Raw genomic sequence first — 109,383 nt, forward strand, 5'->3', positions numbered from 1 at the left:
CGGCCGGCCGCTGCCGTCAGAACGCCTTGAAGGTCATCGTGGTTAGCGTGCGCACGATGTCCGGGATGTCGAACAGGTTTTCCGACAGGAAATGGCCCACGTCCTTGTCCTCGGGGACATAGATCTTGGCCAGCAGGTCGTATTCGCCCGAGGTCGAGTAGAGCTCACTGACGATCTCGCGGTCATAGATCGCGTCGGCGACCTCATAGGTCTTGCCGGGGGTGCAACGGAACTGGACGAAAACCGGGCGCATGAGCGGGCCTCCTGACTTCTGCGGCGGCAGGTTAGACCGCGGGCGCCGCGCGGGTCCAGTCCCCGCGGCGCAAGCCCAGCCAGAAACGCCGCATCAACAGCACCGCCGCAAAGCTGAGACCCGCGACCAGACCCAGCCACAGCCCCGCCGGCCCCAGCCCGGCCGGAAAGGCCAGGCCCCAGGCGACCGGAATGCCGACCAGCCAATAGCTGATGCCGGCGATGACCATGGGCACGCGGGTGTCCTGCACGCCGCGCAACAGCCCCAGCCCGATCACCTGCATCGCGTCCATCAACTGGAACAGGCCGGCATAGAACAGCAGCCCCGCCGCCAGGGTGACGATGGCCGGCGTCTCGGGGTGGGTGGCGTCGAGGTAGAGCCCGACCAGCTGCCGCGGGAACAGCTCGAACGCCGCCACCGCCAGCAGCGCCCAGACCGCCGAGACCGCGGTCACCGTCACCGCCGCGTCGCGCATCCAGGCCGCGTCGCCGCGCCCCTTGGCCTGGCCCACGCGCACCGTCGCGGCGTTGGACATGCCGAGATGCAGCATGAAGGTCAGCGAGGCGAGCTGCAGCGCGATGCCATGTGCCGCAAGCTCGCGCGTGCCGATCCAGCCCATCATCACGTTCGAGCCGACGAAAAGCCCGCCCTCGGCCACCATGGTCAGGCCGATGGGCATGCCCAGCAGGAAGACCTGACGCATCGCCACCCAGTCCGGGCGCCAGAAGCGCTGGAACAGGTGGTATTTGCGGGCGGCGGGCAGCCAGGCGGCATAGGCAACGATGGCGAGAAGCTGGCTGAACTGCACGATCACGGCGGCGATGGCGGCGCCGCGCACGCCCAGCTCGGGCGCGCCGAGGTTGCCAAAGATCAGCACCCAGTTCAGCGCGATGACCAGCGGCAGGCCGGCCAGCGTGATCCACAGCACGACCTGCGTGCGCTCCATCGCGGCAAGATAGCTGTTCAGCGTCAGCTGGCACAGCACGGCGATGAGGCCGATGCCCTCGATGCGCAGATAGTCCTGGCCCAGCCGGGCCACCTCGGGCGCCTGGCCCAAGGCCAGCAGGATGGGGCCGGAATGCCACAGCGCGGGCAGCATCAGCACCGCGAAGACGATCGAGAGCCACAGCGCCATGCGGGCGGCGCGGCGCACCTCGACCTCGTCGCCGCGGGCGATGGCGGCGGCGATCAGGCCCATGACGCCGATGCCGAAGCCCATGCCCAGGAAGAACAGGATGTTGAAGAAGCTGACCGCGATCACCAGCGCCGCCAGCTCGGTCACGCCATACCAGCCCATCATCACCGTATCGGCGACATGGATGGCCATGCGCGCGAGGTGGCTGCCGACCAGCGGCAGACCCAGCGCCAGCGTGGCGCGCAGATGCGGGGCGTAACGGGCGATCGTCATGGCTCCTGCCTTATCGCCGGGCAGTCGGGGCGGCAAGATGTCTGGACATATTTGCCGCGACGGCAGGCTTCGGGCCGGATCTCGCCCCCCCCGCCGGCCGTCAAGGCCGGATCTCGACCTCGGTGCCGATGGCGGCATGGGCGAAGATCTCCTCGATCTCGGCATTGGTGATGGCGATGCAGCCGGCGGTCCAGTCGCCCTTGACCTTGTAGCCGTCGGGCACCTGGTTCGGCTGGCCGTGGATCATGATGTCGCCGCCCGGGTCGTAGCCGCCGCGCCGCGCCGCCTCGCGGTGGTGGCGCTGCGGATAGTCGAGGCCCAGCGACAGGTGATAGGCGCTTTGCCGGTTCACCCGGTCGATGCGGAAGATGCCCTCGGGGGTGCGGCCGTCGCCCTGGCGGCTCTTGTCGCCCTCGGGCGCGAAACCCAGCGCGATGCGGAAGCTTCGCGGCCCGCCCTGGCGTTGCCAGACGGTCATGCGGCGGGCGGATTTCTCGACCAGGATGCGCGCGACGGGCGAGGCGATGGGCGCCTCGGGCCGCGCGGGCGGGCGCGGCAGGATCGGCGGCAGCCTGGGCAGGCGCCATTCCGGCAACCGCCAGTCCGGCAGGCGCGGCCAGTGCCAGCCCTGCGCCGGGGGCGGCACCTGCGGCGGCACGGGCTGCGGCGCCCAAAGCACCCACAGCCCCCAGACCAGCGCCGCCAGGCAGAGCGCCGAGAAAAGCCCGCCCAGCCGCTTCATTGCAGGTCGCGGAACGCCTCTTGCAGCCGGGCCACCGCCTCGGTCACCCGGGCGCGCGGCGTGGCGAGATTGAAGCGCAGGAAGTCCTCGCCCCCGGTGCCGAAGCTGCCGCCGTGGTTGGCGGCGATGCGGGCGCCCTGTTCGACCCGGCGGGTGAACTCGGCCCGCTCCATGCCGGTGCCCGAGAAATCGACCCAGGCGAGATAGGTCGCCTGCAAGGGCATCGAACGCAGCCCCGGAATCGCCGCCAGGCCTGCGTCGAAGATGCGTCGGTTGCCGTCGAGGTAAGCCACCAGCGCATCGACCCAGGCCGCCCCTTCGGGCGAATAGGCGGCGGCGACCATGCCGAGGCCGAAGAGCCCGGGCGAGATCCCCAGCGCCATCATCCGGCCTTGCAGCCGCTTGCGCAGCGCCTCGTCCGCGACGATGACATTGCCGATATGGGCGCCGGCGATGTTGAAGCTCTTGGTCGCCGCCGTCAGAGTCACCAGCCGCGACGCTATGCCGGGCACCGCCTTGGCCATGACCGTGTGGCGCGGCGCGCCGGGCATCACCAGGTCGTGGTGGATTTCGTCCGAGACCAGGATCAGGTCATGCGCGGTGCAGAAATCGGCGACCTGGCGCAGCTCTTCGGGCGACCAGACCCGGCCGCCGGGATTGTGCGGCGAACACAGGATCAGCATGCGCTCGCGCCCGGTCAGCTGGCGGGCCCAGCCGTCCCAGTCCATGCGGTATTGGCCGTCCTCGATGGCCAGCGGGAATTCCGCCACCTCGCGACCCGCGGCGCGGATCACCCGGGCAAAGGCGTGATAGACCGGCGTCATCACGATCACCCGGTCGCCGGGCTGGGTGAAGGCATCGACGCAGATCGCGGTGCCATTGACCAGCCCGTGCACGGTCAGGATCCAGTCCGGCTCGATCGCCCAGCCGTGCCGGTTCGCCATCCACCAGCGGATCGCGTCCAGATAGGCCGGGTTCGCGCCGGGATAGCCATAGACGCCATGCGCCGCCATCCGCTCGACCGCGCGCTGGACCGAGGCCGGCGGGCGGAAGTCCATGTCCGCGACCCACATGGCGATGCCGTCCTTCGGCGAAACGCCATAGCTCGCCTGCATGTCGTCCCATTTCGAACAGGCGGTGCCGGTGCGGTCGATGATCTCGTCGAAATCGGGCTGGGCCATGGTCCCTCTCATTTTCAATGCCCGGCCACCATAGCGCGTTGTTGCGCAAGGCCAAGGCTTGGCCTAGATCACGGTCATGACATTGCGCAGCATCATCCTTCACCCCGATCCGCGCCTGAAGAAGCCGTGCGAGCCCGTGGCCCGCATCACGCCCGAGATCGAGACCCTGGCCGCCGACATGTTGGCCACCATGTATGACGCGCCGGGCGTGGGCCTGGCGGCGCCGCAGGTGGGCGTGCTGTCGCGGCTCTACGTCATGGATTGCAACAAGGACCCCGAGGCCGAGCCGCAGCCCGTCGTCATGCTGAATCCCGAGATCACCTGGCGCTCCGAGGCGCTGAACACCTATGAAGAGGGCTGCCTGTCGATCCCCGACCATTACGCCGACGTGACGCGGCCGGCCCAGGTGCGGGTGCGCTGGCTGGGCCTGGACGGCAAGACGCAGGAGCGTGACTTCGACGGGCTCTGGGCCACCTGCGCCCAGCACGAGATCGACCATCTCGACGGCAAGCTGTTCATCGACTACCTCGGCCCGATCAAGCGCCAGTTGATCACCCGCAAGATGGTCAAGCTGAAGCGCGAGCGCGCCCGTGCCTGAACCGCTGTCCGGCGAGGATCAGGCCGCCCAACCGCAGGGCCCGGACCCGGCGGCGCTGGCGGGGCTGGGCCGGGTGCGGCCGATCCTGATCCATCCCGACCCGCTGCTGCGGCAGGCCTGCCTGCCGGTCGGCCGTCTGGGCTGGGACCGGATCCTGCCGCTGGCGGCGGATCTGCTGGCAACGATGTATGACGCCGGCGGCCGTGGCCTTGCCGCGCCGCAGATCGGCGAGCCCTGGCGGATCTTCGTGATGGACCACGGCTGGAAGACCGGCACGCCCTTGCCCCGCGTGGTGCTGGACCCCGACATCGCCGCCCTGGGCGCCGAGACCGAGGCGCTCGAGGAAGGCTGCCTGTCGATCCCCGGCCATCCCGTCACCGTGACGCGGCCCGCGGTGATCTCCATGCGGTGCTTCGACCTGACCGGGGCGCTGCTGACGCTGTGCCTGTCGGGCATCGAGGCCCGCATCGCCCAGCACGAGGCCGACCATCTGGACGGCCGGCTGATCCTGGACTTCGCCGGCCAGGCCGATCGCTGAAGGTTGCGCATTACGAAACTTGGACGTGACGGTCCCTGCGCCCCGCTGCGGTCTCGACCCGCTTGTCGGGGTGTCGTCGATGACGTGCGGGAAGGCCACGCCGTCCTCATGCCCAGCAGACGACCACCGCGCCATGCGCATCAAGGCCGGGGCGCGGGCATGATCAAGGGCATCGTCATCGGCAAAGCCGTCCTGCCGGACGTCGTGATCCAGCGGGAAGCCCTGGCGGCTTCGATCTCGTCGGGCGTCAGTTCGTCAACGAGGCTGGCCCGTTCCAGGGCGATCATGCGGCGGTGGGCAGCAAAGCGCCCGTCCACCTCGGCAGCAGCCAGACGGACCAGCCGCAGGGAGTCGGCATAATCCTTGGCCTTGAGCGAGAACACCTCCTCAGCCTTGGGATGGCTGGACTTGATGTCCTGCGAGACAGCGGCGCGGGATCGTCCCGCGGCGGGCCAAGCGGGTGCGTCCGGGCACAGCTGCGAGCCACTCCGCTGTAACACCTTCCCGCGTCACAAGCCGAAGTTCACCCGAGCGCTGCTGGAAGATCTTTTAACTTCGATGCTTTGCGAGTGATTGGTGGAGCCGAGCGGAGGCGTGTCTGGTTGCAATTTTCCTACGAAAAATCAACATGAAGCAGCTTTGATCGCCTGTCAACGCAGCGGTTCGCTGTAGCATCCGAGGCCCGGATATTTCCGCAGAAAATCCGTGAAGCCATATCATATATAAGCAATTCCACAGCTACCCCCGGTGGCCCCATGGGGCGGCTGAGGGCAGCGCCTCCAGCTTGACGCCTGCCTTGATTACCTGCGGGAGGGTGACACTCTGGGGCTTCTGCCGTTTCGGGGATAGCCCCGCTGGTCCGAAACCTGAGCTACTCCCCGCTCCTTGGACAGTTTTCGGGGATATTTAAGCTACTGCCTGCGCTTGCTGATCGATTTCGATATTGTTGAAGTAAACCACGGCGGGTGGCCGTCCACCATGGGCGGTGTGGGGCCTCTGGTGGTTGTAGAAGGTGATCCATCGGCCAATGGCAGCCTTGGCCTGTGACCCCGTTTCCCAGGCATGCAGGTAGACGCATTCGTATTTCAGGGACCGCCACAGGCGCTCGATGAAGACATTGTCGATGCACCGCCCCTTGCCGTCCATCGAGATGCGGGTGCCGACGCGCTTTAGCCGATCTGTCCAGGCGAAGGACGTGAACTGGCTGCCCTGGTCAGTGTTCATGATCCCCGGCGCGCCGAAGCGGTGGATGGCCTCCTTCAGCGCCTCAACGCAGAAGTCGGCCTCCAGCGTGTTCGAGATGCGCCAGGCCAGAACCTTGCGTGTGAACCAGTCCATGATGGCCACCAGATACAGGAAGCCGCGCCGCATCGGCAGGTAGGTGATATCGGCGCACCAGACCTGGCCGGGACGATCCACCCGCAGCCCGCCCAGCAGGTAGGGCCAGGTCTTGTGGCCCTTCCTCGGCTTGCTGGTGTTGGGCTTCTGATAGATCGGCATCAGGCGCATAAGTCGCATGAGCCGCCGAATGCGCTTCTGGTTCACGCCATGGCCTTCGTTCTGCAGGTGCCAGGTCATCTGGCGAACCCCATAGAACGGCGTGTCGAGGAACTGCCGGTCGATCAGCCGCATCAGGCCGAGGTTCTGATCCGTCTCTCCAGCCGGCTCGTGGTAGAACGACGAGCGCGAGATCGACAGCAGGCGGCACTGCGCCCCGATGGACAGCGCCGGGTGGTTCCGTTCGATCATCCCACGCCTCACTTTCCGGTCCACGGCTTGAGCTTTCGTGACAAAAAATCGTTGGCGACAGCCAGCTCCCCGATCTTGGCATGCAGTGATCGGACCGTCTCTTCATCCACCTCCGTCGAGGGCTTCTTGCCGCCGCGCTCGAAGATATCCGCAGCTCCGTCGAGCAGCGCCTTCTTCCATTGATGGATCATCGTCGGATGCACGCCGTATTCGCCCGCCAGCTCTGACACAGTGCGCTCGCCCTTAACGGCCTCGAGCGCCACGCGCGCCTTGAAGCCCGCGTCATGGTTTCTGCGTTTCCGCATTCCTGATCTCCTCGTTCTTGGAGACCAGCAAACGTCAGATCGTAGCTTCCGTCACTGTCCGATTTCCGGGGAGCAGCTCACTCCCAGCACCCGCGAGATCCATGACGCGAAGCTCGTCACAGCGAGACGAGCTTCAAGGCCAGTGACCGGACCTATGGCGCGCGCCGCGTCTGGCCTGATGTCCTGGAAGAAGGGCTGGCCTGCGGCAGAAGGCTGGCTCCATGTCGCAGTCGTGCTGGATCTCTTTTCCCGGCGTGCCGTGGGCTGGTCCATGAAGGCTGACAGGGATGCCTCACTGGTCATGGACGCGCTGATGATGGCGGTCTGGCGACGCGGGAAAGTCGATGCGCTGCTTCATCATTCGGACCGGGGATCGCAATACACAAGCGAGCAGTTCCAGCGGCTTCTGGCCGACAATGGGATCACCTGCTCGATGAGCCGTGCGGGTAACGTCTGGGACAATTCGGCAATGGAGAGCTTCTTCTCAACACTGAAGACCGAACGGACAGCCAGCAAGGTCTATCGAACCCGAAACGAAGCGCGTGCCGACGTCTTCGATTACATCGAGCGCTTCTACAACCCGCGAAGGTGGCACTCGAAACTGGGCTACATCAGCCCCATGGAGTTCGAAGCCCGCGCTATGCTAGCTTAACCCGCCGTCCACGAAACCGGCAGAAGCTCAAGTTTCCGCCTTCGCATGATTCAGGCACCGCAAGGAGACCTGATGATGAGCAGCCTTTTCTGGCTGACTGAAGCGCAGATGACGCGGCTTGAGCCCTTCTTTCCCAAGAGCCATGGCAAGCCGCGCGTCGATGACCGTCGGGTGTTGAGTGGGATAATCTTCATCAATCGCAATGGCTTGCGGTGGCAAGATGCGCCCCGAGGGAATACGGCCCGCCGAAGACCCTCTGCAACCGCTGGAAGCGATGGAGCGACAAGGGGGTCTTCGCCCGGAGGATGGACAGTCTGGCGTCCGAGGCGACCGTTCCGAAGACGGTGATGATCGATGCAACCTCCCTGAAGGTGCCCCGCTCGGCGACCAGCCTGCGGCCGAAAAGGGGGACCCGGCGATCAAAGGGGCCGTCTGATCGGTCGCAGTCCGAGGGCCAGAAAACAGTCCGGGGGACTGTTTCCCGAGGACGGGCGGCATGAACACCAAGCTGCATGCCGTGGCGCAGGCTGTGGAAGGCCGTCTTGTCGGCCTTGATGCCAATGGCCTCCATGTAGGGCGAGAAGAACTTGGTCACGTTGTGCGAGTAATAGCCTTTGCCACCCATTTTCAGATCGGGGAACAGACGGGCATTTGGCGGGGAGTTCCTGCGGCGGTCCTCCACCAGGGCCATGAAGCCCAGCGCTTTTAGCTGGTCATGGATGGGGACCATGCGCCGGGCGTTGGCAGTCTCGACCCGCTTGCCCTCCGCGTCATCGGTCACATGCAGATGGCCATTCCGTCCTGTTCCTTGACATCCGACAGAGGAGTTGCCCGAGTTCATTGGACCGGGCACCTGTCCATAGGCCCAGCAGCACAAGCCAGAACCGCCAATCCTCGGACATGACCACATTGCCGGTTTCGTGGCGGAAGCGTGTTGACCGGCAGGACCGCCAAACAGGGCTTCTGCACAGCTTGCCCAGTTCTTCGGGTGACAGCGGGTCGCGCTTGTCCTTGGCGCTGACCCGATCTTTGAGCCGCAGCCCGGACACAGGGTTCAGGACTGTTCCGACCGTGTTTGGGTCGGCCCAGCGAAAGAACGACCCGACACGCAGCAGGGCCTTGTTGAAGTTCGCGACCGACATGGGCGCCATGCCCAGCGCCTCGGCCTTCTCTGCGGCATCGGCATAGGAGAGCCCGCGCAGCACCTTGGACTTGGCGACGTTGGGCGGCAGTTTCATCAGCACCGCCTTGAAGCGCAGCCCATCGGCCTTGCCATAGGCGGTCACGGGTTGTCCCCGGCGATCTCGGCAAAGACCCCGAGCCAATGCCGGTGGTCGTCCCGGGCCTTCTCGGACCAGTCGGCACGGGACTTCTCGGCGATCCATTCCTTGACCTTTTCGGACAGCAGCGGGGCCGAGGCGCTGGGCGCTGAGGGGGCTTGCGGGGTTACGACCACAGCACCCTGATGCCGTCTTTGCATGGCCTCTGCGGCCTCCACAGCGGCAGCCCGCAAGGCAGCGACAAGGCGGGTCCGGGAGGGTGACGAGGGCGACAGCCGCAGCCCGAGGCCAGCCAGGACCGCATCCGCTTCGGCATCCGCAGAGGGGCTGCGGCCACCACGGGCATAGTCGCGGCGGGCCATGCCCAGCAGGCCAGAGACCCCCGCGCCATGAGCGTCAAAGCCGGGGCGGGCATCCTCGGGGGCATCATCATCCGCAAAGCCCTCCTGCCGGATGTCATCATCCAGTTCCAGCAGGTGGCGGTAATAGGCGGCTTTGGCGGCTTCAATTTGGTCAGGTGTCAGGTCATCAAGGAGGCTGCCCGTTCCAGGGCGATCTTGCGGCGGTGGGCTTGAAAGCGCCCGTCTACCTCCACCGCAGCCAGACGGACCAGCCGCAGAGCCTCGGCATAATCCTTGGTCCTGAGCGAGAACACCTCGGCGGTCTTGGGGTAGCTGTCCCTGATGTCCGTGGGGGTGGTGGCGCGGTGGTAATAGACCGCCCCACGGTGGGCCAAGCGGGTGTGTCCGGGCACGGCCATCAGCCTCTCCACTGTAACACACCACCGTGACACAAGCCGAAATTCAACCAAGCATTGCTGAGAAGTATTTAGATTTCAACGCTTTGCGACTGACTGGTGGAGCCGAGGGGAATCGAACCCCTGGCCTCATCATTGCGAACGATGCGCTCTACCAACTGAGCTACGGCCCCATCCGGCTGCTATCTCGCCCAAGGCCCGGGGGTTGTCAAGGGCGGAATGCCGGGAGCCCCGGCATTCTTTTTTCCCAGCACGCATCCCCGCCGACCGGCCGCCGGGCACCCCTATTCCGCCGCCTCGGCATAGCTTTCCAGCGGCGGGCAGGTGCAGACCAGGTTGCGGTCGCCATAGGCATTGTCCACCCGCCCGACCGGAGGCCAGTACTTGTCCACCCGGAACGCCCCGGGCGGGAAACAGCCCTGTTCGCGCGAATAGGCGCGGTCCCAACCGGCGACCAGGTCCTCGACCGTATGGGGCGCGTGGCGCAGCGGGCTGGCATCGGGCGCGATGCGGCCATCGGCCACCGCGGCAATCTCGTCGCGGATCGCCAGGAAGGCGGTGATCAGCCGGTCGATCTCGGCCTTGGTTTCCGACTCGGTCGGCTCGACCATCAGCGTGCCGGCGACCGGCCAGCTCATCGTCGGTGCGTGGAAGCCGTTGTCGATCAGCCGCTTGGCGATGTCGTCCACGGTCACGCCATGCTCGGCAAAGGGCCGCATGTCCAGGATGCACTCATGCGCGACCCGGCCACGGTTGCCCATGAACAGCACCGGATAGGCCGAGGCCAGCCGGCTGGCGATGTAATTCGCGTTCAGGATCGCGACGCGCGTCGCCTGGGTCAGCCCGGCCCCGCCCATCATCAGGATATAGGCCCAGGAGATCAGGAGGATCGAGGCCGAGCCCCAGGGCGCCGCCGAAACCGCGCCCGCGCCCGTCCGCGGATCGGCCGGCAGATAAGGCGTCAGATGCGCCTTAACCCCGATCGGCCCCATGCCGGGACCGCCGCCGCCATGCGGGATGGCGAAGGTCTTGTGCAGGTTCAGGTGGCTGACGTCGCCGCCGATCTCGCCCGGCCGCACCAGCCCGACCAGCGCATTCATGTTGGCGCCGTCGATATAGACCTGGCCGCCGTGGCGGTGGGTGATGTCGCAGACCTCGCGGATGGTGTCCTCGAACACGCCATGCGTGCTGGGATAGGTGATCATCACCGCCGCCAGCCTGTCCCCCGCCTTCGCGGCATGGGCGGCGAAATCCTCGAGGTCGATGTCGCCGTTCGGCGCCGACTTCACCACCACGACCTTCATCCCCGCCATCTGCGCCGAGGCCGGGTTGGTGCCATGCGCGGACACCGGAATCAGGCAGATGTCGCGATCCTCGCCGCGCGCCTTGTGATAGGCGGCGATGGTCAGCAGGCCGGCGTATTCCCCCTGCGCGCCGCTGTTCGGCTGCAGGGAAAACGCGTCATAGCCGGTGATCGCGCACAGCTTCCCGGTCAGGTCGGCAAAGACCTCGTGATAGCCGGCGGCCTGGTCCTCGGGGGCAAAGGGGTGCAGCGCGGCGAATTCGGGCCAAGTGATCGGCATCATCTCGGTCGCCGCATTCAGCTTCATCGTGCAGGAGCCCAGCGGGATCATCGCCCGGTCGAGCGCCAGGTCGCGGTCCGACAAGCGGCGCATATAGCGCATCATCTCGGATTCCGCCCGGTTCATGTGAAAGACCGGATGGGTCAGGTAGTCGCTTTCGCGCAGCAGGCCCTCGGGGATCGCCGGCGCCCGGGCCGGCACCGCCGGCTCCGAAATGCCGAAGGCGTCCAGCACCCGCGCGATGACGCCCGCATCCGTGGTCTCGTCGACCGCGATGCCGACCCGGTCGCGGCCCACCTTGCGCAGGTTGATGCCGCGATGCCGGGCGGCGGCGAGGATGCCGGCCTGCCCCACGCCCACCCGCACGGTCAGCGTGTCGAAGAACGCCTCCGGCGCCACCTCGGCCCCGGCTGCGCGCAGGGCATCCGCCAGCGTCACCGCGTTCAGATGCACGCGCTGCGCAATGGCGCGCAAGCCCTCGGGCCCGTGGAACACCGCGTAGAAGCTGGCCATCACCGCCAGCAGCGCCTGGGCGGTGCAGACGTTGCTGGTCGCCTTCTCGCGGCGGATGTGCTGCTCGCGGGTTTGCAGGGACAGGCGATAGGCGCGGTTGCCCTTGGCATCGACCGAGACGCCGACGATGCGCCCCGGCATCGCCCGCTTCATCTCGTCGCGGCAGGCCATGAAGCCGGCGTGCGGGCCGCCATAGCCCATGGGCACGCCGAAGCGTTGCGCCGAGCCGACGGCGATATCGGCGCCCATCGCGCCCGGATCCTTCAGCACGCAAAGCGCCAGCAGATCGGTCGCCATCACCGCGACCGCCCCCGCCTGGTGCAGCGCGTCGATCTCGGCGGAATAGTCCCGGATCTCGCCGAAGGTGCCGGGATACTGGAAGATCGCGCCAAAGACCGCCGAGGGGTCATAATCGCCGCGCAGGATCTCGATGCCCAGGGGCGCGGCCCTTGTCTCGATCACCGAGACGGTCTGCGGGTGCAGCCCGTCGCTGATAAAGAAGCCGCGCGCCTTGGACTTCGCCACGCGCTGCGCCATGGCCATCGCCTCGGCCGCCGCCGTCGCCTCGTCCAGCAGGCTCGCATTGGCGACGGGCAGGCCGGTCAGGTCCGACACCATGGTCTGGAAATTCAGCAGTGCCTCCAGCCGCCCCTGGGCGATCTCGGGCTGATAGGGCGTATAGGCGGTATACCAGGCCGGGTTCTCCAGGATATTGCGCTGGATCGCCGGCGGCGTGACGGTGCCGTAATAGCCCTGCCCGATCAGGCTGGTCATCACCCTGTTGCGTCCCGCCACCTCGCGCATCCGCGCCAGCAGCGCGGCCTCGGACAGCGCCGGCCAGTCCAGCGCCTCGGCCTGGCGGATGCCGGCGGGCACGGTCTGCGCGATCAGTTCGTCCAGGCTCTCGACCCCGACGGCGGCCAGCATCGCCTGCATCTCGGCCGGAGACGGCCCGATATGGCGCCGGTTGGCGAAATCGTCGGGGTTGTAGTCAGTCGGCGTCCACTTGCCCATCATCGGCCTCGTCGGAATAACATTTGCCTGGAAACCGCCCGGGAAGCCCCGGCCTTCTCCGTTGTGAAAATACCCTCTGGGGGTGCGGGGGGCGAAGCGCCCCCGCCATCGCCGGGCCGTCAGGCCCGGCAAAACATCACCCGATCAGCGCCTGATAGGCGGCCTCGTCCATGAAGCCCGACAGATCGGCATCGGCCGGCTTGATGCGAAAGAACCAGGTGCCCATGGCGTCCTGGTTCACCGCGCCGGGATCGTCGGGCAGGCTTTCGTTCACCGCGGTGATCACCCCCGCCAGCGGCGCCACGATATCCGAGGCCGCCTTCACCGATTCGATCACCACGATCTCCTCGCCGGCCTCGACCTCGCGGCCGACCTCGGGCAGCTCGATGAACACCACGTCGCCCAGCTGCTCGCTGGCGTGGGCGGTGATGCCGACGGTGATCTCGTCGCCCTCCGGCTTCAGCCACTCATGGTCTTCGGTAAATTTCAGCATCTCTGGCCTCTCAACGCTTGTAGCCGGGTTGGTGGAAAGGAAGCGGGGTGATCGTCGCTGGCAGCCGCTTGCCGCGCAGCTCGGCCCAGACCGTGTCGCCGGGCGCCAGCGCCGCCGGCAGGATCGCCATGGCGATGGGCGCGCCGACCGAGGGGCCGAAGCCGCCGGAACAGACCGTGCCGATCTGCGCCCCGCCCTCGGCCGCATCGAAGATCGCGACGCCTTCGCGGATCGGCGCCCGGCCCTCGGGGCGCAGGCCCTGCCGGACCCGCGCCGGACCCGCGGCCAGTTCCGCCAGCACCGTCTCGGCGCCCGGGAAGCCGCCGGCCCGCGCACCGCCCGCGCGGCGCAGCTTCGGAATCGACCAGCCCAGCCCCGCCGCGCCCGGCGTGGTTTCGGCGTCCATGTCGTGGCCGTAGAGCGGCATCCCGGCCTCCAGCCGCAGGCTGTCGCGGGCGCCCAGGCCGATGGGCGCCACCTCGGGCTGGTCCAGCAGCGCCCGCGCCAGCGCCTCGACCTGCCCCAGCGGCACCGAGATCTCGAACCCGTCCTCGCCGGTATAGCCCGAGCGGCTGATCCAGAGCCGCGCGCCCTGCCAGTCGAATTCGGCCACGTCCATGAAGCGCATCGCGGCGACGCCCGGCAGCAGCCGCGCCAGCACCGCCTCGGCCTCGGGGCCCTGCAAGGCCAGCAAGCCGCGATCCGTCACCGGCTCGACCGTCACGCCCTGGGCTTCCAGCTGCCGCAGATGCGCGATGTCCTGCGCGGCGCAGGCGGCGTTCACCACCAGATACAGGTGGTCGCCCTTGTTGGCGATCATCAGGTCGTCCAGCACGCCGCCCGCCGCATTGGTGAACAGGCCGTAGCGCTGCCGCCCCTCGGCCAGGCCCTGCACATCGGCGGGCACCAGGGTTTCCAGCGCCCGCGCCACATCCGGCCCGCGCAGGATCACCTGGCCCATGTGGCTGACGTCGAACAGCCCCGCATGCGCGCGGGTATGCAGGTGCTCGGCCAGCACGCCCATGGGATATTGCACCGGCATCTCCCAGCCGGCAAAGGGCACCATGCGCGCACCCAGCGCGACGTGCAGATCGTGAAGCGGCGTGCGCTGTAGCTCGGCCATGGGCATCTCCTGTTTCCCGGACAGGGTGATCCCGCCCGCATCAGATGCCCCCTCTGTCCCTGCCCCGACCGGGGCGCCTGAGATCGTTATCCCTTCGGCGGGCGGCCCTGGGCCGCCTCTCTCCAGAGTCTTCGGCGGAAAACGGTCCCTTTGCCTGAGAGATTCCCGGGGCGGTTGCTCCTTCGGCCCTGACTTGCGCCAGCGTCTCCCGATTTCCGACTTAAGTCGTAGCCGGCACGCGCGAAGCTGACAAGAGCCCTGCACCGTTTTGTCGCATCGGTTCCATGGCTCAGATCGAGATATTCGAGGCGCCGCCGTCCAGCAGCAGGTTCTGGCCGACGATGAAGCGGGCATGCTGGCTGCACAGGAAGGCGCAGGCGGCGCCGAAATCCTCGGGCAGGCCATAGCTGTGGGTCGGGATCGTCGCCTCGCGCCGGCGCCGGGCCTCGGTGATCTCGATGCCCTCGGCTTGGGCCACGCCCTTGTCCAGCGCATAGGCGCGCTCGGTCGCATGGATCCCGGGCAGCAGGTTGTTCACCACCACGCCCGAGCCCGCCACCTGCCGCGACATGCCGGCGACAAAGCCGGTCAGCCCGGCGCGGGCGGCGTTCGACAAGCCCAGGATGGCGATGGGCGTGCGTACCGATTGCGAGGTGATGTTGACGACCCGGCCCCAGCCGCGCTGCATCATCCCCGGCACCAGCGCCTGCATCAGCGCCACGGCGGTCAGCATGTTGGCGTCCAGCGCCCGGATGAAATCCTCGCGCGACCAGTCGGTCCACTTGCCGGGCGGCGGCCCGCCGGCGTTGTTGACCAGGATATCGGCCGCGCCGCCCAGGGCCGCCAGCACCGCGGCGCGGCCCGCCTCGGTGGTGATGTCAGCCGCAACCGGCGTCACCCGGACGCCGTGGCGCGCGGCGATATCGTGGGCGGTGGCCTCAAGCGCCTCGGCGCCGCGGGCGTTGATGACCAGATCGACCCCGGCCTCGGCCAGCGCCTCGGCGCAGCCGCGGCCAAGTCCCTTCGAGGCCGCGCAGACCAGCCCCTTCTTGCCCCTGATGCCCAGATCCATGGCGTTCCTTTCGCTGTCGGTCACCCGACAGGGAAGCGCGGGCGCGGGCGATTGTCCAGTTCAGAAACAGAGGATCTCGGCCTCGGCCTCGGCCCGGCGATAGTTCGCGACCATCTCGTTGCTGCCGGTGCTGCGAAAGGCCGCGGCGCGGTCGCCGCCCATATGCTGCATCGAGAGCACCGTCTCGGCCTTGACATAGTCGTCATAGGACAGGACCGAGGCGATCTGGTCGATGGCGCAGCTGCATTTTTCCAGCATGTCGCGGGTCTGGCCGTTCGCCGCCATGCAGACGAAGACGTAATCGGCCCGGGCATTGGTGGGATAGTCGTTCACCGCCTGCGCCCCGGCCGATCCGGCCCAGATCGCAAGCGCCGCCGTCAGGATAGGCCGCAGCATCATTTCAACACCATCGCGCTGTCATAGGCGGGCTGTCCGCCCGCCAGGGGGCCGGTGCGCGCCGCCATGGCGCGGATCGGTGCCTTGGGCTCGTCCAGGGTGAAGCGCAGTTCCAGCGTCTCGAACCCCAGCATGCGGCCGCTGTTCTTGTCGCCCTGGAACGGGACGAAGACCGCGACGGTGGCGCCATCCTCGCGCCGGACCTCGCCGCCCCGGAACAGCGCGTCCTTCAGCCGGTTGCGGATATAGAACGGGCTGCCGCCGGTCAGCGCCGCCATGTCGCGCGACACGGTTTCCAGGAAGAAGGTCAGCGCCGGATCGCCGCCCGAAACCGGGAACGGCCCGATCCTGCGGTCGATGCGCGCGGTCTTTTCCAGCAGTTCCAGCACCGGCTTGCCGTCCGAGGCGTCGGTGGTCTGGGTCAGCGAGATCGTGCCCTGACCCAGCGGGGTGAAGCCCTCGACCTCGGGGCCGGTCTGGGTCAGCGTCCAGACCAGCGGCTTGCCCTCCAACTGCCAGGGGCCGCGTTCGGCAAAGACCAGATCGCCCGCTTCGTCCGCCATCAGCGGCGTCGCGGCGACCAGCGCCAAAAGGGCGATGCGGATCAGAAACCTCATGAACGTCTTCCTTCTCCCACCGGGGAACTTGCCCCCTGGCCCGGCCGCGGGAAAGTCCGCGTCGGGCTTTATCCGGCTTTGGTCTTAGGCCAAGAGCTGTTGCAGCATGGCGGCCAGATCCTCGGGCCGCACCGGCTTTTCCAGCAGCGGCACGTCGATGGCATGGCTGGCGCGGGCCAGTTCCGGCGCCCGCTGCGCCGTGACCAGGATCGCCGGCACCGGCTGCCCCGCCGCCTGCCGCAAGGCCTGGATCGCCTGCAAGCCATTGTCGCCATTGTCGAGATTGTAATCCGCGATCACCACGTCCGGCGGCTCGTCGCCCATCTGGGCCAGCGCCTCGGCGATGCCGCCCGAGACGCGCGGCACCATGCCCAGGCGGTCCTTCAGCACCAGCTCCAGCGCCCGGCGCATGGCATCGTCGTTTTCCACCACCAGCGCCACGCGGCCGCGCAGCGACGGGCCGGCGCGGGCGCCTTCGCTGCGGGCAGGCTCGGCGCAGGGCGCGACCAGCGGCAGGCTGACGCGGAACACCGTGCCGCGCCCCGGCTCGCTGTCCATGGCGATGGGATGGCCCAGCTTGGCGCAGGCGCGGCGCACGATCGACAGGCCCAGCCCCATGCCCGGCACGCCGCCGCCCTCGCGGCCGATGCGCTGGAATTCGTCGAAGATGCGGGCGCGGTCGGTCGCCGCGATGCCGATGCCGGTGTCGAAGATCTCCAGCCAGGCGCGTTCGCCGCGCCGCCTGACCCCGACCAGCACCCCGCCGCGGTCGGTATATTTGATCGCGTTCGAGACCAGGTTCTGCGCGATCCGCCGCAGGAAGGTCGGGTCGCTTTCCACCAGGACCGAGGTCGGCGCGAAACTCAGCCGCAGCCCCTTGGCCTCGGCCATGGGGGCATATTCCACCGCCAGCCGGCGGAACATGTCGCCCAGGTCCACGGGCTTGCGCTGGAACTCGATGCGCTGGCTGTCGAGCCGCGAGATGTCCAGCACCGCGTGCATCAGCTCCTCGACCGAATCGAAGGCGCCGGACAGCCGGTCGGTCAGCTCGCGCTGGAATTCGTCCAGTTGCGTGTCCTTCAGCGCCGACAGGAACAGCTTGGCGGCCGAGAGCGGCTGCAGCAGGTCGTGGCTGGCCGCGCGCAGGAAGCGGGTCTTCGAGCGGTTCGCCTCTTCGGCCGAGGCGCGGGCCACGGCCAACTCGCGGTTGCGTTCCGAAAGGTCGGCCAGCGCCTTTTCCAGCTCGCGGGTGCGGACCTGCACCTCGCGCTCCAGCGCCACGGCGGCCTGGAACATCGACCAGGCCGAGCCGCGCGATTCCTCGAGCCGGTCGATGCGGTCCACCAGCACGTCGGTGATGCGGGCCAGTTTCTCGGCCCGGCGGGCGGGGGGCTCGTCCTCGCGCAGGAACATGGCTCAGCCCGCCTCGGGCGGCATCAAGGCCATGCCGACGAAGGTCTGGTTCACATGCATGCCGCTGTGCTGCTCGCCATAGGTGTTGAAGCCGGCGACGCGATAGCGGGCCAGCAGTTCCGACATCTGCGGGATCATGCCGGCGCGTTCCAGCGCCAGCCGGCGCAGGATGCAGTCGAAGCCCAGCACCATCAGCGGCGGGCGCGGCAGCGCGTCCATCACCTCGGCAAAGCCGCGCGTCATGTCCATGGCCCGGCCCAGCGTCAGGATATGGCCCGGCTCGGTTCCCGACATCAGCTGCAACCCGCCCGAGGGCGTGACGGCACGGATGGCGCGGACATGATGGCGCTTGCCGGTGCGCAAGAGCAGCGGGTGGCGGGCGAATTCCGTCGGCGTCAGCGCCTCGGGCGCCAGCCCGGCCAGCCGGGCGTATTCCTGCGCCGCGGGCTCGGCGTTCAACTCCAGGATGATGCGGTTGTGCGGATCGGCGGCCGTCACCACCGCCCGCTTGTCGGTCGGGCTGAAATGCGAAAACAGCACCTCGGCCACGGCAAGGTCGGTTTCCAGCAGCAGGAACAGCGCCGCGCCCTCATGCACCGCGCCGTCGACCATCTGGCAGCTGGGCGCGAACAGGATGCCCTCGGCGCTGGAGCCCCCGACCACCGGCAGGCCGGGGATCGCCGCATCCAGCGTCGCGGTCAGCACGTCCTCCTGCCGGGCATGGGCGTCAGGCAGCACCACGCCAAAGACCGAGCGGCGCAGGTCGGGCCGGAAATCGGCGTGGAAGCGGCGCAGCGTCGCCATCCATTCCGAGGCCGGCACCAGCGCCTGGTTGCGCAGCACGCAGACCCCGACCCGGAAGCTGGCCGAGGGGAAGCCGACCGCCGTCACCGTCGCCGCGCAATAGCCGCGCGGGCCGATCTCGCCGGCCGAGGAACAGCCGACGACCCGGCAACCCGTGCCCAGGCGTTCGCGCAGTTCGGTGCCCAGCGCCGGCATGCCGCGCGCGGGCATGCCGAACAGCAGGACCAGCGCCGGTTCCAGCGGCGCCATCTCGGCGGCGATGCGGGCGGCAATGTCGGAGGCGCCGGCCGCGACCGACAGCACCCGCGGCCCCGGCGGCTGCGCCGCGGCCCCCGGACGGACGCCGCCCGGCCAGGGCGCGGGCGCGGCCTGGCTCGTCATGCCGGCTCGAACAGCCGGACGCTATTGGCCAGGAGCACCGCCTGGGTGCGCCGGCGGGCGTTGATCTTGGACATGATCGCGGTGATGTGGGTCTTGACCGTGGCCTCGGCGATCGACAGCTCGTAGCTGATCTCCTTGTTCGCCTTGCCCTGGCAGATCAGCCGCAGGATCTTCATCTGTTGCGGCGTCAGGCTGGCGAAGCGGCGGGCCAGCTCGACGCGGGCGGCGTCCTCCTCGCCGACGCTGTCGGGCTGATAGCTGTCGGGGGTGACGCGCTCGCCCTCCCACATGCGGCGCAGGCTGTCGACCAGCGCCTCGCGGCCCAGGGACTTGCTGACATAGCCCTGCGCCCCCGCCGCCATCGCGGCCGAGATCATGGCGTTCTCCAGATCGGCCGAGATCATGGTGATCGGCACGTCCGGGATCTGGCGCCGCAGGGTGACGAGCCCCTCGGCGCCCTTGGCATCGGGCAGGTTCAGGTCCAGGATCACCGCGTCCGGCGCGCCCTGCGCGCGGATCTGTTCCTGGGCCGCCGCCAGGCTGCGGGCGGTGCGGACATTGCGCAGCCCGAAGCTGATCTTCAGCGTCAGGGCCAGCGCGTCGCACATCAGCGGGTGGTCATCGACGATCAGGATCTCGCGGACCCGGTCGGCGGTGAGCCTTGGCGATGCTGCGCGGTCCTGCGACTGCATTTCGGCTGAGGCCATCGTTCTCCTCCCAAAGAAACGACAGGGGCGGGGCGTGTTCGCCCGCGGCCCGTTCCCGTCCATCTTACGGCCCCGGGGCGGCAGCGCAAGCCCGTTGGTCGCGGGGGCTGGCGCCGGCCTGCGACTTCGGATGTATTGGCCCCGGCGCGGACAGGTGGCAGTTTGACCGTCAGCAGGGGGGAAAATCGCATGCAACTTACCAGAAGAACGGCCTTGATCGGCCTGGGGCTGGCCTGCGCCTCGGCCGCGCTTCCAGGCCGCGCGCAAGAGGCCGGACTGCCGGCGATCCGGGTCGGCACGCTGGAGAACGGCACCGTCAACTGGGAGCTTCAGACCATAATCAAGCGCGGTTTCGACCGCGCGAACGGCTTTCGGCTGGTGCCGATGGTGCTGGCCGGCAACCCCGCGACCCAGGTCGCCATGCAGGGGGCCGAGGTCGACACCATCGTCTCGGACTGGCTTTGGGTGGCGCAGCAGCGCGCGCGCGGCACCGGCTTCGCCTTCTTGCCCTATTCCACCGCCGTGGGCGGGCTGATGGTGCGCGCCGACAGCCCGGCCAGGACGCTCGCCGACCTGCGCGGCAAGAAGATCGGCATCGCCGGCGGCCCGGTGGACAAGAGCTGGCTGATCCTGCGCGCCTGGTCGCGCGAGGAACTGGGCGAGGACCTGGCCGACATCACCCAGCAGGTCTTCGGCGCCCCGCCGATGATCCTGAACGCCGCCGAAACCGGCGAGGTCGATGCCGCGATCAACTTCTGGCATTTCCAGGCCAAGATGCAGGCGCGGGGCATGCGCGAGCTGATCTCGGTCGCGACGGCGGCCGAGGCGCTGGGACTGGACCCGGGGACGCCGCTCTTGGGCTATGTGCTGCGCGACGACTGGATCGCCGCCAATCCGGCGCTGGCGACCGGGCTGGCGCGGGCCTCGCGCGCCGCCAAGGCGCTGCTGGCCAGCGACGATGCCGCCTGGGAGGATCTGCGCCCGCTGATGGAGGCCCGGGACGACGCCGAGTTCCAGGCGCTGCGCGCCGGCTGGCGCGCCGGCATCCCGCTGCCCGGCCCGGTCGATGTCGCCAATGCGCAGGCCATGTTCGCCACCATGGCGCGCCTGGGCGGCGACGAGCTGACCGGCGGCGTCACCGCCCTGCCCGAAGGCCTGTTCTGGTCGCCGGAGTAACCCATGCGCCTCGGCCGCCCTTCTCGCGCCCTGCTGCCGGGGCTGCTGTCCGTCGCGGCGATGCTGCTGGTCTGGACCGTCGCCTCGCAATTGACCGACCGGCCGCAGACCCTGCCCGCGCCCTGGCATGTCGCCGCGCGCATCGCCGGGCTCGCGGCCAGCGGCGAGCTGTGGCTGAACGCCGGCATGACGCTGTTCCGCGTCGCCGCCAGCTTTGCGCTGGCCATGGTGGTCGGCATGGGTCTGGGCCTGTGGATGGGCCGGTCGCGCGCCGCCGACGACTGGCTGAACCCGGGGCTCATCATCCTGCTGAACGTGCCGGCGCTGGTGGTGATCGTGCTGTGCTACATCTGGATCGGCCTCAACGAGACCGCCGCCATCCTGGCCGTGGCGCTGAACAAGATCCCGGTGGTGACGGTGATGATCCGCGAGGGCACGCGCGCGCTGCGGCCGGACCTCGACGACATGGCGCGGGCGTTCCGCATGGCGCCCCTGCCCCGGCTGCGCCATGTCGTGCTGCCGCAGCTTGCGCCGCAGATCGCGGCCTCGGCCCGGGCCGGCATCTCGCTGATCTGGAAGATCGTGCTGGTGGTCGAATTCCTCGGCCGCTCGAACGGGGTCGGCTTCAAGATCCACCTGCTGTTCTCCAGCTTCGACGTGACCGGCGTGCTGGCCTGGGCGCTGGCCTTCGTCGCGGTCATGCTGGCCATCGACCTGTTCCTGCTGCGCCCGCTGGAATCGCGCGCCAACCGCTGGAGGCAGGATGCGGCTTGATCTGCAAGGCAAATCCTTCGGCAGCCGCGCGGTGCTGGGCCCGCTGTCGCTGACGGTCGGGCGCGGCGAAAGGCTGGCGGTGCTCGGGCCCTCGGGTATCGGCAAATCGACGCTGCTGCGCATCCTGGCCGGGCTCGACAGCGATTATCGCGGCCGGTTGCAGGGCGGCGACCGCCTGGCCGTGGTGTTCCAGGAACCCGTGCTGCTGCCCTGGCGCGATGCGGTCGGCAACATCACCCTGCCCACGGGCTGCGATGCGGCGGTGGCGCGGGACTGGATGGCACAGGTCGGACTGGCCGGGCACGAGGACAAGTTCCCGCGCCAGCTGTCGCTGGGCCAGCAGCGCCGGCTGGCGCTGGCCCGCGCCTTTGCCGCCGGCCCCGACATCCTGCTGATGGACGAGCCCTTCGCCTCGCTGGACGAGGACACGCGGGCGCGCATGCTGGCGCTGACCGGCGCGCTGCTGGACCGCTCGGGCGCCGGTCTGGTGCTGGTGACGCACGATCCCGCCGAGGCGCAGGCGCTGGCCGCCCGGCCGCTGCATCTGTCGGGCAGCCCGGCGCGGCTTCAGAACGACTGATCCCAGACCCTGCCGTCGGTATCCTGGGCATGGACCGTCACCGGCCCCTGCCCCGGCGCATAGGCAAAGCGGAACACCGGATCCTCGGAAATCGAGATCCCGGCGTCCATGGTAAACAGCGCCGTATCGCCCTGCTTGACCTCCAGCGTCTGGATGAACTCGGCCGGGATGGTCAGCAGCGTCACCTGGTCGCGCTGCAGGCCCGAGAAATTCGGGTGCCGGATCATCAGCGTGCCGATCTGCCGGCCGGCCTCTTCGGTCTGGCGGAACTTCATCTGGCCCATGGTGGCGCGCACCTGGTCCATGCTTTTCCCGGCCGGCGCCGCGCAGCCGCCCGAGGCCTTGACATAGCGCCCGGCCATGACCTTGCGCCCGTCCTCCAGCGTGGCGATGGCGCGCAGGTCCGAATAATTGTCGACCCGCACCCGCACCTCGAAATCCAAGGGCATCAGCGCCTTGCCAAAGATGAACTCGGCCGCGACCGGGGCCGGGTTGCCGTCCACGACCAGCGTCAGCGCGGTGATCGCCGGCGCGCCGGGCGGCTGGGTGACATGGACCGGCACCAGCGCCGGATTGTCCGCCCGCTTCGGCGCGTCGAGGTCGAAGACGGCCGGGTCCACCGGCGGCTCTTCCTCGGTGCCGATGATGCTGGAGCGCAGGTCGTCCCACAGGGGCGAGGGCAGCATCGGGTTTTCCACCTCGGCCGCCAGGGCGGGGGCGGCCAGCAGGGTCAGGATCAACGCAAGTCTCATATCCGCCTCTCTTTCGCCATGCGGCGATAGACCAGCGCGGTGTCGTCGCTGGTCGCATCGGCCTCGGCCTCGGCGCGCAATTGCGCGTTCAGGCCGGACCGCGAACAGACCGGGTCGGTGGCGCGCGCGTCGCCGGCCATGGCCATGGCCTGGCAACGGCAGCCGCCGAAATCCACCTCGCGCCGGTCGCAGGACTGGCAGGGCTCGGGCAGCCAGGCGGTGCCGCGAAAGGCGTTGAAGGCGGCGCCGTCGCGCCAGATCGCGGCCAGCGGCGCCTCGCGCACGGTCTGGAAGCGCAACCCGGTGATGGTCTGGGCGGCGTGGCAGGGCAGCACCGTGCCGTCGGGCGCGATGTTCAGCCCGGTCGAGCCCCAGCCGCCCATGCAGCTTTTCGGATAGATGGCGTGATGGTCGGCGGGGACATAGTCGATGACCATGCGCCCGCGCAGCCGCTGGCGGGCGGCATTCACCACCTCGCGCGCGCGGGCCGCCTGCGCCATGGTCGGCATCAAGGGCCGGCGGTTCAGGTCGGCCCAGCCGTGGAACTGCACGGTCGCGACCTCGATGCGCCGGCAGCCCAGCCGCTCGGCCAGGTCGATCATCTCGGGCAGGCGGTCCAGGTTCTGGCGATGCACCACCGCGTTCAGGGTCAGCGGAAAGCCGATGGCGCCGATCCATTCCGCCACCTGCATCTTGCGCGCGAAGCTGCCGCCATAGCCGCTGATCCAGTCCGCCATCTCGGCGTCGATGCCTTGCAGCGACAGCTGCATGTGATCGACCACGCCGTCCAGTTCGCGCAGCCGCGATTCCGTCAGCCCGATGCCCGAGGTGATCAGGTTGACGTAAAGCCCCGCATCCCGCGCCGAACGCGCGATCTCGGCCAGGTCGCGGCGCGAGGCGGGCTCGCCGCCCGACAGATGCACCTGCAAGACGCCCAGATCGGCGGCCTGCCGGAACACGTCGGCCCATTCCGCCGCCGTCAATTCGGATTGCACCCGCGTCAGCTCGACCGGGTTCGAGCAATAGGGACAGGCCAGGGGGCAGCGATGCGTCAGCTCGGCCAGCATCGCCATGGGCAGGCCGACGCGGACCGGGTTGCCGTCGATGTCGCGGGGAATCGGCTCATCCTTCATCCTGGCACCCCTGCTGGGCGTCGCCCTCGGCGCAGGCGAGGAACACCATGCGCCGGTCGACGAGGCCGCGGATGAACTCCTGCACGTCGCCCTCGATCTGCTCGGCGGGGGCGGCGTAGCGTTGGCACAGCGTCAGGACCACCTCGGCCAGGCTGCGCTTGCCGTCGAGCTCGGACAGGATCGCGTCGCCGACCGGGTCCAGCCGCATGGCCCGTTCCGGCGCCAGCAGCACCCGCATGCCGCGCACCCGGTCGTCATGCAGCCGCACCCCCCGGGGCAGATAGGGCACGCAGCCGCCGCTGATGCGATGCCCGGTCACGAGGCAGCCGCCTGCGCGGGCCGGACCAGCAGCCCCTCGCCCGGACGCCATGCGCCGGGCGGGATGCGGCCCTCGACATAGCCGTGCCACAGCGCGTCGAGCTGCGCCCAGAGCACGTCGGTCTTGAACTCCAGCGCCGCCGCCGCCGCATCCTGCTTTTCCAGCGTATCGGCGTGGTCGAGGACATAGTTCAGGCCGAATTCCACGTCCTTGGGCGCCTCGGCCAGGCGCTTGCGGAAATAGGAAAGGCTGGTCTCGTCGGCGAAATCGTAATGCTTCAGCAGGCCCTCGATGCGCTCGGCGTGGATCTTGGGGGCGAACATCTCGGTCAGGCTGGCGGCCACGGCGTCGAGCAAGGGCATGTCGCGCACGAAGCGGACATAGGCATCGACGGCGAATCGCGTCGCGGGCATCACACCGGCGCCGCTCGCGACATAATCCGGGTCCAGCCCCACGGCGCGGGCCAGGGCCAGCCAGCGCCGGATGCCGCCGCCCTCATCGACGCCGCCGTCGTGATCCTCGATGCGGCTGCGCCAGATGCGGCGCATCTGCGGATCGTCCAGCCGCGACAGGAAGGCCGCGTCCTTCATCGGGATGCGCGACTGGTATTGCCAGCGGTTGATGACCCAGGCCCGCACCTCGTCGGGCGAACATTGCCCGCCGTGCAGGCGTTTGTGGAACGGGTGGCGGTCGTGATAGCGCTCGGCGCCGATGCGGCGCAGGCGTTCGTGGAATTCGGCCCGGCTCTGGGCGCGGTGGTCGGCGATCTTCATGGCACGATCTCCATGCCGTCGCGGCCGACCTGCCAGCCCGCCGCCTCGGCAGCGGCGCGTTCGGGGCTGGAAGGATCGACCAGCGGGTTGGAATTGTTCAGATGCACATAGATGCGGGCGCGCAGCGGCACGTCGCGCAGCGCGTCCAGGCTGCCCTCGGGCCCCGAGACCGAGACATGGCCCATGCGGCGGCCGGTCTTGCGGCCCAGCCCCTCGCGCAGCATCTCGTCATCGCTCCACAGCGTGCCGTCGAACAGCAGCGCGTCCGCGCCCGCGATCCGCTCGCGCAGCCAGCCCGGCACCGAGGCGCAGCCGGGAATGTAGAACACCCGCCGGCCGTTCGCGGACAGTTCCACCCCCACGGTCTGCTCGCCCATCAGGCCGGTGTCGACCTCGTCCCCTTCCAGGTAAAGCGGCACCTTGCCCGGCACGGCAAACAGCGTCGCCATCAGCCCGGGCACCAGCTGGAAGGGCTGGTCCAGCGCCAGGTCGCGGCGCGTCACCAGCCGGGCGTCCAGCGCCGAGAGCATGGGGTTGGCGGCCAGCACCGCATGGATGGCGGGCGTGGCGTAAAGGTCGAAGGGCTGGCCCTCGCGCAGGGTCAGAAGGCCGGCCACGTGGTCGATGTCGCCATTCGTCAGCAACACCGAACGGATGGGCGAGCCGCGCAGCCGCTGCGGCCGCAGGTGGACCGAGGCGGCAAGCTGCTGGCGCAGGTCGGGCGAGGCGTTGATCAGCGCCCAGTCGCGGCCATTGGCCGATATGGCGATGCCGCTCTGGCTCATCGCCGGGATGCGGCCGTCGCGTGCGGCATCGCAATTGCGGCAGCCACAATTCCATTGCGGCAGGCCGCCGCCTGCGCCGCTGCCAAGGATCACGATACGCATGTTTGCCCCTTCCGGCAGACCCGGCCGCCCGTCACCGGGCAGCCGAGCCCGGAAATCGCCGGGTCAGGTCAGAACAGAACCGGCTCGTCCTCGGCCGGGGCATACATGTTGATTTCCATGCCGCAGGCGATTTCCGTCAGCGCGGGTTTGGTCCAGGCCATATAGATCTCCTCCTCCAGTTCACCGCATGTCGCGGTCCCTTGAATGCTAGGCCGGTCCGCCGGCCAGTCAACGCGCCAAAGGTCGTAGATGACCGCCCCCGCCCCGCGGTGCTAGGCTGCGCGCGAAAGGATGCGGGCCATGTTTCACCTGATCCTCAGCGCCTGCCTCGCGGCGCAGCCGGGGGTATGCGAGGGCCGGCTTCTGCCGGCGGGCGACGCGCCCGCGCGCGAGGCCTGCGAAGCGGGCGCGGCGGCGATCGCGCGCGACTGGCTGGCACGCCATCCCGACCTGACCCCGGGCGAAGGCGGCACCCGCTGCGTCGAGACGGCCGAGCTGCCGGCGCTGTCCATGCAGGAAATCGCCGCCGGCGTGCATCTGCACCAGGGCGCCATGGACCAGCTTTCGCCGCAGAATCGCGGCCGGATCGCCAATTCCGGCTTCATCGTCGGCGACACGGTGGCGGTCATCGACAGCGGCGGCAGCCGGGCCGAGGGCGAGGCGCTTTACGCCGCGATCCGCCAGGCCACCGACCTGCCCGTCAGCCACCTGATCCTGACCCACATGCACCCCGACCACATCCTGGGCGCCGAGGTCTTTGCCGAGGCCGGCGCCACCGTTGTCGCCGACGCCCGCCTGCCGCAGGCGGTGGCGCTGCGGGCCGAGGCCTGGATGATCTCGGTGCCGCGCCAGATCGGGGCGGGGAATTTCGCCGGCACCCGCATCGCCGCCGTCGATCATCCGGTGACGGCCCCAGAAACGATCTCGCTGGGCGGGCGCGACTTGCGGCTGGTGCCGGTGCCGCCCGCCCATACCGACAGCGACCTGACCGTGCTGGACCAGGACAGCGGCACGCTGTTCGCGGGCGATCTGGTGTTCCTGGGGCTGACGCCCTCGCTCGACGGCTCGCTGGCGGGCTGGCTGGGCTGGCTGGACACACCGCCCGACCCGGCCCCCGCGCGCATCGTGCCCGGCCATGGCCCCGTGACCGAGCTGTGGGAGGACGCCACCGCGCCCGAGCGGCAATACCTGACCGCGCTGCGCGATGCCGCGCGGCAGGCGATTGCCCGCGGGCTGGCGCTGTCCGCCGCGATTCCCGCCATCGTGCAGGCGATGCGGCCGTTCTCGGAAGGCTGGGCCGATTTCCAGGCCGTCACCGCGCGCAATGCCGCCACGGCCTTCGCCGAGCTGGAATGGGAATAGATTGCCTCGCCCGCGCCCCGATGCCACAACTATGCCGAGCGCATCGGGAGGAAGGTCATGGCACCTCGGCACGGTTTCATCGCAGCGGCGCTCGCCGCCCTGCTGCTGGTCGGAAACGCACAGGCGCAGGAGGCGCCGGTGCCCGAGCGGCGGCTGTCGCTGCAGGCCGACACCGACCTGCCCGGCGGCGACCTGGGCCCGATCTTCGACACCACGCTGCAAGCCTGCGTGCAGGCCTGCGTCGCGAACGACGCCTGCACCGCGCTGACCTATAACGAACGCGCCCGCGCCTGTTTTCCCAAGGGCGAAGGCACCGGCGCCGCCGCGGGCTTCGTCGGCGCGATCTCGGGCCATGTCGTGACGTTGGACAGCGAAGCGCGGCTGCGCGCGCAGTCCCGCGCCGCCGCCGCCCCCTTCATCGCGCCGCAGGACCTGAGCCAGGCGCAGGCGCAGGCGCGTTCCTTTCCGGCGCTGCACCCGCCGATGGCCGACTATCCGCAGGGCAGCGCACAAGCGGCCGAGAGCGGCGGCGACCTGGCGCTGGCCGCCCGCATCACCGCCTCCGAGGCCGCGCGCTATGACCGGGCCGAGGACTGGACCAATCTCGCGCGGCTGACGCTTTACACCGGCGACCAGAACGACAGCGACGCCTCGAACGCGGTCGCCGCGATGGCGATCAACGGCTATCTGCGCGCGGGCCAGGATGCCATCGCCGGCCGCGCGCTGTCCTGGCTGGCCATGGCCTGGGAGCGCCAGGGCCGGGGCCGCGATGCGCTGGCGGCGCTGCGGCTGGCGGCGAAACTGTCGCCCGCCGACAGCGAGATCGCCTCGGCGCTGGAGGAATCCGAGGCCCGCAACGGGTTCCGCGTCACCGACACCCAGGTCGAATCCGAAGGCAAGACGCCGCGCTTCTGCGCCGTCATGTCGCGCGGGCTGTCGACCAGCACCGATTACGCGCCCTTCCTGCGCCTGCCCGGCCGCGACCTGACGGTCGAGGCCAATGACGACCGGCTTTGCGTCGCCGGGCTGACCCACGGCCAGGAGGTCGAGTTGACGTTGCGCGCCGGCCTGCCCTCGGCCGATGGCGAGGTGCTGGCCCGCGACGTGACGCTCAAGGGCTATGTCCGCGACCGCAGCCCCGAGGTCCGCTTCCCCGGCCGCGCCTATGTGCTGCCCGCCTCGGGCGACCAGCGGCTGTCGATGGTCACGGTCAATGCCGATGTCATCGACCTGCGCCTGCTGCGCATCTCGGACCGCAACCTGATCCGCGCCATGGCCGAGGACATGTTCGCGACCCCGCTCGACAGCTGGCAGAGCAACTATTTCAGCGACAGCATGGCGCGCGAGATCTGGAAGGGCACGGCCACGGTCGCCAAGCCCGTGGGCCAGGACGGCCTGAACCGGGAACTGACCACCAGCCTCGCCATCCCGGCCGAGGCCGGCCCGCTGGAGCCCGGCATCTATATCGTCGAGGCCGGCGTCGCGACCGAGAACGCCTCGGACAGCGGGCTGGCGACGCAATGGTTCGTGATCTCGGATTTCGGGATTTCCACCTTCAGTGGCACCGACGGGCTGACCGTGGCGGTGCGCAGCCTGAACGACACCGCGCCCAAGGTCGGGGCCGAGGTGGCGCTGGTCAGCCGCTCGAACGACGTGCTGGCCAAGGCTGCGACCGACGACCAGGGCATCGCGCATTTCGCCCCGGGCCTGGCGCTTGGCAGGGACGGCGCGGCGCCGGCGCTGGTCACCGTCACCGACTGGCAAGGCGAGGGCGCCGCGCGCGCGCCGCGCGACATGGCCTTCCTGTCGCTGTCGGATCCCGAATTCGACCTGTCGGATCGCGGCGTCGAGGGCCAGCCTCCGGCGCCGCCGATCGACCTGTTCCTGACCACCGACCGCGGCGCCTATCGCGTCGGCGAGACGGTGAACGCCACCGTGCTGGCCCGCGACGCCGAATCGCGCGCCTTGCCGGACTTGCCGCTGACCGCGGTGATCCTGCGCCCCGACGGGGTGGAACAGACCCGGATGCCGGCGACCCCCGCCGGCGCCGGCGGCAGCGTGGTCGCCTGGGCCATCCCCGGCAACGCCCCGCGCGGCACCTGGCGGCTGGAGCTGCGCACCGAGGCCGACGGACCGGCCCTGGCCACGGCCCGCCTGCTGGTCGAGGATTTCCTGCCGGAACGCATCGACTTCACCCCGAAACTGCCCGCAGGCCCGGCCCGCGCCGGCGGCGAGCTGGCGCTGAGCCTGAACGCGCATTGGCTGTTCGGCGCGCCGGCCGCGAACCTGCCGGTCGAGGGCAGCCTGCGCCTGGCCCCGACCCGCGCGCTGGCCGGTTTCGACGGCTATGTCTTCGGGCGCGAGGATGACGACACCTCGCCCGTCACGGACAGCCTGCCGCCCGGCCAGACCGATGCGCAGGGCCATTACCAGGCGCAGATCACCCTGCCCCCCGCCACCGAGCTGGGCCCGCGCCCGTTTGAGGCCGAGGTGGTGCTGGACATCCGCGAAGGCGCCGGCCGCCCGGTCGAGCGCGTGGAATCCCGCGTGGTCATGCCCGAGGCGCCGGTGATCGGCATCAAGCCGCTGTTCGAGGGCGACACCGTGGCCGAAGGCGCGGAGGCGCGTTTCGCGCTGCTCGCGGTCGGCCCCGACCTGAAGCCGGCCGCCGCCCCGGTGCGCTGGGTGCTGAACCGCATCGACACCGACTACCAATGGTATTCGCTGGGCGGGCAATGGAACTGGGAGGCGATCACCACCCGCACCCGTGTCGATGAAGGCGTGGCCGAGCCGGGCGAGGCCCCGGCCGAGATCGCCGGTGCCGTCGAATGGGGCCAGTACGAGCTGGTGGCCGAGCCGGCATCTGGCCAGGGCGGGCAAAGCTCGACGCAATTCTATGCCGGCTGGGGCGCAGTGGCGAATGCCGGCACACAGACGCCTGACCGCTTGCAGGTGGTGCTGGACAAGCCCGCCTATCGCAGCGGCGACACCGCCCGGGTCAAGGTTCAGGCGCTGGCCGACGGGCTGGGCCTGGTCTCGGTGCTGTCGAACCGGCTGGTGTCCATGCAGACCGTGGCGCTGAAGGCCGGCGAGAACAGCCTGGAGCTGCCGGTGACCGACGCCTGGGGCGCCGGGGTCTATGTCACCGTCAGCGCCATCCGTCCGCTGGGCGAGGCCAAGGCCGAACGCACCCCGGTGCGGGCGCTGGGCCTGGCGCATGCCGCCGTCGATCCGGGCGAGCGCAAGCTGGCCGCCAGCATCGCGGCACCGGCCGAGACCCGCCCGCGCGGCGTGATCCCGGTCACGCTGAAGGTCGATGGCGCGGCGGGCGAGACGGTGCAGGCCACCATCGCCGCCGTCGACCAGGGCATCCTGAACCTGACCGGCTTCCAGCCGCCGAACCCTTCCGACCATTACTTCGGCCAGCGCCGGCTGGGGGTGGGGCTGCACGACCTTTATGGCCGGCTGATCCTGTCCAGCGGCGCCCCGGACGGCGCGCTGCGGACCGGCGGCGACGCCATGCAGGCCACGGCCGAGGCGCCGCCGCCGACCGAAAAGCTGATGAGCTGGTTTTCCGGCCCCGTGACGGTGGCTGCGGACGGCACCGCGACCGTCGAGGTGCCGGTGGGCGACTTCAACGGCGAGGTGCGGGTCATGGCCGTGGTCTGGTCCGACAAGGGCGTGGGCCAGGCCGATGCAAGCGTGCTGGTGCGCGATCCGGTGGTGATGACCGTGACCGCGCCGGCCTTCCTTGCGCCCGGCGACCAGGCGCAGGTCGGGCTGCGGCTGACCCATGCCTCGGGGCCGGCGGGCGAGATCAGGCTGGCGGTCGAGCAGGTCGGCGGCGCCGTGCCGCTGACCACGACCCTGGCGCAGGACAGCGTGACCCTGGCCGAGAAGGCCGAGGCGCAGGTCCAGATGCCGGTCACGGCCGGCGAGGCCCTGGGCCATGCCGATCTGCGCCTGACCCTGACCACGCCCGACGGCCAGGCGCTGACCAAGGACATCACCATCCCCGTGGCGCTGAACGAAGCCGACATCCAGCGCCAGGACCGCATCCTGGTCGAGCCGGGGCAGAGCATCGCCGTGCCGCCGACGCTGACCGAAGGCATGCTGCCCGGCGCGCTGCTGACGGCGGCGGTCGGGCCTTACGCGCGGCTGGACGTGGCGGGCGCGCTGGCGCGGCTCTCGCGCTATCCCTATGGCTGTACCGAGCAGCTGACCTCGGGCGCGATGCCGCTGCTGTATCTGCCGAGCCTTGCCGCGCTGGAGGGCGTGGACGGCGGCGACACCGGCGAGCAGGTGCAGAATGCGATCACCCAGATCCTGACCCGGCAGGGCAGCAATGGCGGCTTCGGCCTGTGGTCTGCCGATTCGGGCGACCTGTGGCTGGAAGCCTATGTCACCGACTTCCTGTCGCGCGCTCGCGCGGCGGGCTATCAGGTGCCGGACACCGGCTTCCGGCTGGCGGTGGACAATCTGAGGAACCGCGCCAATTACGCCACCGAACCCGGCGCCGCCTCGGCCGAGGAGAACGCCGCGTTGGCCTATGCGCTGGCGGTGCTGGCGCGCGAGCGGGCGGCGACGGTGGGCGATCTGCGCTATTACGCCGATACGGCGGCGGGGTCGTTCTCGACGCCGATGGGCGCGGCGAACCTGGGCGCGGCGCTGGCCTCATACGGCGACCAGGGCCGGGCCGACCGCATGTTCTCCCAGGCGCGGAACCTTCTGAACCTGGGCGCGCCCGAGCCGCAGGTCTTCCGCGCCGACTATGGCACGCGGCTGCGCGACGCGACGGCGGTGCTGGCCCTGGCGGCCGAGGCGAAAAGCCGGGCAGTGGACGAGACCGACCTGACCAGCCGCATCGCGGAGCAGATTCAGCGGGCCGAGGAGGACGGCCGCAGCCTGTCCACGCAGGAATCGCTCTGGACGGTGATGGCGGCGCAGGCGCTGGCGCAATCGGTGCCGCCGGCGGCGCTGAACGGCGTGGCGCTGACCCAGCCGATCACCAGCCTGTCCGATGCCGACGCGAGCCTGGCCAACAACGGCGAGCAGGCGCTGGAAGTGACGCTGACCGCCACCGGCAAGCCCCGGGGCCAGGTGGCGGCGGGCGGCAAGGGCTACAGCATCGCCCGGCGCTATTACAGCATGGAGGGCGAGGCGCTGGACCCTGCCTCGGTCAAGCAGGGCACCCGCATGGTGGTAGAGCTGGAGGTGACGCCGCAATCCGAGGGCGGCGGCCGGCTGGTCATCGCAGATCCGCTGCCGGCGGGATGGGAGATCGACAACCCGAACCTGCTGCGGGCGGGCGATGTCTCGGCGCTGGACTGGCTGGAGGGCGAGAGTTCGGCCGAGATGACCGAATTCCGCGCCGACCGGTTCGCGGCGGCGCTGACCTGGACCTCGGCCGAGAGCTTCCGGCTGGCCTATATCGTCCGCGCGGTGACGCCCGGGCAGTTCCGCCACCCGGCCGCCAGCGTCGAGGACATGTATCGCCCCGAATTCCGCGCCTGGAGCGACGGCGGCAACGTGACCGTCACGCCCTGAGGACGGCGCGGCGGCGGTGGCGCCGTCGCGTGGGTATTTGGGGAGCAAAGAAGACCGGGCGGGGCGACCGGCGCGGCCTGGCGTCGCGCCGGGAAAGCATTGCTTGCCGGATGGCCGTCCGCGCGCAATAATCCCGCGACCGACAGGGAAGGGAGGAGACCTTGCCCGAACGCCATGAGGATCGCGTCGCCTCGGCCTCGCAATCGCCGGGGGCGGTGACGCGGCTGGCCGCCAGCTGGCGCCGCTCGATGGTCAAGCACGGGCTGGACCCGGCCCGCCCGCCGCAGCTGCGCCGCCTGACCGCGCGCGAACTGGCCGAGCGGCGCGGGCGGCTGGACGAATTCATCGCCGTGGCCCGGCCGCAGCTGGACCAGCTGTTCCAGCTGGTCTGCCCGACCGGCTGCAACGTGCTGCTGACCGATGCCACCGGCATCGTGCTGGAACAGCGCGCCAATGCCGCCGATGCCGGGGTGTTCCGCGACTGGGGGCTGTGCGCCGGTACCGACTGGTCGGAACAGGCCGAGGGCACCAATGGCATCGGCACCTGCCTGGCCGAGGGCCGCCAGGTCACCATCCACCGCGACGAGCATTTCTATACCCGCAACACCGGCCTGTCCTGCATGGACGCGCCGATCTGGGGCCCGGACGGGCGGCTGATCGCGGCGCTGGACGTGAGCTCGGCGCGCTCGGACCATACCGAGCGCTGGAACGCGCTGATCGCGGCGCAGGTCGCCCATAGCGCGCGCGCCATCGAGGCCGCCTTCTTCCGCGTCAGCTTCCCCGGCGCGCGCATCATCGCCGCCCAGGCCGAGGGGGCCGAGGATGCGACGCTGCTCATTGCCGTGGACAAGGACGACCTGGCCATCGGCGCCAACCGCGCCGCCCGCCGCGCCTTTGGCCTGGAGCGCGAGGGCCGGCTGCGCCCGCGCCCGGCCTCGGACCTGCTGGGCCGCGACGACGAGGCCACCGGCTTCGAGAAGGCCGAGCGTGCCGCGGTGATTCGCGCCCTGGCGCGGGCCGAGGGCAATGTCTCGGCCGCCGCGCGCGCGCTGGGGGTCGGGCGCGCGACGCTCTATCGCCGCATGCAGCGGCTGGGGATCTCGGAAAATCCGGGGCGACTGTCTCGGCCCTGAAACACATTCGGCGGAGGGCCGCGGCTGCGGCGTTGATTTGCGGGGCGCGACGGCCCACCCTTCTGGACGAACCGGCTGGAGGAGCCGGGTTGACAGGAGGAAACGATGCCGAACGACCAGACGCATGACTTCAAGGGCGTGAACGTCCTGCCCTTCGCCAAGCGCTATGACAACTATATCGGCGGCACCTGGGTCGCGCCGAAATCCGGCAAGTATTTCACCAACACCACGCCCATCACCGGCGCCGAGATCGGCGAGATCGCCCGCTCGAACGCCGATGACATCGAGGCGGCGCTGGACGCCGCCCATGCCGCCAAGGACAAATGGGGCCATACCGCCCCGGCCGAACGCAGCAACATCCTGCTGCGCATCGCCGACCGCATGGAGCAGAACCTGGAGCTGCTCGCCACCGCCGAAACCTGGGACAACGGCAAGCCGATCCGCGAGACCATGGCCGCCGACGTGCCGCTGGCCATCGACCATTTCCGCTACTTCGCCGGCGTGCTGCGGTCGCAGGAAGGCAGCATCTCGGAGATCGACAGCGAAACCATCGCCTATCACTTCCACGAGCCGCTGGGCGTCGTCGGCCAGATCATCCCGTGGAACTTTCCGCTGCTGATGGCCTGCTGGAAGCTGGCGCCCGCGCTGGCGGCCGGCAACTGCGTCGTCATCAAGCCCGCCGAGCAGACCCCGGCCAGCATCATGGTCTGGATCGACCTGATCGGCGACCTGCTGCCGCCGGGCGTGCTGAACGTCGTGAACGGCTTCGGGCTGGAGGCCGGCAAGCCGCTGGCCTCGAACCCGCGCATCGCCAAGATCGCCTTTACCGGCGAGACCTCGACCGGCCGGCTGATCATGCAATACGCGGCCGAGAACCTGATCCCGGTCACGCTGGAGTTGGGCGGCAAGTCGCCGAACATCTTCTTCGCCGACGTGGCGCGCGAGGATGACGACTTCTTCGACAAGGCGCTGGAAGGCTTCGCCATGTTCGCGCTGAACCAAGGCGAGGTCTGCACCTGCCCGTCGCGCGTGCTGATCCAGGAATCGATCTATGACCGCTTCATGGAGCGCGCGGTGAAACGGGTCGAGGCGATCAAGCAGGGCGACCCGCGCGATGCCGCGACCATGATCGGCGCCCAGGCCTCGAGCGAGCAGAAGGAAAAGATCCTGAGCTATCTCGACATCGGCAAGAAGGAAGGCGCCGAGGTGCTGACCGGCGGTGCCGCCGCCGACCTGGGCGGCGAGCTGTCGGGCGGCTTCTATATCCAGCCGACCATCTTCCGCGGCCACAACAAGATGCGGATCTTCCAGGAGGAAATCTTCGGCCCGGTGGTGTCGGTGACCACCTTCAAGGACGAGGCCGAGGCGCTGTCCATCGCCAATGACACGCTCTATGGCCTCGGCTCGGGCGTGTGGTCGCGCGATGCCAATACCTGCTTCCGCATGGGGCGCGGCATCAAGGCCGGCCGGGTCTGGACCAACTGCTATCACGCCTATCCGGCCCATGCGGCATTCGGCGGCTACAAGCAGTCGGGCATCGGCCGCGAGACGCACAAGATGATGCTGGACCACTACCAGCAGACCAAGAACATGCTGGTCAGCTACTCGCCGAAGAAGCTGGGCTTCTTCTAAGGCAGACGGGCACCAGCCTGACAGGGCGCGCGCCGAGGTCGCGCGCGCCCGCTTCCTCCCCACCCTTCCCAAAAGTCATTTCAAGGAGACCTTCATGGCTAAAACCATGAAAGCCGCCGTCGTGCGCGAATTCGGCAAGCCCCTGACCATCGACGAGGTGCCGATCCCCGAACCGGGTCCCGGCATGATCCAGGTCAAGATCGCGGCCTCGGGCGTCTGCCACACCGACCTGCATGCCGCCGAGGGCGACTGGCCGGTCAAGCCCAATCCGCCCTTCATTCCGGGGCATGAGGGCGTCGGTTACGTCTCGGCGGTGGGCGCCGGCGTGCGCCATGTCAAAGAGGGCGACCGCGTCGGCGTGCCGTGGCTTTACACCGCCTGCGGCTATTGCCGGCATTGCCTGGGCGGCTGGGAAACGCTGTGCGAAAGCCAGCAGAACACCGGCTATTCGGTGAACGGCGGCTTTGCCGATTATGTCGTGGCCGATCCGAATTATGTCGGCCACCTGCCCAAAAGCGTGGATTTCCTGGAAATCGCCCCGGTGCTCTGTGCGGGCGTCACGGTCTATAAAGGGCTGAAGGTCACGGATACCAAGCCGGGCGACTGGGTGGTGATTTCCGGCATCGGCGGGCTGGGTCACATGGCGGTGCAATATGCCAAGGCCATGGGGCTGAACGTCGCCGCCGTGGACATCGACGATGCCAAGCTGGAACTGGCGCGCAAGCTGGGCGCGACGCTGACCGTGAACGCGGCGACCGACCCCGATCCGGCCGGCACCATCCGGCGCCAGACCGACGGCGGCGCGCGCGGCGCGCTGGTCACCGCCGTCGGCCGCAAGGCGTTCGAGCAGGCCATCGGCATGGTCGGGCGCGGCGGCACGGTGGCGCTGAACGGGCTGCCGCCGGGCGACTTCCCGCTGGACATCTTCGGCATGGTGCTGAACGGTATCACGGTGCGCGGCTCGATCGTGGGCACCCGGCTGGACCTGCAGGAATCGCTGGACTTCGCCGCCGAAGGCAAGGTCAAGGCGACCATCCAGACCGCCCGGCTGGAAGACATCAACGACATCTTCGCGCAGATGCACAAGGGCCAGATCGAGGGCCGCATGGTGCTGGACATGACCGCCTAGAAAGGACGCGAGCCGATGGACAAGGAACTGGACCAGGTCGAGGCGACCCCGGCGGCGCTGGAGCTTCTGGCGGAGATCGTGGCCGAACACGGCCCGGTCCTGTTCCACCAGTCCGGCGGCTGCTGCGACGGCTCCTCGCCGATGTGCTATCCGCAAGGCGAATTCCGCATCAGCGAACGCGACGTGAAGCTGGGCGAGATCGGCGGCATGCCGTTCTACATCTCGGCCAGCCAATACGAGGCATGGAAGCACACCATCCTGACCATCGACGTCGTCCCGGGCCGGGGCGGCATGTTCAGCCTGGACAACGGGCGCGAGAAACGCTTTCTCGTGCGGTCGGACATCTGCCGGACCTGACCGCGCGGGCGCGGGCGCACGGGCCTCCCCCAAGATTTCCGTGCGCCCCCGTCCCCCTTTTCGCCCTTCAGGCGCGGATCTGGCGCGCCTCGCCCAGCAGCATGATCGGGATGCCGTCGCGGATCGGAAAGGCCAGCCCCGCCGCCTCCGAGATCAGCTCCTGCGCCGCCGCGTCATAGCGCAGCCCGGCATGGGTGACGGGGCAGACCAGCGCCTCGAGCATGTGGCGGTCGAAGCCGCGTTCGGTCGTGGTGTCTTCGCTCACTGGATCGTCTCCTCGTTGTCGCCGCCGTGCAGGGCATATTCCAGCAACCCGTCCAGCAACTGGCGGCGCCCGGCCAGGGTCTGGCATTCCAGAAGGGCCTGCTTTTCCTCGGGCGCCAGCGGCAGCAGCATCGCCATGGAATTCACCAGCGTCTCGTCATCGGTCGCCTCGGCGGATTCCCAGTCGGTGGACAGGCCGCGCTGCTCCATATAGCGGCCCAGCCGGGCCATGAATTCGGCGCGGTGAAAGCCCCGGTCCTGCTCCGGCTCGGGGCTGAGATCCGAGGCATAGTCCGCCCAGTCCACCTGCCCGCGCAGATAGGGGGTGAAGCCCGGCCGCAGCTCGATCAGCCGGAAGCGCGAGATCGCCTTCAGCGAGATCATCAGCCGGCCGTCGTCCAGTTCGGAAAAGGCGACGATGCGCCCGGCGCAGCCGACCTGCGCCAAGGCGTCGAGCCCGGCCGCCGCCGGCTGGATCATGCCGATCAGCCGCGAGGGCGTCTTCAGCACGTCCTCGACCATCTGCAGATAGCGCGGCTCGAAGATCTGCAACGGCAACCGGGTGCGCGGCATCAGCACCGCACCGGGCAGCGGAAACAGCGCGATGACCTCGTTCAGGCCGATGCCGCGCGACATGTCAGGCGAAGATCAGCGAGGACAGCCGGCGCCGGCCCTTCTGCGCCAGCGGATCGGTGGGCTTCAGCGCATCGAAGATGGTCAGCAGCTGCGCCTTGGCGGCGCCGTCGTTCCAGTCGCGGTCGCGGCGGAAGGCGTCCAGAAGCTGGTCGATGGCCTCCTCGACCTGGCCGGCGGCATGCAGCGCGGTGGCATAGTCCAGCCGCGCCTGCTGGTCGGCGGGATCGGCCTCGACCTTGGCGCGCAGCTCGTCCAGCGGGCCGGCATTGGCGGCCTGCCGGGCCAGCTGCAACTGCGCGCGCGCGGCCTCGACGGGGGCGGCGCCGGCAACGGCGGTCGGCACCCGGGCCAGTTCCTGCTCGGCCCGGGCGGTGTCGCCCGCCGCCACCAGGGCGCGGATCAGCCCGCCCCAGGCCACGGCATTCTCGGGCTCTTCCTCGGCGATGGCGGCAAAGGTCTCGGCCGCGTCCTCGGCGGCGCCCTCGGTCAGCATGGCCTCGGCCGCGTCCAGCGCCTCGGCCAGCCCGCCGTCATCGCCGCCCATCGCGGCCAGCTTCTCGACGAACTGCTTGACCTGGCTCTGCGGCACCGCGCCCTGGAAGGCGTCGACCGGCTGGCCCTGGAAGAAGGCATAGACCGTCGGGATCGACTGCACGCGCAGCTGGCCGGCGATCATCTGGTTCTCGTCCACATTGACCTTGGCCATGCGGACGCGGCCCTTGTGGCGGGCGACCTCGGCCTCCAGCTGCGGGCCAAGCGTCTTGCAGGGGCCGCACCAGGGCGCCCAGAAATCGACGATGACCGGCACCGTCATCGAGGCGTCGATGACATCGGCCATGAAGGTCGCCTCGGTCACGTCCTTGATGATGTCGGCGGGGGCTTTGTCGGCGGGGGCTTGGCCAAGCTCGAGCATCGGGGTTCCTCTTGCGAATGGGTTGCCTTCTAGATGGAGCAGCGACCGGGGCGATGCAAGCCGCCTCGCAGCCGCAGCCGCGCGGCTAGAGGTCGAAGCGCGCCAGCACCGGGACGTGGTCGCTGGGCTGTTCCCAGCCGCGCACCGGGCGCAGGATGCGGCTGCCATGGCCGGCATTGGCGATGTCCGGCGTCGCCCAGATGTGATCCAGCCGCCGACCCTTGTCGGCGGCATCCCAGTCGCGGGCACGATAGCTCCACCAGCTGAAAAGCCGGCCGTCGGGGATGTCCTTGCGGGTGATGTCGACCCATTTTCCGGCATCCTGGGCCGCGCCCAGATGCTCGACCTCGACCGGCGTATGGCTGACGATCTTCAAAAGCGCCTTGTGGTTCCAGACGTCGTCCTCGCGCGGGGCGACGTTCAGGTCGCCCACCATGATGGCGCGGGCGGGGGCGTCGGCATGGAAGGCGTCGCGCATCTCGGTCAGGAAATCCAGCTTCTGGCCGAACTTGATGTTCTGCTCGCGGTCGGGAATGTCGCCGCCCGCCGGCACGTAGAAATTATGGATGGTCACGCCATTCTCCAACCGCGCTGCGACATGGCGCGCATGGCCGAGGCTGGCATAGTCGCGGTCGCCGGCATCCTCGATCGGCAACTTCGACAGGATCGCGACGCCGTTATAGCCCTTTTGCCCGCGCGCGACGATGTGGCGATAGCCCAGGGCGTGGAACCCCTCCAGCGGGATCTTCTCGACCGGGCTCTTGATTTCCTGCAGGCACAGGATGTCGGGCGCCTCCTCGGCCAGAAGCCGCGTCACCAGCGCCTCGCGCAGACGGACGGAGTTGATGTTCCAAGTGGCGATGGTGAACATGGGCGGCTCCTTTTTCGCGGGCGGAGCCTAGGCGGCACGGCCCGGCTTGTCCACCACGCCCGGCGCCGGGGGTTTCACACCCCCGGAACCCCCGTGGGATATTTCGACAAGAAAGAACATTGCCAAAAGCCGCTTCTTTCTTGGACAAATATCCTCTGGGGGTCCGGGGGGCGAAGCGCCCCCGGCTGCGGCGCGGCAAAGATAAACCCGGCCGCCTGTTCGGGGGCCGGGTGATCATGGCCGCATCCACCGGCCACTGGGCTTCGCAGGCAGAACCCGCCACCATGGGCCTGGTTCCGCCGCTTAGCCTTTATCAAGCCACCAGGCGATAGCCGCCCGATTCCGTCACCAGCAGACGCGCATTCGAGGGATCGGGCTCGATCTTCTGGCGCAGGCGGTAGATGTGGGTTTCCAGCGTGTGGGTGGTCACCCCGGCATTGTAGCCCCAGACCTCGTGCAGCAGCACATCGCGCGGCACCACGCCGTCCTGGGCGCGATACAGGAACTTCAGGATGTTGGTTTCCTTTTCCGTCAGCCGGATCTTGCGGTCCTTGCCGTCGATCAGCATCTTCATCGCCGGCTTGAACGTATAGGGGCCCAGTTGGAAGATGGCGTCCTCGGACTGTTCATGCGTGCGCAGCTGGGCACGCAGCCGCGCCAGCAGCACCGGGAACTTGAACGGCTTGGTGATATAGTCGTTCGCCCCGGAATCCAGGCCCAGGATGGTGTCGGCATCGGTATCGTGGCCGGTCAGCATGACGATCGGGCATTTCACGCCCTGCTTGCGCAGCTTCTTGCACAGCTCGCGCCCGTCGGTATCGGGCAGGCCCACGTCCAGCACCACCAGGTCGAAGATCGCCCCCTTGGTCCGCTCCACCGCCTCATGGCCCGAGCCCGCCTCGATCACCTCGAAATCCTCGGTTGCGGTCAATTGCTCGGCCAGGGCCTCGCGCAGGTCGTCCTCGTCGTCGACGAGCAGGATCTTTTTCAGTCCGGCCATTCTTGCCTCCTTTGGCTTTATGGCGGAAAGGTGATGAGGCCTGGGGCGGGCGTCCAGCGCCTTGCAGCAATTCTCACATGGAGTTGTCGGGAATCCGCCCTATGTTTCAGATTGTTTCAACCTTGCGGCTGCCATGACCCTGATCCCGACCCTGACCGAGACCCTGTCGCGCGCCCGCGCCGACCTGCGCATGGGCCTGCCGGTGGTCGTCGGCGACCAGCTGGTCGCCGCGGTCGAGACGCTGCGCCCGGACCGGCTGGCAGCGATGCGCGCGCTCGGCCCCGCCACGCTCGCCATCACCCTGCCCCGGGCCGAGACGCTGAAGGTCCGGGTCTATGACGGCGACCTCGCGCGGATCGCGGTGCCGGGGGATGCCGACCCGGCCTGGCTGCGCGCCGTCGCCGATCCGGCGGGCGACTTGATGACACCGATGAAGGGCCCGTTCCAAAGCCCGCGCGGCGGCGATACCGCGGCGCATCGCGCCGGCATCGCGCTGGCGAAATCGGCGCAGCTGCTGCCCGCGGTGCTGGTCGTGCCGGTGGCCGCCGCGCCCGAGGGGCTGACCCGGCTTTCGCCCGGCCCGGCGCTGGCGCAGATGGCGGCCGAGGCGGCCATGGCGCCGGTCGCCGCCGCCCGGCTGCCGCTGCTCGCGGCCGAGAATTCCAAGCTGCACATCTTCCGCCCCGACAATGGCGAGGCCGAGCATTACGCCGTCGAGATCGGCGCCCCCTCGCGCGATGCGCCGGTGCTGGCCCGGCTGCATTCGGCCTGTTTCACCGGCGACGTGCTGGGCAGCCTGAAATGCGATTGCGGGCCGCAGCTCAATGCCGCGCTGCAAGCCATGGGCCAGAACGGCTCGGGCGTGCTGCTGTATCTGAACCAGGAGGGGCGCGGGATCGGCCTCGCGAACAAGATGCGGGCCTATGCCCTGCAGAACCAGGGGTTCGACACGGTCGAGGCCAACCACCGGCTGGGCTTCGACGACGACGAGCGCGATTTCCGCATCGGCGCCGGCATCCTGCGGGAGATGGGTTTTCAATCGGTGCGGCTGATGACCAACAACCCGCGCAAGGTCGCGATGCTGGAGGGCCACGGCATCCGGGTCGCCGAGCGCGTGCCGCTGGTCACGCCGCGCAACCGCCACAACACCGGCTATCTGGACGTCAAGGCGGCCAAATCGGGGCATCTGCTGTGATCCGGCTGACGCCGCTGGGGCTGTGGGCGCGCGGCCGGCTGCTGCCCTGTTCGGTCGGCCGCGGCGGGCTGACGCGCGCCAAGCGCGAAGGCGACGGCGCGACCCCCGTCGGCCGGCATCGCATCGTCGGGCTGCTCTACCGTCCCGACCGGGTGGCCCGGCCCTCGGGCTGGGCGCGGCCGATCCTGCCCGGCGACCTGTGGTGCGATGCCTCGGGCGATCCGGCCTATAACCAGCCGGTGCGCGCACCCTTCGCCCCCAGCCACGAGGCGATGCGGCGGGCCGATCCGCTTTACGACATCGTGCTGGTCACCGACTGGAACTTTCCGCAGGCGCGGCCGGGTGCCGGCTCGGCGATCTTCCTGCACCAATGGCGCCGGCCGGGCTTTCCCACCTCCGGCTGCATCGCCATGGCCCGGCGGGATCTGATCTGGCTCGCCTCGGTGGTGCGCCCGGGCGAGCTGCTGGAGGTGCCGGACCTGCCGCGCTGGCCGGCGCGTTGGGCTGGCGCGCGCCACGGGAAAGACTAGATGGACGCCAGATCGACCCGATCCAGGCATTGCCGGATGCGATTTAGCAGAGCCTTCACTGCGGAGGTGTCATCACTGAAAAGACGGAGAAAGTCTGTATTTTTATGCGGCGCCATATCAAAATGATCGCGCGCGATTTCACAGTAAGCCAAGATGTCGCGATGAATCAGAAGATCGACTCTTGAACCCTGCCGCTTGATTCTGAACAAGCGTCGTTGCAACGGCGCCCAGAGGCTTATTTGAGAGCTGCCGGATCTTAGCTCGAGCTCGGGATGATCGGCAAGAAGCAGATCCAACCCCCGTGCTGCCGCCTGCAAAGCCGTATCAGTTCCAACCAGCAAGACGATAGGTGCCGGCCGCTGGAGCGGCTGTCGTGGCGACAGGGCTGGCCCCGCCCGCTGGATGTTCGGCCTGCACTCGCCATTATTCGGCTTTGCCAAATCAAGATCGTCCAAGGCGCTGACACACCGGCTCACGCAACGCCAGACCGAGGACCTGTAGCCCGGATACGCAAGCGTCGGAATGACGAAAAATGGCTTTCCACCCAGCAACCCCGCTATTGGTTGCGCATCGGCATCGGCCATTGGCGGCATCTCGACGCCCGTGATCCTCCGGAACCTCTTGGCGGCTCCGCTGCCGAAAATTACCATCGCTCGCCAAGGCACATGATTCATGACGGCTTTGAACAGCTCCGTGCCGTTTCGGCGCGCTTCCGGTGAAATCTGGCTATCGAGCGCCGCGCTCGCACAGGTGACATTTGTCTTCATGACCCGCCATCCCGCATCTTCCAGCACCTGGATCGCTCGATCCAAATTCTGGCGGGAGGGTGAAGGCGATGCCACGAAGCGTTGGTAAAGATCGCAGCACGACGTGCCAGCACGATTGAAAAGCGCGTTCATGAGATCGCTCTTTTGCAAGTCGCCGGCGGGAAACGATTTTGCCGAACTGGCTCCGACGAGCAAAAGCGTACAGTCCATGGGGTCGTGCCGCGTGAACCACGGACGCGGAAAGTACCCGTCCACCGTCTCGACAAAGGGGGATATCGCATCCTCAAGAATGCGGTGGCGCTCGTTTGACATCTCAACCTCGGTGCGCAACGCTGTGGCAGCCGAGCATGTCTGGCCGGTGGTCACGTCCGTCAAGGTGGTGTAATTTCCCGGATGGCCTGAGGGCATGATCAGGCGGCTTTCGTTGTAATGCTGAGAATGGGGTCGATTTCCTCCTTGTCGATCTGGGCAAAGGCCTCGACCATCATGTAGCGGCTGGCGGTCTGCCATTCGTCGTTCTGCTCGGAGAGCACGGCGCCGATCAGGCGCATGATGGAGGCCTCGTTCGGGCGTGAGGGCATGACTGCCATTGGTCCGAAGGAGTGCCCGAACGCCGACGACATCGGCGCGGCGCTTCACTTCCTTGTTCAGGCGTTCGACCGGGTTCGTGCTGTGCAACTTGGTGCGGTGCTGGCGAGGAAAGGACATATAGGCCAGCACATCATGCTCGCTCCTCGCCATGGTCACTCGGACCAGTGGCGTTCTCATGGCTCGATCCATCAGATCAGCCAGCTTTGGCCAGCGGGGGCGCAGCTGCCCGGCCACCTTGCGCCATGTCTCGCCGGCATGGGCGCGGTCGGGTTGGTCGAAGGCCTGCCGGATCGCGGCGGCGATGACGGTGTGCTGGCCGCGCGAGGCATGCGCGAGGGCGTTGCGCAGCCAATGAACCCGGCAGCGCTGCCAGGTTGCCTCGAAGACCCGGGCGATGGCCGCCTTGAGGCCGCTATGTGCATCGCTAATCACCAGCCTGACCCCGCCAAGGCCGCGGGCCCTCAGGGAACGCAGGAACTCGGTCCAGAAGGTCTCGGCCTCCGACGGGCCGATGCCCAGGCCGATGATTTCTCTGCGCCCTTCGGTGTTGGCGGCGACCGCGATTATGGCCGCGACCGGCACGATGCGACCGCCCTGGCGCACCTTCAGGTAGGTGGCGTCCAGCCAGAGGTAGGGCCATTCGCCGGTCAATGGACGGTTCAGAAACTCGCCGACCCGTTCATCATTCGCCGGGAAAACGATCCACCGGATCGTTTTCTGGCCCGGCTCATTCCTTGCACAGTTTCGACACCGTGCTCTTCGAGATGCCGCTGAGACCCATTGCCTGCACCAGGTCGTCGACGCGACGGGTCTAGACGCCGCCGATCCCGTTCGCCAGCGGTCTTGAACCGGTGGCGACTCGCTGGCTCACCCTGGATCACCGCAACCAGCGCCTGTTCCGAAGTCTTCCGGGCTTCGAGGAAGCCGGGGAAATAGCTGCCCTGCCTGAGCTTCGGCACCCGCAGGTTCAAGGTGCCCAAACGGGTATCGAGAGCGCGCTCTCGATACCCGTTCCGCCAAGTCGTGCGTTCGCCGTTGCGCTCATGTCGACCGGCGCCGATCAGGCCGTCGACATCGCTCTCCATGATCAGCTGAAGGGCGGCCTCGGCAATGCCGCGCAGGAAGTCGCCCTGATCGTGCTTGGCCAGAATGGGGTCTCCGTAGGGTTCGTGGTTGAAGCGTCGAAACTCCACCTCGACCATACACCTCGATGGCCACCCGGGATTACACCGATGCAGGCGCAGAAATTACACCACGTCATCGGACGCTAACCTGGCCGGTTCAGGTCAAGACCGCGCGTCTTGTCGAAATGCCTTATTAAAGCGGCCCCGTCTGCCACAGCCGCACCTTCAGCCCGCCATGCGCGACATAGGGCCCCGGCTCGCGGAACGGCAGGCCGGTGGCGCGGGCCAGCGGCGCCTCGCTGGTGACCAGGCCGACGCGCCAGCCGGAAAAGCCTGTGCGCAGCACCTCGCCCATCGCCGCGTGCAGGCCAAAGAGCGGCCCCTTGTTGCCGATGCGGGCGCCATAGGGCGGGTTGATGATGACCAGGCCGGGCGGGCCTTCGGGCCGTTGCAGGTCGGAAAAGGCGCAGGTCTCGAACCGGGTCAGGGCGGCGATGCCGGCGCGCTCGGCATTCTCGCGGCTCATGCGGATGGCGCCGGGGTCGCGGTCGCTGCCGTGAAACAGCAGCTCCGGCGCTGTCGGGACGGTCCCGCGCAGGGCGTCGAAACCGGCGGCGTCGAAGCCGGGGAACTGCTGGAAGGCAAAGCCGCGTAGCCGGCCGGGGGCAAGGCCCGACGCGATCTCGGCCGCCTCGATGACGAAGGTGCCCGAGCCGCACATCGGGTCCAGCACCGGCTCGCGCCCGTCGAAGCCGCATTGGCGCAGGAACATCGCCGCCATGGTCTCGCGCATCGGCGCCTTGCCGACCGCCTGCTTGTGGCCGCGCTTGTGCAGGCTTTCGCCCGAGGTATCGAGGCTGAAGGTGCAGAGATCGTCCTCGAGCCGGATCTTCAGCGTGACCGGCGCGTCGTCGGCGAAGCTGGCGCCGATGCTGTCGCGGATCGCGGCCTCGACGCGCTGGGTGATGGCGCCGGCGTGATAGATGCGCGACTTGCGGCTGACGGCCTCCAGCCGCAGCGGCACGTCGGGGCGCAGCCAGTCGGCCCAGGGAAAGCGGCGGGCGCGCTTGTCGAGCTGCGCCGGATGCATGGCGCGAAAGGCGCCGATGCGGGCCAGCACCCGCGTCGCGCCGCGCAGCTGCAGGTTGGCGCGCCAGACCTCGGGCCAGCCGCCGGTGAAGGTCACGCCGCCGGGCTGGACCTGCACGTCGAAGCCAAGGGCGCGCGCCTCCTCGGCCAGGGGTTCCTCAAGGCCCGGGGTGGCGACCAGGAAGATCTCCATCCGGGCCGGGTCGGCGGCCAGCGGGGCGGCTTCGGGCGGTGCCGCGACGGGGGCGGGCTTGCGGGCGGCTTTGGTCTGGCGGGGCGTCATCGGGATCCGGGAAGGCGAAAGGCCCCGCATCATGCGCCCTGCCGCCGGCAAAGTCCATCCGGCGGCATTGTCGGCGCCACGGCGACGGTGTTCCCCGATTGGCGCCATTTCATGGCATGCGGCCGGCACCTATCTTGTCGGTCAAGGGATCGAAGGAGATCATCATGGCCACGAGCGACGCCCCCATCCAGATCGGCCAGGTTGCGCTGGTCGTCAACGACCTCGACCGCGTCGGGGATTACTACCAGTCGGTGATCGGGCTCGAGCGCCTTTCGGGCAGCGGCGAGGAGCGGGTGCTGGGCGCCGGCGGCCAGCCGCTGGTCGCGCTGCGCCGCGACAGGGCCGCGCGCCATCGCCCGCGCGAGGCCGGCCTGTTCCACACCGCCTTCCTGCTGCCCGACCGCAAGGTGCTGGGCCGCTGGCTGCGCCATGTCGCGGACCGGCAGATCGGGCTGGACGGCGCCTCGGATCACCTGGTCAGCGAGGCGCTCTACCTGCGCGACCCCGAGGGCAATGGCATCGAAGTCTATGCCGACCGCCCGCGCAGCACTTGGCAGACCGACGGGCGCGCGGTACGCATGGACACCATCGCCCTGGACCTGAGCGCACTCGCGGCCGCGGCGGATGCGCCCTGGCGCGGGGCGCCCGAAGGCAGCGTAATCGGCCATGTCCACCTGCAGGTCGGCAATGTCGCCGAGGCCGAGGCCTTCTACATGAACCGGCTGGGCATGGACCGCAGCGCGCATCTGTTCGGCGCCAGCTTCTTTGCCAGCGGCGGCTATCACCACCACCTGGCGGGCAATATCTGGAACAGCCGCGGCGCCGGGCTGCGCAGCGCCGATGCCACCGGCCTGGCCGAGGTGGTGCTGGCCGCCGACGCCCCGTCCTTGGCGGCGCTCGGCGCGCGCGATTTCACAGATCCCTGGGGCACCCGGATCCGCGTGACCGCCAAGGGCTGAGCTTGGCCCGGGGGCTCTGCCCCCCGCGCCTCTGCGGCCCCTCGATGGGGCCGCAGAGGCGCTCCCCCGGGATATTTCGACAAGAAAGAAGCAGCCTGCCCACGAAAAAGGGGCGGCGCGAGAGAGATGCACCGCCCCAGTCTCACACGCCAAGAGGGAAAACCTGACGATAAAGGAGCAACGCCCCTCGCTGGCTTCGGGTTCATCACGATTGCGCGACACCGCCCGGCCCGCGGTTTCCCTTGCTTTGGCGGGGCAAAAGCGCAAGCCTGCGCCAAATCCCGCCGCAAGGAGACCGACAATGAACACGCAACCGACCGACCTGAGGATGATGCTGAAGGACCCTTCGCTGCTGGAAACGCGGGCCTATGTGGCGGGCGAATGGATCAATGCCGACGACGGCAAGACCTTTGCGGTGGTGAACCCGGCGCGCGGCGACGTCATCGCCGAGGTGGCGGACCTGTCCCGCGCCGAGGTCGCCCGCGCCATCTCGGCCGCGGCCGCGGCGATGCAGGACTGGGCCGCGCGCACCGCCAAGGAGCGCGCCCAGATCATGCGCAAATGGTTCGACCTGATGATGGCGAACCAGGACGACCTAGGCCGCATCCTGACCGCCGAACAGGGCAAGCCCCTGCCCGAGGCCAAGGGCGAGATCGCCTATGGCGCCAGCTTCATCGAATGGTTCGGCGAGGAGGCGAAGCGCATCTACGGCGAGACCATCCCCGGCCACCAGCCCGACAAGCGCCTGACCGTGATCCGCCAGCCGATCGGCGTGGTCGGCTCGATCACGCCCTGGAACTTCCCCAATGCCATGATCACCCGCAAATGCGGCCCGGCCATCGCCGCCGGCTGCGGCTTCGTCGGCCGCCCCGCTGCCGAAACCCCGCTCTCGGCGTTGGCGCTGGCCGTGCTGGCCGAGCGCGCCGGGGTGCCCAAGGGGCTGTTCAGCATCGTGACCTCGTCGCGATCCTCGGACATCGGCAAGGAGTTCTGCGAGAACCCGCTGATCCGCAAGCTGACCTTCACCGGCTCGACCGAGGTCGGCCGCATCCTGCTGCGCCAGGCCGCCGACCAGGTGCTGAAATGCTCGATGGAGCTGGGCGGCAACGCGCCCTTCATCGTCTTCGACGATGCCGACCTGGACGCCGCGGTCGGGGGCGCCATGGCCTCGAAATTCCGCAACAACGGCCAGACCTGCGTCTGCGCCAACCGCATCTATGTCCAGGCCGGGGTCTATGACGAATTCGCCCGGCGGCTGGCGGCGGCGGTGGACAAGCTGCGCGTCGGCGACGGGCTGGAGGAGGGCGTGACCACCGGCCCGCTGATCAACCGCGACGCCGTCGAGAAGGTCGAGGAGCATATCGAGGACGCGGTCGCCGGCGGCGCCACCGTGCTCACCGGCGGCAAGCCGATGCAGGGGCTGTTCTTCGAGCCGACCGTGGTGACCGGGATCACCGATTCGATGAAGGTCTCGACCGAGGAAACCTTCGGGCCGCTGGCACCGCTCTTCCGCTTCGAGACCGAGGCCGAGGCGATCGAGCGTGCCAATGCCACGATCTTCGGCCTCGCCTCGTATTTCTACGCCCGCGACATCGGCCGCATCACCCGCGTGCAGGAGGCGCTGGAATACGGCATCGTCGGCGTGAACACCGGCATCATCTCGACCGAGGTGGCGCCCTTCGGCGGCGTCAAGCAATCCGGGCTGGGCCGCGAGGGCTCGCGCCACGGCATCGAGGATTACCTGGAGATGAAATACATCTGCCTGTCGATCTGACGAAAAACCCCCGGGGCCAGGCTCCGGGGGCGGATCTTCCGGACGGGATCAGTTGTCCTCGTCCTCGTCGTCATCCGCCTCGGGCAGGTTGAAGAAGCTGTCGGCGTCCAGATCCTCGGCCTGGGGCTTGTCCTCGTCCTTGCTGAGGCTGAAGTTCTCCAGCCCGGCGATGCTCGAGGGCAGGCGCGGCTCGTCCGACATCGCCAGCGAGGTCTCGGTCGACAGAAGCTTGCGACGCTCGTCATCGGTCATGGCGCCGCCCTCGGCCGCCTTCTTCTTGGCCGCCTTCTGCACGGCGGCGTCCAGCTCCGACTGCCGGCACAGGCCCAGGGCGACCGGGTCGATGGGCTGCATGTTCTGGATGTTCCAATGCGTGCGCTCGCGGATCGAGGCGATGGTCGGCTTGGTGGTGCCGACCAGCTTCGCGATCTGCGCATCGGCGAGTTCCGGGTGGAACTTGACCAGCCACAGGATGGCGTTCGGCCGGTCCTGGCGCTTGGACAGCGGCGTGTAGCGCGGGCCGCGGCGCTTTTCCTCACCCTCGGCGGCGGGGTTGTGCTTCAGCTTCAGCCGATACAGCGGGTTCTTCTGGCCCTTCTCGATCTCGCCGGCATCGAGCTGGTTCGAGGCGACCGGGTCGAAACCCTTGACGCCCGCCGCCACGTCGCCATCGGCGATGCCCTGCACTTCAAGCTCGTGCATGCCGCAGAAATCGGCGATCTGCTTGAAGCTCAGCGTGGTATTGTCGACCAGCCAGACAGCGGTGGCCTTGGCCATCAGCGGCTTGTTCATGACCTTCTCCTTAACAATATCTCTTCCGGCCGGGGAAAACGGCTTTCGGCGGCTGCCATTCCATTTTCAGGGGGATTGACAGGCTGTATAGGGCCAGAACGGGGCGAAATAAAGCCTGAATTTCGTGGCGCAAGCCGGACGGCGCGACTAGGTTCGGGGCATGAGAACGCTCGCCCTGCTCGCCGCCCTGCTGCTGCCCGGCCCTGGCCATGCCCAGGATGTCGCGGGCCGGTTCGACTATTACCTGCTGTCGCTGAGCTGGTCGCCCAGCTGGTGCCAGGCCGAGGGCGAGGCCGACGGCCAATGCGCGTCGGGACGACGCATCGGCTTCGTGGTCCACGGTCTCTGGCCGCAATATGAGCGTGGTTGGCCGCAGGACTGCCACAGCGCCGCCCGCGACCCCTCGCAGCGCGAGACCCGCGCCATGACGGACCTGATGGGTTCGCCCGGGCTGGCCTGGTATCAATGGAAGAAGCATGGCCGCTGCGCGGGCCTGGCGGCAAGCGATTATTTCGCCCTGACCCGCGAGGCTGCAAAGACCATCGTCATTCCCGAACCCTTGCGGCGGCTGGGCCGCGACGTGACCCTGCCCGCGACGGTGGTCGAAGACGCCTTCATTGCCGCCAACCCCGGCTTGTCGCGCGACGCGATCACCGTGACCTGCCGCGACCGTGCCTTGCAGGAGGTGCGCATCTGCCTGACACGCGAGCTCGAGCCCCGCAGTTGCGCCCCAGATGCGCGGCGCGATTGCAGCGGCAGCTTCATGATGTCGGCGCCGCGCTGATGGCGATGTCGTTGGCCTCCGGCGGGGATATTTAAACAAGAAAGAAGCCGTTAACCGAATCGCAAGGATTTGCGGGCAATCTGGTCTCACGGTACAGGCGGGGACGCCGATGACCGTCAAGAGAGAAGCCACACCCCGACCCTTTGCTCCGGCGGGCGGGGTGTGTGCTTTTCTTTCTTGCTTAAATATCCCCGCCGGAGGCCAGCCACGACGCAACCGGCGCGATCGGCTCAATCCTCGGCCGAAACCTGCAACAGGATCTTGCCGATATGGCCGTTGCCCTCCATGCGGCGATGGGAATCGACCGCCTCGCGCAGCGGAAAGCTGCTGTCGATCTGCGGCAGCACCACGCCGGCCTCGATCAGGGGCCACAGCCTGTCCTGCAGTTCCCGCGCGATCTGCGCCTTGGCCAGGTCGGATTGCGGCCGCAGCGTCGAGCCGGTCACCTCCAGCCGCCGCGTCATGATCTGGGCGAAGTTGATCTCGGCCTTGGGGCCGGCCAGGAAGGCGATCATCACCAGCCGGCCGTCCTCGGCCAGGCACTTGATGTTGCGGGCGATATAGTCGCCGCCCACCATGTCGAGGATCAGGTCCGCGCCCCCGGCCTTGCGCAGCAGGGTGACGAAATCCTCTTCGCGGTAGTTGATGGCGGTGGCGCCCAGCCGGGTGCAGGCCGCGCATTTCTCGGCCGAGCCGGCCGTGGCCCAGACCCGCGCGCCCAGGGCGCGCGCCACCTGGATCGCCATGGTGCCGATGCCGGACGAGCCGCCGTGGACCAGGAACTTCTCGCCCGGTTGCAGGCGGCCGCGCATGACGACGTTCGACCAGACGGTGAAGGCGGTCTCGGGCAGGGCCGCGGCCTCGCGCAGCGACAGGCCGGCGGGGATCGGCAGGGCGTGCTCGGCCGGGCAGGTCGCGTATTCGGCATAGCCGCCGCCGGGCAGCAGCGCGCAGACCCGGTCGCCCGGCTTCCAGCGCGTCACCCCCTGCCCCACCGCCGCGACGATGCCGGCGCATTCCAGCCCCGGCAGGTCCGAGGCGCCGGGCGGCGGCGCATAGGAGCCGGCGCGTTGCAGCACGTCGGGCCGGTTCACCCCGGCCCAGGCGACCCGGATCAGGATCTGGCCGTGGCCCGCCACCGGCACCGGCCGCGTGGCCGGCTTGAGCACCTCGGCCCCGCCCGGAGCGGATATTTCGATCGCCTGCATGACATCGGGAATCACCCTCGGCCCCCTCCAGCTTCGTGCCTCCGCGCGGCGCCGCGCAGATCTCCGGGCAGATTGCGACGTTCCGGCCGCTTAATCCAGCCCGTTGCGAGCTCGGTCAACACCGAGACGCCCGGCAGCGCGCCGATCCGGCCCTTGAGGGTTTCGAATCGCATCACCCCCTCGATGCGGCGGTCCAGGAAGTCCCGGGTGTCGTGCAACTCGGGCGAATCGTCGCCCAGCCAGTAAAGCACCGTCGCGCCCCAGACCGCCGACAGCGTGGCGCGCTTGGAATACCAGTTCACGTCCTCGGAGCGATCACCCAGACCGTCCCAGATCGCGTCGGCCGTCTCCCAGACCAGCCGCGCGCCCAGGCTCGCGTGCTGCGGCAGCGCCAGCACCGAGGCGCCGGCCCGCGCCAGCTCGCGGTCGCTGAACGACAGCCGCTGCATCACCGCCGCCGCCACCCGGTCGCGGAACCGGCCCTGCGGCGGATGCTGCGCCAGCCAGTCGCGCAGGGCGGCATCGCCCTGGCGGTGATAGGCCGCCGCCAGATCGGCGCCGCCGCGCGGCAGCAGCGCCCGGGCCAGCGCCGGCGCCATGCCGATGTCGCGGGCGCCCTCGGCGATGGCGCGATCGCCCATGCCCTCGAAGGCGACATGGCCCAGCGCCGCCTCGATCAGCCGTGCGCGTTCGTCGGTCATGGCCCTGTTCCTCCCTGGTTGTTGCAAAGCCGCCCGGAAAATCTGGACAAAGGCGATTCGTCCTGCTAGAGGGCGGCTTCCTGCAAATCTGCTCAACTTTAACCTAGGAAGGTGGTGACAACCACATGCAGGTAAGTGTTCGCGACAACAACGTCGAACAGGCGCTTCGTGCTCTGAAGAAAAAACTTCAGCGCGAGGGGGTGTTCCGTGAAATGAAGCTCAAGCAGCATTTCGAGAAACCCTCGGTCAAGAAGGCCCGTGAAAAGGCCGAGGCCGTTCGCCGCGCCCGCAAGCTGGCCCGTAAAAAGGCCCAGCGCGAAGGCGCGCTGTAAGACGAGCGACACGTTCGTTTCAGGAAAACCCCCGCCCGCGCGGGGGTTTTTCATTTTAAACCGGCAGCGCCGTGGTCTGCGCCACCGTGCGCAGCGAGAAGGACGAATGCATCTGCTGGACGCCCGGCAGCTTGGCCAGGAACTGCCGGTGGATGCGGGCGAAATCGTCGGTGTCATGCGCCACCACCTTCAGCAGGTAGTCGGCCGAGCCCGCCATCAGGTGGCATTCCAGCACGTCGGGGATCTTGCGCACCTCGCGCTCGAAGGCTTCCAGCAGCTCGTCCGCCTGGCCGGACAGCGTGATCTCGACGAAGACCGTGGTCGGGCGCTCCAGCTTGCGCGCATCCAGAAGCGCGACATAGCCGCGGATCACGCCGGCCTCTTCCAGCCGCTGCACGCGGCGATGGCAGGCGCTGGCCGACAGGCCGACCTCGGCCGCCAGGTCGGCATTGGTCCTGCGCCCGTCGCGTTGCAGCACGGTCAGGATGCGGCGGTCCGTTGCGTCAAGGTCGATCATCGCTGAAGATCCCGTCGTGACGGGCGCCGGTTCGCGCCAATTCTTCGAAACTAGCCGGTTTCGCCGCGCAGTTTAAGCATGAACTGTCGGCCGCGGCGTGCCAGCATGGAACGACAGGGAAAGGGAGGATACCCATGAAGATCGGATGCCCGACGGAGATCAAACCGCAGGAGTTCCGCGTCGGCCTGACGCCCGAGGCGGTGCGCGAGGCCACGGCCCGCGGGCACGAGGTGCTGGTCCAGGCCGGCGCGGGCAACGGCTCCGGCTTCCCGGACCAGGATTACATCGACGCCGGCGCCCGCATCCTGCCCGACGCCGCATCGGTCTTTGCCGAGGCCGAACTGATCGTGAAGGTCAAGGAGCCGCAGGCGGCCGAGCGCGCCATGCTGCGCCAGGGCCAGCTGCTTTTCACCTATCTGCACCTGGCGCCCGACCCGGCCCAGACCCGCGAGCTGCTGGAAAGCGGCGTCACCGCCATCGCCTATGAGACGGTGACCGATGCGCGCGGCGGGTTGCCGCTTCTGGCGCCGATGTCCGAGGTCGCGGGCCGGCTGGCGCCGCAGGTCGGCGCCTGGACGCTGCAAAAGGCCAATGGCGGCTCGGGCGTGCTCTTGGGCGGCGTGCCCGGGGTGCGGCCGGGCAATGTCGTGGTGATCGGCGGCGGCGTCGTCGGCACGGCGGCGGCGCGGGTGGCGGTCGGCATGGGCGCCAATGTCACGGTGCTGGACCGCTCGGTGCCGCGGCTCAGTTACCTTGACGACGTCTTCATGGGTCGGCTGACCACGCAATATGCGACGCAGGGTGCCATCGCCGAACTGCTGCCCGGTGCCGACATGGTGATCGGCGCGGTGCTGGTGCCGGGCGCCGCCGCGCCCAAGCTGGTGACGCGGGCGCAGCTTTCGCTGATGAAGCCCGGCTCGGCCTTGGTCGACGTGGCCATTGACCAGGGCGGCTGTTTTCAGACCTCGCGCCCGACCACCCACCAGGACCCGGTCTATGAGGTGGACGGCATCATGCATTACTGCGTCGCGAACATGCCCGGCGCGGTGGCCCGCACCTCGACCCGGGCGCTGGGGAACGCCACCCTGCGCTTCGTGCTGGCGCTGGCGGACAAGGGCTGGCGCCGGGCGCTGGCCGAGGACGCGCATCTGCGCGCCGGCCTTGCCACGCATGCGGGCGTGCTGGCCTCGGCGCCGGTGGCCGAGGCGCAGCGGCTGGCCTGGCAGCCGCCCGAGACGCTGATCGCCTGAAGGCTGGCGCGGCGCGGTTCCCCCGCGCCGCGCCGGGGGTCAGGCGCGCTGCGCGCGCAGCTCGTCGCGGATCTGCAGCAGCAGTTCCTCTTGCGTCGGGCCGGCGGGTGCGGCGGCCTCGGCCTCTTTCTTGCGGATGGCGGCGGATTGCAGCTTGTTCACGCCCTTGACCAGCAGGAACACCGCCCAGGCGATGATCAGGAAATTGATGACCGCCGACAGGAACGAGCCATAGGCAAAGACCGAGGCGCCCGAATCGCGGGCCGCGGCCAGGCTGGCGCCCTCGGGGACAGTGCCCTTCAGCACGAGGTAATGGCCGCTGAAATCGGTGCCGCCGGTCAGAAGACCGATGATCGGGTTGATCAGATCGGCGACCAGCGAATTGACGATGGCGGTAAACGCCGCGCCGATGATGATACCGACGGCAAGGTCGACGACATTGCCCCGGGCGATGAATTCCTTGAATTCCTTGATCATGTGCTTACCTTTTCGAACCTGTCGCACGTGTTAACGAATGTGCTCATAACACGCTGCCGGAATCCAGCCCAGACGGAACGGAACCATGACCGCACCGATCGGCTGTCCCGTCGCGCGTCGCCGGCCGCCGAAGCGGCGCGGCCTGAACGCAAGCGCCCCGCCGGGACGGGGCGTTCTCCAGGCACGGCGCCTTACTTGCGCAGCAATTGCTCCAGCAGCTCGTTCGTGCGCTGGGTGTTGCGATAGATACCAAAGAACAGATACATCATCCCGCCCATGATGATCGCGTAAAGCAGCCCGAAGACCAGGACGAGCAGGCCTTGCAGGAAGCCACCCTGCGGCGCCGGGGCGAACATGGTGACGAAGCCGGCGATCACGATGGCCAGCACCATCAGCGCTACGAAGACGGTAATCAGCTTTTCGGCCCAGTTTATGAAAAAATCGCGCATTTACAGACCTCTGTTTGAAATCATGCCAAGATGATCGCAACAAGAGACCGGATCGCACAGCGCCGTCAAGCCGGGCGGCTCGAATTCCATGAAAACAGTCGGGAATCGGCGCCCTGCCGCAGCGGGCGGGCGGGGCGCCGGATGTCCTAGCCGCGCAGCGTGCCGCCGGTGGCCTTCGAGACCTTCTCGACGATCTTCGCGCTGACCGCCTCGATCTCGGCATCGGTCAGGGTCTTGTCCTTCGGCTGCAACCGGGCGGTGATGGCGATGGACTTCTTGCCGCCCTCCAGCCCGGTGAACTGGTCAAAGACCGTGACCCGCTCGATCAGCGCCTTGTCGGCGCCGGCCGCCGCGTTCACCAGCGTCAGCGCCTCGACCTGCGCATCCACGACAAAGGCGAAATCGCGCTCGACCGCCTGCAGGTCCGACAGCACCAGCGCCGGGCGCGACGGCGTGCGGACTTTGGGCAGCGGCACCGCGGCGATGCGGACGGTAAAGCCGACCGCCGTGCCCTTGATGCCGAAATGCTTCAGCACGCGCGGGTGGATCTCGCCGAAACTCGCCAGCGTGTTCGGGCCCAGCGCGATATTGCCGGCGCGGCCGGGATGCCACCAGCCGTCCAGCTTGCGGTTGACCTGCGCCTTGGCCGGCGCGCCCACGGTGGCCAGCACCGCCTCGGCATCGGCCTTGGCGTCATAGATGTCCACCTTGCGGCGCGAGGCATAGGGGTCGCGCGGCGCCGTCGCGCCGACCAGGATGCCCGACAGATGCAGGTCCTGCTCGCCCGGCTCGCCGCCGCTGAAGACCGGGCCGCATTCGAACAGCGCCAGATCCATGAAGCCGCGCGCCTGGTTGCGCGCCGCCGCCGCCAGCAGGCCGGGCAGCAGGTCGGGGCGCATATGCGTCATCTCGCTGCTGATCGGGTTCTCGATGCGCACCGCATCGGACCCGCCGCCGAACAGCGCCGCCGCCGGCTGGTCGATGAAGCTGTAGGTGACGCATTCGTTATAGCCCAGGCTCGCCGCCATGCGCCGCGCCGCCGATTCCCGGCGTTGCAGCGGCGTCAGCACCGGCTGCGGCACGCCGGCCTGCGGGCGCGGCAGCCGCTGGCCTTGCAGCTTGGTCAGGCTGGCGATGCGGGCGACCTCCTCGACCAGGTCGGCGCTGCCCTGCACGTCCGGGCGCCAGGACGGCACGAAGGCCTCGTTGCCCTCCAGCCGGAAGCCCAGCGCCTGCAGCGTGGCGCGCTGTTCCGCCTCGGGGATCTCCATGCCGACCAGGCTGATGACCCGGGCCGGATCCAGGGTATAGCTGCGGGTGGTGTCGGGCACGGCGCCGGCGGTGACGACTTCGGAGGCCTCGCCGCCGCACAGGTCGAGGATCATCCGCGTCGCCAGTTCCAGCCCCTTTTGCGTGAAGGCCGGGTCCGCGCCGCGCTCGAAGCGATAGCGGGCATCCGAGTTGATCTTCAGCGCCCGGCCGGCGGTGGCGATGGCGATCGGGTCCCAATAGGCGCTCTCCAGGAAGACCTCGGTGGTCTCCTCGGAACAGCCCGAACGCTCGCCGCCCATGATGCCGGCAATGCTTTCCGGGCCCTGTTCGTCGGCGATCACCATGGTGCCGGGGGCGAAGGCATAGGTCTTGCCGTCCAGCGCCAGCAGTTCCTCGCCCTCGGCCGAGGGTCGCACCACCAGATCGCCCTTGACCTTGGCGGCGTCGAAGACATGCAGCGGCCGGTTCAGGTCGAAGGTGAAGAAATTGGTGATATCGACCAGCCTGTTGATCGGGCGCAAGCCGATGGCGGTCAGGCGCTTTTGCAGCCAGTCCGGCGAGGGGCCGTTCCTGACGCCGCGGATCAGCCTTCCGCTGAAGAACGGCGCCTTTTCCGCCACTTGCGGATCGATCACCACCTTGATCGGGCTGGGGAAGCTGCCCGGCACGGTGACGTCGGCCACGGGTTTCAGCCTGCCCAGGCCGCGCGCGGCCAGGTCGCGGGCGATGCCGTGCACGCCCAGCGCGTCGGGACGGTTCGGGGTGATCTTGATCTCGATCACTGGATCGACCGCCTCGGGGCGGTTCGCGGCCAGCCAGTCGACGAACCTCTCGCCGACCTCGCCCGAGGCCAGCTCGATGATGCCATTGTGTTCGTCCGAGAGCTCCAGCTCGCGCTCGGAGGCCATCATGCCATGGCTCTCGACGCCGCGGATCTTGCCGACGCCCAGCGTGGTGTCGAGCCCCGGGACATAGTCGCCGGGCTTGGCCAGGACCACGGTGATGCCGGCGCGGGCATTCGGGGCGCCGCAGACGATCTGCTTCTCGCCCTCGTCGGTCATGACCTTGCAGACCCGCAGCCGGTCGGCGTCGGGGTGCTGCACGGCCTCGAGGACGCGCGCAATGGTAAAGGGCGCCAGCCTGGCGGCGGGGTCCGTGACGCCCTCGACCTCAAGCCCCAGGTCGGTCAGCGCCTCGGTGATCGCATCCAGCGAGGCGGTGGTGTCGAGATGCTCCTTGAGCCAGGAGAGGGTGAATTTCATCGGCGAGCGCTCCGTCGGGTTTGGCCGTCCCTTAGCGCATGGCGCGGCGGATTGGTAGGGGCGCGCGGGCGCCCACCTGGCCGGCGGCCGGTGTACGGCCGGTGTACGCGCGGTGTACGCCCCGTGCGCGCCCGCATCTTGCAGGAAACCCGGCCCGCCCTATATGTGAAGAGGATTAACATGGGCATGGGAGCCGATGGACACGCAACGGGAAATGCTGATCGAACAACGGGTCGCGAATGACGCCAAGTCGCCGCTGGTCGCCTATCTGCTGGCGATCCTGCTGTGGGGCTTCGGCGCGCACCGGATGTATCTGGGGCGCTGGGCCAGCGGGCTTTTCATGCTGGTTTTGTGGGGTTTGGGCTGGCTGACGGCGCCGATCCTGATCGGCTGGCCGCTGGTCGGGCTGGTCTGCCTCTGGGCGCTGATCGACCTGTTCCTGATCCCCGGCATGATCCAGGAGGACAAGGACGCGATGCGCCGCAGCCTGGGCTCGCGCTGGTAGATCAGCCGGTAAACAGGCCCGGCGTCACGAACAGCGCCGGGCTGGCCGGCCCGGCTTGTTGCGCAGGCCGAGGATGCCGCCGGCCAGGCAGGCGCGGCCAGCGCTGTGGCTGTGGTACTGGCGCGGGATTCCCGGTAGGGACGGCTGATCGCGGCGCTGTGGGGCGTGCTGCTGGCGATGAGCGTGATCGCCGGGCCGCCTTGGGTGCTGGTGATGGGGGCGGCCACGGTGATGATGGGGATCTGGGTCTACGGGACGTGGCGGTACTGGTAAGCGCGCGCAGTCAGCCCGAACCACGGACCCGGCGCGCCGCAGTTCGAGCCAGTCAAGGATCGGCTTTTTCGATGTATCGGACGCGGGGCCAGCGCGGCATGGCCGCCTCGATGCCTTGCGCAAGCAGCAATGACCCGAGGATGGCGAAAATTCCCAGCGCGAACCCTGATAGCCCCGCTGTCGTCCCACCACGAAGACCAGAGGATGTGCCAGGTAGACCCACATCGAAAGCCCGGCGCACCAGCTTGAGAGCCGCGTCGGCGCGACTCTGACAGCCAGAACCACGAGTGCGACCCCGGTTCCGGCAAGGATCGTGATATTGTCCGCCGAGGGCCGCCCAAGCGTCAGCATGAGCCAGCAGAGGATGAGGGTTGCCGCCGCAATCCGCCAACCGTTCGTGAAATAGGCAATACCGACAAGCACGGGGATCAGGCCGAAACTCCATTGTGCAAGCGGGATGTTTTCAGGGGTGCCGAACAGGCAGAATGCTGCGGCCCCCGACAGCGCCGCGATCGGAGCCACGTTCCGGCGCGTCAGCATCGGCGTGAGCATCGCGACCAGGAAGGCGAAGGGCAGGAACCAAAGATGCAGCGAGCTGCCAGTCAGCAGCATGTGCCAATCCCACCAGCCAAGCGGCGGCTGGTGATGGCGCAAAAGGGTTAATAGAATGGCCTTGAAAGCTATACTAAAAAGAACTTCTCCCGGCCTGTTCGATTGCATCAGACGGTAAACGACTTTTGCCTCGATGACCAAAAGCTGACCAAGAGAATGCGTCTCGCCGCATTTCTAGGTGGTGTTGACAAAAGGGATTCACAGGGTGGCCTGATCGTGATTCAAGCTGGTACCTGCAATGGAGACCAGCTTGGCACGAGACCTGATGTCGGACGAGGAATGGGCGTTTCATGAGCGCTTCATTCTGGCCGTGCGCGCCCCGAACGGGCGCAAGCCCGCAAATCACCGCCTTGTTCTTGATGGGATTTTCTGGATCGCGCGGACCGGCTCTCCTTGGCGCGACCTCCCAGAAGAGTTCGGGAAGTGGTCCAGTGTCTACCGCCAGTTCCGGCGCTGGACCCTGGCGGGGTTGTGGGAGCAGATCCTCGAAGCGCTGAACGAAAGTCGGATCGTGCCGGATGCGCTCCAGATGATCGACAGCACCGTGATCCGCGCCCATCATCAGGCAGCGGGCGCAAAAGGGGGACTCCAAGACAGGGTTTTGGCCGTTCAAGAGGTGGTTTCACGACCAAGGTCCACCTGCGCGTCAATGCTGCCGGGCTGCCAATGAGGTCGGACATCACGCCGGGCCAGACATCGGACTACCTGGGCTTTGATCTGGTCATGGACGACAACCTGCCGGAGCCTTGCATCCTGCTGGCCGATCGCGGCTATGACTCCGACAAGGTTCGCAAAACCATGGAGGCGCGTAGCATCCTGCCGGTGGTCCCGATGCGCAAGTCTCGCAGGCTCCGTGTCGCTGTCGATCGCAGGCTCTACCGGCTGCGGAACCTTGTCGAGCGGTGCTTCAACAAGCTCAAGAACGATCGCCGTGTCGCCACCCGCTACGACAAGACCGCCGAAAGCTTCCTTGGCTTCATCGATATCACGTCGATCCGCCTCTGGCTCCGCCATTTGTCAACATGACCTAGATCAAGATAAGCCTCGTTAGGCTCAGGGCAGCGTCGCAGAAATTCTTCATAAATACGACGCTTTTCGGAGAGAATTTTCTCCGGCTCGGAAATTTGACGACCGAGCAAATAGGCAATCACGGAAAGCAACAGCCCACCGACGGAAACAAGCGCCGATATCACCTGCTCAACCCGCCCGCCACGCTCGGCACATCCCCCGCGGCAAAGCCGTAATGCCGCAGCCAGCGCAGGTCGCTTTCGAAAAAGGCCCGCAGATCCGGGATGCCGTATTTCAGCATGGCGATCCGGTCGATGCCCATGCCGAAGGCGAAGCCCTGCCATTGCTCGGGGTCGATGCCGCCGGCGGCCAGCACCTTGGGATGCACCATGCCGGAGCCGAGGATCTCGAGCCAGGAATTGCCCTGGCCCAGCGTCAGCTTGCCGCCCTCCCAGGAGCAGCGGATATCGACCTCGGCCGAGGGCTCGGTGAAGGGGAAATGCGAGGCGCGGAAGCGCAGCTCGACCTCGTCGAGCTCGAAGAAGGCGCGGCAGAATTCCTCGAGCGTCCATTTCAGGTTCGCCATGGAAATGTCGCGGCCCAGCGCCAGGCCTTCGACCTGGTGGAACATCGGCGCGTGGGTCTGGTCCATGTCCATGCGATAGACCCGGCCGGGGGCGATGACGCGGATCGGCGCGCCGGTTTCCTGCATGGCGCGGATCTGCACCGGCGAGGTATGGGTGCGCAGCACATGCGGCGGGCGCGGGTCGTCCGCGGCGCGCGCCATGAAGAAGGTGTCGTGCTCCTGCCGGGCGGGATGCTCGGGCGGGATGTTCAGCGCGTCGAAGTTGAACCAGTCGGATTCGATCTGCGGCCCCTCGGCGACGCGGAAGCCCATGTCGGCAAAGATCGCGGTGACCTCCTCGGACACCTGGCTAACCGGGTGGATGGTGCCCTGCGGCCGCGGCCGGCCGGGCAGGGTCACGTCCAGCCATTCCTCGCGCAGGCGGGCGTCCAGGGCGGCGTCCTCGAGGCCCTGGCGGCGGGCGCGCAGGGCGGCGTCGACCTCGTCCTTCAGCCGGTTCAGCGCGGCGCCGGTGGTCTGGCGCTCTTCCGGCGTCATGCGGCCCAGTTCCTTCATCATGCCGCTGATCTCGCCCTTCTTGCCAAGGGCGGCCAGGCGCACCTGTTCCAGCGCATCGCCGTCACCGGCGGCCGAGATGCGGTCGAGATAGGTCTGGCGAAGGGCGTTCAGGTCGGACTGGTCGGACATGGGGCGGGCTTTCCTTGCGGTTTGCCCGCCGATTAGCATGCGGGGCAGGCCGGGAAAAGCCTTGCGACGGCTCTAGCGGGTCAGGGTTTCCAGCGCCAGCTCGGCCGGGCGGCACAGGCGCACGCCGCCGGGGCCGCAGACGATGGGGCGCTCGACCAGAAGCGGGTTCTCGACCATGGCGGCAAGGATCGCCTCGTCGCCGGCCTCGGGCAGGCCGCGCTCGGCGGCGTCGGTGCCCTTGACGCGCAGGGCCTCGCGCGGGGTGACGTCGGCGGCGGCGAACAGGCCCAGCAGCTGGGCGCGGGTCCAGCCCTCGCGGGCATAATCGACGATCTCGGGCTCGTGCCCGGCATCGCGGAGCATCTGCAGCACCTTGCGCGAGGTCGAGCAGGTCGGCTTGTGATAGATGGTGATCATGGCGGCGATCCTGCCCCGGCGCGGGCCGGCTTTCAAGCCCGGCGCGAGACCTGCAGCCAGACGCCGCCATGCGGGCGCAGGGTCAGGATCATGCGCGGCTCAGGCCGGCGCCCGGTCAGGGCAAAGCGCAGCCGCGAGAGCAGCGTGGCCAGGATGATGACCGCCTCTTGCAGGGCGAAGCTGGCGCCGATGCAGATGCGCGGGCCGGCGCCGAAGGGCAGGAAGGCGAAGCGGTCGCGGCTGACGCCGGGGGCAAAGCGGTCGGGGTCGAAGGCATCGGGGTCGTCCCACAGCAGGCGGTGGCGGTGCAGCGCATAGATCGGCAGCATGATGGTGTCGCCGGGCCGCACCTCGCGCCCGCCCAGCGTGTCGCGACTGCGGGCGGTGCGCGACAGGAAGGCGGCGGGCGGATAGAGCCGCAGCGCCTCCTCGACCACCTGGCGCAGATAGGGCAGGCGCGGCAGGTCGGCGGCGGTCGCGACGCGACCGCCCAGGGCCGCGTCCGCCTCGATGGCGCGCGGGCCTGGACCCCGGGATCGAAGGCCAGCAGGTAAAGCGACCAGGCCAGGGTCAGCGCCGTCGTCTCATGCCCGGCGACGATGAAGGTCAGCAGGTTGTCGCGCAGCTCGGCGGCCGTCATGCGCCGCCCGGTCTCGGGATCGGCACCGGCGCGGAGCAGGTCCAGCAGATCCGGCACCCGGCGCGGCCCGGCGGCGGCCCGGGCACGGATCGCCCCGTCCGCGACCCGCTTCATCCGCCGCAGGTCGGCGCCCGCGAACAGCCGGCCCGGCCGCGGGATCCAGCCCGGCAGGCCCAGGACATCCAGGACCGAGATCCGCGCCGCCCCGGCGATATAGGCGTCGATGGCATGATGCACGGCGGCGCGGTCGAAGCCCTCGTCGCCGGAAAAGGTCACGTCCGAGATCACCTCGAAGGTCGCGGCCACCATCTCGGCAAAGACATCGACCGGCCCCTCGGCCGAGACCAGCCGCCGCGCGCTCGCCTCGGCAGCGGCGCTCATCACCGGCCCCAGCGCCTCGACATGGCGCTGGGCAAAGGCCGGGGCGGCGGCCAGGCGCTGCCAGCGCCAATGCGCACCCTCGGCCACGAACATCGAACAGCCCACCGCCGGTCCCAGGATCAGCCGCGTCACCAGCGACTTGGGATAGTCCTCGACGCGGTCCTTCAGCACCACGCGCAGCGCCTCGGGATCCATGACCATGTGCCAGCGCTTGCCGGTCTTGCCCGAGACCATGGGCTGGCGCACAGCGATCTCGGGGATCAGCTCCAGCACATTGCGCCGCGCCACCATGGCCGAGGCCAGCACCCCAAGCGGCTTGCGGTGCAGGGGCACGCGGACGGGAAGATCATGCGGCAAGGACATGCCCCGCAACCCCGCCCTGCCCCGCCGGGTTCCAGGGACAGCTTCTCTTTTGTGGACAAATATCCCGGGGGAACGCCGGGCCTGCCCGGCGTGGGGGCAGAGCCCCCCGGACGCAACGAAAAAACCCGCGCCAAGGCGCGGGTTTCCGTGTCTCTGCCAAACCCGAAGGATCAGGCGGCGGCTTTCGCCTGCGCGACCACGGCGGCAAAGGCCTCGGGCTCGTGCACGGCCAGGTCGGCCAGGACCTTGCGGTCCACCTCGATCCCGGCTTTCGCCAGCGCGGCGATGAAGCGCGAATAGGTCATCTCGGCATCGACGGCGCGCACGGCGGCGTTGATGCGCTGGATCCACAGCGCGCGGAAATTGCGCTTGCGCGTCTTGCGGTCGCGGGTCGCATATTGGTTGGCCTTGTCGACAGCCTGGGTCGCGGTGCGGAAGTTGCGCGAACGGTTGCCGTAATAGCCTTTCGCCGCGTCAAGAACCTTCTTGTGGCGGGCGTGGGTGATCTTACCCGATTTGACTCGTGCCATGTCCGGTTCTCCTTAGCGGTTGTAGGGCATGTATTTCTTGACGATCTTCGCGTCCGCGTCGGACAGGATCATGGTCCCGGTCACATCGCGGATGAATTTCGTCGAGCGCTTGATCATGCCGTGGCGCTTGCCGGCCGGGCCGGCCTTGACCTTGCCCGAAGCCGTCATCGAGAACCGCTTCTTGGCGGCCGCTTTGGTCTTCATCTTCGGCATTTTACTCTCCTTGCGGTCAGAGTGAACGCGCGACTCGGCAATGCCATATCGGCCGGCCGCGCGGGTGGAAGCGTGCCCTATAAGGGCGCGCCGCGAATTTGACAAGCCTTATTGGCTGGCGGGCGCCGCCGGAGCGCTCTCGGCGGCCGGCGCCTCCGCGGGGGCCTCGACAGCAGGGGCCGCCGGGGCTTCCACGGCCGGCGCGGTCTCGACAGGTGCAGGCTCGGCGGGCGCAGGCTCGGCGGGGGCGGTCCCGGCCGGGGCGGCAGCCTCGGGCGCGGGCGCGCTCACCGGGTCGGTGCCCAGGGTGACCTGGCCATCCAGCAGGCGCTGCCAGCTTTCCTTCAGCCCCGCGACGCCGAAGGGGCGCGGGTCCAGCCAGGCGCCGGCAAAGACCAGGACCAGGCCCAGCACCAGCGCGATGGCCGCGCCGCGCGGCGCGCGGGTGCGCGCCACCGCGACGATGGCCAGCAGCACCGACAGCACGCACAGCGCCACGCCGGCCAGCAACAGGATGTCGATCATCGGATCACCTTTCCGTAACAGCTCGTTACGCGGGGCTTATTCCGGATCGGTGCGATAGATCAAGCGCTCGTCGCAGGGCGCGATGCGCAGGATGTTGGTGGTGCCGGGCACGTTGAAGGGCACGCCGGCCATGACCACGATCTGGTTGGTCTCGTCGGCAAAGCCGAAGTCGCGCGCCGCCTTGGCGGCGTTGACCACGGCCTGCTTGAAGCGCTCCAGCTCGGGTGTCAGCACGCAATGCGTGCCCCAGGTCAGGCACAGCCGGCGCAGCGTCCGCTCTTCCGAGGACATGGCGACGATCGGCACGCGCGGGCGCTCGCGCGCCACCAGGCTGCCGGTGGTGCCGGACTGAGTAAAGGCGCAGATGGCGGAGATGTCGGTGGTCTCGGCGATCTCGCGCGCGGCGGCGACGATGCCGTCGGCCACGGTCTGGCGCTTGGCCTGGCGCGAGCTTTCGATGATCTCGCGATAGGTCGGGTCGCTTTCGACCGAGCGGGCGACGTTGTCCATGGTCGCCACCGCCTCGACCGGATAGGCGCCGGCGGCGCTTTCGGCCGAAAGCATGATGGCGTCGGTGCCCTCGTAGATCGCGGTCGCGACGTCGCTGACCTCGGCGCGGGTCGGCATCGGGCTTTCGATCATCGATTCCAGCATCTGGGTCGCCACGATCACCGGCTTCGCGGCCGCGCGGCAGGCGCGCACCAGCCGCTTCTGGATCGGCGGCACCGAATGCACCGGCAGCTCGACGCCCAGGTCGCCGCGCGCCACCATGATCCCGTCCGAGACCTTCAGGATCTCGCTGAAGGCACGCACGGCGGCGGGTTTCTCGATCTTGGACAGGATGGCGGCGCGGCCGCGGGCCAGCTCGCGCGCCTCGATCACGTCCTCGGGGCGCTGGACGAAGGACAGGGCCAGCCAGTCCACCCCCAGCCCGCAGGCGAATTCCAGGTCGTCGCGGTCCTTGTCCGACAGCGCCGCCAGCGGCAGCACCACGTCCGGCACGTTCACGCCCTTGCGGTTCGAGATCGGCCCGCCCGCCGTCACCACGCAATCGGCGAAATCGGCACCGCAATTCTCGACCCGCAGGCGGATCTTGCCGTCGTTGACCAGCAGTTCGGCGCTGGGTTCCAGCGCGGCGAAGATCTCGGGATGCGGCAGCTGCACGCGGCTCGCCGTGCCCGGCGTCGCGTCGAGGTCGAAGCGGAAGGCCTGGCCGTCGGCCAGGTCGTGCGGCCCGTCGGCGAAGGCGCCCACGCGCAGCTTCGGCCCTTGCAGGTCGGCCAGCACGGCGATGGGCCGGCCCGATTCGGCCTCGACCTTGCGGATGATGTCGTAGCGGGCGCGCTGCTCCTCATGCGTGCCGTGGCTCATGTTCAGGCGGAACACGTCCGCGCCGGCCTCGAACAATGCCCGGATGGTGGCGAAATCGCTGGATGCCGGTCCCAGGGTTGCCACGATCTTGACCTTGCGATGCCGTCTCATCCGTCTCTCCCGCCTCTTGTTTGCGCTATCGGCTCTATAGACCCATTCGCCCGCGCGCGGCAACCGCGCCTTGCGCAAGGCTTGCACTAAAGCGTGCCCGATGCGAGGCAAAGCCGACATGACACACGAATCGCATTCCATCATCGGGCCTTCGCGCGGGTCGCGCTGGCTGATCACCTGCGACCACGCCACCAACCGCGTGCCGGACTGGGTGGGCGGCGGGTCTTTGGGCATCGCGCCCGAGGACATGGCCCGCCACATCGCCTATGACGTGGGCGCCGCCGGGCTGACGCGGAAGCTGGCCGAACGGCTGGACGCGCCGGCGATCCTGACGGATTTCTCGCGCCTGGTGATCGACCCGAACCGGGGCGAGGACGATCCGACGCTGCTGATGCGGATCTATGACGGCACCGTGATCCCGGCGAACCGCCACGCCGGGCCGGCCGAGCGCGCATTGCGGATGGAGCGGCTCTATCGCCCCTATCACGCCGCCTATGAGGCCCTGGCCGCGGCCCGGCCGGACCGGGCGATCTGCGCCATCCACAGCTTTACCCGCCAGTTGCGCGGCCGGCCGCGCCGGCCCTGGGCGGTGGGCGTGCTCTATTCGCATCGCGACGAAAGGCTGGGCAAGGCGCTGGTGCGCGAATGCCGCGACCTAGGCTGGATCACCGGCGACAACGAGCCCTATTCCGGGCATCTGGACGGCGATTCCATCGACCGCCACGCCCTGGCGCAGGGCCGCCCGAACGTGCTGATCGAGGTCAGGAACGACCTGATCGCCGACGAGCCCGGGCAGGCGCTTTGGGCCGAGCGGCTGGGGGACGTGCTGGAGGGATTCCTGGACAGGTGCGGGCTGTGATGCGATCCGCCATGGCCCGCCGGACCCTGACCTTTGCCCTGGCCGCGGGCGGCGGCGCGCTGTTCCTGGCGCTGCACCTGCCGCTGCCGCTGCTCTTGGGCCCGATGCTCGCCTGCCTGATCGCGGCGCTGGCGGGGGCGCCGCTGATGGGCGCGGGCGGGCTCGGCACCTTCATGCGTACCTTCCTGGGCGTCGCGGTCGGGGCCTCGATCACGCCCGAGGTGCTGGGCAAGATCCCCGAGATCGCCGCCTCGCTGGCCTTCGTCCCCGCCTTCATCCTGGTGATCGCACTGGTCGGCTATCCGCTGTTCCGGCGCGGCTTCGGCTTCGACCACCCGACCGCCTGGTATGCCGCCATGCCGGGCGGGTTGCAGGACATGCTGGTCTTCGGCGAGGAGGCCGGCGGCGACGTCCGCGCGCTGTCGCTGATCCACGCCACGCGGGTGCTGGTCATCGTCACCGTGGCGCCGCTGATCATGCAAAGCTTCTGGGGCGTGGACCTGTCGCAGCCGCCGGGCACCTCGATCCGCGCCACCGATCCCGCCGAGATCGCCATCATGGTCGCGGCCGGGCTGATCGGCTGGAAGGCGGCCGAGCGGCTGGGCCTGTTCGGCGCCTCGATCCTGGGGCCGATGATCCTGACGGCGGCGCTGTCCTTGTCGGGCGTGATCCAGCACCGCCCGCCGGCCGAGATCATCCAGGCGGCGCAATTCTTCATCGGCGTGGCGGTAGGGGTGAAATACGTCGGCATCACCGGGCGCGAGCTGCGCATCGACGTCAGCGCCGGGCTGGTCTATGCGCTGTTCCTGGCGCTCATCAGCCTGATCTTCATCGAGCTGATCATGCAATTGGGCCTGGCGCCGGCGCTCGACGCCTTCCTGGCCTATCTGCCGGGCGGGCAGGCCGAGATGGTGGTCATCGCCATCATCGCCGGCGCGGACCTGGCCTATGTCGTCAGCCACCACCTGCTGCGCATGGTGATCGTCATCACCCTGGCGCCGCTGGCCTCGAAACTGATCGAGCGGCGGCGCTAGAAAAAGCTCTGCGGGTCGATGTCCACGGACAGCCGCAGGTTCGTCGGCGGCTTCGGCGCCTGCGCCAGCCATGAAGCGATCGCCGCCTGCACCGGCGCCTGGCGCGGGGCGCGGATCAGCATCCTGACCCGGCAGCGGCCGCGGATACGGGTGATCGGCGCCGGCGCAGGGCCGAAAAGCTCGGCCCCCACGGCGCGCAACGGCTCGGCCCGGCGGGCCAGCGCATGGGCGTAATCCTCGACCACCGGCATGTCGGGATGCGACAGGATGATCCCCGCCAGCCGGCCGAAGGGCGGCATGCCGGCCGCCTGGCGCTGCGCCGCCTCGGCGTCCCAGAAATCCTCGTCCCGGCCCGAGAGGATCGCGCGGATCACCGGATGTTCGGGCTGATAGGTCTGCAGCAGCGCCAGCCCCCGCGCCTCGCCGCCCTCGCGCCCGGCCCGGCCGGCGACCTGGCGCATCAGCTGGAAGCTGCGCTCGGCCGCGCGCAGATCGGCGCCTTGCAGGCCCAGGTCGGCGTCGATCACGCCCACCAGCGTCAGGCGCGGGAAGTTGTGGCCCTTGGCGACCAGTTGGGTGCCGATGATGATGTCGGTTTCGCCGGCCCCGATCTCGGCGATGGCCTCCTTCAGCGCCCGGGCCGAATGGAACAGGTCCGAGGACAGCACCGAGGCGCGGGCCTCGGGGAAACGCTCGGCGACCTCCTCGGCCAGCCGCTCGACGCCGGGGCCGATGGCGGTCATCTTGCCCTCGACGCCGCAGGCGGGACAGGCGGTCGGGATCGGCTTGGTCTCGCCGCATTGGTGGCAGACGAGGCGGTTCTGGAAGCGGTGCTCGACCATGCGGGCGTCGCAATGGTCGCAACCGATCTGCTGGCCACAGGCGCGGCAGGCGGTGATCGGGGCATAGCCGCGCCGGTTCAGGAACAAGAGCGACTGCTCGCCGCGCTGCTTGCGGGCGGCGATCTCGGCGGCAAGACGCGGGCTGATCCAGCGGCCCTTTTCCATCTCTTGCTGGCGCAGGTCGATGGTGCCCATTTCCGGCAGCTCGGCGGTGCCATAGCGCGACCGCAGGTCCAGCCGGCGGTATTTCCCGGTGGCAGCGTTGACCCAGCTTTCGACCGAGGGCGTGGCCGAGGCCAGCACCACCTGCGCCTGTTCGATGCTGGCGCGCAGCACCGCCATGTCGCGGGCGCTGTAATAGACCACGTCCTCCTGCTTGTAGCTGGAATCGTGCTCCTCATCGACGACGATCAGGCCCAGGTCGGCAAAGGGCAGGAACAGCGCCGAGCGGGCGCCGACCACCATGCCGACGTTATGCGTCGCCGCCATGGTCCACAGCCGGCGGCGCTCGCTGCGGGTGATGCCGGAATGCCATTCGCCGGGCCGGGCGCCGAAACGGGCCTCGACCCGGTCGAGGAACTCGGCCGAGAGCGCGATCTCGGGCAGCAGCACCAGCGCCTGCCGGCCCTGGCGCAGACATTCGGCCACGGCCTCCAGATAGACTTCGGTCTTGCCCGAGCCGGTGACGCCGCGCAGCAGCGTGGTGGCATAGGCGCGGCGGGCGACCTCGGCCCGCAGGGCGTCGGCGGCCTCGGCCTGGTCCTGCGCCAAGGGCTTGCCGGGCAGGCCGGGGTCAAGGCGCGGATAGGGCACATCGCGCGGCGCCAGCACTTCGGCCAGCGTGCCGGATTTGACCAGACCCTGCACCACGCCCGGGCTGACGCCGGCCAGCTGCGCCAGCTCGCCGGGCGCGAAGCCGGCGCCGCCGTGATCCTCGATCACCCGCAGCACGGCGGCGCGGGCGTCGGTCATGCGCTCGGGCGGCGGGCCGGCGCGATGGATGATGCGCCGGGCCGAGGGCGGCTGGTCCAGGTCCGGCGCCCGCGTCGCCATGCGTAGCATCGCAGGCAAGGGCGTCAGCGTGTATTCGCCCATCCGGGTCAGGAATTCGATCATGCCCCCCGACAGCGGCGGCGCATCGACCAGCCGCGCCACCGGGCGCAGCTTGGCCATGTCGAAATCGCCCATGCCCGGTCCCCAGACCGCCCCCATCACCCGGCGCGGCCCCAGCGGCACCACCACCAGCTGGCCCAGCCGCACCCCGCCCTCGGGCGCGAGATAATCCAGCACGCCGACGACTTCCTGCGTCAGCACGGCGATGCGCGCGCCATGGGGATAGAAGGCCGGCGGCATCGGGTTCAGGGCACCGCAGCCCAGCCGACGAACAGCAGCAGCGGCCAATGCCCGACCAGCACCGGGCCGGCGGCCAGCAGCGGCAGCAGATCGAACAGGTCGGGGTTCAGGGCTTCCAAGGGCGCTCTCCTGCGGACAAGGCCGGGATCTTGCACAGGGCCGCGCCCGCCCGCAAGCCGCGCGGACTTCACGCGCCGATTGTTATGCGCTAAACCCTCGGCAAATCCGCAAGAGGGGGCCCCCGCGCATGAAATTCTTTGTCGATACCGCCGACGTCGCCGCGATCCGCGAATTGAACGACCTGGGCATGGTGGATGGCGTCACCACCAACCCCTCGCTGATCCTGAAATCCGGCCGCGACATCCTGGAAGTCACCAAGGAAATCTGCGACCTGGTCGAAGGCCCGGTCAGCGCCGAGGTGGTGGCCAGCGACGCCGCCGACATGATCCGCGAGGGCGAGCGCCTGGTGAAGATCGCCTCGAACATCACCGTCAAGGTGCCGCTGACCTGGGACGGGCTCAAGGCCTGCAAGGCGCTGTCGTCGCAGGGCCACAAGGTCAACGTGACGCTGTGCTTCAGCCCGGCGCAGGCGATCCTGGCGGCGAAAGCCGGCGCGACCTTCATCAGCCCCTTCCTGGGCCGGCTCGACGACATCAACCTGGACGGCGTCGAGCTGATCGCGCAGATCCGCGAGATCTATGACAATTACGACTTCCAGACCGAGATCCTGGCGGCCTCGATCCGCTCGGTGAACCACATCACCGACGTGGCCCGCATCGGCGCCGACGTCATCACCGCCCCGCCGGCGGTCATCAAGGCGATGGCGAATCACGTGCTGACCGACAAGGGCCTGGAACAGTTCAACGCCGACTGGGCCAAGACCGGGCAGAAGATCCTCTGATGCCCGACAGCCAGCCGCTTTCCGACGAGACCCGCGCCCGGCTGCTGGCGCAGCCCGAGCTGATCCTCGCCGACCGCGACCTGATGCGCGCGCTGATCGGCGCGCGCGAGGCCGAGGTGGGCGAGAACGTCATCGACATCCGCGGCCGCGCCATGCAGGCGCTGGAATCGCGGCTGGACCGGCTGGAATCGGCGCATGAATCGGTGATCTCGGCCGCCTATGACAACCAGTCGGGGATGAACACCATCCACCGCGCCGTGCTGTCGCTGCTGGAACCGATGGAGTTCGAGGGCTTCCTGGAAAACCTCGAACTCGCCGTCGCGCCGATCCTGCGGGTGGAAACCCTGCGGCTGGTGATGGAATCGGGCGGCGCCCTGCCCCAGCCGCAGGCCAGCGGCCCGCTGATCGTCGCCCCCGCCGGCACGGTGGCCGAGCTGATCTCGGGCGGCCGGCGCATGCCGCGCGGCGACGACATCGTGCTGCGCCGCGCCGCCAGCCAGGCCCTGCCCTTTCACGGCGAAGCGCGCGCGCCGATCCGCTCCGAGGCGCTGTTGCCGCTGGACCTCGGCCCCGGCCGCTTCCCGGCGCTGCTCTTGATGGGTTCCGGCGATGTCGGGCGCTTCAACCCGGCCCAGGGTACGGACCTGTTGCGCTTCTTCGGCCAGGTGTTCCGGCTGGTGCTGATCTCCTGGCTCCGGGCATGAGCCAGCCGGCCGGCCCCCTGGCGCTGGCCCCGGCCATGGCCGACAATCTCGCGCGCTGGCTCGACAGCGAAAAGGCGACGCGCGACCGCTCCGAGCACACGATCCGGGCCTATCAGGGCGATCTGCTGGCTTTCCTGGCCTTCCTCGGCGGCTATCACGGCACGCCGGCCCTGCCCGCGACGCTGGGCAGCCTGACCCAGACCGACATGCGCGCCTTTGCCGCCGCCGAGCGCACCCGCGGCCTTGGCGCCCGCTCGCTGGCGCGAAGGCTCTCGGCCGCGCGCAGCTTCATCCGCTGGATGTCGGACCGGCACGGCTTCGACGCTTCCAGGGCGCTGGCGGCGCGCAGCCCGAAATTCACCCGCTCGCTGCCGCGCCCGCTGGCGCCGGACCAGGCCGAGGCGGTGCTGGACATCGCCGGCGACACCCACGCCGAGCCCTGGATCGCCGCCCGCGACACCGCCGTCCTGACCCTGCTCTACGGCTGCGGGCTGCGCATCTCCGAGGCGCTCAGCCTCGACGGCCGCGACTGGCCCTTCCGCGAGGCGCTGACCATCCGCGGCAAGGGCAAGAAGGAACGCCAGGTGCCGGTGCTGCCCATCGCGCAGCAGGCGACGGCGGCCTATCTGCAGCTCTGCCCCTGGCCGCTGGAACCGCAGTCGCCGCTGTTTCGCGGCGCGCGCGGCGGCCGGCTGAACCCGTCGCTGATCGCGGCGGCGATGCGCCACGCCCGCCAGGTCATGGGCCTGCCGCCGACGGCGACGCCGCATGCGCTGCGCCACAGCTTCGCCACGCATCTGCTGGCGGAGGGCGGCGATCTGCGCACCATCCAGGAACTGCTGGGCCACGCCAGCCTCTCGACCACCCAGGTCTATACCGGCATCGACGACGCCCGGCTGCTCGAGGTCTATCGCGCCGCCCATCCCCGGGGCTGATCGGCTTCTTTGCTCCACAAATACCCCCGCCGCCCGTGCCACAGACCCGGCCGCCGCACCCCGGCCCCAACGGCTTTCACCGTTTCCCAAATACTCCCGGCCACCGCGCCGCACGCGCGGCCTTTACAATTCGGCCGCCGCGCCGCAAAGCCCGGGCCATGGACCTCTCGCTCGACCTTCTGCTGATGCTGATCGGCGCCGCCTTCGCGGCCGGCTTCGTCGATGCCATCGCCGGCGGCGGCGGGCTGATCACCGTGCCGGCGCTGATGCTGGCGGGCCTGCCGCCCGCGCAGGCGCTGGCCACCAACAAGGTGCAGGGCGTGTTCGGCGCCGCGACGGCGGCGATCTCCTATGCCCGCCGCGGCCTGGTCGACCCGCGCGCGCAACTGCCCGAGGCCGCCGTGGCCTTCATGGCCGGGCTCTGGGGCGCGGCGCTGGTCAGCTTCCTGCCGACGCAGGCGCTGCGCTACGGCCTGCCGCTGCTCTTGATCGGCATCGCGGTCTTCTTCGCGCTGAAGCCGGGGCTCGACGACACCGACCGGGCGCGGCGCCTGCCGCATGCGGTCTTTGCCGCGACGGTGGTGCCGGCGGTCGCCTTCTACGACGGGCTGCTGGGACCGGGCACCGGCTCGTTCTTCATGCTGGGCTTCGTGATGCTGGCGGGCTACGGCATCCTCAAGGCCACGGCGCATACGAAGCTGCTGAACTTCGCCTCGAACCTGGGCGGGCTGGTGGCCTTCGCCCTGGTCGGCAAGCCGCTGTGGCTGGTCGGCGCCGCCATGGCGGTGGCGCAGATCGCCGGCGCCAGCCTGGGCGCGCGGCTGGCCATGCGCATCGGCGCCCGGGTCATCAAGCCGCTGCTGGTCGTCACCTCGACCGCGCTGGCGCTGCGGCTGATCTGGCAACTCATGTAACGGGGCGGGACCACGCCCGCCCCGAAAGCCTTGGGCAAGGCTCAGACAAAGACGAACATCGAATCGTCCAGCTCGGCCAGCGCGACCCCTTCCAGCACCAGCCGGTTGCCGCCGCCCAGGTCGAAGACCGCATCCGCCCCGTCCTGCCGGGCCGCCGCCATCAGCGCCGCGTAATCGTCGGTGCCGGCCAGATCGACGCGGATCACCTCGGCCTGGTCCGCACCGCAACCGCAGCCGCCGGTCTCGAAATCGATGATGCGGTCGCTGCCGCCGTCGAAGACGAAGGTATCGCGGCCATAGCCGCCCGAGAGCAGGTCGTTCCCCGCCCCGCCATCGACCAGATCGTCGCCGAAACAGCCGTTGAGGGTGTCGTTGCCCGAACCGCCCGACAGCTGGTCATTGCCGAAACCGCCATGCAGGAAGTCGTTGCCGGCCTCGCCCTTCAGCGTGTCGTTGCCGAAGCAGCCGTGCAGGCTGTCGTTGCCGGTCCCGCCCCACAGCGCATCATTGCCCAGCCCGCCATGCATGAAGTCGTGGCCGGCCTGGCCCCACATGCGGTCGTTGCCATTGCAGCCATGCATCGAATCGCGGCCGTCGCCGCCCCAGAGGCTGTCATTGCCGAAACCGCCGTGCAGGAAGTCGTCGCCGCCAAAGCCGCGCAGCCGGTCACTGCCGCCGCCTCCCAGGATGCCGTCGTCGCAATCGGTGCCGTCCAGAATCTCGGGGCCGGAAACGCCGCGGATCACGTTCAGCACGGGCAGCCGGCCCATCTGCCGCGCCAGCTCGGCAGCCACGTCGGCCAGGGTCTCGGAATAGACCGCCCAGTAATAATCATAAGACAAAGTCGCCATGGATCTTACCTCGGTAACATGAAAAACCGCCCGAGTTCTTCGGGCGAAACCACATTCCCATATTCCCGCGGAAGGTGACATGCCGCGCCGGCCGACCGGCGCAAAACCGCCGGATCAAGCGGTTCGGAACCCGGCGATTCCCGAAACGATCAGTTCGGAAAGCCCGAGGCGCGGCGCATCTCGCCCGTGGCCATGCCGCGCCAGTTGCGGATCGGGTCGGTCAGGTATTTCCCGACCACCGGATGGCCCTCCTCCAGCAGCCCCAGATGCACCATCAGCGCGGTGATCGCCGCCTCGGCGCCGCGCGTGCCGCCGTCCGAGACTTTCAGCGCGATGCCCAGGCCGCGCTCGGGCACGATGCCGACGAAGACCGCCTCGGCCCCGGTCTTGACGGCGGCGCGGCCCTTCATGGCGCGCATCAGCTCGGTGCAGGCGCGACCTTCGCCGGCGACCAGCGCGGGATGCGCGATCATTGCCTCGACCAACCGGCGCTGCGCCGCGCCGCGCGCCCCGGCGCCGGGCCGGGCAAAGGACGCCATGGCGCGGGCCAGCCCCTCGACCGTGCAGGCGAAATTCGGCGCGGCGCAGCCGTCGATGCCCCAGCCGGCGGCGGTCTCGCCCGTGACCTCCTCGAAGGCACGGCGCACGGCGCGCTGCACCGGATGGTCGATCTCGACATATTCCGGCCCGGCTTTCATGTGCCGCTTCAGCGTCAGGAAGCCGGCATGCTTGCCCGAGCAGTTGTTGTGGATCTGGCAGGGCGTGGTGTCGGAACAGAGCAGCCGCCGATGCTCGGCCGGGTCGCGCGGCATATGGGCGCCGCAGCGCAGATCCTCCTCCTCGAGCCCCAGGCCCGAGAGCCAGGCCGAGACCCGATCCACATGCGCCCGCGCGCCGTTGTGGCTGGCGCAGGCCAGCGCCAGCTGCTCGCTGCCCAGCCCCGCCGCATCGGCCGCGCCGCTTTCGACCAGCGGCAGCGCCTGGATCATCTTGCACGAGGACCGCGGGAAGATCACCGTGCCCGGATTGCCCCAGGCCTCGACCACGCCCTCGGCGTCCGAGATCACCACATGGCCCAGATGGCTGCTTTCGCGCAGGCCCCCGCGCCACAATTCGATCAGTCTTGCGGCCGTCATGGCTCCCCCTTGCTCTGACAATCGCGCGATGTTCCGCAAAAAAGGGGTTTTTCCCCCGTTCAATTTCGCATTATCTTGCAGCCAGATGGTTGAAAATACCACCGTCATCGGCAACAAGCCGGATCGAACCGGACCATGGCAGGAGACCAGAGCATGTTGAAATCCGCGCCGCGCGCCGCAGCGGCTGCCGCTGCAATCGCGATCGCCGCGTCTTCGCCGGTCCTGGCCCAGGACTCGACGAATGTGATCGGGACCGAGGGCGACTGGACCGTCTTCTCGGCGTCGAGCCCCAAGGAATGCTGGGCCGTGTCGGCCCCGAAATCGACCCAGAACGTCGATGCCTCGGGCAAGCCCAAGGAAGTGACGCGCGGCGACATCCGCCTCTATGTCGCCTATCGCCCCGGCCAGGGCGGCGAGGTCTCGTTCTCGGGCGGCTATCCCTTCGCACCGGATTCGACGGTCGAGGTGAATGTCGGCGGCAATGTCTTCAAGCTGTTCACCGAGGGCGAAAGCGCCTGGACCGGCTCGCCCTCCGAGGACAGCAAGCTGGTCAGCGCGCTGCGCGGCGGCTCGTCGGCGGTCATCTCGGGCCGCTCGGCCCGCGGCACGGTGACCAAGGACACGTTCAGCCTGTCCGGCATCACCGCCGCGACCAACAAGGCCCAGGCCGCCTGCAAATAAGCCACGGCCACGCCACGACACGGGAACGGGGGCTTCTGCCCCTGTTTTCTTTTGGGCCGCTTTCGCCTATATAGGGGCCTTGCCCAACGCCCGGATCCGCCCAAGCCATGAACGCCCCCATCCCCGCTGCACCGATCACGCAGGATCTTCTGACCATCCCGCGCAAGCTGCCGGAATCGGCGCTGACGAATATCGTCGGCCTGACCCGCGACCAGCTGCGCGACGCGCTGGTCCAGGCCGGGACGCCCGAAAAGCAGGCCAGGATGCGCGTCGGCCAGATCTGGCAATGGGTCTATCACTGGGGCGTGCGCGATTTCGCGCAGATGACCAACCTCGCCAAGGATTACCGCGCCTTCCTGGCCGAGCGGTTCGAGATCGCGCTGCCCGAGATCGTGACCCGCCAGATCAGCGCCGACGGCACGCGCAAATACCTGCTGCGCATCGCCGGCGGGCATGAGGTCGAGACGGTCTATATCCCCGAGGAATCGCGCGGCACGCTGTGCATCTCGTCGCAGGTTGGCTGCACGCTGACCTGTTCCTTCTGCCACACCGGCACGCAGAAGCTGGTGCGCAACCTGACGGCGGGCGAGATCGTCGGCCAGGTCATGGTCGCCCGCGACGACCTGGGCGAATGGCCCAAGCCCGGCGCGCCCAAGGACGAGACCCGGCTGGTCAGCAATGTCGTGCTGATGGGCATGGGCGAGCCGCTGTATAACTTCGACAATGTCCGCGACGCCATGAAGGTGGTGATGGATGGCGAGGGCATCAGCCTGTCGCGCCGCCGCATCACGCTGTCGACCAGCGGCATCGTGCCCGAAATCGCCAAGACCGCCGAGGAGATCGGCTGCCTTCTGGCCGTCAGCTTCCACGCCACCACCGACGCGGTGCGCGACACGCTGGTGCCGGTGAACCGCAAGTGGAACATCGAGACGCTGCTGAACGCGCTGCGCGAATACCCGCGCCTGTCGAACAGCGAACGCATCACCTTCGAATATGTCATGCTGGACGGCGTGAACGACAGCGACGAGGACGCCCGCCGCCTGGTCAAGCTGATCCGCGGCATCCCGGCCAAGATCAACCTGATCCCGTTCAACGAATGGCCGGGCGTAGCCTATCGCCGTTCGAGTTGGGAGCGGATCGAGGCCTTCGCCGACATCGTGCACAAGGCCGGCTATGCCTCACCGATCCGCACGCCCCGGGGCGAGGATATCATGGCCGCCTGCGGCCAGCTGAAATCCGCGACCGAGCGCGGCCGCAAGTCCCGGGCCGAGATCGCGGCCGAGACCGGCAGCGCGGCCTGAGCGGACCTGCGAAAGGCCGCGTCAGCATCCGCTTACGTGCTCCATCGTCAGCGTTTCGCCAATCGACGCCAGGGCTCTGGCGCCGTTTCCTCAGCCTGTCGCCGCGGCAATCCGCCCGGCGCTTGCAAAGGAAAACAGCCCATGGAACTGAAGCGATTCACGCTGGCCCTGGCCCTGGCCGCCACGCCGCTTTCGGCATTCGCGATGCCGGCCGTCGGGGATATGGTCGGCACCAACCCGGCCGATGCGACCGCCGCCCTTGAAAAGGCCGGGTGCAAGGTCAAGGAATTCGAGCCGGAAGGCGGCAAGATCGAGGCCAAATGCACCGATGCCGACGGCAAGAGATGGGAGGTCTACATCGACCCCAAGAGCGGCGCCGTCACCGAGATCAAGGCTGATGGTTGAGCATGTCGCGCCTGGCCAAACCCGACACCGGGGGCGCCGTCGCGCCCCCCAATCCCTGGGATCCGCTGATCCGCATTTCCCATTGGGGCATCGCCGCCGCCGTCTTCGTCAACGGATTGATCGTCAAGCCCGGTGGCACCATTCACATCTGGATCGGATGGGCGGCGATGGCACTGCTGGCCGCCCGCCTGGTCTGGGGCCTCGTCGGCCCCCGCGAGGCGCGGTTTGCCGCCTTTCCGCCCGCTCCGCTGAGCGCGCTTCGGCATCTGGGACAGGTGCTGCGCGGCAGGGCGTGCGAATACCCCTCGCATAATCCGGCGGGGGCGATGATGGTCTATGCGCTCTGGCTGGGCCTGATCGTCGTCATCGCCACCGGTCTGGTGATGACAGGGGGCAAGACCCCGATCACCATCGCCGAGGAACGGGCGGCGGTCGCGGCGGGCGACTGGTCCGTCCTTGTCAAGGACGATGCCGCAGGCGATGATCGCCCCCAAGACACCAAGCTTGTCGAAGAGGTGCATGAGATTGCCGCCAACCTGCTGCTGTTCCTGGCGGTGCTGCATGTGCTGGGCGTGGCGGCCGAAAGTCGGGCCCTGGGGCGCAACCTGGTGCGGCCGATGATCCGCGGCAAAGACCGGTAGAGACGATGGACGGGCGCAAAAAGACCTCGTGGCGGAATCAATCCGCCGCCCTGGCGCTGCTCTTGCTGCTTCAGACGGTGGCGGCCGTGTTCTTCGTCGGGGATGCCCTGACCGATTTGCTGAGCTTTCCCGGCACCGCCCACGCCATCATCGAGGCCCTGGTCGCGCTGGCCTTGATCCTGGGCATCGTCATCGGCGGCTGGCAATTGCGGCTGACGCTGGAGCGGCTGCGCGACCAAGAGCGGATGCTGGACGCCGCGCGTGGCGACATGGCCCGGATCGTCGAGGGCCAGTTCGAGATCTGGGGCCTTACCTCAGCCGAGCGTGACGTGGGAAGGCTGGCGCTGAAGGGCCTGGACGTGGCCGAGATCGCCACCATTCGCAGCGCGGCGCAGGGCACGATCCGGGCGCAGTTGACGCGCATCTATGCCAAGGCGGGCGTCTCGGGACGGGCCCAGTTCGCAGCCTGGTTCGTCGAGGACCTGTTCAGCGACAGACCGGCGGCGAAGGAAGACGGCGCGCGCGCCGTCCCGCAGGAGCCCTAGCCCCCGCCCGCTTCCCGCCATCACGCCCGGTTGATCTTTCGCCGTGATTCTTGCCCCTCGCGCCCCTAGGTCGTAGAAGCGTCCCGACCCGCGAGTGAGGCGCCCCATGACCCATCCCAAACCCGTCGTCCTTTGCATCCTTGATGGCTGGGGCATTTCCGCCCGACCGCAGCAAAGCGCGCCGGACCAGGCCAGCACGCCGAACTTCGACCGGCTGATGCGCGACTGCCCGCATGCCACGCTGACCACCTTCGGCCCCGATGTCGGCCTGCCCAAGGGCCAGATGGGCAATTCCGAGGTCGGCCACACCAATATCGGCGCCGGCCGCGTCGTCGCCATGGACCTGGGCCAGATCGACCTCGCCATCGAGGACGGCAGCTTCTACCGCAACACCGGGCTTGGCGAATTCATCCGCAAGCTCAAGGCCTCGGGCGGCACGGCGCATCTGATGGGCATCATCTCGGACGGGGGCGTGCACGGCCATATCCACCATGTCGTCGCCGCCGCCCGCGCCCTGACCGAAAAGGGCGTGCCGGTCGTGGTCCACGCCGTCACCGACGGCCGCGACGTGCCGCCGAAATCCGCCCTGGGTTTCCTGACCGAACTGCAGGGCAGCCTGCCCGAGGGCGCGCGCATCGGCACCGTGGTCGGGCGCTATTTCGCCATGGACCGCGACAACCGCTGGGAGCGCGTCGCCCGCGCCTATGCCCTGATGGTGCAGGGCAAGGGCCTACCCGCGCCGGATGCCGCCACCGCGGTCGCCGATGCCTATCGCCAGGACGAGACCGACGAATTCATCCAGCCCCGGGTGATCCGCAACTATCCCGGGGCCAAGGACGGGGACGGGTTCTTCTGCCTGAACTTCCGCGCCGACCGGGCGCGCGAGATCCTGGCGGCGGTGGGCGAGCCCGGCTTTTCCGCCTTCGACACCGGGCGGCGACCGGAATGGGCGGCGCTGCTGGGCATGGTCGATTATTCGGAGCGCCACGACCAGTTCATGGACGCCGCCTATCCCAAGCGGCAGGTGGTGAACACGCTGGGCGCCTGGGTGGCGCGGAAGGGCCTGCGCCAGTTCCGCCTGGCCGAGACCGAGAAATACCCGCATGTCACCTTCTTCCTGAACGGCGGCAAGGAGACGCCGGAGCCGGGCGAGGACCGTTTCATGCCGCAAAGCCCCAAGGTCGCGACCTATGACCTGGCGCCCGAAATGGCCGCACCCGAGGTCAGCGCCAAACTGGTCGAGGCCATCGGCGCCGGCTACGACCTGATCGTGGTGAATTTCGCCAATCCCGACATGGTCGGCCATACCGGCAGCCTGCCCGCCGCGATCCGCGCCTGCGAGGCGGTGGACCAGGGCCTGGGCATGATGCTGGACGCGCTGGACCGCGCCGGCGGCGCGGCGGTGGTCATCGCCGACCACGGCAATTGCGAAACCATGATCGACCCCGAGACCGGCGGCCCGCATACCGCCCATACCGTGAACCCGGTGCCGGTCATCGTCTATGGCGGCCCGGCCGGCGCCAGCCTGCGCGACGGCCGGCTGGCCGATGTCGCGCCGACGGTGCTGGAGCTGATGGGCCTCGACCTGCCGGAGGAAATGACCGGCCGCTCGCTGATCGCGCGCGCATGAGACTGACGCTGCTTCTGCCGGTGGCGCTGGCGCTGGGGCTGGTCTCGATGGCGCCGGCGCAGACCGCGACCCCGACCCAGGGCGACGGGCAGCTGGGCCAGGCCGCGGCCGAGGCGGCCGAGGCCGCCGAGATGCTGCGCGCCGCCGTGGGCCAGCTGGACCAGGCGCTGACCGAGGACGACCAGGTCGCCTCGCTGACGCGGATGATCCGCGCCTATGAGCAGGGCCTGTCGGCGCTGCGCGACGGGCTGCGCCGCGCCGGCGTGCGCGAGCAGGAAATCCGCACCGAATTCGACGCCCGCCGCGACCGGCTGGGCCGGGTGCTGGGGGTGATGACCTCGATGCAGCGCTCGCCCGAGACCATGCTGCTCTTGCATCCCTCGGGGCCCGAGGCTTCGGCCCGGGCCGGGATGATCCTCGCCTCGGTCGCGCCGGGGCTCGAGGCCGAAGCCAAGGAGATGCAGCAGAAGCTCGAGGAGATCCGCACCGTCCGCGCCATCCAGCTGAGCGCCGCCAATGTGCTGGCGCAGGGCCTGGGCCAGGTGCAGGAGGCGCGGCGGCTGCTGGCCTCGGCCGTCACCGACCGTTCCAGCCTGCCGGTGCGCTTCGGCGAGGACCCCAAGGAACTGACCGCGCTGGTGCAATCGGCCGATACGCTGGACGCCTTCGCCTCGGGCATCACCGGGATGGAGCAGGACGTGGGCGCGCCCATGGCCGATTTCGAGGGCGCCCAGGGCAGCCTGGCGCTGCCCGCCATCGGCAAGGTGATCCGCCGCTACAACGAACCCGACGCGGCCGGGGTGGAACGCCCGGGACTGGTCATCGCCACCGCGCCCGCCGCGCTGGTCACGACCCCCTGGCCCGCGACGATCCGCTATCGCGGTCCCTTGCTGGATTACGGCAATGTGATGATCCTTGAACCCGCGCGCGACTATCTGATGATATTTGCCGGCCTCGCGCAGGTCTTTGGCGAGACCGGCGACGTGCTGGCGGCGGGCGAGCCCGTCGGGCTGATGGGCGGCGCGGAACCGCCGGCGCAGGAATTCGGGGCCGAGTTCGTCGCCAATGCCGCCACCGGCGGCGGCGCCGGGCAAAGCGAAACACTGTATGTTGAACTGCGCCGGGGCAAGGAAATGCTGGACCCGGCCGAGTGGTTCGTGATGAATCCGATTATCGGCGATGCCACGCAGGGTGGAACGGGCCAAAACGCAACCGGGCAGGACGGGACGGAATGAAACACTATCTTCTGGCAGGGGCGATCGGCACGCTTGCGGGCGCCGTGGTCGCCACGCAATTCGCCGGCCCCCTGGTCGCGCAGGAAACCGGCAAGAACGCCTCGGTCTATGAGCAGCTCGACCTGTTCGGCAATGTCTTCGAACGGGTGCGCGCCGATTACGTCGAGTCGGTGGACGACAAGAAGCTGATCGAGGCGGCGATCAACGGCATGCTGACCTCGCTCGACCCGCATTCCTCCTTCCTGGCCGCCAAGGATTACGAGGACATGCAGACCCAGACCCGCGGCAGCTTCGGCGGCCTCGGCATCGAGGTCGGGCAGGAAGACGGGCTCGTGAAGGTCATCTCGCCCATCGACGACACGCCGGCGGCCGAGGCGGGCGTGAAGGCCGGCGATTTCATCACCCATGTGAACGGCGAATCGCTGATGGGGCTGAACCTCGACGAGGCGGTCGAGAAGATGCGCGGCCCCATCGGCTCGGAAATCAAGATCACCATCCTGCGCGAGGGCGAGAAGGAACCCTTCGACCTGACCATGACGCGCGACACCATCAAGCTGACCGTGGTCAAGACCCGGATCGAGGGTCACGCCGTGGTGCTGCGCGTCACCACCTTCAACGACGAGACCATGGACACGCTGCGCACCGAGATGGCCAAGGCGATCAAGGACGCCGGCGGCATCGACAAGGTCACGGGCTTCGTGCTGGACCTGCGCAACAACCCGGGCGGGCTGCTGAACCAGGCCATCGACGTCTCGGACGCCTTCCTCGACAAGGGCGAGATCGTCTCGACCCGCGGCCGCAAGCCCGAGGAATCGGAACGCTGGAACGCCAAGCCGGGCGACCTGGCCGAGGGCAAGCCGATGGTGGCGCTGATCAACGGCGGCTCGGCCTCGGCCTCGGAGATCGTCACCGGCGCGCTTCAGGACCACCGCCGCGCCATCGTCGTGGGCACCAAGTCCTTCGGCAAGGGCTCGGTCCAGACCGTGATGCCGGTCACCGCCGACAGCGCCATCCGCCTGACCACGGCGCGCTATTACACGCCGTCCGGCCGGTCGATCCAGGCGCTGGGCATCCAGCCCGACATCATCGTCGAGCAGCCGACCCCGCTCCAGGCCGCGGAGGGCGAGGACGAGAACAAGCCCAAGACCGATTCGAAATTCCTCAGCTCCGAGGCCGACCTGCGCGGCGCGCTGAACAACGACGCCGTGTCGGACGAGGAGAAGAAGCAGATGCAGGAGGAGGCCAAGGAGGTCGAGGCCACCGCCAAGCTGCGCGAGGAGGATTACCAGCTGGCCTATGCCGTGGACATCCTGAAGGGGCTGGCGGCGATGGACTACAACGCCAAGGCCGTGCCCGAGGCGGCCAAGCCCGCCAATACCGGCGAGAACGCGGCGCAGGGCGCGCAGACGCAATGACCGGGCTGTTGGGGCCTTCGGGCCTGCCCTATCGGCCCTGCGCCGGGGTGGTGCTGATCAACCCGGCCGGGCTGGTCTTTGCCGGGCAGCGCATCGACAACCCGACCCCGGCCTGGCAGATGCCGCAGGGCGGCATCGACGCGGGCGAGACGCCGCGCGACGCCGCGCTGCGCGAGCTGGTCGAGGAGACCGGCGTCACCACCGATCTGGTGGACGTGCTGGCCGAGACCGCCGACTGGGTGACCTATGACCTGCCGCCCGAGCTGCTGGGCAAGGTCTGGAAGGGCAAATACGGCGGCCAGAAGCAGAAATGGTTCGCCATGCGCTTCCTTGGCCCGGACGAGGCGGTGCGGATCGCTACCGAACATCCCGAATTCGACCGCTGGCAGTGGATGCGCGCGGCCGATGTGCTGGAATCCATCGTGCCCTTCAAGCGCGATGTCTATGCGCGCGTGTTGGGCGAGTTCCGCGAGATTCTGGCCTGATCGCGCCGGTGGCGCGGCCGGTTTGGGTATTTACAGAGCAAAGAAGTCGAAGGGCGGCCGGGGTGGGCCGCCCTTTGTCGTTCAGCTGCGCAGCAGGGCCAGCAGGCTTGTGTCGGCATAGCCGTCGGGCGTGACGCCGCGGGCGCGCTGGAAAGCCTTGATCGCCTCGGTCGACTGGCTGCCGAGCTTGCCGTCCACCCCGCCGGTGTCGAAGCCCTTGGCCATCAGCAGGCGCTGGATCTCGGCCTTTTCGCTGGTCGAGAGCGTGCGGTCGCCGCGCGGCCATGACCCTTGGATGCCGGGGCGGCCGGCGATGGATTCGCCCAGGTAGCTGACGGCCAGGGCGTAGCTGTCCGAGGCGTTGTATTTCAGGATGGCGCGGAAGTTTTCCGTGATCAGGAAGGCCGGGCCGCGCGATCCGGCCGGGACCAGGATCGAGCCCGAGGGCATCGCGCTGCCGTTCCGCGTCCGCACGCCCATCGCCGCCCATTGGCTGCCCGAGCGCTGCACCGCCTTGCCGGCGTTGTTGAAGTCGAAGCCGGGCGGCAGGATGACCTCGGTCCCCCAGGGCTGGCCGGGGCGCCAGCCGTTCTGGCGCAGGTAATGCGCGGTCGAGGCCAGCGCGTCGGTCGGGTCGTCCGACCAGATGTCGCGGCGGCCGTCGCCGTTGAAATCCACCGCATGCGCCAGGAAGGACGAGGGCATGAACTGCGTATGCCCCATGGCGCCGGCCCAGCTGCCGACCATATGGGCGCTGTCGACGTCGCCCGACTGGATGATGCGCAGCGCCGAGACCAGCTCTCCGGCGAAGAATTCGCCGCGCCGGCCGTCATAGGCCAGCGTCGCCAGGGCCGGCACGATGCGGGTATTGCCGCGACCCGCGCCGAAGTTCGATTCCATGCCCCAGACCGCCAGCACCACCTCGCGCGGGACGCCGTAGCGCGATTCGATGGCGGCCAGCGTCGAGGAATATTGCGCCGCCTTGCTGCGGCCGGTGGCGCCGCGCGTGCCGATGGCGCCGTCGAGATAGTCCCAGACCGGTTTGGCGAATTCGCTCTGCTTGCGGTCCAAGGCGATCAGGCTGGGCATGAAATGCGCATCCGCCATGGCGCGGTCGAAGGTCGCGCCCGAGATCCCCGCCGCCAGCGCGCGGGGCCGGAAGCTGGCCACCCAGGTCTGGAAGCCGGATTCGCTGCCCTGGCCGCCGGCGGTGGGCAGGCCGGCGAAATTGCCGCCGGGGGCGCCGGGCGTGCGGTTCATCGACACCCCGCAGCCGGCCAGGCTGGCAATCAGGATCGCGCCAAGGGCGATGCGGGAAATCCGTCTGGTCATGCTGCCTGTCCGCTCGTGCTTGTTCTGGTTGCGGGCCAGTCTAGCGGCGGTGGCGGGCGATGGATAGTCAATCCTCGCCGTAAAGCGGCTCCATCTGCGCCACGATCACCGCGTTCTCGGCCAAGGCGCGGTCCATCAGGGCGCGCTCCTCCTCGGGGATCTCATGGCCCTCGGCCAGGCGCTCGTCGATGCTGCCGTGGCCGGTGACCTCGATCGGGGCCAGGCCCGCCTGCTTCAGAATGGCGACGGTTTCGCGCACCGCCTCGTCCTCGTCCTTGCCCGAGGCGTAGCAGACCAGCGCGGCGCCCGTCGCACCTTCCGGCAGGCCGTCATCCCTGGCGCGGCCGACCTCGACCAGAAGCGTATAGACCTGCTGGGTCATGGCTTTCCCTTCCTGCGGTTTTGCCGTCATATCGCCCGAAACCAAGGAGGGGACAATGAGCAAGAGCCTGCGCCGCGTGCAATCGGCCCTGGAGGCCGCGGGCCTCGCGGTCGAGATCCGCGAGACCGACGACAGCGCCCGCACCGCCGAGGGCGCGGCGGCCGCAGTCGGCTGCGCGGTCGACCAGATCGCCAAGTCGATCATCTTTCGCGGCGAGGACTCGGGCCATGTCGTCCTGTTCCTGACCGCCGGCGGCAATCGCGTCGATCCGGCCAAGGCCACGGCGCTGGCCGGGCAAAGCCTGGGCAAGGCCGATGCCGAGCTGATCCGCGCCGAGACCGGCTTTGCCATCGGCGGCGTCGCCCCGGTCGGTCACCTGAACCGGATCGAGGCCTGGCTGGACCCGCGCCTGCTGGATTTCGAGCAGGTCTGGGCGGCGGCGGGCACGCCGCGCCATGTCTTTGCCATCGCCCCCGCAGAGCTGCTGCGGCTGACCGGGGCCACGACGGCCGATTTCACCGCCTGACATGAAAAGGGGCGGGATCGACCCGCCCCGTTTTCGCTATCCGGCCACCGCTCGATAGAGCCAGATCAGCACCACCGCGCCGATCAGCCCGGCCACGCCCTGCGCCAGCCAGCTGCCGGCCTGGGCGTTCAGGCCCACGAGACCCAGGAGCGCGTTGCCGACCACGGCCCCGACGATGCCCAGGATGACATTGAGAAAGACCCCGGTGTCGGCCTTCATGATATTGCTGGCGATCCAGCCCGCGAGACCGCCGACGATGATCGCGGCAATCCAACCCAAACCCTGCATGTGAAACTCCGCTTGCTGCTGAGGCTGCGGAATTGAACGCGGCCGGAGCGGATCGGTTTCACATCGGATTCACGCCAGGGTGAATCCGATGCAGGCGCGCAACAGCTCAGTCGCGCAGCAGTTCGTTGATCGAGGTCTTGGAGCGGGTCTGCGCATCGACGCGCTTCACGATCACCGCGCAGTAAAGGTTCACGCCGTTCTTCGACGGCAGCGAGCCCGCGACCACGACCGAGCCGGCCGGAACCTCGCCATACATCACCTCGCCGGTCTCGCGGTCGACGATCTTGGTCGATTTGCCGATGAAGACGCCCATGCCCAGGACCGAGCCCTCGCGCACGATGCAGCCCTCGACCACCTCGGACCGCGCGCCGATGAAACAGTTGTCCTCGATGATGGTCGGGCCGGCCTGCATCGGCTCCAGCACGCCGCCGATGCCGACGCCGCCCGACAGGTGGACGTTCTTGCCGATCTGCGCGCAGCTGCCGACGGTGGCCCAGGTGTCGACCATGGTGCCCTCGTCGACATAGGCGCCCAGGTTCACGAAGCTGGGCATCAGCACCACGCCCTTGGCGATATAGGCCGAGCGGCGCACGATGCAGTTCGGCACGGCGCGGAAGCCGGCCTCGCGCCAGCGGTTCTCGCCCCAGCCAGCGAACTTGCTGTCCACCTTGTCCCACCAGGTGCCGTTCTGCGGGCCACCCGGCTGCATCTCCATGTCCTTCAGGCGGAAGCCCAGCAGCACCGCCTTTTTCGCCCATTGGTTCACGTGCCAGTCGGCGCCGCGCTTTTCGGCGACGCGCAGCGCGCCCTTGTCCAGCGCCTCGAGCGTTGCCTCGATGGCGTCACGGGCCTCGCCCTTGGTGACCGGGGTGATCTGGTCGCGGATCTCCCAGGCGGATTCGATGGCGGCTTCAAGGGCGTCATTCGACATGGTCTGGCCTCTCTCGGGATGGAAACTCGTGCCCAAGGGCTATAAGCCGAGGGTTGCGGCCGCGCAATGTGCGGCGACCCGTGCCAGAGGTTTGGATGATGGACGAAGAAGAGCGCAGCCACCCCTTCCGCGACAGCCAGCAGGACGTGGCAGCGGCGCGCATCACCCCCGACACGCCGCAGACCCGCGCCCCGGCCTATCGGCTGGCCTTCACCGATACCGAATTCATGCTGCGCGAGGAGCTGCGCCCGGTGCGGTTGCAGCTGGAACTGCTGAAGCCGCAGATGATCATGGACGCGCGCGGCATCCGCTCGACCGTGGTGATGTTCGGTGGCGCTCGCATTCCGGCGCCGGCGGAAAGGGACAGCGCCCGCACCCCGGAACTGGCGGCGCTGTCGCGCTATTACGACGAGGCGCGCAGCTTTGCCCGCCAGATGACCGAGCGCAGCCTGGAAAGCTATGGCGCCGAGAACGTCATTTGCACCGGCGGCGGCCCGGGCGTGATGCAGGCCGGCAACATGGGGGCATTCCAGGCCGGCGGAATCTCGATCGGCCTGTCCATCGTGCTGCCGCATGAACAGGCGCCGAACCAATATGTGACGCCCGACCTGTGCTTCAACTTCCACTATTTCGCGATCAGGAAGATGCATTTCCTGATGCGCGCCAAGGCGGTGACGGTATTCCCCGGCGGCTTCGGCACGCTCGACGAGATGTTCGAGGCGCTGACCCTGATCCAGACCGGCCGCATGGCGCGGGTGCCCTTCATCCTGTTCGGCCGCGAATTCTGGCACAAGGTCATCAGCTGGCAGGCGCTGGCCGAGGCCGGCACCATCAGCCCCGAGGATCTGGAGCTGATCAGTTTCGTCGAAACCGCCGAGGAAGCGGTCGCGATCATCGACAACTGGGTCGTGCCCTGCCCCTGAGGCGGGTCACTTCGGCCACCAGGCGACGAAATCGTTCGGCCCGACGCTGACCGGCGGCCCGCCGGTGCGGCGCTGCACCTCCTCTGCCGCGGCCAGCGCCGCGCCTTCGCGATAGATCGCATAGGTCAGCTCGGGCCGCATCTCGGGCTCGGGCTGGTCCTCGACCGCGCGCACGACGATGGTGCCCAGCTTCAGAGCGCGCTGGAACGCCTCGTCGTCGCCATACATCGCGTTGAGGAACTTGATGACCTTGGCGCGGAACACGGCGCGGTCCTGCGGCCCGTCGGAATCCTCGACGGCGGATTTGGTCGGTGCGACGCGCCGGGTCTCGCCCTGCGTCGCCTCGCGGGCATGGCCGATGCCTTCGTGGCCCAGCTGCACGTCGGCGCTGGCAGCGGCGGATTCCTCGACCGGCGGGATCTCGGCCTCGGCCGCGGCGATGGCCGGGCCGGCGTCGTCGCCGGGACGGAGCTGCGGCGCGGCGGCGGGTCCGGCGCGGCTTTGGATCGGGTTGGCGAGAGGGATCATGGCATACCTGGCGACTCATTGACGGAATGCCGCATCATAACCCGAAAGCCGCGGTTTTCAGCCGCCCCTCCCGGGATAAATGCGTAAAACCTTAATGGTTATAGAGGCTTGCCGGGTTGCCAAGGCGGCAAGCCAGAGCTTCTTGCGCGTCGCCGGAGATTGCATTCCGGCAAGCGGCCGAGCCATCACCGGCCGGCACCCTGTCGCTCACGACTTGGACGGCTGAGATCAGAGCGAATGACGGCTCTCGACCCGCTGATCTGGGACACATCCCGCGGGATCGCATGAGCTGCGCGTCCGTCGCCGCAACGAAACTGGTTGCCGGCAGCAGAACCCGGCGGCCATGCGCGCTAAACCCGTGGGGGTGGTTTCACCCCCGAAACTCGGAACACACATCAAGGCTCTGACAGGAAACGGGAATTCCAATCTCGGAGGTTGGTTTCGGTCGATCCTGCCGAAACTGGGTGCGGCGTAGCCGTTGCGCTATCCGCACAATCCTGCAGGGGCAGTTTCGGAAGCGGGCCGAAACTGGTCACAACTGGACCTGCGTGGTCCTGCGCGGGGATGGCGAGGCAGTGTAGGCAGCGTGGCCAATCTGGTTCAAACTGATCCCTGCGCAATTCCGCGCAAAGCTCCGGACCAGCCGCAGCTTTCGGCACCGCTATTCGCGGTGATAGGGGCTGCCGGCCAGGATGGTGGTGGCGCGATAGATCTGCTCGGCCAGCATGACCCGCACCAGCATATGCGGCCAGACCATGCGGCCGAAGCTGATGGCCAGGTCGGCCCGCGACCGCAGGCCGGGGTCGATCCCGTCCGCGCCGCCGATCATGAAGGCCAGGTCGCGCGCCGCGTCGCGAAAGTCGGCGATGCGGGCGGCGAATTCGGGCGAGCTGAGCATCTGCCCGCGTTCGTCCAGCACCACCAGCGCGGCACCGTCGGGAATGGCCTTGGCCAGCAGCGGCGCCTCGGCCGCCATGCCGCCGCCGCGCTTGTCCTCGACCTCGACCAGGTTCACCGGCGGCAGGCCAAGCGCGCGGCCCGCCTTGGCGTGGCGGTCAAGGTAATCGGCGATCAGGCTCGCCTCCGGTCCCTGCCGCAGCCGCCCGACCGCGGCAATGACCATGCGCATGGCTCAGTTCTGGGGCTTGCGGGCCGCTTCCTCGGCGGCGTGGTCGGCGCGCAGCCGGTCCAGCGTGGCCGAGCGCAGCGCGTCGGCGGGCATCCACATCTTTTCCAGCTGATAGAATTCGCGGACCTCGGGGCGGAAGACATGGACGATCACGTCGTCGGTGTCGATCAGCACCCAGTCGCCGGTTTCCTTGCCTTCGACGCGGGCCGAGCGGCCGGTCTGCTCTTTCAGGCGCTCCACCAGCTTTTCGGCGATGGCGGCCACCTGGCGCGCATTGCGGCCCGAGGCGATCACCATGTGATCGGCCATGGCCGAACGGCCGCGCAGGTCGATGGTCACGACATCCTCGGCCTTGTCGTCGTCGAGAGAGGCAAGAATGCGGTCCAGCAGCTGATCGCTGGTCAGCCCGGGCTCCGCGGTGGTCGCTGCCGGCACGGGGGCCGACGGGACGGTATTGGACAGGGGTTCATCCTCCGGTCAACGCGCCGTTCACCCCCGGCGCCGGGCCCTTTCAATGTAGCACGGAATCGCGCCCGCTCAATGCGGGGGCGCAGGAATTCTGGGCGGGTTCGCGTAAAGACAGGCGGAAACCGGCAGATTTCCCCAGGGATCGGGGCAGCGCACCAGGCCCGCGCTCCAGGCCAGCCGGGGGTGGTCCAGCCGCACCAATTGCCGCGCGCGCTCCATCGGCGTGTCGGCCAGATAGACAGCCAGGGTGAAAATTGCCACGCAGATCAGCGGGATCACCCGCAGGACGATGCGAATCAGCATGCCCGATCCTTTCCCTCAGTTCCGGGAGCAAGATAGAGGCGAATGCTAAACATGGAATTAACAGCCGCGTGTGACGATGTTGAACGCGGGCCAAAACCGGCGTATGACTGCCGACATGCAAGGATTCGTCTATTTCGATATCCATGACCGCGCCCGCCTGCCCGGCCGGTTCTACGGCGAAAGCCTGTCCGTCACCGCGCGACTTTGACGGGTGGCGGCGCCTGCGCGCGCGCCCCTGGTCCAGCGGACCACCAGCGATTTTCCCTAGCTACTCTTTCGGAAAGAGACAGCCATGACTGGCAAGACCAATGCGGGCGCGCCCCGCACCCTGTATGACAAGATCTTCGACGCCCATGTAGTGGACCGGCAAGAGGACGGCACCTGCATCCTCTATATCGACCGCCACCTGGTGCATGAGGTGACCTCGCCCCAAGCCTTCGAGGGCCTGCGCATGGCCGGCCGCAAGGTGCGCCGCCCCGACCAGACCATCGCCGTACCGGACCACAACGTGCCCACCACCGCCGACCGCGTGGACGGCATCGAGAACCCCGAGGGCCGGATCCAGGTCGCGGAACTGGACAAGAACGCCCGCGAATTCGGGCTGAACTATTACCCGATGAACGACATCCGCCAGGGCATCGTGCATATCGTCGGGCCGGAACAGGGCTGGACCCTGCCCGGCATGACGGTGGTCTGCGGCGACAGCCATACCGCGACGCATGGCGCCTTCGGCGCGCTGGCGCATGGCATCGGCACCTCGGAAGTGGAACACGTCCTGGCCACCCAGACGCTGATCCAGAAGAAATCCAAGAACATGAAGGTGGAGATCACCGGCAAGTTGCGTCCCGGCGTCACCGCCAAGGACATCACCCTGGCGGTGATCGGCAAGACCGGCACCGCCGGCGGCACCGGCTATGTCATCGAATATTGCGGCGAGGCGATCCGCGACCTGTCGATGGAAGGCCGCATGACCGTCTGCAACATGGCCATCGAGGGCGGCGCCCGCGCCGGCCTGATCGCCCCGGACGAAAAGACCTTCGACTATTGCAAGGGCCGCCCGCACGCCCCGAAAGGCGCCGCCTGGGAGGCCGCGGTCAGCTGGTGGAAGACCCTCTTCAGCGACGAGGGCGCGCATTGGGACAAGATCGTCACCATCCGCGGCGAGGACATCGCCCCGGTTGTGACCTGGGGCACCTCGCCGGAGGACGTGCTGCCGATCACCGGCACGGTCCCCGCCCCCGAGGATTTCGAGGGCGGCAAGGTCGAGGCCGCGCGCCGCAGCCTCGACTACATGGGCCTGAAGCCCGGCACGCCGCTGAACGAGGTTAGGATCGACGCGGTCTTCATCGGCTCCTGCACCAACGGCCGGATCGAGGACCTGCGCGCCGCCGCCGGCATCCTGAAAGGCAAGCACCTGGCGCCGGGCGTGCGCGGCATGGTGGTGCCGGGCTCGGGCCTGGTGCGCCTGCAGGCCGAGGAAGAGGGTCTGGACAAGATCTTTACCGACGCCGGCTTCGAATGGCGGCTGGCGGGTTGCTCGATGTGCCTGGGCATGAACCCCGACCAGCTGGCGCCGGGCGAGCGCTGCGCCGCGACCTCGAACCGCAATTTCGAGGGCCGCATGGGCCGCGGCGGCCGCACGCATCTGATGTCGCCGGTGATGGCGGCGGCGGCGGGCATCGCGGGTCACCTGACCGACGTGCGCGAACTGCTGGCGGAAACCGTCTGATGCCTGCGGGCGGGGTTTTAGCGGCCCCGCCTCAGCAGCATCAGGGCGTTGATCGCGATCAGCACCAGCCCGGCGTTCTCGAACCAGAAGTTGAACTTGAGGTTCGCGAAATCCAGGCTGAGGAGCCTGTCGACATGATGGAAACCCACCGCGCGCACCAGCACGAAACCGCACAGCACGGCCAGCCCGACCAGGGCCAGGCCATTGCCGCGCATGCGCCCGCGCAGGGATTTCGTCGCCCAGAGCAGCGCGCCCGCCACGCCCAGCACCAGCCCGGCGATGAAGGCCAGCTGCACCAGCCAGCGGTTGTCGTACCAGCCTTGGGCATGGGCCATGCAGCGCCCGGTGGCGGTCAGCGCGGTCTGCAGGTCGAGCTGCTTGTTGACGGCCAAGGCCGCCATCAGCACCGCGATGGCCAGCCACAGCCCGCGCGCCGCGCGGGCGGGGCGGCGGCGCAGCACCAGGGTCGCCAGCGCCAGGCAGGCCAGATAGGACAGCACCGTCAGCCAGCCGGTGATCTCGGGATCGCCGATCTGCGGCGTCCAGTCGCGCGCAATGCAGGCGCGCAGGGCGGAAAGGCTGGAAAAACCGAAAAACATCAGCGAAACCCGTATGCACATGGCGCCGCGCGCCGGACGGGTCTCGGTTAACGGGGGCTGCGCCCCCAAGTCAATTCTGCGAGGATCAAGAAATGGACAAGTTCACCACCCTGACCGGCATCGCGGCCCCCATGCCGCTGGTCAATATCGACACCGACATGATCATCCCGAAACAGTTCCTGAAGACGATCCACCGCTCGGGTCTGGGCAAGAACCTGTTCGACGAGATGCGCTTCAACCCCGACGGGACCGAGGTGCCGGATTTCGTGCTGAACCAGCCGGCCTGGCGCGACAGCCAGATCATCGTCGCCGGCGACAACTTCGGCTGCGGCTCGTCGCGCGAACACGCGCCCTGGGCGCTCTTGGATTTCGGCATCCGCTGCGTGATCTCGACCAGCTTCGCCGACATCTTCTACAACAACTGCTTCAAGAACGGCATCCTGCCCATCGTCATGCCGCCCGAGGTGGTCGAGGTGCTGATGGAGGACGCCCGCAAGGGCGCCAATGCCCGCATGACCGTGGACCTGGAGAACCTGACCGTGACCACCTCGGACGGGCAGAGCTTCCCCTTCGAGCTGGACCCGTTCCGCCGTCACTGCCTGCTGAACGGGCTGGACGACATCGGCCTGACCATGGAAAAGGCCCCGTCGATCGACGCCTATGAGACCCAGATGGCCCAGAGCCGGCCTTGGGTCTAAGGGCGCTCGCCCTTGCCTTGGCGGTCGCTGCCCTGCCGGCGGCGGCCGGGCCGTTGCGCATCGCCACCTACAGCCCCGACCTGTCGCGCGACGGGCCGGGGCTTTTGCTGCGCGATCTCGGCCGCGAGGATGCGCAGGTCGCCGCCGTCGTCGCCGTGCTGGCCGAGACCCGGCCCGACGTGCTGCTGCTGACCGATTTCGACTGGGATTATGAGGACCGGGCGCTGGACGCCTTTGCCGCCCGGCTGGCGCAGGCCGGGCTGGATTATCCGCATCGCTTCGCCGCACGGCCGAACAGCGGCATGGCGACCGGGCTGGACCTGGACGCGGACGGGCGGCTGGGCACGGCGGACGATGCCCAGGGCTTCGGCGAATTCACCGGCCAGGGCGGCATGGCGATCCTGTCGCGCCACCCCATCGGCCCGGTGACGGATTACACGGATGTGCTGTGGCGCGACCTGCCCGGCAACCTGATGCCCAAGCTGTCCGAGGAGGTGCGGGCGATGCGCCGGCTGTCCTCGACCGGGCATTGGGACGCGGTGGTGACGGTGGCGGGCTGGCCGCTGCACCTGCTGGCCATGTCGGCCACGCCGCCGGTCTTCGACGGGCCCGAGGATCTGAACGGCCGCCGCAACCACGACGAACTGGCCTTCTGGCTGGGCCACCTGCCCGATGCGCCCTTCGTGCTGGCCGGGAACCTGAACCTGGATCCCCAGGACAGCGAGGGCCGGCCGCAGGCGCTGGCGCAGGTCATGGCCCATGTCACCGACCCCCTGCCCCGCAGCGCCGGCGGCGCGGCGGCCAGGGGCGGCGTCAACGACAGCCACAAGGGCGATCCGGACCTCGACACCGGCGACTGGCCCGACGACAAGCCGCCGGGCAACCTGCGGGTGGATTACGTGCTGCCCGCGAAGGGGCTGAAAATCACCGATTCGGGCGTGTTCTGGCCGGCCGAGGGGCCGCTCGCCACGGCGGCGCTGACCGCTTCCGCGCATCGCTTGGTCTGGGTGGAGCTGGACTGGCCATGACCCAATTCGACGATGCCGACCGCGATACGCTCGACCGCATCCTGCGCTGGCGCCGCGACATGCGGCATTTTCGCACCGACCCGGTGCCCGAACCCTTGCTGGAGGAATTGCACGCCGCCATGGAGCTTGCGCCCTCGGTCGGCAATTCCCGGCCCTGGCGGGTGATCCGGGTCGAAAGCCCCGACCTGCGGGCCGAGATCCGCGCCGATTTCCTGCGCTGCAATGCCGAGGCCGCCGCGGGCTATCAGGGCGAGCAGCGCCGCGCCTATGACGCGCTGAAGCTGGCCGGGCTGGACCGGGCGCCGGTCTGGCTGGCGGTCTTCACCGACACGAGCCCTGCCGAGGGCCACGGGTTGGGCCGCGCCACCATGCCCGCCACGCTGCACCAGTCCACCGCCATGGCGATCCATACGCTGTGGCTGGCGGCGCGGGTGCGCGGGCTGGGGCTGGGCATGGTCTCGATCCTGGACCCGGCGCATGTCGGCCCGCTGCTGCAGGTGCCCGAGGGCTGGGAGTTCACCGCGCTTCTGTGCCTCGGCTGGCCCGAGTTCACCGACGACACGCCGCTGCTGCATCGCACCGGCTGGCAGGCCAATACCGCGCCGGCCTGGCAGACACGCTAGGCCCCGCCGGGGTCGCGGCGGGGCCCGTTTTCTGGGGACGGCGGCTTACTGCTGCGGCGCGGGCGGCGGGCCCATCGGTTGGCCGTTCACGCTGATCTGCCCGCCTTCGGGCATCTGGATGTCCCAGACCGCATCGCCGCCCTCGCCCGGCTTGGACATGGCGCGGGCCATGCGCAGCATCATCAGCGGCTGCGCGGCCTCGTCCTGCGGCGCGGCGGCCAGCGCCGATTCCAGCGTGTCGAGCCCGCTGGCCGAGATCAGCGCCGCGCCCACCGGCGCCGCGCCCGGACCGACCGCCACATCGGCGCGATAGTCGATCCGGTAGCCGTCGCCCTTGATCTGCGAGGGCGCCAGTTTCAGCACCGCCTTGCCGTCGGGCAGAAATGCCTGCTGCATCTGCTCGGGCGACAGCCTGGCCAGCGGCTCCTCGGCATTCAGGTCGAAGCTTTCGATCAGCAGCTTCGCCGGCGCCGCCAGGTCGAAGTCCGAGGCGGCGAAGTCCAGCGACACCTCTTGCGGCAGGATCGGCGCGACCCAGGGCGGCAGCACGCCCTCGGGCACGGTCAGGCCGGAAAGCACCAGCTTCTCGGCCAGCCGCCCGTCCGGCACAGCGCCGCTGAGCCCCAAGCCCAGCGTGGCCGAGGCCAGGCCGAATTCGCCGATGGGCGAGCCGATCGTCATGTCGCGGATCGCCATCTCCAGGCTCAGGTCGTCCCACAGCGGCATGGCGGCGGCCAGCCGGTCGCGCAGCCCGTCCTGCGACTGCTTGATCTGCGCCTCGGACGGATGGGCGACGAACCAGGCCAGAAGCGACAGCATGCCGTCCGAGCGCGCGCCGGCCATCAACCCCTTGCCATCGTAGCCGGGGGCCGACACCTCGATCAGCATCGGCGCGCCGCCGGGGCCGGACATCAGCTCCTGGCTCTGCTTCAGGTCGGTGGCGGTGAACGTCATCGCCTGGTCCACGCCGCCCGCCTTGCCGGCGGTGCCGGTCATTTCCACCTCCATCCGCGCCGTGGTCTGGTGGTCGCGCGAGACGACCTGCGGCGCGGCATCCGGCGCGGGCGCGACGGGCATGCCGTCCGGCCCCACCGCCTCGGGCGGGGCATATTGCACGGAATCGATGACGTAATCGGTCATCACCGCCTTCTGCTCGCGGAAGCCCTTCAGCGCCGCGTCCCAGGTGCCGGTGGATTGCACCTTGGCGGTGCCCTTCTGCTCGAACATCTTCGGCACCACCACCGACCAGCTGAGCACCTGATCCTCGCTGACGCCCCAGCTGCCGTCGCCGTTGTCGGTCAAGGCATAGGTCAGGGGCGAAACGGTGATCTGCGCTTGCGCATCCGGCACCTGCGCCAGAAGCGGCGCCGGGTCGATCTTCAGCTGGTAGCTGTCGCCCTGCGGGGTGACGCTGACCACGCCCTCGGTCGCGCCCAGGTAGGTCTGCAGGACGCCGGTCAGCCGCGCCGCGCCCTCGTCGGTCGCCGGCACCGCCCAGGCGGCCGAGACCGGCCCCAGCGCCAGCAGCGCCACAAGTCCTTGTCTGAAATGGATCATGAATATTCCTCTCGCACGCAGGCAAAGCCGTTCAACGTCGTCAGATGAGCCGATTCCGGCCTAGAACTCCACCCCTGGCTGGGCCTTGATGCCGTCGCGGAACGGATGCTTCACCATCTCCATCTCGGTCACGAGATCGGCGGCCGCGATCAGTTCCGGCTTCGCATTGCGCCCGGTCAGCACGACATGGGTCATTGGCGGCTTTTCGTCCTGGAGAAAGCCCAGCACCTCGTCCAGGTCCAGATAGTCATAGCGCAGCGCGATGTTGATCTCGTCCAGCAGCACCATGCGGACCCTCGGGTCGCGGATCAGTTCCTTGGCCTTGTCCCAGCCGGCGCGGGCGGCGGCGATGTCGCGGGCCTTGTCCTGCGTCTCCCAGGTGAAGCCCTCGCCCATGGCGTGGAACTGGCACAGATCGGCGAAATGCGTGGTCAGGAGCCGGCGCTCGCCGGTGTCCCAGGCGCCCTTGATGAACTGCACCACGGCGCAGGGCATGCCATGGGCGATGCAGCGCAGGATCATGCCGAAGCCGGACGAGGACTTGCCCTTGCCCTTGCCGGTATGGACGATGAGCAGGCCCTTTTCGCCCTGCTTTCCGGCCATCATCCGGTCGCGGGCGGCCTTGACCTTGGCCATCTTCCGGGCGTGGCGGGCGTTGTCGTCGGTTTCCATCGGGACTCCTTTGCTTGACAAGCGGGGGCCGGCAGCGCAGAGCATGAGGCGCGCCGGTTCCTGTCCTATGACAGGTGAAAAGGGAATGCGACGGGTGAAAGCCCGAAAGCAGCCGCCCCCGCGACCGTGACCGGAAAGGTCGCCCGATGCCACTGGCCCGCAAGGCCGGGAAGGCGGGCGCCCGTGGGCCATCAGCCCGAATCCGCAAGCCGGGAGACCTGCCGCGCAACGAAGGATTGACCGGCGGACGGGGTGTTCCTGCTGGGGTTCGGGCGCCTGCGCCCTGCCTCATGCCGCCATGACCAGGGGACTTGAGGCATGACCGTGACGCTGCATGTTTGCATCACCTGCCGCGCCGGCGAGCCGGTCGTCGACGGCCAGCCCGTGCCGGGACAACGCCTGATGGCGGCGCTGCTGCGCCACCCCGATCCGGCGGGCGTGGTGATCCGCCCGGTCGAATGCCTGTCCGCCTGTTCGAACGGCGCCGCCATCGCGCTCTCCGGCCCCGACCGCTGGACCTATGTCTACGGCCGCATGGAGGCCCAGGACGCCGCCGAGATCCTGGCGGGCGCCAGCGCCTATGCCGCCGCGCCCGACGGCATCGTGCCCTGGCGCGAGCGCAGCCCGATTTTCCGCAAGCGCAGCATCGCGCGCATTCCTCCCCCCTTGGCCCCCCGACTGGATGAATCATGACCGACCTGACCAAGACCCCCGTCACCGTCATCACCGGCTTCCTGGGCGCCGGCAAGACCACGCTGATCCGCCACCTGATGGCGAACCCGCAGGGAAAGCGGCTGGCGGTGCTGGTCAATGAATTCGGCACCATGGGCGTCGATGGCGAGATCCTGAAATCCTGCGCCGATGCGAATTGCCCCGAGGAGAACATCCTCGAGCTTTCGAACGGCTGCATCTGCTGCACGGTGGCCGACGACTTCATCCCGACGCTGGAAAAGCTGATGGCGATGCCCGCGCGGCCCGACCACATCCTGATCGAGACCTCGGGCCTGGCGCTGCCGAAGCCGCTGCTGAAAGCTTTCGACTGGCCGGCGATCCGTTCGCGCATCACCGTGGACGGGGTGATCGCGCTGGCCGACGCCGAAGCCGTGGCCGCCGGCCGCTTCGCCCCCGACGAAGCCGCGGTCGCGGCCCAGCGGGCCACGGATCCCGGCCTGGACCACGAGACGCCCTTGTCCGAGGTGTTCGAGGACCAGATCGCCTGCGCCGATATCGTGCTGCTCAGCAAGGCCGACCTGGCGGGCGAGGACGGGCTGGCCGCCGCCCGCGCGGTGATCGAGGCCGAAACCCCGCGCCGCCTGCCGATCCTGCCCTTGACCGACGGTGTCATCGACCCGCGGCTGATCCTGGGCCTGGCGGCGGCGGCCGAGGACGACCTCGCCGCCCGCCCCAGCCATCACGACGGCGCCGATGACCACGAACACGACGATTTCGATTCGGTGGTGATCGACCTGCCGGAAATCGCAGACCCCGCCGATCTGGCCGCCCGCATCCAGCGGCTGGCGCGCGAGCAGAAGGCGCTGCGGGTCAAGGGCCATGTCGCCGTCGCCGGCAAGCCGATGCGCCTGCTGGTGCAGGCGGTGGGCGAGCGCGTGCGCCATCAGTTCGACCGGCCCTGGGGCGATCGGCCGCGCCTGTCGCGCCTTGTCGTCATCGCCGAGCATGACGACATCGACGAAGCCGCGATCTGGGCGGTTCTGGTGGGTTAGATGCACGTCGTTTTCCGCGAAAGCCGGGGGCTCGAGGAAACCGAGACCCCCACCGATCCCGGCCAGACCCCGGCCGATCTGGTGGTGCTGTCCTATTCCGACAGCGACCTCGGCGCCTTCGCGGCCGGCTGGCATCGCGCCAAGGGCGGCCTGCCCGCGCTGCGGCTGCTGAACATCTCGGCCCTGCGCCACCCGGTTTCGGTCGATCAATATGCCGATGCGGTGCTGTCCCATGCCCGCGCCGTGCTGGTGCGGCTGATCGGCGGCGAGGCCTATTGGCCCTATGGCATCGCCACGCTGCAAGACCTGGCCCGCCGGCAGGGCATCGCGCTGGCGCTGCTGCCCGCCGACGGCCGCCCCGATCCGGTGCTGGAGCGGTTCTCGACCCTGCCGGGCGAGACGCTGCGCAACCTGTCGGCGCTTTGCGACCAGGGCGGCGCGGTGGCGGCGCAGATGGCGCTGGCGGAACTGGCGCGGGTCGCGGGGCTGGACGCCGCGCCGGTCGCCGGCCAGCCGCAGGTGCCTGACTTCGGCTTCTACGACCCCGACCGGGGCGTGACCGACCGGCCCGAGCCGGGGGTGCTGGTCAGCTTCTATCGCAGCTACCTGACCAGCGCCGACCTCGGCCCGGTCGATGCGATGATCCGGGCGCTGCGCGCGGCGGGCCTGCCGGCCAGCGGGGTCTTCGCGCCCTCGCTGAAGACGCCGGGCTTCGCGGACTGGCTCGCGCCGCATCTGCCGGGCACGCGGGCGGTGGTGAATCTGACCGCCTTTTCCGCGCGCGACGATGCCGGCGCCACGCCCTTCGACGCGGCGGATTGCCCGGTGTTCCAGGTCGCGCTCTCGACCGCCACGCGGGACTTGTGGGCCGCCGAGGATCGCGGGTTTTCCGCCGCCGATCTTGCCATGCATGTCGTGCTGCCCGAGGTCGACGGCCGCATCTTCCTGGGCGCGATCAGCTTCAAGGCGGCCCAGGCCCGCGATCCCGACCTGCAATTCGCCCGCCTGGTCCACGCCCCCGACCCGGCGCTGGTCGCGCAGGCGGTGGCGCGGATCCGGGCACGGCTGGCGCTGCCCGCGGCGCGGCGGGCGGTGGTGCTCTCGACCTATCCCGGCAAGGCGCATCAGCTGGCCCATGCCGTCGGGCTGGACGCGCTGGCATCGGCGGGCGCCATGCTGGGCCTGGACCACGCCGGGCTGGCGCAGAGGCTGCTGACCGAGCGCATCGACTGGCCCGCTGCCGACTACCGCGCCGCGCTGGCGACCCTGCCGCAGGGCCTGCGCGACGATCTGCATGCGGCCTGGGGCCCACCGCCCGAGAGGTTGGGTTTCGCCGCCATCCGCCACGGCGCCGACCTGATCGCGCTGCAGCCCGAACGCGGCGCGGTGCAGAGCCGCGCCGACGACTATCACGATCTCAGCCGCACCCCGCGCCACGAATACGTGGCCTTCTACCTGTGGCTGCGGACCCAGGCCGAGGCCCTGGTCCATATGGGCGCGCATGGCACGCTGGAATGGCTGCCGGGCAAGTCGGTCGCGCTGTCGCCGGCCTGCTGGCCGCAGGCGCTGCTGGGCGACCTGCCGGTCGTCTATCCCTTCATCGTCAACGATCCGGGCGAGGCGGCGCAGGCCAAGCGCCGGCTTTCCGCGGTGACGCTGGGCCACCTGCCGCCGCCGCTGGTCGCGGCCGAGATGCCGGAGAACCTCGCGCATCTGGAACGGCTGCTGGACGAATATTCGACCGCCGACGGGCTGGACCCGCGCCGCCGCGACCGGCTGATCGGCGCCATCCGCGACGAGGCACGCGCGGCGGGCGTCGAGGCCGACCTGGGCCTGCCGCCCGCGGCCGCCGCCGCCGAGGCGATCCCGCTGATCGACCGCTTCCTCTGCGATCTCAAGGACAGCCGCTTCGGCGACGGCCTGCACGTCTATGGCACCGCGCCGGGCGAGACGCAGGGGCTGGCCCGCGCGCTGGCCGGACGGCCGGTCGCGCCGGGTCCCTCGGGCTCGCCCGCACGGGGCCGGCCGGACGTGCTGCCGACCGGGCGCAACCTGTTTTCCGTGGACCCGCGCGCCGTGCCCAGCCGAAACGCCCATGCCCAGGGGTTGAAGCTGGCCGAGGAGCTGCTGCGCCGCCACCTGCAAGACCACGGCGACTGGCCGCGCGGGCTGGTCGTCGATCTGTGGGGCAGCGCCACCATGCGCACGGCGGGCGAGGAATTCGCCATGGCGCTGCATCTGGCGGGGCTCGCGCCGCGCTGGGATGCGGGCTCGGGCCGGGTCGCCGGCGTCGAGGTGGTCCCGCTGGCGGAACTGGGCCGGCCGCGCATCGACCTGACGCTGCGGGTCTCGGGCCTGTTCCGCGACATCTTCCCCGGCCTCGCGCAGCTGTTCGAGACCGGCGCCGCCGCGCTGGCCACCCGCGACGAGGCGCCCGCGGACAATCCCTATCTGGCGCGCGCCCCCCGGGTCTTTGGCCCGAAGCCCGGGCTTTATGGGATGGGCATCGGCGATCTGGCCGAGACCTTCACGGCCGAGGCGCGGGCGGCGGCGGGCGAGGCCTGGCTGGCCGCATCCTCGCATGCCATCGGCGCCGACGGGCACATCTCGCACCGGCCGCAGGCGCTCCGCGACCGGCTGGCCGGGGCCGACGCCTTCGTCCACGCCCAGGACCTGCCGGAATCCGACCTGCTGCTGGCCGCCGATTATGCCGCGCATGAGGCCGGTTTCGCCGCCGCCATGGCGCGGATCGGGGCCGCGGTCCCGGCGCTTTATCATCTGGACGCGACGCGGCCCGACGCGCCCCGCGCCCGCACGCTGACCGAAGAGATCGCCCGCGTCACCCGCGCCCGCGCCGCCAACCCCGCCTGGGCCAACGGCATGATGCGGCACGGCTTTCGCGGCGCGGCTGAGATCGCGGCGACGCTGGACCATATGGCGGCCTTCGCCAATCTGGCGGGGGTGGTGCCGGGACATCTGTTCGACCTCTATCATGCCGCGACGCTGGGCCGGCCCGAGGTGGTGGCGTTCATGGCGCGGGAAAACCCGGCCGCGCTGGACGCAATGCGGGCGCTGTTCGCGCGGCTCTTGGAGGCGGGCCTCTGGGTCAGCCGGCGCAACTCGGTCCTGGGGGTGGCATGAGCTTTCAGGTCAAGGGCTGGTGTCCCGGCGCGCTGCGGCCGATGCAATCGGGCGACGGGCTGGTCCTGCGCATCCGTGCGCGCAATGGGCGGCTGGCGGCGGAGCAAGTGCAGGCCATCGCCGACCTGTCCTGGAGCCACGGCAACGGGCTGATCGACCTGACCAGCCGCGCCAACCTGCAATTGCGCGGGCTGGACGCAGTCGGGCATGCCAAGGCCGTCGCGGCGCTGGCGGCGCTGGACCTGCTGGACGCCACGCCCGAGGCCGAGGCGCGGCGCAATGTCATGCTGTCGCCGCTGGCCCGGGTGGGCGGCGCGGCCTGGGCCGAGGCCGCGCGGCTGGCCGCCCTGCTGACCGCGCCCGACGCCCCGGCGCTGCCGGGCAAGTTCGGCTTTGCCGTGGACGAGGCCGCGCCGGTGCTGGCCGAGGCGCCGACCGATATCCGGCTGATCCCCGGCCCCGGCGGCTGGCGCTGCTGGCCCGAGGGCGCCGACTGGTCGCTGCCGGGCGGGGCCGAGACCGCGCTGGCGCTGGCACGCTGGTTCGTGGCGCAGGGCGGCGTGAAGGACGGGCGCGGCCGCATGGCGGCGCTGGCGGCCCGCGTGGCGCCGCCGCCGGGCGCCGCCCCGGGGCCGCGACCCCGGCCTGCCGCACCGCCGCAGTCCGGAGCGTGCCGCGGCGGCTGGCTGATCGGCTTTGCCTTCGGGCAGGTCACGGCGGCGCAGCTGGCCCGGATCGCCGCGCCGGTGCGGCTGACGCCCTGGCGGATGCTGCTGGTGGAATCGGAGGCGCCGGTCCGGCTCGCCGGGGCCATCGAGGCCCCGGACGATCCGCTGCTGCGCAGCCACGCCTGCACCGGCGCGCCCGGCTGCCCGCAGGCGCTGGCCGATGTGCGCGCCCTGGCCCGCCGGTTGGCGCCCAAGCTGCGCGGCACGCTGCACGCCAGCGCCTGCGCCAAGGGCTGCGCGCGGCAAGGCCCGGCCTCGGTCACGCTGGTCGCGGTCGGACCGGACCGCTTCGACCTGATCCGCGACGGCACGCCGTCCGATCCGCCGGCGGCGCGGCAGCTGAGCGCGGCAGAGATCCTGCGCTTGCCCGATTTCGCGCCGCGTGCCATCCCCACGAAAACCCAAGGCCCGACCATGCACCATTACGAAACCGACGGCGCCGCGATCTATCGCCAGTCCTTCGCCACCATCCGCGTCGAGGCCGATCTGGCGCGCTTTTCCCCCGAGGAAGAGCCGGTCGTGGTGCGCATGATCCATGCCGCCGGGCTGGTGGGGCTGGAACGCGACGTGCAATTCTCGGCCGGCATGGCCGAGGCGGCGCGGGCGGCGCTGGCGGGCGGCGCGCCGATCCTCTGCGACGCGCGCATGGTCAGCGAGGGCATCACCCGCCCGCGCCTGCCCGCCGCGAATCGCGTGATCTGCACCCTGCACGACCCGCGCGTGCCCGAACTGGCCGCGCGCATGGGCAATACCCGCAGCGCGGCGGCGCTGGAACTGTGGCGCGACGACCTTGCCGGCGCCGTGGTCGCCATCGGCAATGCGCCGACCGCGCTGTTCCACCTGCTGAACATGCTGAAGGACCCCGCCTGCCCGCGCCCGGCCGCGATCATCGGCTGTCCGGTGGGCTTCGTCGGCGCCGCCGAATCCAAGGAAGCGCTGATGGCCGACCTGCCGGCGCCGGCGCTTGTCGTGCGGGGTCGCCTGGGCGGCTCGGCCATCACCGTCGCCGCCGTCAACGCGCTGGCCAGCCGGAAGGAATGACCATGGGCCCGAAACCCGGAAAGATCATCTGCGCCGGCCTTGGTCCGGGCGATCCCGACCTGATCTCGGTCCGTGCCGACCGGGCGATCCGGCAGGCGCGCCAGATCGCCTATTTCCGCAAGAAGGGCCGGCCGGGCCAGGCCCGCCGCATCGTGGCCGAGATGCTGGCCCCGGGCGTCATCGAGCACGCGATGGAATATCCGGTGACGGTCGAGATCCCCTTCGACAGCCCGGAATACAACCGCCTGCTGTCGGCCTTCTATGACGACTGGACCGCGCGGCTGGCGGCGCTGGTCGCGACCGGCGACGTGGTGGTGCTGTGCGAGGGCGACCCGCTGTTCTATGGCTCGTTCATGCATCTGCATGCGCGCTTGCAGGGCCTGGCCGAGGTCGAGGTGATCCCCGGCATTCCCGGCATGACCGGGTGCTGGAACGCCATCGGCCAGCCGATGACCTGGGGCGACGACGCGATGACGGTGCTGATGGGCACGCTGCCCGAGGCGGAACTGGCCCGCCACATGCAGCAAGCGCAGGCGCTGGTGGTGATGAAGACCGGCCGCAACCTGCCCAAGATCGCCCGCGCGCTGGCGGCCTCGGGCCGCATGGCCGACGCCTGGCTGGTCGAGCGCGGCACCATGCCGAACCAGCGCGTGACCCCTCTGGCGCAGGCCGACCTGGACGCCTGCCCCTATTTCGCGACCGTGCTGGTGCATGGCAACGGCCGCCGTCCACTGGTCGATTCTGCGGCGGATGCCGCCGAATGAGCGGCTGGGTCGCGGTCGCCGGCCTGGGCCCCGGCGCCGGGGATCTGGTCACCCCCGAGGTCGCGGCCGCGCTGGCCGAGGCGACCGACGTGGTCGGCTATATCCCCTATGTCGCCCGCATCGCGCCGCGGCCGGGGCTGGTGCTGCACCCCTCGGACAACCGCGTCGAGCTGGACCGCGCCCGCCATGCGCTGGACCTGGCCGCAGCGGGGCGGCGGGTGGCGGTGGTTTCCTCGGGCGATCCGGGCGTCTTCGCCATGGCCTCGGCGCTGTTCGAGGCGCTGGAGGGGCGCGGGGATGCGCCCGAGATCCGCATCCTGCCCGGCATCACCGCCATGCTGGCGGCCGCCGCCCGGCTGGGCGCGCCGCTGGGGCATGATTTCTGCGCCATCAACCTGTCGGACAACCTGAAGCCCTGGGCCCTGATCGAGAAGCGCCTGCGGCTGGCGGCGCAGGCGGATTTCGCCATGGCCTTCTACAACCCGCGCTCGCGCGCCCGCCCCGAGGGCTTTGCCCGCGTGCTGGAGATCCTGCGCGAGGAATGCGGGCCCGGGCGCCTGATCAGCTTCGCCCGCGCCGTCTCGACCCCGGACGAGGCGATCCGCACCACCACGCTGGCCGAGGCCCGCCCCGAGATGGCCGACATGCGCACCGTGGTCATCCTGGGCAACAGCGCCACGCGGCGGGTCGGCCCTTGGGTCTATACGCCCCGATCGGCGCCATGAAGCCAGGCCATCACCTCGGCCACCGTCGCCACGCTGCGGCGGCGGGGCAGCGCGGGCCGGTCGATCATCACCACCGGCAGGCCCAGCTGGCGCGCGGCGGCAAGCTTGGCCTCGGCCGCGCGGCCGCCGGCATTCTTGGCGACGACATGGGCGACGGCATGGCGCTGCATCAGCGCCACGTCCCCGGCCACCGTATAGGGCCCGCGCGAGGCGATCAGCGTCGCGTCGCGCAGGGGATGGGCCGCGACCTCGGCAAAGCGCAAGAGCCAGCGGTGGTTCAGCCCGACGAAGGGCGCCAGGTTCTGCCGGCCGATGGCCAGGAACACGGTCGAGCCGTCGCCGGGGAGCGCCCGCGCCGCCGCCGCGTAATCCGCCACGCGGGTCCAGCGGTCGCCGGGCTGCGGGGTCCAGGCCGGGCGCTCCAGCGCGATCAGCGCTACCCCGGCCCGTCCGCAGGCGGCGATGGCATTGCGGCTCATGCCCTCGGCAAAGGGATGCGTCGCGTCGATGACATGGCTGATGCCGTTCTCGCGCAGGAACAGCAGCAGCCCCTCGATCCCGCCGAAGCCGCCGATGCGGGTCGGCAGCGGCTGCGGGACGGGGTTCTCGGTGCGGCCGGCATAGGAGAACACCGCCTCCGTCCCGGCCTCGGACAGGGCGCGGGCCATGGCGCCGGCCTCGGTCGTGCCGCCCAGAAGAAGGATGCGCCTCATGGTTGAGCCCTGGCTGTCGATCATCGGTCTGGGCGAAGATGGACCGGCAGGTCTGACCGACGCAAGCCGCGAGGCGCTGGCCGGCGCGGAAATCGTCTTCGGCGCGCACCGGCACCTGGCGCTGGCGGGTGTCCCCGGGCAGGCCTGGCCGGTGCCGTTTTCGGTGGCGCCGCTGCTGGCGCAGCGCGGGCGGCGGGTGGCGGCGCTGGTCTCGGGCGATCCGTTCTGGCATGGCGCCGGGGCCATGCTGGCCGAGGCGCTGGCGCCCGGCGAATGGCGCGCCTATCCCGCCCCGGGCACGTTCTCGCTGGCCGCCGCCCGGCTGGGCTGGCGGCTGGAGGAGGTGGCTTGCCTGGGCCTGCACGCCGCGCCCTTCGCGCGGCTGCGCCCGCTGCTGGCGCGGGGGGCGCGGGCGATCTGCCTGCTGCGCGACGGCGACGCCCCGCGCGGCCTGGCCGAATGGGTGGCGGCGCAGGGGCTGGGTGCAACGCGCATGGTGGTGCTGGAAGCCCTGGGCGGCCCGCGCGAGCGCATCCGGCAGGTGCGGGCGGATGGCTTTGCGCTGGACTGCGCCGCCCCGGTCGCGGTGGCGCTGGACGGGGCGGACCTGCCGCCGGGCAGCGGCTTGCCGCGCGGCTTCGGCCTGCCCGACGATGCCTTTGCCCATGACGGCCAGATCACCCGGCAAGCGGTGCGGGCGGTGACGCTGGCGCATCTGGCGCCCCGGACCGGGGAACTCTTGTGGGACATCGGCGGCGGTTCGGGCTCGGTCAGCGTGGAATGGTGCCTGAACGGCGGGCGCGCGGTGACGGTCGAGCCGCGGCCCGGCCGGCTGGCGAACATCGCCGCCAATATCGAGGCCTTCGGGCTGGCCGGCCGCATGCGCAGCGTCGCCGGCGCGGCGCCCGCGGCGTTGGCCGGCCTGCCCGCGCCCGATGCGATCTTCGTCGGCGGCGGCGCCAGCGCCGAGGTCATCGCCGCCCTGCCCCCGGCCCGGCTGGTCGTCAACGCCGTCACGCTGGAGACCGAGGCGCTGGTCGCCCAGCTGCACGCCCGGCTCGGCGGCCGACTGACCCGCCTATCGGTCGAGGAGGCGGCGCCGCTCGGCCGGATGCGCGGCTGGACCCCAGCCCGCAGCGTCACCATCTGGAGCCGGCCATGAGGGTCGCGGGCCTGGGCTTTCGCAAGGCGGCCGGCACCGCCTCGCTGGCCGACGCGCTGGCCCGGGCGGGCGCCGCCGATGCGCTGGCCACCGCAACGGCCAAGGCCGAGGCGCCGGCGGTCCGCGCTCTGGCCGCGCAACTGTCCCTGCCGCTGCTGGCGGTCGATGTCGCGGGCCGCGCCACCCCCACGCAATCGCCGCGCGTCCGCGCCCTTTTTGCCACCGGCTCGCTGGCCGAGGCGGCGGCGCTGGCGGCGCTGGCCCCCGGCGCCCGCATCGTGACCCCCCGCGTCCTTTCGCAAGACGGCATGGCGACCTGCGCCATTGCCGAAGGAGACCCCGCATGACCGTCCATTTCATCGGCGCCGGCCCCGGTGCCGCCGACCTCATCACCCTGCGCGGCCGCGACCTGATCGCCGCCTGCCCGGTCTGCCTTTACGCCGGCAGCCTCGTGCCGCAGGCGCTGCTGAGCCATTGCCCGCCCGGCGCGCGGATCGTCAACACCGCCAGCATGGACCTGGACCAGATCATCGCCGAGATTGCGGCGGCGCATGCCGCAGGCCATGACGTGGCGCGGCTGCATTCGGGCGACCTGTCGGTCTGGTCGGCGATGGGCGAGCAGTTGCGGCGGCTGCGCGCGGCCGGCATCCCCTATGACGTGACGCCGGGCGTGCCCAGCTTTGCCGCTGCCGCCGCCGCGCTGGGGGCAGAGCTGACCCTGCCGGGCGTGGCGCAATCGGTGGTGCTGACCCGGACCTCGGGGCGCGCCTCCGCGATGCCAAAGGGGGAAATCCTGGCGAATTTCGCCGCCACCGGCGCCACCCTGGCGATCCACCTGTCGGTGCATGTGCTGGACCGCGTGCAGGCGGAACTGATCCCGCATTACGGCCCGGATTGCCCGGTCGCGGTGGTGTTCCGCGCCAGCTGGCCCGACCAGCGCATCATCCGCGCCACGCTTTCGACGCTGGACCCCGGCATCGGCGCGGGCGAGCGCACGGCGCTGATCCTGGTCGGCCCGGCCCTGGCGGCCGAGGGCTTCGACGAAAGCCGGCTTTATGCCGGTGATTACGACCGCCGCTTCCGCCCGGTCGGCACCGCGCCGCGGTTCCCGGAATGAGGGGGATCCTGGTCAGCGCGCCCGCTTCGGGCTCGGGGAAAACCACGGTCACGCTGGGGCTGATCGCGGCCCTGCGGGCGCGGGGCCTCGCGGTCCAGCCGTTCAAGAGCGGGCCGGATTACATCGACCCGGCCTTTCACCGCGCGGCGGCGGGGCGCGAGTCGGTCAACCTGGACAGCTGGGCCATGGGCCGGGCGCAGATCGCGCATCTGGTCGGCAGCGCCGGACCGGCCGACATCGCGGTGGCCGAGGGCTCGATGGGGCTTTTCGACGGGGTGGCCCGGCCGGGC

The 109,383-nt window shown here is 69.3% G+C and carries 110 protein-coding genes, 1 tRNA gene, 6 pseudogenes and 2 riboswitches (1 of these 119 running past the window's edge); of the genes and pseudogenes, 54 read left to right on the forward strand and 63 right to left on the reverse strand.

The window, feature by feature from the left end:
- Positions 1-16 precede the first annotated feature (16 nt).
- The 4 genes from ASV56_RS06785 to ASV56_RS06800 form a co-directional block, all read right to left on the reverse strand.
- Positions 17-253 carry an Lrp/AsnC ligand binding domain-containing protein gene (locus tag ASV56_RS06785; protein ID WP_017998660.1) on the reverse strand — a complete coding sequence of 79 codons (237 nt, stop codon included), beginning with the start codon at positions 251-253 and terminating at the stop codon, positions 17-19.
- A 31-nt stretch (positions 254-284) separates the two neighbouring features.
- On the reverse strand, positions 285-1,661 hold the full coding sequence (locus ASV56_RS06790) for an MATE family efflux transporter (RefSeq protein WP_062561314.1): 1,377 nt from the start codon (positions 1,659-1,661) through the stop codon (positions 285-287).
- A 100-nt stretch (positions 1,662-1,761) separates the two neighbouring features.
- Positions 1,762-2,403, reverse strand: a complete 642-nt coding sequence (locus ASV56_RS06795) for a L,D-transpeptidase family protein (protein WP_062561315.1) — start codon at positions 2,401-2,403, stop codon at positions 1,762-1,764.
- On the reverse strand, positions 2,400-3,584 hold the full coding sequence (locus tag ASV56_RS06800; RefSeq protein ID WP_062561316.1) for a MalY/PatB family protein: 1,185 nt from the start codon (positions 3,582-3,584) through the stop codon (positions 2,400-2,402). The genes ASV56_RS06795 and ASV56_RS06800 overlap by 4 nt, the downstream gene beginning before the upstream one ends.
- A gap of 76 nt (positions 3,585-3,660) precedes the next feature.
- On the opposite strand from ASV56_RS06800, the gene def reads away from it, so the two are divergent.
- Together def and ASV56_RS06810 are read left to right on the forward strand one after the other, a co-directional pair.
- Entirely contained in the window at positions 3,661-4,182 is a 522-nt protein-coding gene (def, locus tag ASV56_RS06805; protein WP_062561317.1) for a peptide deformylase, read from the forward strand.
- Positions 4,175-4,720: a peptide deformylase gene (locus ASV56_RS06810; protein ID WP_062561318.1), complete on the forward strand. Its 546-nt coding sequence runs from the start codon at positions 4,175-4,177 to the stop codon at positions 4,718-4,720. Before def ends, ASV56_RS06810 begins: the two co-directional genes overlap by 8 nt.
- A gap of 140 nt (positions 4,721-4,860) precedes the next feature.
- On the opposite strand, the gene ASV56_RS06815 is transcribed toward ASV56_RS06810, so the two are convergent.
- Together ASV56_RS06815 and ASV56_RS06820 are read right to left on the reverse strand one after the other, a co-directional pair.
- On the reverse strand, positions 4,861-5,103 hold the full coding sequence (locus tag ASV56_RS06815) for a hypothetical protein (RefSeq protein ID WP_062561319.1): 243 nt from the start codon (positions 5,101-5,103) through the stop codon (positions 4,861-4,863).
- Positions 5,104-5,626: 523 nt separating this feature from the next.
- A protein-coding gene (locus ASV56_RS06820; protein WP_437435906.1) for an IS3 family transposase occupies positions 5,627-6,774 on the reverse strand; the annotation gives its coding sequence in 2 pieces (ribosomal slippage) (positions 5,627-6,519 and positions 6,519-6,774; 1,149 coding nt in all).
- Between the two features lie 123 nt (positions 6,775-6,897).
- On the opposite strand from ASV56_RS06820, the pseudogene ASV56_RS06830 reads away from it, so the two are divergent.
- Positions 6,898-7,426 (forward strand): annotated as a pseudogene (locus ASV56_RS06830) (IS3 family transposase); the annotation flags it as partial.
- A 75-nt stretch (positions 7,427-7,501) separates the two neighbouring features.
- Positions 7,502-7,958, forward strand: a pseudogene (locus tag ASV56_RS22620) (transposase); the annotation flags it as partial.
- 238 nt (positions 7,959-8,196) lie between these two features.
- On the opposite strand, the gene ASV56_RS06840 reads toward ASV56_RS22620, so the two are convergent.
- From ASV56_RS06840 to ASV56_RS06895, 13 genes are all read right to left on the reverse strand, one after another.
- On the reverse strand, positions 8,197-8,712 hold the full coding sequence (locus ASV56_RS06840) for a site-specific integrase (RefSeq protein WP_062561321.1): 516 nt from the start codon (positions 8,710-8,712) through the stop codon (positions 8,197-8,199).
- Complete coding sequence (locus ASV56_RS23480; RefSeq protein WP_156429092.1) at positions 8,709-8,906, reverse strand: hypothetical protein; 198 nt, start codon at positions 8,904-8,906, stop codon at positions 8,709-8,711. Before ASV56_RS23480 ends, ASV56_RS06840 begins: the two co-directional genes overlap by 4 nt.
- Positions 8,907-9,226: 320 nt before the next feature.
- On the reverse strand, positions 9,227-9,466 hold the full coding sequence (locus ASV56_RS06845) for a DUF6538 domain-containing protein (RefSeq protein WP_062561322.1): 240 nt from the start codon (positions 9,464-9,466) through the stop codon (positions 9,227-9,229).
- Between the two features lie 94 nt (positions 9,467-9,560).
- Positions 9,561-9,636, reverse strand: a tRNA-Ala gene (locus ASV56_RS06850).
- Positions 9,637-9,747: 111 nt separating this feature from the next.
- On the reverse strand, positions 9,748-12,573 hold the full coding sequence (gene gcvP / locus ASV56_RS06855; RefSeq protein ID WP_062562258.1) for an aminomethyl-transferring glycine dehydrogenase: 2,826 nt from the start codon (positions 12,571-12,573) through the stop codon (positions 9,748-9,750).
- A gap of 136 nt (positions 12,574-12,709) precedes the next feature.
- Complete coding sequence (gcvH, locus tag ASV56_RS06860; RefSeq protein WP_062561323.1) at positions 12,710-13,066, reverse strand: glycine cleavage system protein GcvH; 357 nt, start codon at positions 13,064-13,066, stop codon at positions 12,710-12,712.
- 10 nt (positions 13,067-13,076) lie between these two features.
- Positions 13,077-14,189, reverse strand: a complete 1,113-nt coding sequence (gcvT, locus tag ASV56_RS06865) for a glycine cleavage system aminomethyltransferase GcvT (protein ID WP_062561324.1) — start codon at positions 14,187-14,189, stop codon at positions 13,077-13,079.
- A 132-nt stretch (positions 14,190-14,321) separates the two neighbouring features.
- Positions 14,322-14,410, reverse strand: a riboswitch (glycine riboswitch).
- A 68-nt stretch (positions 14,411-14,478) separates the two neighbouring features.
- A complete protein-coding gene (locus ASV56_RS06870; protein ID WP_062561325.1) occupies positions 14,479-15,261 on the reverse strand; it encodes an SDR family oxidoreductase in 783 nt (260 codons plus the stop codon).
- Between the two features lie 60 nt (positions 15,262-15,321).
- A complete protein-coding gene (locus tag ASV56_RS06875) occupies positions 15,322-15,657 on the reverse strand; it encodes a hypothetical protein (protein ID WP_062562259.1) in 336 nt (111 codons plus the stop codon).
- On the reverse strand, positions 15,657-16,274 hold the full coding sequence (locus tag ASV56_RS06880) for a hypothetical protein (protein ID WP_062561326.1): 618 nt from the start codon (positions 16,272-16,274) through the stop codon (positions 15,657-15,659). The genes ASV56_RS06875 and ASV56_RS06880 overlap by 1 nt, the downstream gene beginning before the upstream one ends.
- Before the next feature lie 84 nt (positions 16,275-16,358).
- Positions 16,359-17,687 (reverse strand): ATP-binding response regulator, encoded by a 1,329-nt coding sequence (locus ASV56_RS06885; protein ID WP_062561327.1) that lies wholly within the window; start codon positions 17,685-17,687, stop codon positions 16,359-16,361.
- A 3-nt stretch (positions 17,688-17,690) separates the two neighbouring features.
- Positions 17,691-18,872, reverse strand: a complete 1,182-nt coding sequence (locus ASV56_RS06890) for an FIST N-terminal domain-containing protein (RefSeq protein WP_062561328.1) — start codon at positions 18,870-18,872, stop codon at positions 17,691-17,693.
- Positions 18,869-19,579, reverse strand: coding sequence for a response regulator (locus ASV56_RS06895; RefSeq protein WP_017998675.1), 711 nt, complete (start codon positions 19,577-19,579; stop codon positions 18,869-18,871). The genes ASV56_RS06890 and ASV56_RS06895 overlap by 4 nt, the downstream gene beginning before the upstream one ends.
- A 189-nt stretch (positions 19,580-19,768) precedes the next feature.
- Here ASV56_RS06895 and ASV56_RS06900 point away from each other — a divergent pair, with 189 nt between their 5' ends.
- The 3 genes from ASV56_RS06900 to ASV56_RS06910 are packed head-to-tail and all read left to right on the forward strand — an operon-like array spanning position 19,769 to position 22,109.
- The gene (locus ASV56_RS06900; RefSeq protein WP_062561329.1) at positions 19,769-20,755 is read left to right on the forward strand and encodes an ABC transporter substrate-binding protein; all 987 of its coding nucleotides are present in this window, start codon (positions 19,769-19,771) and stop codon (positions 20,753-20,755) included.
- Between the two features lie 3 nt (positions 20,756-20,758).
- Positions 20,759-21,529: an ABC transporter permease gene (locus tag ASV56_RS06905; RefSeq protein ID WP_062561330.1), complete on the forward strand. Its 771-nt coding sequence runs from the start codon at positions 20,759-20,761 to the stop codon at positions 21,527-21,529.
- Positions 21,519-22,109: an ATP-binding cassette domain-containing protein gene (locus ASV56_RS06910; RefSeq protein ID WP_062561331.1), complete on the forward strand. Its 591-nt coding sequence runs from the start codon at positions 21,519-21,521 to the stop codon at positions 22,107-22,109. Before ASV56_RS06905 ends, ASV56_RS06910 begins: the two co-directional genes overlap by 11 nt.
- On the opposite strand, the gene ASV56_RS06915 is transcribed toward ASV56_RS06910, so the two are convergent.
- From ASV56_RS06915 to pqqA, 6 genes are all read right to left on the reverse strand, one after another.
- Positions 22,097-22,861 (reverse strand): quinoprotein dehydrogenase-associated SoxYZ-like carrier, encoded by a 765-nt coding sequence (locus ASV56_RS06915; RefSeq protein ID WP_062561332.1) that lies wholly within the window; start codon positions 22,859-22,861, stop codon positions 22,097-22,099. The two genes, ASV56_RS06910 and ASV56_RS06915, sit on opposite strands and share 13 nt — an antisense overlap.
- Positions 22,858-23,994, reverse strand: coding sequence for a pyrroloquinoline quinone biosynthesis protein PqqE (gene pqqE / locus ASV56_RS06920; RefSeq protein ID WP_062561333.1), 1,137 nt, complete (start codon positions 23,992-23,994; stop codon positions 22,858-22,860). Before pqqE ends, ASV56_RS06915 begins: the two co-directional genes overlap by 4 nt.
- Entirely contained in the window at positions 23,984-24,313 is a 330-nt protein-coding gene (gene pqqD / locus ASV56_RS06925; RefSeq protein WP_062561334.1) for a pyrroloquinoline quinone biosynthesis peptide chaperone PqqD, read from the reverse strand. The genes pqqE and pqqD overlap by 11 nt, the downstream gene beginning before the upstream one ends.
- On the reverse strand, positions 24,310-25,086 hold the full coding sequence (gene pqqC / locus ASV56_RS06930; protein ID WP_062561335.1) for a pyrroloquinoline-quinone synthase PqqC: 777 nt from the start codon (positions 25,084-25,086) through the stop codon (positions 24,310-24,312). Before pqqC ends, pqqD begins: the two co-directional genes overlap by 4 nt.
- A complete protein-coding gene (gene pqqB, locus ASV56_RS06935; RefSeq protein WP_062561336.1) occupies positions 25,083-25,973 on the reverse strand; it encodes a pyrroloquinoline quinone biosynthesis protein PqqB in 891 nt (296 codons plus the stop codon). Before pqqB ends, pqqC begins: the two co-directional genes overlap by 4 nt.
- Before the next feature lie 68 nt (positions 25,974-26,041).
- A complete protein-coding gene (gene pqqA / locus ASV56_RS06940; protein WP_017998684.1) occupies positions 26,042-26,134 on the reverse strand; it encodes a pyrroloquinoline quinone precursor peptide PqqA in 93 nt (30 codons plus the stop codon).
- A gap of 139 nt (positions 26,135-26,273) precedes the next feature.
- Here pqqA and ASV56_RS06945 point away from each other — a divergent pair, with 139 nt between their 5' ends.
- The 6 genes from ASV56_RS06945 to ASV56_RS06970 all read left to right on the forward strand — a co-directional run bounded on the left by ASV56_RS06945 (position 26,274) and on the right by ASV56_RS06970 (position 37,133).
- On the forward strand, positions 26,274-27,335 hold the full coding sequence (locus tag ASV56_RS06945; protein WP_062561337.1) for a quinoprotein relay system zinc metallohydrolase 2: 1,062 nt from the start codon (positions 26,274-26,276) through the stop codon (positions 27,333-27,335).
- A 57-nt stretch (positions 27,336-27,392) separates the two neighbouring features.
- Entirely contained in the window at positions 27,393-32,882 is a 5,490-nt protein-coding gene (locus ASV56_RS06950; protein ID WP_062561338.1) for an alpha-2-macroglobulin family protein, read from the forward strand.
- Between the two features lie 161 nt (positions 32,883-33,043).
- Entirely contained in the window at positions 33,044-34,015 is a 972-nt protein-coding gene (locus tag ASV56_RS06955; protein WP_062561339.1) for a helix-turn-helix domain-containing protein, read from the forward strand.
- A 105-nt stretch (positions 34,016-34,120) separates the two neighbouring features.
- On the forward strand, positions 34,121-35,647 hold the full coding sequence (gene adh / locus ASV56_RS06960; protein WP_062561340.1) for an aldehyde dehydrogenase: 1,527 nt from the start codon (positions 34,121-34,123) through the stop codon (positions 35,645-35,647).
- 94 nt (positions 35,648-35,741) lie between these two features.
- Entirely contained in the window at positions 35,742-36,776 is a 1,035-nt protein-coding gene (gene adhP / locus ASV56_RS06965) for an alcohol dehydrogenase AdhP (protein WP_062561341.1), read from the forward strand.
- Between the two features lie 15 nt (positions 36,777-36,791).
- A complete protein-coding gene (locus tag ASV56_RS06970; protein WP_062561342.1) occupies positions 36,792-37,133 on the forward strand; it encodes a DUF779 domain-containing protein in 342 nt (113 codons plus the stop codon).
- Positions 37,134-37,200: 67 nt separating this feature from the next.
- On the opposite strand, the gene ASV56_RS06975 is transcribed toward ASV56_RS06970, so the two are convergent.
- The 5 genes from ASV56_RS06975 to ASV56_RS06995 all read right to left on the reverse strand — a co-directional run bounded on the left by ASV56_RS06975 (position 37,201) and on the right by ASV56_RS06995 (position 40,817).
- On the reverse strand, positions 37,201-37,356 hold the full coding sequence (locus ASV56_RS06975; RefSeq protein WP_082724811.1) for a Trm112 family protein: 156 nt from the start codon (positions 37,354-37,356) through the stop codon (positions 37,201-37,203).
- 38 nt (positions 37,357-37,394) lie between these two features.
- The gene (locus ASV56_RS06980) at positions 37,395-38,033 is read right to left on the reverse strand and encodes an LON peptidase substrate-binding domain-containing protein (RefSeq protein ID WP_062561344.1); all 639 of its coding nucleotides are present in this window, start codon (positions 38,031-38,033) and stop codon (positions 37,395-37,397) included.
- A 1-nt stretch (position 38,034) separates the two neighbouring features.
- Positions 38,035-38,946: a thioredoxin family protein gene (locus ASV56_RS06985; RefSeq protein ID WP_062561345.1), complete on the reverse strand. Its 912-nt coding sequence runs from the start codon at positions 38,944-38,946 to the stop codon at positions 38,035-38,037.
- Positions 38,947-39,031: 85 nt separating this feature from the next.
- A complete protein-coding gene (locus ASV56_RS06990) occupies positions 39,032-39,817 on the reverse strand; it encodes an exodeoxyribonuclease III (RefSeq protein ID WP_062561346.1) in 786 nt (261 codons plus the stop codon).
- A gap of 313 nt (positions 39,818-40,130) precedes the next feature.
- Positions 40,131-40,817, reverse strand: coding sequence for a response regulator transcription factor (locus ASV56_RS06995; protein WP_062561347.1), 687 nt, complete (start codon positions 40,815-40,817; stop codon positions 40,131-40,133).
- Positions 40,818-40,950: 133 nt separating this feature from the next.
- Between ASV56_RS06995 and ribA the strand changes: the two genes are divergently transcribed.
- Complete coding sequence (gene ribA, locus ASV56_RS07000; RefSeq protein WP_062561348.1) at positions 40,951-42,012, forward strand: GTP cyclohydrolase II; 1,062 nt, start codon at positions 40,951-40,953, stop codon at positions 42,010-42,012.
- Complete coding sequence (locus ASV56_RS07005; RefSeq protein WP_253879898.1) at positions 42,009-42,542, forward strand: L,D-transpeptidase family protein; 534 nt, start codon at positions 42,009-42,011, stop codon at positions 42,540-42,542. Before ribA ends, ASV56_RS07005 begins: the two co-directional genes overlap by 4 nt.
- Here ASV56_RS07005 and ASV56_RS07010 read toward each other — a convergent pair.
- The 3 genes and pseudogenes from ASV56_RS07010 to ASV56_RS07020 all read right to left on the reverse strand — a co-directional run bounded on the left by ASV56_RS07010 (position 42,539) and on the right by ASV56_RS07020 (position 46,306).
- A complete protein-coding gene (locus tag ASV56_RS07010; RefSeq protein ID WP_156429093.1) occupies positions 42,539-43,684 on the reverse strand; it encodes a hypothetical protein in 1,146 nt (381 codons plus the stop codon). The two genes, ASV56_RS07005 and ASV56_RS07010, sit on opposite strands and share 4 nt — an antisense overlap.
- Positions 43,685-43,719: 35 nt before the next feature.
- Positions 43,720-45,102: pseudogene (locus ASV56_RS07015) on the reverse strand (IS256 family transposase).
- A 115-nt stretch (positions 45,103-45,217) separates the two neighbouring features.
- Positions 45,218-46,306: a THUMP domain-containing class I SAM-dependent RNA methyltransferase gene (locus ASV56_RS07020; protein WP_062562261.1), complete on the reverse strand. Its 1,089-nt coding sequence runs from the start codon at positions 46,304-46,306 to the stop codon at positions 45,218-45,220.
- Positions 46,307-46,560: 254 nt separating this feature from the next.
- Here ASV56_RS07020 and ASV56_RS07025 point away from each other — a divergent pair, with 254 nt between their 5' ends.
- Both ASV56_RS07025 and ASV56_RS07030 read left to right on the forward strand, forming a co-directional pair.
- A complete protein-coding gene (locus ASV56_RS07025; RefSeq protein ID WP_062562262.1) occupies positions 46,561-47,355 on the forward strand; it encodes a VOC family protein in 795 nt (264 codons plus the stop codon).
- Between the two features lie 301 nt (positions 47,356-47,656).
- On the forward strand, positions 47,657-49,129 hold the full coding sequence (locus ASV56_RS07030; protein ID WP_062561350.1) for an NAD-dependent succinate-semialdehyde dehydrogenase: 1,473 nt from the start codon (positions 47,657-47,659) through the stop codon (positions 49,127-49,129).
- Between the two features lie 48 nt (positions 49,130-49,177).
- Here ASV56_RS07030 and ASV56_RS07035 read toward each other — a convergent pair whose 3' ends face one another.
- A complete protein-coding gene (locus ASV56_RS07035) occupies positions 49,178-49,921 on the reverse strand; it encodes a DUF1013 domain-containing protein (RefSeq protein ID WP_017998703.1) in 744 nt (247 codons plus the stop codon).
- Positions 49,922-50,081: 160 nt separating this feature from the next.
- Between ASV56_RS07035 and ASV56_RS07040 the strand changes: the two genes are divergently transcribed.
- The gene (locus ASV56_RS07040; RefSeq protein WP_062561351.1) at positions 50,082-50,705 is read left to right on the forward strand and encodes a ribonuclease T2 family protein; all 624 of its coding nucleotides are present in this window, start codon (positions 50,082-50,084) and stop codon (positions 50,703-50,705) included.
- A 230-nt stretch (positions 50,706-50,935) separates the two neighbouring features.
- Here the strand turns inward: ASV56_RS07040 and ASV56_RS07045 are convergent, their stop codons facing one another.
- Together ASV56_RS07045 and ASV56_RS07050 are read right to left on the reverse strand one after the other, a co-directional pair.
- Entirely contained in the window at positions 50,936-51,913 is a 978-nt protein-coding gene (locus ASV56_RS07045) for an NAD(P)H-quinone oxidoreductase (protein ID WP_036744560.1), read from the reverse strand.
- A gap of 11 nt (positions 51,914-51,924) precedes the next feature.
- The gene (locus tag ASV56_RS07050) at positions 51,925-52,614 is read right to left on the reverse strand and encodes a COQ9 family protein (protein ID WP_062561352.1); all 690 of its coding nucleotides are present in this window, start codon (positions 52,612-52,614) and stop codon (positions 51,925-51,927) included.
- Positions 52,615-52,739: 125 nt separating this feature from the next.
- On the opposite strand from ASV56_RS07050, the gene rpsU reads away from it, so the two are divergent.
- Positions 52,740-52,946 carry a 30S ribosomal protein S21 gene (rpsU, locus tag ASV56_RS22625; protein WP_011748553.1) on the forward strand — a complete coding sequence of 69 codons (207 nt, stop codon included), beginning with the start codon at positions 52,740-52,742 and terminating at the stop codon, positions 52,944-52,946.
- A 55-nt stretch (positions 52,947-53,001) separates the two neighbouring features.
- Here rpsU and ASV56_RS07060 read toward each other — a convergent pair whose 3' ends face one another.
- Positions 53,002-53,460, reverse strand: a complete 459-nt coding sequence (locus ASV56_RS07060) for an Lrp/AsnC family transcriptional regulator (RefSeq protein WP_172823762.1) — start codon at positions 53,458-53,460, stop codon at positions 53,002-53,004.
- 137 nt (positions 53,461-53,597) lie between these two features.
- Here ASV56_RS07060 and ald point away from each other — a divergent pair, with 137 nt between their 5' ends.
- Positions 53,598-54,713, forward strand: a complete 1,116-nt coding sequence (gene ald, locus ASV56_RS07065) for an alanine dehydrogenase (RefSeq protein ID WP_062561355.1) — start codon at positions 53,598-53,600, stop codon at positions 54,711-54,713.
- Positions 54,714-54,752: 39 nt separating this feature from the next.
- Here ald and mscL read toward each other — a convergent pair whose 3' ends face one another.
- The 3 genes from mscL to pheT form a co-directional block, all read right to left on the reverse strand.
- On the reverse strand, positions 54,753-55,190 hold the full coding sequence (gene mscL, locus ASV56_RS07070; RefSeq protein WP_062561356.1) for a large conductance mechanosensitive channel protein MscL: 438 nt from the start codon (positions 55,188-55,190) through the stop codon (positions 54,753-54,755).
- Between the two features lie 191 nt (positions 55,191-55,381).
- A complete protein-coding gene (locus tag ASV56_RS07075; protein ID WP_062561357.1) occupies positions 55,382-55,639 on the reverse strand; it encodes a hypothetical protein in 258 nt (85 codons plus the stop codon).
- 146 nt (positions 55,640-55,785) lie between these two features.
- Positions 55,786-58,173, reverse strand: a complete 2,388-nt coding sequence (gene pheT / locus ASV56_RS07080; protein WP_062561358.1) for a phenylalanine--tRNA ligase subunit beta — start codon at positions 58,171-58,173, stop codon at positions 55,786-55,788.
- Between the two features lie 214 nt (positions 58,174-58,387).
- On the opposite strand from pheT, the gene ASV56_RS07085 reads away from it, so the two are divergent.
- Entirely contained in the window at positions 58,388-58,678 is a 291-nt protein-coding gene (locus tag ASV56_RS07085) for a TM2 domain-containing protein (protein WP_253879902.1), read from the forward strand.
- Positions 58,679-58,702: 24 nt separating this feature from the next.
- On the opposite strand, the gene ASV56_RS23485 is transcribed toward ASV56_RS07085, so the two are convergent.
- Positions 58,703-59,704, reverse strand: a complete 1,002-nt coding sequence (locus ASV56_RS23485; protein ID WP_156429094.1) for an acyltransferase family protein — start codon at positions 59,702-59,704, stop codon at positions 58,703-58,705.
- 124 nt (positions 59,705-59,828) lie between these two features.
- On the opposite strand from ASV56_RS23485, the pseudogene ASV56_RS22630 reads away from it, so the two are divergent.
- Positions 59,829-60,589 (forward strand): annotated as a pseudogene (locus ASV56_RS22630) (IS5 family transposase).
- A gap of 163 nt (positions 60,590-60,752) precedes the next feature.
- Here the strand turns inward: ASV56_RS22630 and pheS are convergent.
- The 7 genes and pseudogenes from pheS to pyk all read right to left on the reverse strand — a co-directional run bounded on the left by pheS (position 60,753) and on the right by pyk (position 66,395).
- Entirely contained in the window at positions 60,753-61,844 is a 1,092-nt protein-coding gene (gene pheS / locus ASV56_RS07100) for a phenylalanine--tRNA ligase subunit alpha (RefSeq protein ID WP_082724747.1), read from the reverse strand.
- 72 nt (positions 61,845-61,916) lie between these two features.
- On the reverse strand, positions 61,917-62,261 hold the full coding sequence (locus ASV56_RS07105) for an arsenate reductase family protein (protein WP_017998715.1): 345 nt from the start codon (positions 62,259-62,261) through the stop codon (positions 61,917-61,919).
- Between the two features lie 32 nt (positions 62,262-62,293).
- Positions 62,294-63,645 (reverse strand): annotated as a pseudogene (locus ASV56_RS07110) (cytochrome P450).
- Between the two features lie 170 nt (positions 63,646-63,815).
- Positions 63,816-64,175 carry a 50S ribosomal protein L20 gene (gene rplT / locus ASV56_RS07115; RefSeq protein WP_011748559.1) on the reverse strand — a complete coding sequence of 120 codons (360 nt, stop codon included), beginning with the start codon at positions 64,173-64,175 and terminating at the stop codon, positions 63,816-63,818.
- A gap of 12 nt (positions 64,176-64,187) precedes the next feature.
- A complete protein-coding gene (rpmI, locus tag ASV56_RS07120) occupies positions 64,188-64,388 on the reverse strand; it encodes a 50S ribosomal protein L35 (protein WP_017998717.1) in 201 nt (66 codons plus the stop codon).
- 108 nt (positions 64,389-64,496) lie between these two features.
- Positions 64,497-64,913: a hypothetical protein gene (locus ASV56_RS07125; RefSeq protein WP_062561361.1), complete on the reverse strand. Its 417-nt coding sequence runs from the start codon at positions 64,911-64,913 to the stop codon at positions 64,497-64,499.
- Between the two features lie 36 nt (positions 64,914-64,949).
- Complete coding sequence (pyk, locus tag ASV56_RS07130; protein ID WP_062561362.1) at positions 64,950-66,395, reverse strand: pyruvate kinase; 1,446 nt, start codon at positions 66,393-66,395, stop codon at positions 64,950-64,952.
- A 118-nt stretch (positions 66,396-66,513) separates the two neighbouring features.
- Here pyk and ASV56_RS07135 point away from each other — a divergent pair, with 118 nt between their 5' ends.
- Positions 66,514-67,254, forward strand: coding sequence for an N-formylglutamate amidohydrolase (locus tag ASV56_RS07135; protein ID WP_062562264.1), 741 nt, complete (start codon positions 66,514-66,516; stop codon positions 67,252-67,254).
- Positions 67,255-67,265: 11 nt separating this feature from the next.
- Positions 67,266-68,288 (forward strand): AbrB family transcriptional regulator, encoded by a 1,023-nt coding sequence (locus ASV56_RS07140; protein WP_253879904.1) that lies wholly within the window; start codon positions 67,266-67,268, stop codon positions 68,286-68,288.
- On the opposite strand, the gene ASV56_RS07145 is transcribed toward ASV56_RS07140, so the two are convergent.
- Positions 68,285-70,483 carry a primosomal protein N' gene (locus ASV56_RS07145; RefSeq protein ID WP_062561364.1) on the reverse strand — a complete coding sequence of 733 codons (2,199 nt, stop codon included), beginning with the start codon at positions 70,481-70,483 and terminating at the stop codon, positions 68,285-68,287. The genes ASV56_RS07140 and ASV56_RS07145 overlap by 4 nt on opposite strands.
- 247 nt (positions 70,484-70,730) lie before the next feature.
- Here ASV56_RS07145 and fsa point away from each other — a divergent pair, with 247 nt between their 5' ends.
- The 4 genes from fsa to ASV56_RS07165 all read left to right on the forward strand — a co-directional run bounded on the left by fsa (position 70,731) and on the right by ASV56_RS07165 (position 73,937).
- A complete protein-coding gene (gene fsa, locus ASV56_RS07150; protein ID WP_062561365.1) occupies positions 70,731-71,384 on the forward strand; it encodes a fructose-6-phosphate aldolase in 654 nt (217 codons plus the stop codon).
- Positions 71,384-72,088 carry a DUF484 family protein gene (locus ASV56_RS07155; RefSeq protein ID WP_062561366.1) on the forward strand — a complete coding sequence of 235 codons (705 nt, stop codon included), beginning with the start codon at positions 71,384-71,386 and terminating at the stop codon, positions 72,086-72,088. The genes fsa and ASV56_RS07155 overlap by 1 nt, the downstream gene beginning before the upstream one ends.
- Positions 72,085-73,023 (forward strand): tyrosine recombinase XerC, encoded by a 939-nt coding sequence (locus tag ASV56_RS07160; RefSeq protein ID WP_062561367.1) that lies wholly within the window; start codon positions 72,085-72,087, stop codon positions 73,021-73,023. Before ASV56_RS07155 ends, ASV56_RS07160 begins: the two co-directional genes overlap by 4 nt.
- A gap of 158 nt (positions 73,024-73,181) precedes the next feature.
- A complete protein-coding gene (locus ASV56_RS07165) occupies positions 73,182-73,937 on the forward strand; it encodes a TSUP family transporter (RefSeq protein WP_062561368.1) in 756 nt (251 codons plus the stop codon).
- A 41-nt stretch (positions 73,938-73,978) separates the two neighbouring features.
- Here the strand turns inward: ASV56_RS07165 and ASV56_RS07170 are convergent, their stop codons facing one another.
- Together ASV56_RS07170 and ASV56_RS07175 are read right to left on the reverse strand one after the other, a co-directional pair.
- Complete coding sequence (locus tag ASV56_RS07170; RefSeq protein WP_172823736.1) at positions 73,979-74,788, reverse strand: calcium-binding protein; 810 nt, start codon at positions 74,786-74,788, stop codon at positions 73,979-73,981.
- A gap of 149 nt (positions 74,789-74,937) precedes the next feature.
- Positions 74,938-75,924 carry an asparaginase gene (locus ASV56_RS07175; protein WP_062561370.1) on the reverse strand — a complete coding sequence of 329 codons (987 nt, stop codon included), beginning with the start codon at positions 75,922-75,924 and terminating at the stop codon, positions 74,938-74,940.
- 153 nt (positions 75,925-76,077) lie between these two features.
- Between ASV56_RS07175 and ASV56_RS07180 the strand changes: the two genes are divergently transcribed.
- The 9 genes from ASV56_RS07180 to ASV56_RS07220 all read left to right on the forward strand — a co-directional run bounded on the left by ASV56_RS07180 (position 76,078) and on the right by ASV56_RS07220 (position 84,262).
- Entirely contained in the window at positions 76,078-76,605 is a 528-nt protein-coding gene (locus ASV56_RS07180; protein WP_062561371.1) for an invasion associated locus B family protein, read from the forward strand.
- A gap of 107 nt (positions 76,606-76,712) precedes the next feature.
- Entirely contained in the window at positions 76,713-77,906 is a 1,194-nt protein-coding gene (rlmN, locus tag ASV56_RS07185; RefSeq protein WP_062561372.1) for a dual-specificity RNA methyltransferase RlmN, read from the forward strand.
- A gap of 141 nt (positions 77,907-78,047) precedes the next feature.
- Positions 78,048-78,311: a PepSY domain-containing protein gene (locus ASV56_RS07190; protein ID WP_062561373.1), complete on the forward strand. Its 264-nt coding sequence runs from the start codon at positions 78,048-78,050 to the stop codon at positions 78,309-78,311.
- A 2-nt stretch (positions 78,312-78,313) separates the two neighbouring features.
- A complete protein-coding gene (locus ASV56_RS07195; RefSeq protein ID WP_062561374.1) occupies positions 78,314-78,952 on the forward strand; it encodes a cytochrome b/b6 domain-containing protein in 639 nt (212 codons plus the stop codon).
- 5 nt (positions 78,953-78,957) lie between these two features.
- A complete protein-coding gene (locus ASV56_RS07200; RefSeq protein ID WP_062561375.1) occupies positions 78,958-79,497 on the forward strand; it encodes a helix-turn-helix transcriptional regulator in 540 nt (179 codons plus the stop codon).
- Positions 79,498-79,603: 106 nt separating this feature from the next.
- Positions 79,604-81,127, forward strand: a complete 1,524-nt coding sequence (gpmI, locus tag ASV56_RS07205) for a 2,3-bisphosphoglycerate-independent phosphoglycerate mutase (RefSeq protein WP_062561376.1) — start codon at positions 79,604-79,606, stop codon at positions 81,125-81,127.
- Positions 81,124-82,362: a murein hydrolase activator EnvC family protein gene (locus ASV56_RS07210; protein ID WP_062561377.1), complete on the forward strand. Its 1,239-nt coding sequence runs from the start codon at positions 81,124-81,126 to the stop codon at positions 82,360-82,362. Before gpmI ends, ASV56_RS07210 begins: the two co-directional genes overlap by 4 nt.
- Positions 82,359-83,777, forward strand: coding sequence for a S41 family peptidase (locus ASV56_RS07215; protein WP_062561378.1), 1,419 nt, complete (start codon positions 82,359-82,361; stop codon positions 83,775-83,777). The genes ASV56_RS07210 and ASV56_RS07215 overlap by 4 nt, the downstream gene beginning before the upstream one ends.
- Positions 83,774-84,262, forward strand: a complete 489-nt coding sequence (locus ASV56_RS07220) for an RNA pyrophosphohydrolase (protein WP_062561379.1) — start codon at positions 83,774-83,776, stop codon at positions 84,260-84,262. Before ASV56_RS07215 ends, ASV56_RS07220 begins: the two co-directional genes overlap by 4 nt.
- A gap of 81 nt (positions 84,263-84,343) precedes the next feature.
- Here ASV56_RS07220 and ASV56_RS07225 read toward each other — a convergent pair whose 3' ends face one another.
- The gene (locus ASV56_RS07225; RefSeq protein WP_062561380.1) at positions 84,344-85,594 is read right to left on the reverse strand and encodes a lytic murein transglycosylase; all 1,251 of its coding nucleotides are present in this window, start codon (positions 85,592-85,594) and stop codon (positions 84,344-84,346) included.
- A gap of 67 nt (positions 85,595-85,661) precedes the next feature.
- Positions 85,662-85,976 carry a hypothetical protein gene (locus tag ASV56_RS07230; protein ID WP_172823737.1) on the reverse strand — a complete coding sequence of 105 codons (315 nt, stop codon included), beginning with the start codon at positions 85,974-85,976 and terminating at the stop codon, positions 85,662-85,664.
- A gap of 55 nt (positions 85,977-86,031) precedes the next feature.
- Between ASV56_RS07230 and ASV56_RS07235 the strand changes: the two genes are divergently transcribed.
- Positions 86,032-86,502 (forward strand): YbaK/EbsC family protein, encoded by a 471-nt coding sequence (locus tag ASV56_RS07235; RefSeq protein WP_062561381.1) that lies wholly within the window; start codon positions 86,032-86,034, stop codon positions 86,500-86,502.
- 36 nt (positions 86,503-86,538) lie between these two features.
- Here ASV56_RS07235 and ASV56_RS07240 read toward each other — a convergent pair whose 3' ends face one another.
- Entirely contained in the window at positions 86,539-86,790 is a 252-nt protein-coding gene (locus ASV56_RS07240) for a GlsB/YeaQ/YmgE family stress response membrane protein (protein WP_062561382.1), read from the reverse strand.
- Between the two features lie 106 nt (positions 86,791-86,896).
- A complete protein-coding gene (dapD, locus tag ASV56_RS07245) occupies positions 86,897-87,721 on the reverse strand; it encodes a 2,3,4,5-tetrahydropyridine-2,6-dicarboxylate N-succinyltransferase (protein WP_062561383.1) in 825 nt (274 codons plus the stop codon).
- Positions 87,722-87,816: 95 nt separating this feature from the next.
- Between dapD and ASV56_RS07250 the strand changes: the two genes are divergently transcribed.
- On the forward strand, positions 87,817-88,644 hold the full coding sequence (locus ASV56_RS07250; RefSeq protein ID WP_156429096.1) for an LOG family protein: 828 nt from the start codon (positions 87,817-87,819) through the stop codon (positions 88,642-88,644).
- A 6-nt stretch (positions 88,645-88,650) separates the two neighbouring features.
- On the opposite strand, the gene ASV56_RS07255 is transcribed toward ASV56_RS07250, so the two are convergent.
- The 4 genes from ASV56_RS07255 to ASV56_RS07270 all read right to left on the reverse strand — a co-directional run bounded on the left by ASV56_RS07255 (position 88,651) and on the right by ASV56_RS07270 (position 91,072).
- Entirely contained in the window at positions 88,651-89,172 is a 522-nt protein-coding gene (locus tag ASV56_RS07255; RefSeq protein WP_062561384.1) for a hypothetical protein, read from the reverse strand.
- 661 nt (positions 89,173-89,833) lie between these two features.
- Complete coding sequence (rlmH, locus tag ASV56_RS07260; RefSeq protein WP_062561385.1) at positions 89,834-90,301, reverse strand: 23S rRNA (pseudouridine(1915)-N(3))-methyltransferase RlmH; 468 nt, start codon at positions 90,299-90,301, stop codon at positions 89,834-89,836.
- Positions 90,302-90,304: 3 nt separating this feature from the next.
- Entirely contained in the window at positions 90,305-90,736 is a 432-nt protein-coding gene (gene rsfS / locus ASV56_RS07265; protein WP_017998745.1) for a ribosome silencing factor, read from the reverse strand.
- Between the two features lie 102 nt (positions 90,737-90,838).
- Complete coding sequence (locus tag ASV56_RS07270) at positions 90,839-91,072, reverse strand: hypothetical protein (RefSeq protein WP_062561386.1); 234 nt, start codon at positions 91,070-91,072, stop codon at positions 90,839-90,841.
- Between the two features lie 292 nt (positions 91,073-91,364).
- Here ASV56_RS07270 and leuC point away from each other — a divergent pair, with 292 nt between their 5' ends.
- Positions 91,365-92,801, forward strand: a complete 1,437-nt coding sequence (leuC, locus tag ASV56_RS07275) for a 3-isopropylmalate dehydratase large subunit (protein ID WP_062561387.1) — start codon at positions 91,365-91,367, stop codon at positions 92,799-92,801.
- Positions 92,802-92,818: 17 nt separating this feature from the next.
- On the opposite strand, the gene ASV56_RS07280 is transcribed toward leuC, so the two are convergent.
- Positions 92,819-93,400, reverse strand: coding sequence for a hypothetical protein (locus ASV56_RS07280; RefSeq protein WP_062561388.1), 582 nt, complete (start codon positions 93,398-93,400; stop codon positions 92,819-92,821).
- Between the two features lie 92 nt (positions 93,401-93,492).
- On the opposite strand from ASV56_RS07280, the gene leuD reads away from it, so the two are divergent.
- From leuD to bluB, 3 genes are read left to right on the forward strand one after another with little or no spacing between them, the layout of a single operon-like run.
- On the forward strand, positions 93,493-94,098 hold the full coding sequence (gene leuD, locus ASV56_RS07285) for a 3-isopropylmalate dehydratase small subunit (RefSeq protein ID WP_062561389.1): 606 nt from the start codon (positions 93,493-93,495) through the stop codon (positions 94,096-94,098).
- Between the two features lie 17 nt (positions 94,099-94,115).
- A complete protein-coding gene (locus ASV56_RS07290) occupies positions 94,116-95,126 on the forward strand; it encodes an endonuclease/exonuclease/phosphatase family protein (protein WP_253879906.1) in 1,011 nt (336 codons plus the stop codon).
- The gene (gene bluB / locus ASV56_RS07295) at positions 95,123-95,749 is read left to right on the forward strand and encodes a 5,6-dimethylbenzimidazole synthase (protein ID WP_062561391.1); all 627 of its coding nucleotides are present in this window, start codon (positions 95,123-95,125) and stop codon (positions 95,747-95,749) included. Before ASV56_RS07290 ends, bluB begins: the two co-directional genes overlap by 4 nt.
- 45 nt (positions 95,750-95,794) lie before the next feature.
- Here bluB and ASV56_RS07300 read toward each other — a convergent pair whose 3' ends face one another.
- Positions 95,795-97,306 (reverse strand): YdgA family protein, encoded by a 1,512-nt coding sequence (locus ASV56_RS07300; RefSeq protein WP_062561392.1) that lies wholly within the window; start codon positions 97,304-97,306, stop codon positions 95,795-95,797.
- A gap of 60 nt (positions 97,307-97,366) precedes the next feature.
- The gene (cobO, locus tag ASV56_RS07305) at positions 97,367-97,978 is read right to left on the reverse strand and encodes a cob(I)yrinic acid a,c-diamide adenosyltransferase (protein ID WP_062561393.1); all 612 of its coding nucleotides are present in this window, start codon (positions 97,976-97,978) and stop codon (positions 97,367-97,369) included.
- Between the two features lie 36 nt (positions 97,979-98,014).
- A riboswitch (cobalamin riboswitch) is annotated at positions 98,015-98,218 on the forward strand.
- A 78-nt stretch (positions 98,219-98,296) separates the two neighbouring features.
- On the opposite strand from cobO, the gene ASV56_RS07310 reads away from it, so the two are divergent.
- From ASV56_RS07310 to cobJ, 7 genes and pseudogenes are all read left to right on the forward strand, one after another.
- On the forward strand, positions 98,297-98,671 hold the full coding sequence (locus ASV56_RS07310) for a DUF1636 family protein (protein ID WP_062561394.1): 375 nt from the start codon (positions 98,297-98,299) through the stop codon (positions 98,669-98,671).
- A complete protein-coding gene (cobW, locus tag ASV56_RS07315) occupies positions 98,668-99,702 on the forward strand; it encodes a cobalamin biosynthesis protein CobW (protein WP_062561395.1) in 1,035 nt (344 codons plus the stop codon). Before ASV56_RS07310 ends, cobW begins: the two co-directional genes overlap by 4 nt.
- Positions 99,703-102,843: a cobaltochelatase subunit CobN gene (cobN, locus tag ASV56_RS07320; protein WP_062561396.1), complete on the forward strand. Its 3,141-nt coding sequence runs from the start codon at positions 99,703-99,705 to the stop codon at positions 102,841-102,843.
- A 41-nt stretch (positions 102,844-102,884) separates the two neighbouring features.
- A pseudogene (locus ASV56_RS24375) lies at positions 102,885-103,067 on the forward strand (precorrin-3B synthase); the annotation flags it as partial.
- 918 nt (positions 103,068-103,985) lie between these two features.
- The gene (locus ASV56_RS07330; protein WP_062562267.1) at positions 103,986-104,612 is read left to right on the forward strand and encodes a precorrin-8X methylmutase; all 627 of its coding nucleotides are present in this window, start codon (positions 103,986-103,988) and stop codon (positions 104,610-104,612) included.
- Between the two features lie 2 nt (positions 104,613-104,614).
- On the forward strand, positions 104,615-105,376 hold the full coding sequence (locus ASV56_RS07335) for a precorrin-2 C(20)-methyltransferase (protein WP_062561397.1): 762 nt from the start codon (positions 104,615-104,617) through the stop codon (positions 105,374-105,376).
- Positions 105,373-106,101, forward strand: a complete 729-nt coding sequence (gene cobJ / locus ASV56_RS07340) for a precorrin-3B C(17)-methyltransferase (RefSeq protein WP_062561398.1) — start codon at positions 105,373-105,375, stop codon at positions 106,099-106,101. The genes ASV56_RS07335 and cobJ overlap by 4 nt, the downstream gene beginning before the upstream one ends.
- On the opposite strand, the gene ASV56_RS07345 is transcribed toward cobJ, so the two are convergent.
- A complete protein-coding gene (locus ASV56_RS07345) occupies positions 106,077-106,814 on the reverse strand; it encodes a cobalt-precorrin-6A reductase (protein ID WP_062561399.1) in 738 nt (245 codons plus the stop codon). The two genes, cobJ and ASV56_RS07345, sit on opposite strands and share 25 nt — an antisense overlap.
- Between ASV56_RS07345 and cbiE the strand changes: the two genes are divergently transcribed.
- The 4 genes in view from cbiE to ASV56_RS07365 are tightly spaced (each overlapping or abutting the next) and all read left to right on the forward strand, a layout consistent with a single transcriptional unit that may run on beyond the window.
- Positions 106,813-107,976: a precorrin-6y C5,15-methyltransferase (decarboxylating) subunit CbiE gene (gene cbiE, locus ASV56_RS07350; protein ID WP_062561400.1), complete on the forward strand. Its 1,164-nt coding sequence runs from the start codon at positions 106,813-106,815 to the stop codon at positions 107,974-107,976. The genes ASV56_RS07345 and cbiE overlap by 2 nt on opposite strands.
- A complete protein-coding gene (locus tag ASV56_RS07355) occupies positions 107,973-108,323 on the forward strand; it encodes a cobalamin biosynthesis protein (RefSeq protein ID WP_062561401.1) in 351 nt (116 codons plus the stop codon). Before cbiE ends, ASV56_RS07355 begins: the two co-directional genes overlap by 4 nt.
- A complete protein-coding gene (gene cobM / locus ASV56_RS07360; protein ID WP_062561402.1) occupies positions 108,320-109,093 on the forward strand; it encodes a precorrin-4 C(11)-methyltransferase in 774 nt (257 codons plus the stop codon). Before ASV56_RS07355 ends, cobM begins: the two co-directional genes overlap by 4 nt.
- Positions 109,090-109,383: the beginning of a cobyrinate a,c-diamide synthase gene (locus ASV56_RS07365; protein WP_062561403.1), read on the forward strand. It continues 996 nt past the right edge of the window; the window shows 294 of its 1,290 coding nt (coding positions 1-294); its start codon is at positions 109,090-109,092; the stop codon falls past the right edge of the window. Before cobM ends, ASV56_RS07365 begins: the two co-directional genes overlap by 4 nt.

Source organism: Paracoccus aminovorans, assembly GCF_001546115.1.
GTDB lineage: Bacteria > Pseudomonadota > Alphaproteobacteria > Rhodobacterales > Rhodobacteraceae > Paracoccus > Paracoccus aminovorans_B.

Bases quoted from the DNA above. Each gene is read 5' to 3' on its own strand.
- ASV56_RS06950 (WP_062561338.1), top strand. From the start codon at position 27,393: ATGGCACCTCGGCACGGTTTCATCGCAGCGGCGCTCGCCGCCCTGCTG.
- rplT (WP_011748559.1), bottom strand. From the start codon at position 64,175: ATGGCACGAGTCAAATCGGGTAAGATCACCCACGCCCGCCACAAGAAG.
- ASV56_RS06895 (WP_017998675.1), bottom strand. From the start codon at position 19,579: ATGGCCTCAGCCGAAATGCAGTCGCAGGACCGCGCAGCATCGCCAAGG.
- ASV56_RS06970 (WP_062561342.1), top strand. From the start codon at position 36,792: ATGGACAAGGAACTGGACCAGGTCGAGGCGACCCCGGCGGCGCTGGAG.
- ASV56_RS07250 (WP_156429096.1), top strand. From the start codon at position 87,817: ATGATGGACGAAGAAGAGCGCAGCCACCCCTTCCGCGACAGCCAGCAG.
- pyk (WP_062561362.1), bottom strand. From the start codon at position 66,395: ATGAGACGGCATCGCAAGGTCAAGATCGTGGCAACCCTGGGACCGGCA.
- ASV56_RS07050 (WP_062561352.1), bottom strand. From the start codon at position 52,614: ATGACCGACGAACGCGCACGGCTGATCGAGGCGGCGCTGGGCCATGTC.
- ASV56_RS06845 (WP_062561322.1), bottom strand. From the start codon at position 9,466: ATGGCCGTGCCCGGACACACCCGCTTGGCCCACCGTGGGGCGGTCTAT.
- bluB (WP_062561391.1), top strand. From the start codon at position 95,123: ATGACCCAATTCGACGATGCCGACCGCGATACGCTCGACCGCATCCTG.
- ASV56_RS07330 (WP_062562267.1), top strand. From the start codon at position 103,986: ATGCACCATTACGAAACCGACGGCGCCGCGATCTATCGCCAGTCCTTC.
- ASV56_RS06910 (WP_062561331.1), top strand. From the start codon at position 21,519: ATGCGGCTTGATCTGCAAGGCAAATCCTTCGGCAGCCGCGCGGTGCTG.
- ASV56_RS07175 (WP_062561370.1), bottom strand. From the start codon at position 75,924: ATGACGGCCGCAAGACTGATCGAATTGTGGCGCGGGGGCCTGCGCGAA.
- ASV56_RS06990 (WP_062561346.1), bottom strand. From the start codon at position 39,817: ATGTTCACCATCGCCACTTGGAACATCAACTCCGTCCGTCTGCGCGAG.
- cobM (WP_062561402.1), top strand. From the start codon at position 108,320: ATGACCGTCCATTTCATCGGCGCCGGCCCCGGTGCCGCCGACCTCATC.
- pheT (WP_062561358.1), bottom strand. From the start codon at position 58,173: ATGAAATTCACCCTCTCCTGGCTCAAGGAGCATCTCGACACCACCGCC.
- mscL (WP_062561356.1), bottom strand. From the start codon at position 55,190: ATGATCAAGGAATTCAAGGAATTCATCGCCCGGGGCAATGTCGTCGAC.
- ASV56_RS06880 (WP_062561326.1), bottom strand. From the start codon at position 16,274: ATGAGGTTTCTGATCCGCATCGCCCTTTTGGCGCTGGTCGCCGCGACG.
- ASV56_RS07200 (WP_062561375.1), top strand. From the start codon at position 78,958: ATGGACGGGCGCAAAAAGACCTCGTGGCGGAATCAATCCGCCGCCCTG.
- ASV56_RS07155 (WP_062561366.1), top strand. From the start codon at position 71,384: ATGCCCGACAGCCAGCCGCTTTCCGACGAGACCCGCGCCCGGCTGCTG.
- ASV56_RS07045 (WP_036744560.1), bottom strand. From the start codon at position 51,913: ATGCAGGCGATCGAAATATCCGCTCCGGGCGGGGCCGAGGTGCTCAAG.
- rpsU (WP_011748553.1), top strand. From the start codon at position 52,740: ATGCAGGTAAGTGTTCGCGACAACAACGTCGAACAGGCGCTTCGTGCT.
- ASV56_RS07195 (WP_062561374.1), top strand. From the start codon at position 78,314: ATGTCGCGCCTGGCCAAACCCGACACCGGGGGCGCCGTCGCGCCCCCC.
- ASV56_RS07355 (WP_062561401.1), top strand. From the start codon at position 107,973: ATGAGGGTCGCGGGCCTGGGCTTTCGCAAGGCGGCCGGCACCGCCTCG.
- ASV56_RS07225 (WP_062561380.1), bottom strand. From the start codon at position 85,594: ATGACCAGACGGATTTCCCGCATCGCCCTTGGCGCGATCCTGATTGCC.
- adh (WP_062561340.1), top strand. From the start codon at position 34,121: ATGCCGAACGACCAGACGCATGACTTCAAGGGCGTGAACGTCCTGCCC.
- ASV56_RS07105 (WP_017998715.1), bottom strand. From the start codon at position 62,261: ATGATCACCATCTATCACAAGCCGACCTGCTCGACCTCGCGCAAGGTG.
- ASV56_RS07335 (WP_062561397.1), top strand. From the start codon at position 104,615: ATGGGCCCGAAACCCGGAAAGATCATCTGCGCCGGCCTTGGTCCGGGC.
- cobO (WP_062561393.1), bottom strand. From the start codon at position 97,978: ATGGAAACCGACGACAACGCCCGCCACGCCCGGAAGATGGCCAAGGTC.
- ASV56_RS06875 (WP_062562259.1), bottom strand. From the start codon at position 15,657: ATGCTGCGGCCTATCCTGACGGCGGCGCTTGCGATCTGGGCCGGATCG.
- ASV56_RS07035 (WP_017998703.1), bottom strand. From the start codon at position 49,921: ATGAACAAGCCGCTGATGGCCAAGGCCACCGCTGTCTGGCTGGTCGAC.
- ASV56_RS06885 (WP_062561327.1), bottom strand. From the start codon at position 17,687: ATGTTCCTGCGCGAGGACGAGCCCCCCGCCCGCCGGGCCGAGAAACTG.
- ASV56_RS06905 (WP_062561330.1), top strand. From the start codon at position 20,759: ATGCGCCTCGGCCGCCCTTCTCGCGCCCTGCTGCCGGGGCTGCTGTCC.
- pqqA (WP_017998684.1), bottom strand. From the start codon at position 26,134: ATGGCCTGGACCAAACCCGCGCTGACGGAAATCGCCTGCGGCATGGAA.
- ASV56_RS06995 (WP_062561347.1), bottom strand. From the start codon at position 40,817: ATGGCCGGACTGAAAAAGATCCTGCTCGTCGACGACGAGGACGACCTG.
- leuD (WP_062561389.1), top strand. From the start codon at position 93,493: ATGGACAAGTTCACCACCCTGACCGGCATCGCGGCCCCCATGCCGCTG.
- adhP (WP_062561341.1), top strand. From the start codon at position 35,742: ATGGCTAAAACCATGAAAGCCGCCGTCGTGCGCGAATTCGGCAAGCCC.
- ASV56_RS07270 (WP_062561386.1), bottom strand. From the start codon at position 91,072: ATGCTGATTCGCATCGTCCTGCGGGTGATCCCGCTGATCTGCGTGGCA.
- fsa (WP_062561365.1), top strand. From the start codon at position 70,731: ATGAAATTCTTTGTCGATACCGCCGACGTCGCCGCGATCCGCGAATTG.
- pqqB (WP_062561336.1), bottom strand. From the start codon at position 25,973: ATGCGTATCGTGATCCTTGGCAGCGGCGCAGGCGGCGGCCTGCCGCAA.
- ASV56_RS06980 (WP_062561344.1), bottom strand. From the start codon at position 38,033: ATGTCGCGCGGCATCGGCCTGAACGAGGTCATCGCGCTGTTTCCGCTG.
- ASV56_RS07255 (WP_062561384.1), bottom strand. From the start codon at position 89,172: ATGATCCCTCTCGCCAACCCGATCCAAAGCCGCGCCGGACCCGCCGCC.
- ASV56_RS07165 (WP_062561368.1), top strand. From the start codon at position 73,182: ATGGACCTCTCGCTCGACCTTCTGCTGATGCTGATCGGCGCCGCCTTC.
- ASV56_RS07075 (WP_062561357.1), bottom strand. From the start codon at position 55,639: ATGCGCGATTTTTTCATAAACTGGGCCGAAAAGCTGATTACCGTCTTC.
- ASV56_RS07160 (WP_062561367.1), top strand. From the start codon at position 72,085: ATGAGCCAGCCGGCCGGCCCCCTGGCGCTGGCCCCGGCCATGGCCGAC.
- cbiE (WP_062561400.1), top strand. From the start codon at position 106,813: ATGGTTGAGCCCTGGCTGTCGATCATCGGTCTGGGCGAAGATGGACCG.
- ASV56_RS07040 (WP_062561351.1), top strand. From the start codon at position 50,082: ATGAGAACGCTCGCCCTGCTCGCCGCCCTGCTGCTGCCCGGCCCTGGC.
- ASV56_RS07125 (WP_062561361.1), bottom strand. From the start codon at position 64,913: ATGATCGACATCCTGTTGCTGGCCGGCGTGGCGCTGTGCGTGCTGTCG.
- ASV56_RS07190 (WP_062561373.1), top strand. From the start codon at position 78,048: ATGGAACTGAAGCGATTCACGCTGGCCCTGGCCCTGGCCGCCACGCCG.
- ASV56_RS07135 (WP_062562264.1), top strand. From the start codon at position 66,514: ATGACACACGAATCGCATTCCATCATCGGGCCTTCGCGCGGGTCGCGC.
- gcvP (WP_062562258.1), bottom strand. From the start codon at position 12,573: ATGGGCAAGTGGACGCCGACTGACTACAACCCCGACGATTTCGCCAAC.
- ASV56_RS07345 (WP_062561399.1), bottom strand. From the start codon at position 106,814: ATGAGGCGCATCCTTCTTCTGGGCGGCACGACCGAGGCCGGCGCCATG.
- ASV56_RS07220 (WP_062561379.1), top strand. From the start codon at position 83,774: ATGACCGGGCTGTTGGGGCCTTCGGGCCTGCCCTATCGGCCCTGCGCC.
- ASV56_RS07210 (WP_062561377.1), top strand. From the start codon at position 81,124: ATGAGACTGACGCTGCTTCTGCCGGTGGCGCTGGCGCTGGGGCTGGTC.
- ASV56_RS07145 (WP_062561364.1), bottom strand. From the start codon at position 70,483: ATGCCGCCGGCCTTCTATCCCCATGGCGCGCGCATCGCCGTGCTGACG.
- def (WP_062561317.1), top strand. From the start codon at position 3,661: ATGACATTGCGCAGCATCATCCTTCACCCCGATCCGCGCCTGAAGAAG.
- ASV56_RS06985 (WP_062561345.1), bottom strand. From the start codon at position 38,946: ATGCTCGAGCTTGGCCAAGCCCCCGCCGACAAAGCCCCCGCCGACATC.
- leuC (WP_062561387.1), top strand. From the start codon at position 91,365: ATGACTGGCAAGACCAATGCGGGCGCGCCCCGCACCCTGTATGACAAG.
- ASV56_RS07230 (WP_172823737.1), bottom strand. From the start codon at position 85,976: ATGACCCAGCAGGTCTATACGCTTCTGGTCGAGGTCGGCCGCGCCAGG.
- ASV56_RS06890 (WP_062561328.1), bottom strand. From the start codon at position 18,872: ATGACGAGCCAGGCCGCGCCCGCGCCCTGGCCGGGCGGCGTCCGTCCG.
- ASV56_RS07140 (WP_253879904.1), top strand. From the start codon at position 67,266: ATGGCCCGCCGGACCCTGACCTTTGCCCTGGCCGCGGGCGGCGGCGCG.
- ASV56_RS06900 (WP_062561329.1), top strand. From the start codon at position 19,769: ATGCAACTTACCAGAAGAACGGCCTTGATCGGCCTGGGGCTGGCCTGC.
- ASV56_RS07180 (WP_062561371.1), top strand. From the start codon at position 76,078: ATGTTGAAATCCGCGCCGCGCGCCGCAGCGGCTGCCGCTGCAATCGCG.
- ASV56_RS07300 (WP_062561392.1), bottom strand. From the start codon at position 97,306: ATGATCCATTTCAGACAAGGACTTGTGGCGCTGCTGGCGCTGGGGCCG.
- ASV56_RS07215 (WP_062561378.1), top strand. From the start codon at position 82,359: ATGAAACACTATCTTCTGGCAGGGGCGATCGGCACGCTTGCGGGCGCC.
- ASV56_RS06790 (WP_062561314.1), bottom strand. From the start codon at position 1,661: ATGACGATCGCCCGTTACGCCCCGCATCTGCGCGCCACGCTGGCGCTG.
- ASV56_RS07310 (WP_062561394.1), top strand. From the start codon at position 98,297: ATGACCGTGACGCTGCATGTTTGCATCACCTGCCGCGCCGGCGAGCCG.
- ASV56_RS07235 (WP_062561381.1), top strand. From the start codon at position 86,032: ATGAGCAAGAGCCTGCGCCGCGTGCAATCGGCCCTGGAGGCCGCGGGC.
- rlmN (WP_062561372.1), top strand. From the start codon at position 76,713: ATGAACGCCCCCATCCCCGCTGCACCGATCACGCAGGATCTTCTGACC.
- ribA (WP_062561348.1), top strand. From the start codon at position 40,951: ATGACCCTGATCCCGACCCTGACCGAGACCCTGTCGCGCGCCCGCGCC.
- ASV56_RS06785 (WP_017998660.1), bottom strand. From the start codon at position 253: ATGCGCCCGGTTTTCGTCCAGTTCCGTTGCACCCCCGGCAAGACCTAT.
- ASV56_RS06915 (WP_062561332.1), bottom strand. From the start codon at position 22,861: ATGAGACTTGCGTTGATCCTGACCCTGCTGGCCGCCCCCGCCCTGGCG.
- cobW (WP_062561395.1), top strand. From the start codon at position 98,668: ATGACCGACCTGACCAAGACCCCCGTCACCGTCATCACCGGCTTCCTG.
- cobJ (WP_062561398.1), top strand. From the start codon at position 105,373: ATGAGCGGCTGGGTCGCGGTCGCCGGCCTGGGCCCCGGCGCCGGGGAT.
- pqqC (WP_062561335.1), bottom strand. From the start codon at position 25,086: ATGAAGATCGCCGACCACCGCGCCCAGAGCCGGGCCGAATTCCACGAA.
- ASV56_RS06870 (WP_062561325.1), bottom strand. From the start codon at position 15,261: ATGGATCTGGGCATCAGGGGCAAGAAGGGGCTGGTCTGCGCGGCCTCG.
- gcvH (WP_062561323.1), bottom strand. From the start codon at position 13,066: ATGCTGAAATTTACCGAAGACCATGAGTGGCTGAAGCCGGAGGGCGAC.
- ASV56_RS07030 (WP_062561350.1), top strand. From the start codon at position 47,657: ATGAACACGCAACCGACCGACCTGAGGATGATGCTGAAGGACCCTTCG.
- ASV56_RS07170 (WP_172823736.1), bottom strand. From the start codon at position 74,788: ATGGCGACTTTGTCTTATGATTATTACTGGGCGGTCTATTCCGAGACC.
- ASV56_RS07025 (WP_062562262.1), top strand. From the start codon at position 46,561: ATGGCCACGAGCGACGCCCCCATCCAGATCGGCCAGGTTGCGCTGGTC.
- gpmI (WP_062561376.1), top strand. From the start codon at position 79,604: ATGACCCATCCCAAACCCGTCGTCCTTTGCATCCTTGATGGCTGGGGC.
- ASV56_RS07085 (WP_253879902.1), top strand. From the start codon at position 58,388: ATGCTGATCGAACAACGGGTCGCGAATGACGCCAAGTCGCCGCTGGTC.
- ASV56_RS07240 (WP_062561382.1), bottom strand. From the start codon at position 86,790: ATGCAGGGTTTGGGTTGGATTGCCGCGATCATCGTCGGCGGTCTCGCG.
- ASV56_RS06975 (WP_082724811.1), bottom strand. From the start codon at position 37,356: ATGCTCGAGGCGCTGGTCTGCCCCGTCACCCATGCCGGGCTGCGCTAT.
- rlmH (WP_062561385.1), bottom strand. From the start codon at position 90,301: ATGCGCATGGTCATTGCCGCGGTCGGGCGGCTGCGGCAGGGACCGGAG.
- cobN (WP_062561396.1), top strand. From the start codon at position 99,703: ATGCACGTCGTTTTCCGCGAAAGCCGGGGGCTCGAGGAAACCGAGACC.
- gcvT (WP_062561324.1), bottom strand. From the start codon at position 14,189: ATGGCCGAGCTACAGCGCACGCCGCTTCACGATCTGCACGTCGCGCTG.
- pqqE (WP_062561333.1), bottom strand. From the start codon at position 23,994: ATGAAGGATGAGCCGATTCCCCGCGACATCGACGGCAACCCGGTCCGC.
- dapD (WP_062561383.1), bottom strand. From the start codon at position 87,721: ATGTCGAATGACGCCCTTGAAGCCGCCATCGAATCCGCCTGGGAGATC.
- pheS (WP_082724747.1), bottom strand. From the start codon at position 61,844: ATGTCCGACCAGTCCGACCTGAACGCCCTTCGCCAGACCTATCTCGAC.
- ASV56_RS06795 (WP_062561315.1), bottom strand. From the start codon at position 2,403: ATGAAGCGGCTGGGCGGGCTTTTCTCGGCGCTCTGCCTGGCGGCGCTG.
- rpmI (WP_017998717.1), bottom strand. From the start codon at position 64,388: ATGCCGAAGATGAAGACCAAAGCGGCCGCCAAGAAGCGGTTCTCGATG.
- ald (WP_062561355.1), top strand. From the start codon at position 53,598: ATGAAGATCGGATGCCCGACGGAGATCAAACCGCAGGAGTTCCGCGTC.
- ASV56_RS06945 (WP_062561337.1), top strand. From the start codon at position 26,274: ATGTTTCACCTGATCCTCAGCGCCTGCCTCGCGGCGCAGCCGGGGGTA.
- ASV56_RS07020 (WP_062562261.1), bottom strand. From the start codon at position 46,306: ATGGAGATCTTCCTGGTCGCCACCCCGGGCCTTGAGGAACCCCTGGCC.
- ASV56_RS06800 (WP_062561316.1), bottom strand. From the start codon at position 3,584: ATGGCCCAGCCCGATTTCGACGAGATCATCGACCGCACCGGCACCGCC.
- ASV56_RS23480 (WP_156429092.1), bottom strand. From the start codon at position 8,906: ATGCAAAGACGGCATCAGGGTGCTGTGGTCGTAACCCCGCAAGCCCCC.
- ASV56_RS07280 (WP_062561388.1), bottom strand. From the start codon at position 93,400: ATGTTTTTCGGTTTTTCCAGCCTTTCCGCCCTGCGCGCCTGCATTGCG.